This window comes from Flavobacterium glucosi, assembly GCF_048286535.1.
Taxonomy (GTDB): Bacteria; Bacteroidota; Bacteroidia; order Flavobacteriales; family Flavobacteriaceae; genus Flavobacterium.
This window is the reverse complement of sequence record NZ_JBLVPK010000006.1, coordinates 1-115,343: the sequence shown is the minus strand read 5'-3', so window position 1 is coordinate 115,343 and position 115,343 is coordinate 1. Positions and strand designations below refer to the sequence as shown.

101 protein-coding genes (1 of these 101 running past the window's edge) are annotated in these 115,343 nt (G+C 33.8%); 52 read left to right on the top strand and 49 right to left on the bottom strand.

Translation table 11 applies throughout. The annotated features are described in order from the left end of the window. Positions 1 to 423 carry the 5' end (the start) of an L-serine ammonia-lyase gene (locus tag ACNQGD_RS12215; protein ID WP_417999472.1) on the bottom strand. Its footprint begins 1,005 nt before the window's first position, so only the first 423 of its 1,428 coding nucleotides appear in the window; the start codon lies at positions 421 to 423; its stop codon lies beyond the left edge, outside the window. A gap of 238 nt (positions 424 to 661) precedes the next feature. Here ACNQGD_RS12215 and ACNQGD_RS12210 point away from each other — a divergent pair, with 238 nt between their 5' ends. Next, the gene (locus ACNQGD_RS12210) at positions 662 to 3,169 is read left to right on the top strand and encodes a M14 family zinc carboxypeptidase (RefSeq protein ID WP_417999471.1); all 2,508 of its coding nucleotides are present in this window, start codon (positions 662 to 664) and stop codon (positions 3,167 to 3,169) included. A 66-nt stretch (positions 3,170 to 3,235) separates the two neighbouring features. Here the strand turns inward: ACNQGD_RS12210 and ACNQGD_RS12205 are convergent, their stop codons facing one another. From ACNQGD_RS12205 to ACNQGD_RS12160, 10 genes are all read right to left on the bottom strand, one after another. Continuing rightward, a complete protein-coding gene (locus tag ACNQGD_RS12205; protein ID WP_417999470.1) occupies positions 3,236 to 4,102 on the bottom strand; it encodes an IS3 family transposase in 867 nt (288 codons plus the stop codon). Then, on the bottom strand, positions 4,102 to 4,536 hold the full coding sequence (locus ACNQGD_RS12200; protein WP_199734716.1) for a transposase: 435 nt from the start codon (positions 4,534 to 4,536) through the stop codon (positions 4,102 to 4,104). Before ACNQGD_RS12200 ends, ACNQGD_RS12205 begins: the two co-directional genes overlap by 1 nt. 101 nt (positions 4,537 to 4,637) lie before the next feature. After that, the gene (tamL, locus tag ACNQGD_RS12195) at positions 4,638 to 6,932 is read right to left on the bottom strand and encodes a translocation and assembly module lipoprotein TamL (protein ID WP_417999469.1); all 2,295 of its coding nucleotides are present in this window, start codon (positions 6,930 to 6,932) and stop codon (positions 4,638 to 4,640) included. Positions 6,933 to 7,036: 104 nt separating this feature from the next. Then, positions 7,037 to 12,013, bottom strand: a complete 4,977-nt coding sequence (locus tag ACNQGD_RS12190) for a translocation/assembly module TamB domain-containing protein (protein ID WP_417999468.1) — start codon at positions 12,011 to 12,013, stop codon at positions 7,037 to 7,039. Positions 12,014 to 12,179: 166 nt separating this feature from the next. After that, the gene (locus ACNQGD_RS12185) at positions 12,180 to 13,862 is read right to left on the bottom strand and encodes a Na/Pi cotransporter family protein (RefSeq protein ID WP_417999467.1); all 1,683 of its coding nucleotides are present in this window, start codon (positions 13,860 to 13,862) and stop codon (positions 12,180 to 12,182) included. Between the two features lie 170 nt (positions 13,863 to 14,032). Then, positions 14,033 to 14,845: an NIPSNAP family protein gene (locus ACNQGD_RS12180; RefSeq protein WP_417999466.1), complete on the bottom strand. Its 813-nt coding sequence runs from the start codon at positions 14,843 to 14,845 to the stop codon at positions 14,033 to 14,035. Between the two features lie 249 nt (positions 14,846 to 15,094). Then, positions 15,095 to 16,015, bottom strand: a complete 921-nt coding sequence (locus ACNQGD_RS12175; RefSeq protein ID WP_417999465.1) for a helix-turn-helix domain-containing protein — start codon at positions 16,013 to 16,015, stop codon at positions 15,095 to 15,097. A gap of 69 nt (positions 16,016 to 16,084) precedes the next feature. Continuing rightward, a complete protein-coding gene (locus ACNQGD_RS12170) occupies positions 16,085 to 17,095 on the bottom strand; it encodes an aldo/keto reductase (protein WP_417999464.1) in 1,011 nt (336 codons plus the stop codon). Between the two features lie 255 nt (positions 17,096 to 17,350). Then, a complete protein-coding gene (locus ACNQGD_RS12165) occupies positions 17,351 to 18,046 on the bottom strand; it encodes a 2'-5' RNA ligase family protein (RefSeq protein ID WP_417999463.1) in 696 nt (231 codons plus the stop codon). 61 nt (positions 18,047 to 18,107) lie between these two features. Further along, positions 18,108 to 18,545: an acyl-CoA thioesterase gene (locus ACNQGD_RS12160; protein ID WP_417996207.1), complete on the bottom strand. Its 438-nt coding sequence runs from the start codon at positions 18,543 to 18,545 to the stop codon at positions 18,108 to 18,110. 259 nt (positions 18,546 to 18,804) lie between these two features. Here ACNQGD_RS12160 and ACNQGD_RS12155 point away from each other — a divergent pair, with 259 nt between their 5' ends. Then, positions 18,805 to 19,185 (top strand): hypothetical protein, encoded by a 381-nt coding sequence (locus ACNQGD_RS12155; protein WP_417999462.1) that lies wholly within the window; start codon positions 18,805 to 18,807, stop codon positions 19,183 to 19,185. An 84-nt stretch (positions 19,186 to 19,269) separates the two neighbouring features. Here ACNQGD_RS12155 and ACNQGD_RS12150 read toward each other — a convergent pair whose 3' ends face one another. Then, the gene (locus ACNQGD_RS12150) at positions 19,270 to 19,887 is read right to left on the bottom strand and encodes a hypothetical protein (protein WP_417993871.1); all 618 of its coding nucleotides are present in this window, start codon (positions 19,885 to 19,887) and stop codon (positions 19,270 to 19,272) included. A gap of 447 nt (positions 19,888 to 20,334) precedes the next feature. Between ACNQGD_RS12150 and dnaK the strand changes: the two genes are divergently transcribed. Continuing rightward, a complete protein-coding gene (gene dnaK, locus ACNQGD_RS12145; protein ID WP_417993870.1) occupies positions 20,335 to 22,221 on the top strand; it encodes a molecular chaperone DnaK in 1,887 nt (628 codons plus the stop codon). Between the two features lie 97 nt (positions 22,222 to 22,318). Here the strand turns inward: dnaK and ACNQGD_RS12140 are convergent, their stop codons facing one another. Then, positions 22,319 to 23,209: a Brp/Blh family beta-carotene 15,15'-dioxygenase gene (locus ACNQGD_RS12140; RefSeq protein WP_417999461.1), complete on the bottom strand. Its 891-nt coding sequence runs from the start codon at positions 23,207 to 23,209 to the stop codon at positions 22,319 to 22,321. Positions 23,210 to 23,319: 110 nt separating this feature from the next. Here ACNQGD_RS12140 and ACNQGD_RS12135 point away from each other — a divergent pair, with 110 nt between their 5' ends. Further along, positions 23,320 to 24,045, top strand: a complete 726-nt coding sequence (locus ACNQGD_RS12135; RefSeq protein ID WP_417999460.1) for a bacteriorhodopsin-like — start codon at positions 23,320 to 23,322, stop codon at positions 24,043 to 24,045. 225 nt (positions 24,046 to 24,270) lie between these two features. Here the strand turns inward: ACNQGD_RS12135 and ACNQGD_RS12130 are convergent, their stop codons facing one another. After that, complete coding sequence (locus tag ACNQGD_RS12130) at positions 24,271 to 26,844, bottom strand: zinc-dependent metalloprotease (RefSeq protein ID WP_417999459.1); 2,574 nt, start codon at positions 26,842 to 26,844, stop codon at positions 24,271 to 24,273. A gap of 323 nt (positions 26,845 to 27,167) precedes the next feature. Here ACNQGD_RS12130 and corA point away from each other — a divergent pair, with 323 nt between their 5' ends. The 11 genes from corA (at position 27,168) to ACNQGD_RS12075 (ending at position 46,341) form a co-directional block, all read left to right on the top strand. Next, on the top strand, positions 27,168 to 28,238 hold the full coding sequence (gene corA, locus ACNQGD_RS12125) for a magnesium/cobalt transporter CorA (RefSeq protein WP_417993866.1): 1,071 nt from the start codon (positions 27,168 to 27,170) through the stop codon (positions 28,236 to 28,238). A gap of 54 nt (positions 28,239 to 28,292) precedes the next feature. After that, positions 28,293 to 30,386 carry a phosphate acetyltransferase gene (gene pta, locus ACNQGD_RS12120; protein WP_417999458.1) on the top strand — a complete coding sequence of 698 codons (2,094 nt, stop codon included), beginning with the start codon at positions 28,293 to 28,295 and terminating at the stop codon, positions 30,384 to 30,386. Between the two features lie 100 nt (positions 30,387 to 30,486). Next, the gene (locus tag ACNQGD_RS12115; RefSeq protein ID WP_417999457.1) at positions 30,487 to 31,686 is read left to right on the top strand and encodes an acetate/propionate family kinase; all 1,200 of its coding nucleotides are present in this window, start codon (positions 30,487 to 30,489) and stop codon (positions 31,684 to 31,686) included. 99 nt (positions 31,687 to 31,785) lie between these two features. Next, the gene (locus tag ACNQGD_RS12110) at positions 31,786 to 34,536 is read left to right on the top strand and encodes a helix-turn-helix and ligand-binding sensor domain-containing protein (RefSeq protein WP_417999456.1); all 2,751 of its coding nucleotides are present in this window, start codon (positions 31,786 to 31,788) and stop codon (positions 34,534 to 34,536) included. A 244-nt stretch (positions 34,537 to 34,780) separates the two neighbouring features. Further along, complete coding sequence (locus ACNQGD_RS12105) at positions 34,781 to 37,789, top strand: SusC/RagA family TonB-linked outer membrane protein (protein WP_417999455.1); 3,009 nt, start codon at positions 34,781 to 34,783, stop codon at positions 37,787 to 37,789. 4 nt (positions 37,790 to 37,793) lie between these two features. Beyond that, on the top strand, positions 37,794 to 39,254 hold the full coding sequence (locus tag ACNQGD_RS12100) for a RagB/SusD family nutrient uptake outer membrane protein (RefSeq protein ID WP_417999454.1): 1,461 nt from the start codon (positions 37,794 to 37,796) through the stop codon (positions 39,252 to 39,254). 17 nt (positions 39,255 to 39,271) lie between these two features. After that, positions 39,272 to 40,249 (top strand): LamG-like jellyroll fold domain-containing protein, encoded by a 978-nt coding sequence (locus ACNQGD_RS12095; RefSeq protein ID WP_417999453.1) that lies wholly within the window; start codon positions 39,272 to 39,274, stop codon positions 40,247 to 40,249. A 73-nt stretch (positions 40,250 to 40,322) separates the two neighbouring features. After that, positions 40,323 to 41,711: a glucoamylase family protein gene (locus ACNQGD_RS12090; protein ID WP_417999452.1), complete on the top strand. Its 1,389-nt coding sequence runs from the start codon at positions 40,323 to 40,325 to the stop codon at positions 41,709 to 41,711. 6 nt (positions 41,712 to 41,717) lie between these two features. Further along, positions 41,718 to 42,431: a carboxylesterase family protein gene (locus ACNQGD_RS12085; protein WP_417999451.1), complete on the top strand. Its 714-nt coding sequence runs from the start codon at positions 41,718 to 41,720 to the stop codon at positions 42,429 to 42,431. Next, positions 42,421 to 44,721, top strand: coding sequence for a beta-glucosidase BglX (gene bglX, locus ACNQGD_RS12080; protein WP_417999450.1), 2,301 nt, complete (start codon positions 42,421 to 42,423; stop codon positions 44,719 to 44,721). The genes ACNQGD_RS12085 and bglX overlap by 11 nt, the downstream gene beginning before the upstream one ends. Before the next feature lie 237 nt (positions 44,722 to 44,958). Next, on the top strand, positions 44,959 to 46,341 hold the full coding sequence (locus tag ACNQGD_RS12075) for a M28 family peptidase (protein WP_417999449.1): 1,383 nt from the start codon (positions 44,959 to 44,961) through the stop codon (positions 46,339 to 46,341). A gap of 36 nt (positions 46,342 to 46,377) precedes the next feature. On the opposite strand, the gene ACNQGD_RS12070 is transcribed toward ACNQGD_RS12075, so the two are convergent. The 4 genes from ACNQGD_RS12070 to ACNQGD_RS12055 form a co-directional block, all read right to left on the bottom strand. After that, positions 46,378 to 47,469, bottom strand: coding sequence for a PAS domain-containing sensor histidine kinase (locus tag ACNQGD_RS12070; RefSeq protein ID WP_417999448.1), 1,092 nt, complete (start codon positions 47,467 to 47,469; stop codon positions 46,378 to 46,380). Between the two features lie 249 nt (positions 47,470 to 47,718). Then, on the bottom strand, positions 47,719 to 48,564 hold the full coding sequence (locus tag ACNQGD_RS12065) for a hypothetical protein (protein ID WP_417993854.1): 846 nt from the start codon (positions 48,562 to 48,564) through the stop codon (positions 47,719 to 47,721). Positions 48,565 to 48,582: 18 nt separating this feature from the next. Continuing rightward, a complete protein-coding gene (gene kdsA / locus ACNQGD_RS12060) occupies positions 48,583 to 49,401 on the bottom strand; it encodes a 3-deoxy-8-phosphooctulonate synthase (RefSeq protein ID WP_417999447.1) in 819 nt (272 codons plus the stop codon). A gap of 199 nt (positions 49,402 to 49,600) precedes the next feature. Next, positions 49,601 to 50,050, bottom strand: coding sequence for a 2-dehydro-3-deoxyphosphooctonate aldolase (locus ACNQGD_RS12055; RefSeq protein WP_417999446.1), 450 nt, complete (start codon positions 50,048 to 50,050; stop codon positions 49,601 to 49,603). A 193-nt stretch (positions 50,051 to 50,243) separates the two neighbouring features. On the opposite strand from ACNQGD_RS12055, the gene ACNQGD_RS12050 reads away from it, so the two are divergent. Both ACNQGD_RS12050 and ACNQGD_RS12045 read left to right on the top strand, forming a co-directional pair. Then, positions 50,244 to 50,804 (top strand): YeeE/YedE family protein, encoded by a 561-nt coding sequence (locus ACNQGD_RS12050; RefSeq protein ID WP_417996188.1) that lies wholly within the window; start codon positions 50,244 to 50,246, stop codon positions 50,802 to 50,804. A 45-nt stretch (positions 50,805 to 50,849) separates the two neighbouring features. Continuing rightward, positions 50,850 to 51,266: a DUF6691 family protein gene (locus ACNQGD_RS12045; RefSeq protein WP_417996187.1), complete on the top strand. Its 417-nt coding sequence runs from the start codon at positions 50,850 to 50,852 to the stop codon at positions 51,264 to 51,266. Between the two features lie 44 nt (positions 51,267 to 51,310). Here ACNQGD_RS12045 and ACNQGD_RS12040 read toward each other — a convergent pair whose 3' ends face one another. From ACNQGD_RS12040 to prmA, 5 genes are all read right to left on the bottom strand, one after another. Beyond that, positions 51,311 to 51,982, bottom strand: coding sequence for a lysoplasmalogenase (locus tag ACNQGD_RS12040; protein ID WP_417999445.1), 672 nt, complete (start codon positions 51,980 to 51,982; stop codon positions 51,311 to 51,313). 9 nt (positions 51,983 to 51,991) lie between these two features. Further along, on the bottom strand, positions 51,992 to 52,348 hold the full coding sequence (locus ACNQGD_RS12035; protein ID WP_417999444.1) for a hypothetical protein: 357 nt from the start codon (positions 52,346 to 52,348) through the stop codon (positions 51,992 to 51,994). 39 nt (positions 52,349 to 52,387) lie between these two features. Beyond that, entirely contained in the window at positions 52,388 to 53,263 is an 876-nt protein-coding gene (locus ACNQGD_RS12030) for a sterol desaturase family protein (protein ID WP_417999443.1), read from the bottom strand. A gap of 93 nt (positions 53,264 to 53,356) precedes the next feature. Next, positions 53,357 to 53,632 (bottom strand): ATP-dependent Clp protease adaptor ClpS, encoded by a 276-nt coding sequence (locus ACNQGD_RS12025; protein ID WP_417996184.1) that lies wholly within the window; start codon positions 53,630 to 53,632, stop codon positions 53,357 to 53,359. Positions 53,633 to 53,677: 45 nt separating this feature from the next. Then, positions 53,678 to 54,511, bottom strand: coding sequence for a 50S ribosomal protein L11 methyltransferase (gene prmA / locus ACNQGD_RS12020; protein ID WP_417999442.1), 834 nt, complete (start codon positions 54,509 to 54,511; stop codon positions 53,678 to 53,680). Positions 54,512 to 54,605: 94 nt separating this feature from the next. Here prmA and ACNQGD_RS12015 point away from each other — a divergent pair, with 94 nt between their 5' ends. After that, entirely contained in the window at positions 54,606 to 55,829 is a 1,224-nt protein-coding gene (locus tag ACNQGD_RS12015) for a porin (RefSeq protein ID WP_417996182.1), read from the top strand. A 51-nt stretch (positions 55,830 to 55,880) separates the two neighbouring features. Here the strand turns inward: ACNQGD_RS12015 and tpiA are convergent, their stop codons facing one another. The 4 genes from tpiA to ACNQGD_RS11995 form a co-directional block, all read right to left on the bottom strand. Next, positions 55,881 to 56,633: a triose-phosphate isomerase gene (gene tpiA / locus ACNQGD_RS12010; RefSeq protein WP_417996181.1), complete on the bottom strand. Its 753-nt coding sequence runs from the start codon at positions 56,631 to 56,633 to the stop codon at positions 55,881 to 55,883. A 66-nt stretch (positions 56,634 to 56,699) separates the two neighbouring features. Continuing rightward, positions 56,700 to 57,197 carry a TlpA family protein disulfide reductase gene (locus tag ACNQGD_RS12005; protein WP_417999441.1) on the bottom strand — a complete coding sequence of 166 codons (498 nt, stop codon included), beginning with the start codon at positions 57,195 to 57,197 and terminating at the stop codon, positions 56,700 to 56,702. A gap of 229 nt (positions 57,198 to 57,426) precedes the next feature. Next, positions 57,427 to 58,527, bottom strand: coding sequence for a BT_3928 family protein (locus ACNQGD_RS12000; protein WP_417999440.1), 1,101 nt, complete (start codon positions 58,525 to 58,527; stop codon positions 57,427 to 57,429). A 103-nt stretch (positions 58,528 to 58,630) separates the two neighbouring features. Continuing rightward, positions 58,631 to 59,176 carry a DUF1599 domain-containing protein gene (locus ACNQGD_RS11995; RefSeq protein WP_417999439.1) on the bottom strand — a complete coding sequence of 182 codons (546 nt, stop codon included), beginning with the start codon at positions 59,174 to 59,176 and terminating at the stop codon, positions 58,631 to 58,633. Positions 59,177 to 59,264: 88 nt separating this feature from the next. Here ACNQGD_RS11995 and folP point away from each other — a divergent pair, with 88 nt between their 5' ends. The 3 genes from folP (at position 59,265) to ACNQGD_RS11980 (ending at position 60,713) form a co-directional block, all read left to right on the top strand. Next, the gene (gene folP / locus ACNQGD_RS11990) at positions 59,265 to 60,089 is read left to right on the top strand and encodes a dihydropteroate synthase (RefSeq protein WP_417999438.1); all 825 of its coding nucleotides are present in this window, start codon (positions 59,265 to 59,267) and stop codon (positions 60,087 to 60,089) included. A gap of 105 nt (positions 60,090 to 60,194) precedes the next feature. Further along, positions 60,195 to 60,353, top strand: coding sequence for a hypothetical protein (locus ACNQGD_RS11985; protein WP_417996176.1), 159 nt, complete (start codon positions 60,195 to 60,197; stop codon positions 60,351 to 60,353). A 117-nt stretch (positions 60,354 to 60,470) separates the two neighbouring features. Next, positions 60,471 to 60,713: a hypothetical protein gene (locus tag ACNQGD_RS11980; protein WP_417999437.1), complete on the top strand. Its 243-nt coding sequence runs from the start codon at positions 60,471 to 60,473 to the stop codon at positions 60,711 to 60,713. 32 nt (positions 60,714 to 60,745) lie between these two features. Here ACNQGD_RS11980 and rlmH read toward each other — a convergent pair whose 3' ends face one another. The 3 genes from rlmH to ACNQGD_RS11965 all read right to left on the bottom strand — a co-directional run bounded on the left by rlmH (position 60,746) and on the right by ACNQGD_RS11965 (position 62,359). After that, the gene (gene rlmH, locus ACNQGD_RS11975) at positions 60,746 to 61,219 is read right to left on the bottom strand and encodes a 23S rRNA (pseudouridine(1915)-N(3))-methyltransferase RlmH (RefSeq protein WP_114753979.1); all 474 of its coding nucleotides are present in this window, start codon (positions 61,217 to 61,219) and stop codon (positions 60,746 to 60,748) included. A 155-nt stretch (positions 61,220 to 61,374) separates the two neighbouring features. After that, positions 61,375 to 61,845 (bottom strand): SRPBCC family protein, encoded by a 471-nt coding sequence (locus ACNQGD_RS11970; protein WP_417999436.1) that lies wholly within the window; start codon positions 61,843 to 61,845, stop codon positions 61,375 to 61,377. Positions 61,846 to 61,903: 58 nt separating this feature from the next. After that, a complete protein-coding gene (locus ACNQGD_RS11965) occupies positions 61,904 to 62,359 on the bottom strand; it encodes a hypothetical protein (protein ID WP_417999435.1) in 456 nt (151 codons plus the stop codon). 251 nt (positions 62,360 to 62,610) lie between these two features. Here ACNQGD_RS11965 and nadC point away from each other — a divergent pair, with 251 nt between their 5' ends. From nadC to priA, 4 genes are all read left to right on the top strand, one after another. Further along, complete coding sequence (gene nadC, locus ACNQGD_RS11960) at positions 62,611 to 63,468, top strand: carboxylating nicotinate-nucleotide diphosphorylase (protein ID WP_417999434.1); 858 nt, start codon at positions 62,611 to 62,613, stop codon at positions 63,466 to 63,468. Next, the gene (locus ACNQGD_RS11955; protein WP_282716237.1) at positions 63,465 to 64,373 is read left to right on the top strand and encodes a YihY/virulence factor BrkB family protein; all 909 of its coding nucleotides are present in this window, start codon (positions 63,465 to 63,467) and stop codon (positions 64,371 to 64,373) included. Before nadC ends, ACNQGD_RS11955 begins: the two co-directional genes overlap by 4 nt. 154 nt (positions 64,374 to 64,527) lie before the next feature. Then, positions 64,528 to 64,956, top strand: a complete 429-nt coding sequence (locus ACNQGD_RS11950; protein WP_417999433.1) for a DUF2147 domain-containing protein — start codon at positions 64,528 to 64,530, stop codon at positions 64,954 to 64,956. 68 nt (positions 64,957 to 65,024) lie between these two features. Then, entirely contained in the window at positions 65,025 to 67,475 is a 2,451-nt protein-coding gene (gene priA, locus ACNQGD_RS11945) for a replication restart helicase PriA (protein ID WP_417999432.1), read from the top strand. Between the two features lie 11 nt (positions 67,476 to 67,486). Here the strand turns inward: priA and ACNQGD_RS11940 are convergent, their stop codons facing one another. After that, on the bottom strand, positions 67,487 to 68,182 hold the full coding sequence (locus ACNQGD_RS11940) for a LytR/AlgR family response regulator transcription factor (RefSeq protein ID WP_417993836.1): 696 nt from the start codon (positions 68,180 to 68,182) through the stop codon (positions 67,487 to 67,489). Between the two features lie 167 nt (positions 68,183 to 68,349). On the opposite strand from ACNQGD_RS11940, the gene rpsF reads away from it, so the two are divergent. The 7 genes from rpsF (at position 68,350) to ACNQGD_RS11905 (ending at position 76,189) form a co-directional block, all read left to right on the top strand. Then, positions 68,350 to 68,691: a 30S ribosomal protein S6 gene (rpsF, locus tag ACNQGD_RS11935; RefSeq protein ID WP_035671622.1), complete on the top strand. Its 342-nt coding sequence runs from the start codon at positions 68,350 to 68,352 to the stop codon at positions 68,689 to 68,691. A 5-nt stretch (positions 68,692 to 68,696) separates the two neighbouring features. Further along, the gene (gene rpsR, locus ACNQGD_RS11930; RefSeq protein WP_007138295.1) at positions 68,697 to 68,993 is read left to right on the top strand and encodes a 30S ribosomal protein S18; all 297 of its coding nucleotides are present in this window, start codon (positions 68,697 to 68,699) and stop codon (positions 68,991 to 68,993) included. Between the two features lie 65 nt (positions 68,994 to 69,058). Next, a complete protein-coding gene (gene rplI / locus ACNQGD_RS11925) occupies positions 69,059 to 69,499 on the top strand; it encodes a 50S ribosomal protein L9 (protein WP_417999431.1) in 441 nt (146 codons plus the stop codon). Positions 69,500 to 69,597: 98 nt separating this feature from the next. Beyond that, positions 69,598 to 72,762 carry a TonB-dependent receptor gene (locus tag ACNQGD_RS11920; protein WP_417999430.1) on the top strand — a complete coding sequence of 1,055 codons (3,165 nt, stop codon included), beginning with the start codon at positions 69,598 to 69,600 and terminating at the stop codon, positions 72,760 to 72,762. A 145-nt stretch (positions 72,763 to 72,907) separates the two neighbouring features. Beyond that, positions 72,908 to 73,381, top strand: a complete 474-nt coding sequence (locus ACNQGD_RS11915; RefSeq protein WP_417999429.1) for a DUF6495 family protein — start codon at positions 72,908 to 72,910, stop codon at positions 73,379 to 73,381. A 75-nt stretch (positions 73,382 to 73,456) separates the two neighbouring features. After that, a complete protein-coding gene (gene ligA / locus ACNQGD_RS11910) occupies positions 73,457 to 75,460 on the top strand; it encodes an NAD-dependent DNA ligase LigA (protein WP_417999428.1) in 2,004 nt (667 codons plus the stop codon). Positions 75,461 to 75,472: 12 nt separating this feature from the next. Beyond that, the gene (locus ACNQGD_RS11905) at positions 75,473 to 76,189 is read left to right on the top strand and encodes a hypothetical protein (RefSeq protein WP_417999427.1); all 717 of its coding nucleotides are present in this window, start codon (positions 75,473 to 75,475) and stop codon (positions 76,187 to 76,189) included. Here the strand turns inward: ACNQGD_RS11905 and ACNQGD_RS11900 are convergent. Together ACNQGD_RS11900 and ACNQGD_RS11895 are read right to left on the bottom strand one after the other, a co-directional pair. After that, positions 76,179 to 77,090, bottom strand: a complete 912-nt coding sequence (locus ACNQGD_RS11900; RefSeq protein WP_417999426.1) for a bifunctional metallophosphatase/5'-nucleotidase — start codon at positions 77,088 to 77,090, stop codon at positions 76,179 to 76,181. The genes ACNQGD_RS11905 and ACNQGD_RS11900 overlap by 11 nt on opposite strands. 175 nt (positions 77,091 to 77,265) lie before the next feature. Continuing rightward, complete coding sequence (locus tag ACNQGD_RS11895; RefSeq protein ID WP_417996164.1) at positions 77,266 to 78,045, bottom strand: 5'-nucleotidase C-terminal domain-containing protein; 780 nt, start codon at positions 78,043 to 78,045, stop codon at positions 77,266 to 77,268. A gap of 52 nt (positions 78,046 to 78,097) precedes the next feature. Between ACNQGD_RS11895 and ACNQGD_RS11890 the strand changes: the two genes are divergently transcribed. The 13 genes from ACNQGD_RS11890 (at position 78,098) to ACNQGD_RS11830 (ending at position 90,937) form a co-directional block, all read left to right on the top strand. Then, a complete protein-coding gene (locus ACNQGD_RS11890) occupies positions 78,098 to 78,610 on the top strand; it encodes a DUF6913 domain-containing protein (RefSeq protein WP_417993828.1) in 513 nt (170 codons plus the stop codon). Positions 78,611 to 78,617: 7 nt separating this feature from the next. After that, the gene (gene dapA / locus ACNQGD_RS11885; protein ID WP_417993827.1) at positions 78,618 to 79,505 is read left to right on the top strand and encodes a 4-hydroxy-tetrahydrodipicolinate synthase; all 888 of its coding nucleotides are present in this window, start codon (positions 78,618 to 78,620) and stop codon (positions 79,503 to 79,505) included. 128 nt (positions 79,506 to 79,633) lie between these two features. Then, positions 79,634 to 80,428: an outer membrane protein assembly factor BamD gene (locus ACNQGD_RS11880; RefSeq protein WP_417999425.1), complete on the top strand. Its 795-nt coding sequence runs from the start codon at positions 79,634 to 79,636 to the stop codon at positions 80,426 to 80,428. 8 nt (positions 80,429 to 80,436) lie between these two features. After that, on the top strand, positions 80,437 to 80,754 hold the full coding sequence (locus tag ACNQGD_RS11875; protein ID WP_026709525.1) for a DNA-directed RNA polymerase subunit omega: 318 nt from the start codon (positions 80,437 to 80,439) through the stop codon (positions 80,752 to 80,754). Between the two features lie 8 nt (positions 80,755 to 80,762). Then, entirely contained in the window at positions 80,763 to 81,974 is a 1,212-nt protein-coding gene (gene coaBC, locus ACNQGD_RS11870) for a bifunctional phosphopantothenoylcysteine decarboxylase/phosphopantothenate--cysteine ligase CoaBC (protein ID WP_417999424.1), read from the top strand. 79 nt (positions 81,975 to 82,053) lie between these two features. After that, the gene (porD, locus tag ACNQGD_RS11865; protein WP_417999423.1) at positions 82,054 to 82,938 is read left to right on the top strand and encodes a type IX secretion system protein PorD; all 885 of its coding nucleotides are present in this window, start codon (positions 82,054 to 82,056) and stop codon (positions 82,936 to 82,938) included. 54 nt (positions 82,939 to 82,992) lie between these two features. Next, positions 82,993 to 84,645, top strand: a complete 1,653-nt coding sequence (gene recN, locus ACNQGD_RS11860) for a DNA repair protein RecN (protein WP_417999422.1) — start codon at positions 82,993 to 82,995, stop codon at positions 84,643 to 84,645. A gap of 94 nt (positions 84,646 to 84,739) precedes the next feature. Then, positions 84,740 to 85,930: an enoyl-ACP reductase FabV gene (gene fabV / locus ACNQGD_RS11855; RefSeq protein WP_417999421.1), complete on the top strand. Its 1,191-nt coding sequence runs from the start codon at positions 84,740 to 84,742 to the stop codon at positions 85,928 to 85,930. A 113-nt stretch (positions 85,931 to 86,043) separates the two neighbouring features. After that, positions 86,044 to 86,853, top strand: a complete 810-nt coding sequence (locus tag ACNQGD_RS11850) for an enoyl-ACP reductase FabI (protein WP_417996234.1) — start codon at positions 86,044 to 86,046, stop codon at positions 86,851 to 86,853. A gap of 121 nt (positions 86,854 to 86,974) precedes the next feature. Further along, the gene (locus ACNQGD_RS11845; RefSeq protein ID WP_417999420.1) at positions 86,975 to 87,976 is read left to right on the top strand and encodes a glycosyltransferase family 2 protein; all 1,002 of its coding nucleotides are present in this window, start codon (positions 86,975 to 86,977) and stop codon (positions 87,974 to 87,976) included. Position 87,977: 1 nt separating this feature from the next. Continuing rightward, positions 87,978 to 88,562 (top strand): dephospho-CoA kinase, encoded by a 585-nt coding sequence (gene coaE, locus ACNQGD_RS11840; protein ID WP_417999419.1) that lies wholly within the window; start codon positions 87,978 to 87,980, stop codon positions 88,560 to 88,562. Positions 88,563 to 88,633: 71 nt separating this feature from the next. Beyond that, positions 88,634 to 90,217: a sensor histidine kinase gene (locus ACNQGD_RS11835; protein WP_417999418.1), complete on the top strand. Its 1,584-nt coding sequence runs from the start codon at positions 88,634 to 88,636 to the stop codon at positions 90,215 to 90,217. A gap of 3 nt (positions 90,218 to 90,220) precedes the next feature. Continuing rightward, positions 90,221 to 90,937, top strand: a complete 717-nt coding sequence (locus tag ACNQGD_RS11830) for a response regulator transcription factor (RefSeq protein ID WP_091170468.1) — start codon at positions 90,221 to 90,223, stop codon at positions 90,935 to 90,937. A 79-nt stretch (positions 90,938 to 91,016) separates the two neighbouring features. Here the strand turns inward: ACNQGD_RS11830 and ACNQGD_RS11825 are convergent, their stop codons facing one another. The 8 genes from ACNQGD_RS11825 to ACNQGD_RS11790 form a co-directional block, all read right to left on the bottom strand. After that, complete coding sequence (locus ACNQGD_RS11825) at positions 91,017 to 91,757, bottom strand: acyl-[acyl-carrier-protein] thioesterase (RefSeq protein ID WP_417999417.1); 741 nt, start codon at positions 91,755 to 91,757, stop codon at positions 91,017 to 91,019. Positions 91,758 to 91,809: 52 nt separating this feature from the next. Next, positions 91,810 to 92,727, bottom strand: coding sequence for a tRNA (adenosine(37)-N6)-dimethylallyltransferase MiaA (gene miaA, locus ACNQGD_RS11820; protein WP_417999416.1), 918 nt, complete (start codon positions 92,725 to 92,727; stop codon positions 91,810 to 91,812). 161 nt (positions 92,728 to 92,888) lie between these two features. After that, positions 92,889 to 93,719: an ion transporter gene (locus ACNQGD_RS11815; protein ID WP_417999415.1), complete on the bottom strand. Its 831-nt coding sequence runs from the start codon at positions 93,717 to 93,719 to the stop codon at positions 92,889 to 92,891. Between the two features lie 26 nt (positions 93,720 to 93,745). Beyond that, positions 93,746 to 95,107, bottom strand: coding sequence for an exonuclease domain-containing protein (locus tag ACNQGD_RS11810; RefSeq protein ID WP_417996152.1), 1,362 nt, complete (start codon positions 95,105 to 95,107; stop codon positions 93,746 to 93,748). A 70-nt stretch (positions 95,108 to 95,177) separates the two neighbouring features. Next, complete coding sequence (locus ACNQGD_RS11805; protein ID WP_417999414.1) at positions 95,178 to 95,831, bottom strand: YggS family pyridoxal phosphate-dependent enzyme; 654 nt, start codon at positions 95,829 to 95,831, stop codon at positions 95,178 to 95,180. Between the two features lie 34 nt (positions 95,832 to 95,865). Beyond that, positions 95,866 to 97,086, bottom strand: coding sequence for a DUF1015 domain-containing protein (locus tag ACNQGD_RS11800; RefSeq protein WP_417999413.1), 1,221 nt, complete (start codon positions 97,084 to 97,086; stop codon positions 95,866 to 95,868). Between the two features lie 82 nt (positions 97,087 to 97,168). Next, positions 97,169 to 98,056 carry a 3-hydroxyacyl-CoA dehydrogenase family protein gene (locus ACNQGD_RS11795; protein WP_417999412.1) on the bottom strand — a complete coding sequence of 296 codons (888 nt, stop codon included), beginning with the start codon at positions 98,054 to 98,056 and terminating at the stop codon, positions 97,169 to 97,171. Between the two features lie 82 nt (positions 98,057 to 98,138). Then, positions 98,139 to 99,104, bottom strand: coding sequence for a Gfo/Idh/MocA family protein (locus ACNQGD_RS11790; RefSeq protein WP_417999411.1), 966 nt, complete (start codon positions 99,102 to 99,104; stop codon positions 98,139 to 98,141). Positions 99,105 to 99,248: 144 nt separating this feature from the next. Between ACNQGD_RS11790 and ACNQGD_RS11785 the strand changes: the two genes are divergently transcribed. After that, a complete protein-coding gene (locus ACNQGD_RS11785) occupies positions 99,249 to 99,890 on the top strand; it encodes a protein-L-isoaspartate(D-aspartate) O-methyltransferase (protein WP_417996147.1) in 642 nt (213 codons plus the stop codon). Between the two features lie 49 nt (positions 99,891 to 99,939). Here ACNQGD_RS11785 and ACNQGD_RS11780 read toward each other — a convergent pair whose 3' ends face one another. From ACNQGD_RS11780 to ACNQGD_RS11770, 3 genes are all read right to left on the bottom strand, one after another. Further along, entirely contained in the window at positions 99,940 to 100,989 is a 1,050-nt protein-coding gene (locus ACNQGD_RS11780; protein ID WP_417999410.1) for a Fic family protein, read from the bottom strand. A gap of 81 nt (positions 100,990 to 101,070) precedes the next feature. After that, a complete protein-coding gene (smpB, locus tag ACNQGD_RS11775; RefSeq protein WP_417993808.1) occupies positions 101,071 to 101,523 on the bottom strand; it encodes an SsrA-binding protein SmpB in 453 nt (150 codons plus the stop codon). Between the two features lie 38 nt (positions 101,524 to 101,561). Next, positions 101,562 to 102,047, bottom strand: a complete 486-nt coding sequence (locus ACNQGD_RS11770) for a phosphoglycerate mutase family protein (RefSeq protein ID WP_417999409.1) — start codon at positions 102,045 to 102,047, stop codon at positions 101,562 to 101,564. A 48-nt stretch (positions 102,048 to 102,095) separates the two neighbouring features. Between ACNQGD_RS11770 and ACNQGD_RS11765 the strand changes: the two genes are divergently transcribed. Further along, a complete protein-coding gene (locus tag ACNQGD_RS11765; RefSeq protein ID WP_417999408.1) occupies positions 102,096 to 102,326 on the top strand; it encodes a VF530 family protein in 231 nt (76 codons plus the stop codon). A 3-nt stretch (positions 102,327 to 102,329) separates the two neighbouring features. Here ACNQGD_RS11765 and ACNQGD_RS11760 read toward each other — a convergent pair whose 3' ends face one another. The 3 genes from ACNQGD_RS11760 to ACNQGD_RS11750 form a co-directional block, all read right to left on the bottom strand. Continuing rightward, positions 102,330 to 102,881 (bottom strand): DUF3575 domain-containing protein, encoded by a 552-nt coding sequence (locus tag ACNQGD_RS11760; protein ID WP_417993805.1) that lies wholly within the window; start codon positions 102,879 to 102,881, stop codon positions 102,330 to 102,332. A 147-nt stretch (positions 102,882 to 103,028) separates the two neighbouring features. Further along, positions 103,029 to 103,577 (bottom strand): GNAT family N-acetyltransferase, encoded by a 549-nt coding sequence (locus ACNQGD_RS11755; protein ID WP_417999407.1) that lies wholly within the window; start codon positions 103,575 to 103,577, stop codon positions 103,029 to 103,031. 15 nt (positions 103,578 to 103,592) lie between these two features. Beyond that, on the bottom strand, positions 103,593 to 104,444 hold the full coding sequence (locus ACNQGD_RS11750) for an aldose 1-epimerase family protein (RefSeq protein ID WP_417999406.1): 852 nt from the start codon (positions 104,442 to 104,444) through the stop codon (positions 103,593 to 103,595). Between the two features lie 171 nt (positions 104,445 to 104,615). Here ACNQGD_RS11750 and ACNQGD_RS11745 point away from each other — a divergent pair, with 171 nt between their 5' ends. After that, the gene (locus ACNQGD_RS11745; RefSeq protein WP_417999405.1) at positions 104,616 to 106,883 is read left to right on the top strand and encodes a M1 family metallopeptidase; all 2,268 of its coding nucleotides are present in this window, start codon (positions 104,616 to 104,618) and stop codon (positions 106,881 to 106,883) included. Between the two features lie 85 nt (positions 106,884 to 106,968). Here ACNQGD_RS11745 and ACNQGD_RS11740 read toward each other — a convergent pair whose 3' ends face one another. Then, positions 106,969 to 108,009, bottom strand: coding sequence for an agmatine deiminase family protein (locus tag ACNQGD_RS11740; protein WP_417999404.1), 1,041 nt, complete (start codon positions 108,007 to 108,009; stop codon positions 106,969 to 106,971). A 186-nt stretch (positions 108,010 to 108,195) separates the two neighbouring features. On the opposite strand from ACNQGD_RS11740, the gene ACNQGD_RS11735 reads away from it, so the two are divergent. Beyond that, positions 108,196 to 109,722 (top strand): choice-of-anchor I family protein, encoded by a 1,527-nt coding sequence (locus tag ACNQGD_RS11735; protein ID WP_417999403.1) that lies wholly within the window; start codon positions 108,196 to 108,198, stop codon positions 109,720 to 109,722. Between the two features lie 76 nt (positions 109,723 to 109,798). Here the strand turns inward: ACNQGD_RS11735 and ACNQGD_RS11730 are convergent, their stop codons facing one another. Continuing rightward, a complete protein-coding gene (locus ACNQGD_RS11730) occupies positions 109,799 to 110,686 on the bottom strand; it encodes a carbon-nitrogen hydrolase (RefSeq protein ID WP_417999402.1) in 888 nt (295 codons plus the stop codon). A gap of 625 nt (positions 110,687 to 111,311) precedes the next feature. Between ACNQGD_RS11730 and ACNQGD_RS11725 the strand changes: the two genes are divergently transcribed. The 3 genes from ACNQGD_RS11725 to ACNQGD_RS11715 all read left to right on the top strand — a co-directional run. Continuing rightward, on the top strand, positions 111,312 to 112,283 hold the full coding sequence (locus ACNQGD_RS11725; RefSeq protein ID WP_417999401.1) for a T9SS type A sorting domain-containing protein: 972 nt from the start codon (positions 111,312 to 111,314) through the stop codon (positions 112,281 to 112,283). Between the two features lie 32 nt (positions 112,284 to 112,315). Next, positions 112,316 to 113,113, top strand: coding sequence for a hypothetical protein (locus ACNQGD_RS11720; RefSeq protein ID WP_417996136.1), 798 nt, complete (start codon positions 112,316 to 112,318; stop codon positions 113,111 to 113,113). Positions 113,114 to 113,138: 25 nt separating this feature from the next. After that, positions 113,139 to 115,343: beta strand repeat-containing protein (locus ACNQGD_RS11715; protein WP_417999400.1), on the top strand; the 2,205-nt coding region annotated here is incomplete at its 3' end.

Below are 115,343 nucleotides of genomic sequence, written 5' to 3'. Positions count from 1 at the left end.
GTATTCGCTGTCATCCGTCATATAAGCCGTAAAAGTCATTCCATTGGCATGAAAAGGAAGGAAGTTTTTATTGAAAACGATGTCTTGGAGGAAATAAAAAGGAATTGGTTTTTCGTTTCCTAAATTGATTTCGTTTTTGAATTCAATGGATTTAATGATTGCATCAATATTTTCCACAGGAATGTATTCTGGATCTTGCCCGCTTAAACCCAGCATTACTGCTAAATCTGTGGCGTGTCCTTTTCCGGTCAAGGAAAGGGAACCGTATAAATCTATTTTTACCCGGTTTACAGTATGAATTAAATTTTCGGTTCTTAATTCACTAAGAAAGCGTTCGGCAGCTCTCCAAGGTCCAAGTGTGTGCGAACTCGAAGGCCCAACACCAATTTTTAGCATGTCAAAAACGGAGATACATTCTTCCATCTGTAGTGTGAATTTTGTTGTCTACAAATATAATAGAATGTAGCAATGATACTAATCAAAATTAGAATAATATTGTTTATTTAATAATTAATATTGCTGTATTGTTATTATTCTTCAACAAAAAATGAATTAATAAAAACTAGAGGTTTGGTAAAATTAGTATTTCATTAATCCAAAATTTAGCTTGTGGAATCCTTGTTAAATGGCTATTTTTGAAGCATAACTAACCCAAAACAATATGAAAAAGACCGTTTTTTCTTTTTATCTAATGCTAACTTTGGTGCTAAGTGTTCATTCGCAAGTGCAAAGCCCTTCGCAATTTTTACCCAATTATGGAAAACAAATAAGCTATTATCATCAAGCTGAAAATTATTTCAAGCATCTGACGGAAAATTCCACTTTGATCAAACACCAGAAATATGGTGTGACACCGGAACAAAGGGATTTGAATGTGTATTTTATTTCCAGTCCGGAGAATTTAGCTAATCTGGAACAAATTCGTAACAACAATTTAGTGGCCATTGGTTTATCCGAGAATAAATCTCAAATGATTGGTGATAAGTTAATTGTATGGTTGAGTTTTAATGTACACGGAAATGAATTTGCCGGAACCGAAAGTGCAATGACAGTGGCTTACGAATTAGTAAACCCTTCGAATACGGAAGCTAAAAAGTGGTTAGAGAATACCATTGTAATCCTTGATCCATGCATTAATCCGGACGGATATTCCAGATACGGAAATTGGTTAAGAGAAATTTCAGGTAAAAAAACGCATCCAGAATTGTCAGACAGAGAGCACATGGAAGTTTGGCCTGGCGGTAGATACAACCACTATATTTTTGATTTAAACAGAGACTGGGCGTGGCAAACTCAACCCGAGACCCAACAGCGTATTGCATTGTACAACCAATGGATGCCTCAAGTTCATACAGATGTACACGAAATGGGATATAATTCTCCTTATTTCTTTCCACCATCAGCAGAACCGTTGCACGAATACATTGAAAAGTATCAAAAAGACTTTCATTATACTTTAGGTAAAAACATTTCTAAAAAATTCGATGCTCAAAACTGGATGTACAATACTGGGGAACGTTTTGATTTGTTTTATCCAAGTTATGGCGATACTTATCCTACTTATAATGGAGCAGTCGGAATGACATTAGAGCAAGGAGGAATAGGAGCAGGAAGAGAAGTTGTGATGAGTAACGGAATCAATTTGACTATAAAAGACCGATTGACGCATCACGCAACGGCTGTTTTAACGGTGGTGGAATCGGCAGCATCACAAGCGGATGTTTTGTTGAAAGGATTCAGAGGTTTTATGAATAATTCCCGAAAAACGGTTAAGGGAAATTATAAAATGTATGTGATGAAAAACAATCCAAAATTAATTCAAATGGCGGATTTGTTGAAAAAAAATAATGTAGCATTCAGTTATGCCGATGCCAGTCAAAAAGCGTCTGGATTCAATTACAACACCAAGTCAGAGAAAAGTTTTACAATTGAACCGAATGATTTGATTGTAAAAGTAGACCAACAAAAAGCTGTTTTTGCACAGGTACTTTTCGAACCAAACCAAAAACTAAATGATAGTTTATCGTATGACATTACCTCTTGGGCATTGCCTTTGGCGTATGGAGTTGAAGGCTATGCATTGAAAAATAGTTTAGCCATTAAAACCAAAGCGTCAATTGAGGCGAAAGAAAAAACGATTCCTCAAAATGTATATGCGTTTCATATTCCGTGGAATAACAGAATCTCAGCACAAGTTTTGTCTTTGTTGCATCAAAACAATATTATGGTGCGGTCAGCGATGAAAAAAGCCGTTTTTGGTGATACAACTGTTGAGCCGGGAGGTTTGCTGGTTACCAAAACGGATAATCCTAAAGTAATTGACTTTGAAAAAACGATTACCGATCTCGTTAAAATAAAAACAGATTTTAATTATATTTTAACGGGTTTTTCTTCGAATTCTAAAGATGTTGGTGGTGAAAATTTTAATTTATTAAAAGCCCCAAAAATTGTCTTATTGTCAGGCAAGGGAGTTGGTTCTACTGAATTTGGTTCTGTTTGGTACTATCTGGAGGAAACAGTTGGATATCCGGTAAGTGTTGTGGATGCGGATAATTTTAAAAGAATAAAATTATACAATTACAACACATTAATATTGCCTGATGGGTATTACAATTTCTCTGAAGAGCAACAGAAACAAATTGCAGAATGGGTTAAAAATGGGGGAAAAGTGATTGCCATGAATAGTGCCCTTAGCTTATTTGAAGGAAAAGAAGGATATGCTTTGAGTCCTTTTGCTACGGATGAAGATAAACTTAGCTCTGAAAAGGAAGACTCTGAAAATGAATTAAAAGAGCGATTCTTAGATTTCCAAGATACAGAACGCAGGTATATTTCTAAATCGATTCCTGGTGCTATCATTGAGAATCTATTAAACAAAACGCATCCTATGTCTTTTGGTTTAGGAGATAAATATTTCAGCCTAAAAACGGATGACAGACATTATTCATTATTGAAAAAAGCGACAAATGTTGCCTACGTGCCTAAAGATTATAAGAGTTACGGTTTTGTTGGCAATGAAATTAAAAAGAAATTGAATAACACCGTAAGCTTTGCTGTTGACAAGAAAGAAAATGGAGAAGTAATTTACATGGTTGACAATCCATTATTTAGAGGTTTCTGGGAAAACGGAAATCTATTATTCAGCAATGCATTATTCTTGGTGGATTAAATAAGAAATTAACAATATTGTCTTGTCCTGAATAACCGATGCAGATTATTAGATAAAAATATTTAATTAAACACTTGCAAAAACGTTTTTGCAAGTGTTTTTTGTTTTATATGTCCTCATTTTAATTTGACTTTGTATATGCATTTTGTTTGGAGTCAGCATGAAATTAGAATAATGAGGTCTTAATTCATTGTATATACTGATTGATTCTTTTACAATTTGTTTCATGATTTTTAAATCTAGGTTGTATTTATCAATCATGAATTCCTGTTTTAATATTCCATTTATTCTTTCCGCTACTGCATTTTCATATGGGTCAGAGTTTTGTGTCATACTTGGTAGTATTCCGTTTTTATTTAGTGTGTTTTGGTAATCATTCGCACAATATTGTAATCCTCTGTCTGAATGATGAATCAATGGTGTTTCTTTACCCTTTCTTTGTTTTATAGCCATATTGAGAGCCTTAACACTGCTCTCTGTATTCATGTTGTCAGCAACGTAATATCCCATAATTTTCTTAGAATATGCATCTGTAACAATGCTTAAATAACATGGTTTTTCTCGTTTTCCGATGTATGTTATGTCTGATACCCAAACTTGATTAGGCCTATTTATTTCTAAATCAAGAATTAGGTTTTTATGTTTTCTAAATCGATGATGAGAATTAGTGGTTACGTGATAACAACGCTTTGGCTGTATCAATAAATGATTAGCTCTGAGTATATCAAATAATTTATCTCTTCCAATTTTCATTGATTTAAGATCATCCATTAATATGTGATATGATTTCTTACCACCAAGTCTAGGCATTGATTGCCTAACTTGATGAATCATTGAAACTACTTCAATTGCTTTGGCTTGCTTATTTATTTTTCTTTTAATCCTTCGATAATAAACTTGTCTGTCTATCCCGAACAAATTACAGGCGAACATTATTGTTTGTTGTTCTTCTTGTGTAAAATGGTCGATTGTTCGGGTGGAGAGTTTTTTCGTATGTCAATTTTATATTCTTCTTCAGCAATATCAATCATCATATCAAAAATGATTGCTTTTTTATCTGCAACAAAGGCCTGTCGTTCCAAAAAAGACTTCTGTTTCTCTAGAAGTTTTACTTTGGCTTCAAGTTCCATTATCTTTTGTTCTGGCGACTTTGACATAGTAAATGGTGTTTGGTTTTCCCAATCAAAGTTACCGAATTTTCTAAGCCATTTAACAACAGTTGATCTATTTTGAATGCCATAAGTCTTTGTGGATTCTGTAACTGTAAGTTGTCCTCGTTCAATTTCTTGAACAATTTGTAATTTAAAAGACATTGAATAATCTTTTTGAGTCCGCTTCACATAGCGTGTTTCTTCATGTTTTTCCATTAGGATACTTTTTGTGTATCGCTATTTCAGGACGGGACATATCTTTTATATGAAAAGAGCACGAAATCATCGTGCTCTTTTTTTATTCAGACTGTGTAGTTTTAAAAAGGGTAGCCAATAGCCAAGTTGAAAATCAAATTTTCTTTTCGCCAAGCGCCGCTTCCAAAATTGATTTGATCCAAAACCCAACGATTGCCATCGGGCAAATATGGTTTCCGAATAGGGAAGGCGAGGTCTGTTCTCAGAATCAAAAACGAGAAATCGAAACGCAAACCGGCTCCGGCTCCAACGGCTATTTCGTTTAGGAATTTTTTTGAAAATTTAGCTCCCGGTTTATCAGGATTCTCATTCAATAGCCAGATATTCCCGGCATCTAAAAACAAAGCACCTTTCACTAATCCGTAAATTTTAGCTCGGTATTCGGTATTAAATTCCAATTTTAAATCACCGGATTGATCAGGCAAAAAAGTATTGGTGTTGGTTGATGCCCCATCAAAGCTTCCAGGACCTATAGAACGTGCTCTAAAGGCTCGTAAGCTATTGGTTCCACCAATGAAGAACTGTTTGATAAAAGGCATTTCGCGGGAGTTTCCGTAAGCAAATCCAGCACCTGCAATAATTCGGCTGGCTAGTTGAGAATCTGGACCTAATTTATAATAATGTCTAAAATCATTCTCTATTTTGACAAATTGACTAAACGGAACATCAAATAATTTGATGGTATCACCTTTTCGAACATTTGCTCCCGAAACTAATCCTGCCACGTTTCCTGCTAAGTCGATAGTCCCTTTGTAATAAAAGGTATTTTTCTTTCTTTTTTGAAGTGTATTAGTGTAGGTATAGGAATAGGTTGGTCCAAAAATCAATTGCTTTTCAATGACTTTTCCTAAAGATTCATTTTTTAGAATTTGTTCTTGGTACAAAGCAGTAACGTTTTCCGGACTGGCGTATGTAATCTCAGTAATATTCAATAAATGTTCTTTTCGTTCGTTTTCTTTCCATAAATAGCCAAAAGAACCTTTGAAGGTTTGCAGGGAATATAATTTGGTTCTATTTTGAAATTCATATCCCAATGTTGCCTTCGTTTTTGGAACAAAACCACTTGGAGAATTTAGTTTAAAAGGGGCAATCATTCGTGGCCAAACTAAATTAGCCTCAGTTCCAATACGATATACATTAAACCCATTATTTTGTCCGGAAACTTGTACTTCAACACCGCCAAAAGCAGAGATGGTAAGCAATTCAGCCCCTCTAAAAGTATTTCGATTGCTCCAGTTTAAATTGAGTTCCGTTCCGGTATAATTAGCGGAGTTTGTTTTGGCTAATAATTCCAGTCGGATTGATTTCTTGGGTAATGGCGTTAGATAGTAATACGCATCCAGATAATTTCCTGTTGTGTCAGAAACTCTGAATTGATTTTTTACAAATTTGAAAGTTCCCAGATTTACTAATCGATTCAAGGATAAATTATGGTCGGTACGGTTGTATAAATCATTTTTTTTGAAATATAATGCTCTGTCAAAAATGCGGGGTTTAAATAAATTCTCCCGATCTATAATGGTTAAGTCATTGTGTTTTTTGATGGAATCCATATTGTTTTTCACACTGTCAGAACCGATTGAATAGTTTGGATAAACAATAATTTTATTGATTTTGTATGGTGTTTCTGCCAGTTTTGGAGCTTCGTCTTTTACTTTTACAATAAGATCCACCTGGTGGTCTGCAACAGTTGTATCCACTTGTACTTTCAGATAATCAGGATTAAAATAGAAGAATCCTTTTTCTTTTAGTCTGGAATCAATACGAATTCTTTCTTCTTTGATGGCCTCAAGACTGTAACCTTCTTCTTTTTTTAACAAACTTCTTCGTCTGGTATTGCGAACTGCTGTCGAAATTATAGAGGAATCCGTAGGGAATTTCACTTCTCTGATTTTATATTGTTTTCCGGGTTTTACGATATATTCTGCAGTTGCTTTTTTACCATGTCGGGTTGAATCTGCCGTAGTTTTTGTATTGAAATAGCCACTGTTTTCAGTAAAGTTTTGCAAAACACTTTTGTTGTATTCTAAATCTACTTGGTTGTATAACACGGGCGCTTCGCCTACTTTAGTTCTCAACCAGTAGCGCCATCCTTTTTCTTTCTTTGGCGTTCCAGCCAGATTATAGATGTATAATTTAGGTCTTAATCCTAAAATTGTAGAATTTGGTTTTGGTCTAACAACTTCTTTTAATGCCGTTTTTAATGCTTTTTTTTCTTTCTTAGACGTTTCTTTTCCTTCCACTGTTACTTTTGCACCCGTGTACAATAGTTCTCCTTCAGGCAGAAATCTCGTATTGCTGCACGATGAAGCGAACAATGCTAAAAAAAGAAAATATAGTAAATGGCTCTTGTTCATCAAATTTAGTATTTATTAAAAAAAAAATAAACCATTAAGGAATTAAGTTTTATTAAGGAAAATCGACTGGTCTGTTTTCTTAATTTCTTAATGGTGTAAAACTTTTATTTATTTTTTTGCCTTGCTTTTTTTGCTTCGCTTTTGCGAAATAATTCACTGAATTTATTGTAATCCATAGTGATGATAAAAGCAATTCCAGTCTCTACAACTTCCCCTTGAAGTGCCACTTGGTATTTATTTACGCGATACACTCTTATTTTATACCTTCCATCTTTTGAAAGTTGATAATCAATCGATACATCTCCAGCAATATTATTGGCGTTTTGATTCACTTGTTGCGGTCCTTCAATTCCAAAACTGCTTCCTACAGTCACTTTCAATCGGTCGTTCAATAATTTCTTTGAAATTCCTACGCTCAAATCGGTTTTATTTTCTCGTTGACCGGTTGTATAATCATCGGAAGTATTCAAATCGAAATTGAGTTCTACACCTTCAATCAAATCCCCCGCTAAATTATTAAGTTGTTGCGACAAAATTTTACTAGCACTTTCTCTTGCTAGTGACGAAACGCTCGTGCCACCGGTTTCACTAGCAAATGGGTTTTCTCCAATGAATCGATTCAAGAGCAGTAAGGCAAAAACCTGTTTGTTTAATTCATCCGGTTGCTGACGCAGTTGCGTCAATTTAGCCTGTGTAGCATTGATAATTTCTGTAGAAACACTATTGTTTCCATCCGGCAAGATGATGTCAAAAGAAATATTTGGCTTCATCAATTCACCATTCATTTTCAATTCGGTTTCAAAAGGAATTTTTTGTTTGTAGGTGTTTCTCACTTCGGCAGTAACATCTCCTAACTGATCATTGATCAAATCAATTGGAGCAGCTTCAGTTTTGTAAACCGCAGTAATATTGATGTCAGCCGCAGTTGGTTCACCAGTCCAAAGGATATAACTTCCTTTTTTGATGTCGAATTTTCTTTTGATTGCATTAAAATTCATTTCATAACTCCCTTCAGATAATTCATATCTTCCAGTCAAAGTTGTTTTTCCGGATGGATCAATACCGCCGTTTAATTGTGCTTCTCCTTTTAATTTTAGGAAATCCCCGTTTGCCTTGTCAATAACCAACGATAGTTCAGCCTCTTTATCAATTTCAATATTTACCGAAGCGTTGATTCCTTTTATGTCCATTTCACTATCCAGTTCATCCATGACAATGGTCCCTGCTAATGTCGGATTGTCCTGGTCAATGAATTCTACAATTCCTTCTCTGTCGGCAATTGAGGGATCTGATTGTGGTAAAACAATAGTGAATTTAGTGTCTTTGTTAATTTTGATATTCCCTTCAACAACGGGATTGTCTAAATTTCCGGATAGTTTCAAATGATTGTCCAAGTACAATTCGCCGTAATACAAATCATTGTCTTTCGCTTTAGAATTGACGGCTTTGAAATTATCAGCATCGATGGCTAAATCAAAACCAAAATTGCTAAAATTGGCACTATCAATCTTTCCGTTGATGGCTAAATCATTGTTTTTCTCATCTTTTATAATAAAATTGTCAAAAAGAATAGCGTTAGGTGTAAAAACAATTTTATCGTTTAAAGACTTGAATTTTGCATTGAGCTGCTTCACTTTGAAACCAATTTCATTGAACTGTAATTCTCCAATTACGTTGGGCTGGGTTGTATTTCCTGTTATTTTAAAATTTCCGGTCAAGAATCCCGTGCTTTCAGTAATGTTATCCAAAGTAAAACCCTGAATACTTTTTAAATTCAATTTATCAATGTCGAGATTCATGTCAAAACTGCTGTCTTTAGTCTTATAATTCCCTTCTAAATTGACTTTATTTCCCTGACCTGTAATGACAATTACGGCATCATATTGGTTAGCAATCGCATTATTTACTTTGATACTGATGTTTCCGATTGTATCTTTTTTGAAAGTAAAATTTTCAATGTTCAAGTCTGAAGTAAAAAGAGGAGTAGTGCTTATATTTTTGACCAATGCGTTTCCATTGATTTTACCGCTCATTTGCAAATCATCTTTCTCAACAATACTGGTAATGGTTTTTATGTCAAAATCTTTGAAATCAATTGCGATTGGCGCATTTGCTTGCTGCGATTGTGATTGTATTAGGATTTTACTTCCGTCTTTACTCAATTCGAAATTATCGGCATAAATTCCTTTTTTGCCAAAGCGAATTAAATTGTCTTGCGTTATTTTCCAAGATTCATAGTTCAGCAATAAATTATTTGGGTCGAGATTGATGTCGTTATTCCCGTTCGTAGCTTTTAATGTTCCTGCAATTAAGTATCTTTCTTTGTCTTTTGAATCTTTCAATTGCACCGTGTAATCCACTATATTATTTTGCACTTTGCCTGAAATACTGGTGTGTGGCAATTGAATTTGTTTGTTTTGAATGTCATCAACAATAAAGCTGTAAACAAGTGAATTGTCTTTGGTGTCTACTTTAAGAACAGCGTTTGTAATGGTGTTTTCGCCATAAACTAATTTTGGAATTGTACCATTCAAAACAATAGAGTCGTTAACAGAGTTGTATCGTCCTTGTATATTAATGGGTTCCAGACTTTTCAATTCAGGAATCAGTTTTAATAGAATTGGACTGTCTTTTACGCCAATTTTAAAAACAAATTCTTGTTTTTCCATAGCTGTTTTTCTGGAACTTGGTTTACCGTCATAATACTTTGAAATAGAATTTGATAAAGCAGTCGCTATTTTTGACAACTTGTATTTTCCATTGGCGTCCACATCCAAAAACGGAGATTTCAGTACGAATGTGTTTTTCTCTGAGGAGGTTGTTGCCACTGCGCTAATGGAATCAATTACAAATTCTTCTTTTGCATTGACTATGGTAATGTTGTGTGCATATACCGTTCCGTTGAGGTAATCAAGATTTACCGATTGAATATCAGCATCTGCCACACCTCTTATTTTCAATGGACCAGCGTGCAGATTTAGTTTTTCCAAATCAGCAATATCCACATTCAGTTTTAGTTTTCCAGTAGGATATTTATCTTTAAAACTGCCACTGCTCACCATATCAAAAGTTAGATTAGGATCTTTTGCGACAGCAGTTGCATTAAAATTTCCGTTGCGAATACTTCCTTTTATGGCTACATTTTTGTAGGTATATTTATTGTAATATGCTTTTAGAATTGTTCCGTTTAAAGATGTAATTGCTGTTTTTGGATCAAATCCAGTTCCTTTTATATTGGCTTTTAAAGTTACTTTTCCAATGGAGTCGTTTTTGATAAATTTCCCTAAATCAAAATTAATAAGTTCCGTTTGGGCATCGTATTTCTCGTAATTTTTTCTGCTTTGGTCAAATGTAGCTTTGATTTTTGCATTTCCAAAACTACTTGCGATATTCATATTAGTATTGAAATTAGCAATGGTTCCCTTAAAAATTCCTTTGGCGCTGAATTTTGCCGGCAACTGAATCGAATTTGGAATTGTTCCTTTTGGCAAAAAGCCAACAAAATCTTTCGAACCGGATTGTAAGTCTTTAATATTCAAGTCAAAATAGGCTTTGTTTACATCGGGTAAACCTATGATTCTTCCGCTTGCCGCTACTTTTGTACTTCCAATGCCACTGATATCTATGCTTGGGAATTCAATGTTTTTTAATTTCCCTTTTACAGTTCCATTAATAAGCAATATCGCATTTGGATTGCTCATAAACGGATTCGTATTATTCAAAGTTGGAGCAAAAAGCAAAATATCTTTAATCCCCAATTTGCTTTTTTTCAAATTGGCTATAAGGCCCAATTCTCCCGGATTTTTAGCTAAAGATGCAATGGAAGGATAGCCAATTCTAATTTCATCTTTCAGTTCCGTTTGCGGAGTTTTTAAATATAATTTTTTAAGGAAAGCATTTTTTTTACCGTAGAAAAATTCCGCATGGAAGGATTGTATATTTAAACCGCTTTTGTCTTTTATTGATAATGAATTGGCGACTCCGGAAATATTTTCGGGATTGTAATTCAGTTCATCTACTTGTACGTTTAGATTGGTAAGATTCAAATGGTTGTAATCAATTCCTTTTTGAACTGCAGGCACATTATTATTGTCGTAACGGAAATTTACGCGTTTGAATTCCGTTTTCTTTATTTTGACATCCCAATTGTTAGATTCGGTAGTTGTAGCCTCGCTTTTAGGTTTGATTACATCTAATCGATCAAAAGCCAAAGCACCTTCTACGCCCGTTAAATCAAGACTTTCTATAATTGCGAATTGATTGTTAAGGTCAATTCTGTCAATTTTAGCGAGTAGTTTTTTCAAATAAAAGTTGGTGGATAGTTTAGTTTCGTCACTTTCATATTCAAAATCGATTCTTGCCAAATCAATTTCACCCAATTTTAATTTTAAGATGGATTCCGGTTCGTTTTTTATCGCTGCCACTTTGGTCGCATTGGATATTTGAACCAAACCTTGCTTTAATTTAAATTGTAATCCATTGATTTTTGCTTTGGGAATTTCAAAGTTCATTTCGTTCAAATCGAACGTTTTAATTTTCGTTTCAAAATGCTTTAGATTAGCGTAAAGATCATTTTTTGTGACGGCATCAGTATATTTAAACTGGATGCGGTCGAGCTTAATTTCTGCTACAGAAAACTGCATGGGTGGCGAATCACTCTTTTGTTTCTCTGGCGAGGAAAATGCTTTTATGATGTAATCAAAATTAAAAACAGCTTTGGAATCTCTATTTAAATGTGCCGAAATCCCTACTAATTCTAAGGAGTTGATTTCGACTTTATTGTTTATTAATTGAAAAAGGCTGATATCAGCAGCCAGCTTTTCTCCGGCAAAAAGAGTGTCTTTTTTTTGGTCTTCAAAATAAACGCCTTTAAGAATTACTTTTTTGGGAAACTCAATTGCAAGACTATCAACCCTCACTTTGGTTTTTATTTTTCCTTCCAGATAAGTTACCGCTTTTTCTTTAGCATAATTCTGAACGGAGGGGATTTGGATAACCACAAACAGAATTAAGAACAACAGGATTATGAATCCTATTATCCAAAGGAAAATTTTTAAACTTTTCTTTACGTATGTTTTCAAATGAGGAGTATTTTTTGGTTAAAATTAACCAATTTAAATAAGAATTGCAATCTTGAATGCAAATGGAATTAAGCACAAAGATTAAAAATTGAAAACGAAATACATTATAAAATTCAAAAATAATGTTGCAAAATTACTGGATTGTATCACAAGCAATATGCGATTTTTATGTTTTGTAGATGGGAATTTCATTAAAATTTTGAGCTTGTTTTTCATCTAACAAAATGTCTTTTACAGCCATTAACATTGCTTTGTTTGAGGTAAAAAGTTCTCTGTTAAAGTTTATTACGGTTGTAATGTCAATATCTTCAATAGGTTCCAGTTGCGCCTCTATATAAAACGTATTGAGTGCTGAGGTGTAATTTTTTTGAATGGTGTCAAATTGAGTTTTCAGCGCTTCAAAACCCGACTTTATATCTGTGTTCAAAAACGTATTTAATTTCATATAGAGTTTTTGTGTTTCTTTTTTGTGATGCAGGAAAAATTGATATTTAATCTCTTTTGATGAGCTGCTGAGATTCGTAATGTTGCTTCCAATATCTTTTATACTTTTTACCGCATGCATGGAACTTCGCACTGCCGAAATTAATTGGTTTAATTCTGAATTTTCATCACTGTTTAATTTTACTCTTAATTTCAAATAAAAAGCCTGTAACTCGCCTTGCAATTGTTTTAGGAATTCATATTTCTCTTCCGTAGTTTTTGAATCAAAATTTCTTTTGTCATTGATTTCGTTGTAATTAGTTTGTTGGTCAAGTTGATGGGTTTGGATTTTAAATAATTCCAAATTGAAAAGCATCGAGTTATGAATGAAATATCGAGTCTCTCTTCGAAATAAATCCAAAGCTGTTTCTGGTTCTTCGATTGATGCGTGGTTTATAAATGCTGCCGTCGAACCATCGGTATTTTTGAAAAAACGCTCCAAAAAGGAGGTGAATAAATCCAAAACGGGAAGAAATAATACAATCGCCAACAGATTTATTAAACTCGAAAAAGTTACCAATCCAATGAGCGGATCTTTGATTTTTATAATATCGGTTATCAGTAAAAGAATAGGTCTTAGCAATACAAAAGCAATGGCAGTAATGAAAATGTTAAATAATAAATTACCAAGTGCCACTCGTTTTTTGGAAGCATTTCCGCCAATAGCGCTCAACACTATTTTAATAATGGTACCGGTTTCACTGCCCAGTACGATTGCGGCTGCCATGGGAAACCCTATTGCTCCTGCGTTGAGAGCACTCAATGTAAGCGCCATAGTTACGGAACTCGATTGAACAACCAGCGTAATCAAAAAACCAACTATCAAAAAAAATACTAATGGCTTCGAAGCATATTGTGAAAAATTAAAATATTGAACCTGCGTTTCCATTGCCGTTTTCATGTAGGAAAGCCCGATAAACAGTAAACCAAAACCCAAAAGAAAATAGGAAACATATTTTATGGTTTTGCGATTCCCAAGGAGGATTAGGAGAAAACCGCCTAAACAAACTGCCGGATAAGCAATCACTTCTATATTGGTTTTAAAACCAAGAGTTGCCACCAGCCAGCTCGCAAGAGTTGTTCCCAGATTTGCCCCCAGAATGATGGCCATAGCATTTTTCATGGTAAAAACTCCAGCACCCACAAATGCTAAAACCATCAACGAAACCATAGAACTGCTCTGAAGTATACCAGTTACGATTGTTCCGCCTGCAACCGCACCAATGTTGTTTTTTGTAATACGCTGCAGAAATAATTTAAAATTTCTCCCGGAAAGATTTTTTAAGGATTCTTCCACAAGATACATGGCGAAAAGGAACAATCCCACGCCAGCGGAAAGTTTTAATATTGTGTTGAGGGTTTCCATAGTTAAAAATAGAACTAAAGATACTTAAAATTAATGATTTAATCTTTTTTTAATAAGGGATTTGTACTTGTTTTGATTCGGGGAAAAAGTAAAAATTTTAAGGTTTTACATAAAAAAAACTACAACTTTTTAAGGGTTGTAGTTTAGTATTGAAATTATGATTTGTAAAACTAATAATCAGAATAATCTGTTGGGTACAAAAAAGTAATGTCGATATGGGAAATATTATTTTTGTATTTTTCCATAGCTATTAATCCCTTCCATTCCGGCGAATCTACAAAGGTTTTCCAATGTGAATCTCTACTTTCCTGATCTGCAAAAGTAGTCATGTACATCAAGTTTGGCATTTTGGCTCCCGAAATAACTTCGCCATAAAAAACGGGATTAAACGCAAGGCGGTCAAAGAGTTTTATTTCACCACCAGCATTAAACATATCCACTTTGTTTTTATAAATCGCTTCGGTTGCTGATTCGTAGCTTCTCAATTCATACACTCGATTTTCTCTTGGAGTGTTCAAAACGGGAGTTGACAAAATAGGATGATCTGAAAAAGCTTTCAATACAATAGATTCGATACGCAAATATGGCGCTTGTTTATAGGAAGCATTTAAATAATCTGCTCCTGCATTTACATAGGTTTTGTCTTTGGCCAATTTTTCTTCCAATCCCAGAAATTGAGTCATGGATGAAAAGGGAATCACGAGCATCACTTTTTTTATTGTGTCGGTAGCGTTTGGTCTAGGTTTAAACACACCAATATTTTTAATTCCAAGTTTTTTCAAACCCGGAAGAAATGCTTCTTTCAAATACTTTTCAGTGGTTTCAACTTGTTGTTCCGTCTTGAAAATATAGGTTTTAATTTGGTAGAATTGTCTTGATGGCATTGCTGATTTTTCTGTGGTTGTATAATAAGGAGTTGTTTTTTTAAAGCTAGTAATAGTTAGGGTAATAACTACTAGAAAAAGTAATTTGGTTAATTTCATTTTTAGTTTTTTGGATTGAAATTTGTTTTTTTTAGTAAAAATAGCGAATGGGAAAGATGTTTCAGCAGCCAGTTACTTTGGAAATGTTACTTGTGCGTTCATGATAATAGAATGCAAGCCTGTTGCATTGGGTTTTATCCCTTTTAATGGAAATAATTTCATTTTTTTGTTTTCTTAAGGATATAATATTCGATAAATATATCATTACTTCTTACAAATACAATACGCTATCAATACTACATTTCATGTTTAATTGAACGAATTTTTAAATTCTAAAGGCGAAACATTGGTTTTACTTTTAAATAATTTGCTAAAAGACTGTGGGTATTCAAAACCCAATTGGTATGCAATTTCACTAACGGATAAAGAAGTTGTGGTCAAAATTTCTTTGGCTTTTTCAATTAACTTATCGTGAATGTGCTGTTGCGTACTTTGTCCGGTGAGTGATCGAAGCATATCACTCAAATAATTTGGCGAGACATTCAATTGTTCTGAAATGTATAGAACGGTTGGAAGGCCAAATTCCTGAACTTTGTTACCATTAAAATAATCCAAAAGCAATTTTTCTAGATTACTCAACAAATCATTACTGGCATTTTTTCGGGTTATAAACTGTCTGTTATAGAATCGGTTGGAATAATTGAGCAATAACTCAATGTGAGAAAGTATAACATCCTGGCTAAAACCGTCTATTATAGAGCCATATTCGGTATCAATATTTTGCACAATATCCGTAATCATCGCTTCTTCTTGCTCCGAAAGGTGTAACGCTTCATTTACTGCATAGGAGAAAAATCCATAGTCTTTGATGCTTTTTGCCAAGGCATAATTTTGGATAAAATCAGGGTGAATGACTAACCATATTCCCGAAAGCGCTATATCTTCATCGACGACAGTCGAGATTACTTGACCCGGTGAAAAAAAAGTCATTATACCTTCGTCAAAATCATAATAGTTTTGCCCATATTTTAATTTGCCTTTAAAATCCTTTTTGGTACAAACCGAATAAAAATTATAAACGAAACTTTTCATGCTTTCATCAAAATGACATTTTATTTCATTCAGATTAATGACACTAACCAACGGATGTTTTGGTTTAGGTAATTCCAATAGACGATGCAACTCAGATATGGAATTGATGATATACGGAGAAGTGGTGTCTTTTTTCATGGTGCAAATTATAAATTCAGTAGGAAAAGCGAATAGTAAAGATAACTATTCCTACTGAATACTATTGTTTTATTGATCGATAGCTCCCATATTGGCAGCATCATAACGATCGCCTGTGATGGTTCCTAAAGGGATGATGGTTTCTAAACGGTTTAGGTCTTCCATGTTTAATTTAATTTCGGCGGCAGCATTATTTTCTTCGATATATTTCACGCGTTTTGTTCCCGGAATTGGTAAAAGACCTTTTGAAACAATCCAAGCAATGGCTAATTGTGAAGGTGTTATTTCTTTTTCGGTAGCCAATGTCTTTATTTCATTTACCAAAGCAATATTTTTGTAAAATTGTTCGCCTTGAAAACGAGGTAAACTTTTTCTAAAGTCATTCTCAGGAAAATCATCAGGGCTTTTGATGTCTCCAGAAATAAATCCTCGACCTAACGGGGAGTAAGCCACAAACCCGATTCCAAGATCTTGAAGTGTTTTTAAAATCCCCGTTTCTTCTACGCCACGCTCAAATAAAGAATATTCTGTTTGTACCGCAGTCAAAGGATGAATAGTATGGGCTTTTTTTATGGTCTCCGATGAAACTTCCGAAAGTCCGATGTAACCAATTTTTCCTTCTTTTACCAATTCGGCCATTGCCGCAACAGTTTCTTCAATTGGCGTGTTTGGGTCTAAACGATGCAAGTAATACAAGTCAATATAATCAGTTCCCAAGTTTTTAAGCGAACGCTCCACGGCTTTTTTTACATAATCTTTTGTGCCGTTGAATTGCCAAGTCAGTTGTTCCTTGTCATCAATTTCATAGCCAAATTTTGTGGCAATGGTATATTGATTTCTATTTCCTTTAATGGCTTTGGCGACAAGCCTTTCATTTAGTAATGGACCGTATAAATCTGCAGTGTCCAAGAAGTTATACCCTAGTTCCAATGAGCGGTGAATAGTGGCAATAGATTCTTCTTCATCCGCTTTTCCATAAATATCCATTCCTGCAATTTGAGTCATTCCCATACAACCCAATCCTACTTTTGGAACTAAAAGTCCTTGACTTCCCAGTTCGATTTTTTTATTAGTATTCATATTTTTTTATTTAATGGTGGATTTAAATTAATATTGCAAATGTCAGTACGATACTAAATTTAAAAGTAACCCAATCTCTTATAGTTGTATCCAAAATGAGGAAATTGGGTTTATCTATTTAAATTCCTTTTAAAGACTTACAAAATCATCACTTTTTGGGAAAATGCCCAATACTTTTTAGGATTTCGATAGGGTGTAGTGTTCTAAAACCATAATAAGCGCTTTGTTATATATGAAATTAGTGGTAAGATCAGATTAACGGAAAGCTAATCCAGACTGAAATTCGTGTAATTCTCTGACAAATTGTTTGCGTTGGTACCAATCATTATAAACTAAAAGACATTCTTTAACGGTGATTTTTCCAAAATCAAAATCCCGATACTTTTCTAATATTTCAAGCAGCTTTTCTTTATTCTTGATTTCTTTTCGAAACCTAGCAACGGTCGTATGAGCTGTTTGAATAAAATAACGTTCATCAATGCTTTGTTCCAGTCCAGAATTTATAAAATTAGTTCTCAGGTTGTTTCTTAAATCATTCAAGGAATTTGTATTCGTGAACCCCTGTACCATTATAGCAGAAGGAGAGGCAGTTATACCTTGAAAATTAATTGTTATATCTTGTACATCAACAAGGCTTTTTTCGATGATTTTTACATAATCAAGAATCGAAATTGTAGTTAAATCAAAACCATCATAACAGGAAATAATAGAGAGCACGGTAATATGAACATCTGAATTTGGGTAATAATATTGCTCAGAATCTATTGCTTGGAGTTCTTCTAAAAAACCTTGAATCTTATTTTTGATATGAATATCCGGCCGAATTAAGAGGGTAATACCAAATCGATTGTCTGTAGCTGAATCAATTTGGGTATCAATTTGATAAGTGTCAGCAGTAATTTTTGCTACAGATTCTTTATAGAGTGTAGTATAATGCTTGTTTAAATCCATCCGTATTAATTACGATTTATTACTTTGCGATTTATTACTTTGCGATTCGGGGTTTCATTTTTTAAAGATTTACAAAGTCATCACTTTTAGGAAAAATACTCAGGGCTTCAATGGCAATTTCAGGAGTTGGAGAAGCTAATTTACGAAGTTTGGTATCCATCCAAGCGCCATCAACTGTTATGGTCGCACAAAGTTTGTTGTCTTCATTTAAAAACTCATGCACAATAGACCAACGGGAAGCATCAGCATTTACTTTTGAGGTTTTAGTATGCATGAAAATTTTGTCAGAAAGTTTTATTTCTTTTCTAAAAACACATTCTTCCCTAAATAGAATTGGTCCAAAACTTTGTGCTTGCATGACTCTCATTGTTAAACCTAAGCTTTCTAGAATTTCAATACGATGTTGTGCGCCAAAGTCATAATAAGCACTGTGTCGTAAATGAAAATTAGGGTCAAGATCAGACCAACGGAAGGATAATTCTTTGATAAATGAAGTCATTGTTGTTTTGTTTTTAAAATTAGTTTTAAAATACTTTCAAAATTATATTTTAATGAAAGAAGTAGGTTTTAGAAAATCGAAAATACAAATAAAAACGGAATGTAATAATGGAATTCGGTGCTTTTTAAGGCTTTTTTATGATAAACTAGCAAAAGTAAATGGAGTGTTTGTTAATTATTTTGTTCCAAAAAAGATTGTGGCGTGTCTTTTGCATTAAAAAAAAGATTGTCCAATTCCGGATAATACAAAATAACCATGTATGAAAAAAATGATTGTACTCTTGTTGCTTACCAGTGTTATGTATGCTCAAGAACAAGTGTTTAATGTGCAGCGGTATTGCATAGATGAGCAGCCTTTTAAACAAGGCGAATGTAATATTACAGGAAATGAATATTCGTTTGTGTTCTTAGATACTCAAAAGCAGGAGGTGGTTTTCTTTCTTACGGCTACAAAAATGAAATATAAAATTGTAGACTCCGGTATTTTTTCTCGGGATAAAAAATTCACCTTTTATACTTTAGAAAATGAGAAAGGTCAAGTAGAAATGAGGATAAACCAGCAACATACCAGAATTGAATTCCTCTATCCGAACAATCACATTTATTTGACGGTAGGAATGTCTACTAAAGAAGTGAATTAAAAAGTGAATTTTAATTGAATTGGATTCGCTTTTTCTACTTTATTTGATTAAAAATTTATTGTCTGGTTTTATGGTAGTTTGGATTTATGTTGCTAAATCGTTTTTAGTTATTTCTAAAGATTGATCGAATTGCTTTTCTTGAATCATAAATTCAATTAATTCTTTTGTTTGGAGATCGAGTTTTTGGGTAGAATCCTGAATATAATTTAAAAGTTCTTCCATTTCATCTCTTGAATCTATGGGAAGTTTTAGTAAAGTGTAGGTAAGTCCTAAAATTTGAGAAACGGAATGCCTAATTTTATGATTTATTTTAAATAGCATTCCAGTAATTGATGTATTGTGTTCTATTATTAGTTTTTCAGTTTTATTGCGCTGAGTTTTATGTTCAATTAAGATAAAGGTTACTATCCATAGTGCAAACACAGATATTATTCGATCGCTATAAATACTAATATGGGTGTTTTGATTTTGAAAATAAAAAAATTTGAATAAAATAAGAGTCGTTGAAATGAATGAAAAAAAATAGAGAGTTGATTTTTTCTGGTCTATAATCATTGTCATAGGAATTAGATACAAAACACCTATTGCTGTTCCCAAAGGAGTGTAAAAATCTAAAATAGAAAGAATTACAATTGTTAAACTGGCAAGAGTTTTAAAGTTTAGTTTGTTTTTTGTTATCAGTTTTGTTTTAGATATATTCATTGTTTTAACTTTTTAAATTGAAAAGAAGGTTACGTTATATAAATAAATTGATTGCAAAACAGATATCATTGTGCGAATGTAGTCTAATATTTATTGCGAAATTATTTAACTAAATAGGATTGTTAAAGAAAAATAGTCTGAGCCAATTATTTTTGTGTTGTGTAAAGGTATTCTTAGCTAGTCTGGAACTTATTTTCAGACTCTCAAAATAAATTAAAAACTTAGGAAATGACTCCAGTAATGAATTCAAAATAAACCCTTGGTTGGTTTACAATTTAAACAGGATTAAGAATGACAAACCTACTGAAATGTCATCTTGTCAGATTTTTTCACGCCAATTTTAACATAAACTGACAATTTAATAGTTGGTTTTGTATTGGCACAAAGATTGACTTATCGACTTCGAGTCATTAAAACAAGTATACAATAAAATTAAATATATTAAAAATGGGTAAAATAATCGGAATTGATTTAGGTACGACCAACTCTTGTGTTTCTGTAATGGAAGGTAATGAAGCAGTTGTTATTCCTAATGCAGAAGGAAAAAGAACAACACCATCTATCATCGCTTTTGTTGAAGGTGGAGAGATTAAAGTAGGAGATCCTGCTAAAAGACAAGCGGTAACTAATCCAACTAAGACTATTGCTTCTATCAAACGTTTTATGGGTCACTCTTTTTCAGAGGTTTCTGCTGAAGCAAAAAGAGTTTCTTATTCAGTAGTAAAAGGGGACAACAATACGCCACGTGTGGATATTGATGGTCGTTTATACACTGCTCAAGAATTGTCAGCGATGACACTTCAAAAAATGAAAAAAACAGCTGAAGACTATTTAGGTCAAACTGTTACTGAAGCAGTTATTACTGTTCCAGCTTACTTTAATGATGCACAACGTCAAGCTACAAAAGAAGCGGGTGAAATTGCAGGTCTTAAAGTAATGCGTATTATCAACGAACCAACTGCAGCTGCACTTGCTTACGGTTTAGATAAAAAAGGGAAAGATCAAAAAATTGCTGTTTACGATTTAGGTGGAGGTACATTTGATATTTCGGTTCTGGAATTAGGAGACGGAGTTTTCGAAGTATTGTCTACAAACGGAGATACTCACTTAGGTGGAGATGATTTTGACCACGAAATTATTGATTGGTTAGCTGACGAATTTAAAGCTGAAGAAGGTATTGACTTACGTCTTGATCCAATGTCATTGCAACGTTTGAAAGAAGCTGCTGAGAAAGCAAAAATTGAATTGTCTTCTTCTGCTGAAACTGAAATCAACTTGCCATACGTTACGGCTACGGCTTCAGGACCAAAACACTTAGTTAAAAAATTAACTAGAGCTCAATTTGAAAAATTAACGGATTCTTTAGTAAAACGTTCTATGGCACCAGTTGCTAAAGCGTTGAAAGATGCAGGTTTATCTGTTTCTGATATTGACGAAGTTATCTTGGTTGGAGGTTCTACTCGTATGCCAAGAATTGCTGAAGAGGTTGAAAAATTCTTTGGTAAAAAAGCGTCTAAAGGAGTTAACCCTGATGAGGTTGTTGCAATTGGAGCAGCTATTCAAGGTGGAGTTCTTTCTGGAGATGTAAAAGATGTATTGTTACTTGACGTTACACCTTTATCTTTAGGTATCGAAACTATGGGTGGTGTTTTGACTAAATTAATTGAGTCTAATACAACTATTCCAACTAAAAAATCTCAAGTTTTCTCTACAGCTGCAGATTCTCAACCAACAGTTGAAATTCACGTTTTACAAGGAGACAGAGCTATGGCAGTTGATAACAAAACTATAGGTCGTTTCCATTTAGATGGTATACCACCAGCTCCAAGAGGGGTTCCACAAATTGAAGTAACTTTTGATATTGATGCTAATGGTATCATCAAAGTTTCGGCAACTGACAAAGGAACTGGAAAATCTCACGATATTCGTATCGAAGCTTCTTCTGGATTGACTTCTGAAGAAATCGAAAGAATGAAAAAAGATGCAGAAGCTAATGCTGATTCTGACAAACTTTTAAGAGAAAGAGCAGAGAAATTGAACGAAGCTGACGGAATGATCTTCCAAACTGAAACTCAATTGAAAGAATTAGGTTCTAAATTATCTGATGAAAACAAAGTTGCTGTAGAATATGCATTAACTGAATTGAGAATGGCACACCAATCTCAAGACATTCCTGCAATTCAAACCGCTCTTGACAACATCAACGCTGCTTGGAAAAAAGCAACTGAAGCGATGTATGCTCAAGGAGAACAAGGTCAAGGTGAAGCACAACCTCAAGGGGATGCTGCTCAAGGAGACAATGTTGAAGACGTTGAATTCGAAGAAGTAAAATAATAATTTCCCGTAAAGATGCACTGTGGTGCATCTTTATTGTTGATTTAGAAAACCGTTCGCCTTTGGTGAACGGTTTTTTTATGCACAATTATTTATATTATTCTCTTTTTCTATGAAACATTCTTGTAATAACTAAGGCGTGCGGAAATGTTATGGCAGACAAAAAAGAAAAAAATAAAGTATTAAATAGTTTTTCTTCTTTAAATGTAAAATACAGAAGTGCCATTCCTACTATTGAAACCAGCCAATAAATCCCTGCTGCACTACAATAGGCAATAAAATTGCTTAAAGAATAATAGCCATTTAAAAATTTTATTTGGTCAATTATAGAAGGAATACTGTGCCATAAAACAAAATAAATGGCGAATCCCCAGATCAGACTCGAGGACTTAAAAACAATCATAAATAGTACTAAATAGAAGAATTCCAGGCGTATTTTTTTTCTTATTTTTTTTGATTTCCAATACAAATAAGTACTTAGAGCTATAAAAACAGCACCTGAAATCTGTAAGGATAACCAAATGTATGGAATAGGAATACTGATTTTTGAAATGTTTAATATAATGTTTTGCACTTCCTTAGAGTGAAAAGTAAACAGCAACACTAAAATAAAGAATCCATAGGAAAATTGGAATAGCAATAAAATCCACTTAGGAAAGGTATGCTGTAAATTTTGCCATTGCTGTTCTCCAAAATGATACCCACTCACAATTATGAATGCTAGGAGTGCAACAAAAGGAATGGTGTAGAATAAAAGTATTCCTATTAAAACGATTAACAGATAATATCCCAATATTTTGAGCGATGTATTTGATTGTTTTCCAGTATTTATATTTTTGATTAGGAGTACATCATTTGCTCCATGCAAAATTCCAAAAGTAAATATTAAGAGGAAACCAGAAATTATCTGAAGCTGAGTCGAAAAGTAGGAATCCATCCATAATCCGAAAAAGCTTACTACGATAGCTATATTACTATAATTTTTCATAAAATTTAATTATAGTTTAAAGATAATCAAAAAATAATAAACAAAGATTTCTTTTTATTGTTCATCTTTTATTACATTTGATTGAACAAAACCATTTAAATCATTTATTTATGACAAACTTTATGTTTATTTCAGGATTAATGGGAAAATTATCCCCAACCGATTATGTAGGATTTACTTTTTTTGTAGGTTGTATGGCTATGATGGCCGCTTCAGCATTTTTCTTTTTGTCTTTGAGCCAGTTTGATAGAAAATGGCGTACTTCAGTATTGGTTTCTGGATTAATTACTTTTATTGCTGCTGTGCATTATTTTTATATGAGAGATTACTGGGCTTCATTTGGAGAATCCCCCACATTCTTTCGTTATGTTGACTGGGTACTAACAGTGCCGTTAATGTGTTTAGAATTTTACCTGATACTAAAGGTAGCGGGTGCAAAACAGTCTTTATTATGGAAGATGATCCTTTTTTCCATAATAATGTTAGTAACAGGGTACTTTGGAGAGGTTGTATTTACAGATAGTGCCGCTCTTTGGGGATTCATTTCCGGTCTGGCTTATTTTGCTATTGTTTATGAAATTTGGTTAGGAGAAGCTTCAAAATTAGCCGCTGCAGCAGGAGGAGAAATTCAAAAAGCACATAAAATTTTGTGTTGGTTTGTACTTGTTGGATGGTCAATTTATCCATTAGGGTACATGATGGGAACAACAGGATGGTACAACGGACTGATTCCATCTGGTAATATTGATGTAGTTTACAACATTGCTGACGCTATCAATAAAATTGGATTTGGATTGGTTATTTACAGTTTAGCAGTTAAATCTCAGAAAGATTAATTCTTTATTTATATTTAATTTTAAAACTGGACTAGTGATAGTTCGGTTTTTTTATGACAAGATATTATATGAAAAACCCGACCTGTTTTAAAAACGGATCGGGTTTTTGTATTATTATTATTACACTGTAGAGAAGCACGACAATGTATCCCTACGGTGTAATATCATCTAACACAGCATAAAAAAAGGGAAAATGTTGTTGAACATTTCCCCTTTTTTAATTCATTATTTAGGATCTAAAGCTTGTCCTATTCTAGAAATTAAATCTTGTAAGTGATACTTACTCATTCGATCAGTCATTCTTGATGAGGCTAATTTCATCTCATTTTTCAAACTATTCAATTGACCTCTTGAAATAGAAGGTAAATCAGTTTGAGCAAGATTTACCTTTCTTGTCGTGAAACCGTAAGTAACACCTACAGGAACCGATCTAACCATGGCTGTGCCTGGTTTAAGTAATTCGATCATTTTATCAACATACAATTTTTGAATGTTTCTACGATACACATCAATAGAACTGCTTCCTTTCAATTCAGAAAAGATTCCATTTTTTAAGTCATTTACTAATTCATCCGCGGAATAGTTGTTTTTACTCATAGAAGAAGTTTCTATAAGGCGCACAATTCTATCTCCAGCCAATAAACTTGATAAAGTAGCATCTTGCATTCCTTTGATTGCTTCAACACCGTTTTCTGGGTTTATTTTCGAAAGGATATTTTGATCCAATAGCCATTTTGGCGTGATGAACAATTGAGTGTTCAAGAATAATACAGCATCTTTTTGGATAGCTCTTGGAACTACTTCAAATTGATTCCCTGTCATGTCATACGTTTTTGGAGAATCATATATTCCACCAACATTTTTAGTAACATGGCCCATGTATCTTCTGAATTGTCCTGTAAGTGCGCCGTAAAGTTCATCCAGTTCAGCATAGCTTTCTCCGTTTTCTTTAGTCCACTCTAATAAATTAGGTAAAATTATTTTCAAGTTTTTGATTCCGTACTCAGAAGCTCTCATCGCATTATCTCCAATATCCTCCGTTTGGTATCTTGGGTCATACGGACTGGTTTCTGACCCAAACCATAAACGGTTATTTTTGTATGCTTCTTTGGTCATTTCATTCAACTTCGCTTTTTCTTCAGTTTCAGTTTTAGCTTCGTCAAAATAAGAATACCCCCATTTAATGGCCCATTTGTCATAATCTCCAATTCTAGGAAATAAGGCTGTAACACCATCTTCTGGTTGTGCCACATAATTAAAACGGGCGTAATCCATGATAGAAGAAGTATGTCCGTTTTTATCTTGGTACGCTTTATCTCTTAGTTTTTCAACCGGAGTGGCAGAACTTGCTCCCATATTATGACGCAATCCTAAAGTATGTCCCACTTCATGAGACGAAACGAAACGGATTAATTCTCCCATTAATTTATCATCAAACTTTTTTGTTCTTGCTGCAGGATCTACAGCCGCAGTTTGAATCAAATACCAGTTTCTTAAAAGGCTCATGATATTATGGTACCAACCAATGTGGCTTTCCAAAATTTCACCACTTCTAGGATCATGTACATTTGGTCCGTATGCATTTTGAATTTCAGCAGCAAAATAGCGTAATACAGAAAAACGGGCATCTTCCAAACTCATTGTTGGATCGTTTTCTGGCCAATATTCTCCACGAATAGCATTTTTCCATCCTGCATTTTCGAAGGCAATTTGCCAGTCATCGATACCTTGTTTGATGAATTTTTTCCATTTTTCAGGAGTCGCCGGGTCGATGTAATATACAATTGGTTTTTTAGGCTCAATTAATTCGCCTTTTTTTTGTTTTTGAGCATCTTCTTCCGATTTTGGCTCTAAACGCCATCTCACGGCAAATACTTTGGTATCTGATTTTTGAGATTCTTCTTCAAAAACATCGTACTGGTTTGCAAAATACCCCACACGTGCATCAAATTCTCTTTTGCGCATTGGTGTTTTTGGCAACAAAATCATAGAGGTATTCATCTCTACCGTTATTACTCCGGCATCTAAACCAGAAGGTAAATTAACTCCTATTTGTGGTGTTGGAGTTGTTGAAATACGAGGCGGTGTAGTCGTAAATGTTTTTACACTTCTAATCTCAGTATTTATAGGGTAACTGCTTATTTTTGAGATGAATGATTTGTCTTTCTGAAACGTTTGTATGTTTAACAATTGTTTCTTAATGGGATCTAATGAAAAAGTTTGAATATCACCATCGAAAGTACTCGTTAAGTCGATCACATATCCAGCATTATTTTTCCCGGTTGAATCTTTTTTGAATGCCAAGATATCATAGTTTCCAATAATTGGATCTGAAGTTGAATTCTTAACAGCCTGAGCCATTGGTTTATCACCGTCAGGAGACATGATAACATAGGTAACTGATCTAAGAAGAATGTTGTTGCTCAGCCCTTTTTCCCAACGAACGACTTGTCTGTTGATTTCTTCTCCACCAAAAATTCCTCCTCCAGCAGGAGTTTTAGAATATCTGGTGATTGTCATTATTTCACTTCCTAAAAGGGAATCTGGAATTTCAAAAAGATATTTGTCATTAATTTTATGAATGTCAATTAATCCTTTTTGTGTTACTGCCGTTGAGTCAATAACTTTTTTATACGGTTTTGGTTCTTTTTTACCGTCTTTAGAATCAGGTGCTTTAGCTTCTACTTTAGCAGTTGCATTTTTTTCTGCTCTTTTCTTTTTTTTGCTTTGTGCAAATGTGCCTTGTGCAAAACAAAATAACAGACAGGTAATAATTAGGGTTAGTTTTTTTTTTACCATTTAGATAATGTATTAATAAAGTTTATAATTGGATATGGTTTATAAGACGCATTTTATTATGTTTTGTTACGACTTAAGCCCAAATTTATTGATATATTTTTTATAAAAGGACCATTTTGAAGTGTAATTTTAAATAATTAACAATAATTAAAATCGTTGCTTACTTGCTTTTTCTATGTTGGAATATGATTTTAGTCATGAAAGGAATTATTATTTAGGCTTATCTTTGTTTTTTTTAACACTAAATTAAAACCGTTTTTTTTAGAAACGTCTAAAGTGTCAAAAATAATTTTTGGTAATATTACTACATAAATACTGTTGGGATGAGAAAAATTAAGTACAAGAGAGGAAAGAAAACACAACCTTATAATTTAGAATATACAGGTATTCATAAAAGTAAGGAATCAGAGCTGCAGTTGTTTGTTTATGATGATTTGGATCTTACCGAATATGAAGATTTTAAGGTTTCGGATTTGGATAAATATATTGAAGAACAAAAAACAAATTGGATTAATATTCACGGTTTAAATAATGTGGAGTGGCTAAAATCGATTGGGGATTATTTTAAAATCGATAACTTTATGTTGGCGGATATTTTAAATACCACTCGAAGAACAAAACTGGAAGAGTCTCATGATTTTCTATTTTTTAACATAAAATCACTTTTACCCGCAGGACATTCAGATAATATAAGTGTCGAACAAATTAGTTTTTTGTTAAAAGATGGGGTTCTAATTTCTTTTCAGGAAAAGCGAAGTGACTTTTTCACCCACATCCGAGAACGCATTCGAACGCATTCTGGAATTGTAAGAACTAAGAAAGCGGATTATCTGTTGTACATTCTTCTGGATGCCATCATGGAAAATTTCTACATCACTTTAGAAAATGAGGAAGACAAAGTAGAGGAGCTGATCAATCTTACCAAGGAAAGTGTGGATCCCATAATTTTAGAAAAAATAGAGAAACATAGGGATAATTTAAATTTTCTGAAACGTTCCATCATTCCGCTTCGGGATTCGTTGTATGATATAAAAAGCATAAAAGACGATACCATATTTAATGCGATGGAAGCTGATAGTTTCAGCTTTTTTGCCCGATTACATCAAAAGAGTTTAGAACTTTTAGAACAAATCGAATCCGATATGGGATCTTTAGAAAGTGCGTCTAATTTCTTCTTCTCGGCTCAGACGCATAAGATGAATGAGATTATGAAAACCCTGACCATTGTATCTGCGATATTTATTCCGCTTACTTTTATAGTTGGGGTTTACGGAATGAATTTTGAGTATATGCCGGAACTCAGGCGTCATTATGGCTATCATACTGTAATTGGGGCTATGTTTTTAATAGTAATTGGAATGATTGTTTATTTTAAAAAACGCCGTTGGTTTTAGAAATTAATAAAGAATGCATCCAATTAATTTGGAATTAAATCTAAAAATAAAAAAATGAACAAGGCCATATACATTGCAACAAGCGAACAAAATAGTGGGAAGTCGATTATTACATTGGGATTGATGAGTATGCTTATGGGTAAGATGGCCAAAGTAGGTTATTTCAGACCCATTGTGGAAGATTTTGAAGAAGGAGGATTTGACAATCACATTGAAACCGTAATTGGACATTTTGGAATGGATATTGAATTTGAAGATGCGTATGCCATAACAAAAAGTAAATTAATCAAAAAGAAGAACAAAGGAAAAATAGGAGAGGTTCTCGATTTGATTATTGAAAAATACAAGAAATTAGAAGAACGATTCGATTTTGTTTTGGTTGAAGGAACTAGTTTTACAGGCGAAGGAACTGTAATCGAATTGGACATGAATGTACTGATTGCTAAAAATCTGGGAATCCCAACAATTATCGTGGGTTCCGGAGTGGGAAAAACATTAGAGGAATTAATTGATAGTCTTTATTTGGCATACGATTCATTCAAGGTTAAAGATGTCGAGGTTTTGGCTGTAATCGCCAATAAAGTGCAACCGGAGAATATTGAATTGGTAACTGACGGTCTAAAGAAAAGTTTACCCAAAAGTATATTGGTGAACTCCATTCCTTTGATTCATAAATTAAATAATCCAACCGTACAGGAAATTGTAAATGAGTTGGATGCTAAAGTTTTATTTGGCTCGGCACACTTGAACAATCAAACTGGGAATTTTAGTGTAGGCGCCATGCAATTGTGCAATTATTTGCTGCATTTGAAAGAGAATAGTCTGGTGATTACCCCTGGAGACCGAGCCGATATTATTCTTGGAGCTTTGCAGGCTAATGAATCCGTAAATTATCCAACCATTTCGGGAATTGTTTTGACAGGGAATATCTTGCCAGAAATTAGTATTTTGAAATTGATAGAAGGACTTTCTACCATTGTTCCAATTATTGCTGTGGAAGAAGGAACGTATTATATTACCAATAAAATAGGTTCCATTAAATCCAAAATTTACGCAAATAATAAGCAGAAGATTGAAATTTCTATCACTACTTTCGAAAAATATGTCGACTTAGACAACTTGGCTGAAAAGCTAATCACTTTTGAAGCGGAGGGAATGACGCCAAAAATGTTTCAATATAATTTAGTAAAAAGAGCGAGACAACACCGGAAACACATTGTTTTACCGGAAGGTAATGATGAAAGAATCATTATTGCAGCCTCGCAATTATTGACGATGGATGTGGTTGATATTTCGATTATTGGCAACAAAAAACAAATTGAAAGTAAAGTGGCAGAGTTGGGACTTCCGTTTGATTTTTCTAAAGTACAAATCATAAATCCGATAGAATCGGAACATTATGATGATTATGTAAATACGTATTATGAATTGCGAAAAGCAAAAAATGTAACCATAGGAATGGCTAAGGATTTAATGGAAGATGTTTCTTATTTTGGAACGATGATGGTGTATAAAGGGCATGCTGACGGAATGGTTTCCGGAGCGGCACATACCACGCAACATACTATTTTGCCAGCTTTACAATTCATTAAAACGAAACCCAATTCCTCCGTGGTTTCCTCTATATTTTTTATGTGTCTTGAAGATCGTGTTTCGGTTTTTGGAGATTGCGCGATTAATCCAAATCCTACTGCAGAACAATTGGCAGAAATTGCCATTTCCTCTGCCGATTCCAGTTTGGCTTTTGGTATTGAACCAAAAATCGCCATGCTTTCGTATTCATCTGGTTCATCCGGAAAAGGAGATGAAGTCGATAAAGTAAGAGCTGCAACTGAAATAGTGAGAAAAAAACGTCCCGATTTGAAAATTGAAGGGCCTATTCAATATGATGCTGCCGTTGATATGGCTGTTGGAAAAAGTAAAATGCCAAATTCAGAAGTAGCAGGGCAAGCCAGTGTTTTAATCTTCCCAGATTTGAATACAGGAAATAACACTTATAAAGCGGTTCAAAGAGAAACCGGCGCATTAGCAATTGGCCCCATGTTACAGGGTTTGAACAAACCCGTAAATGATTTAAGCCGCGGTTGTACAGTAGATGATATTATAAACACAGTCGTGATTACGGCGATTCAAGCACAAGGATTGTAAATCAATTATGAATTGTAAATTATTAATTATGAGTTTTGCTTTTTTGAGCCTTTAGCAAAAAAAACTTAGCAACTTAGTACCCTAGCAACTTAAAAAAAAAATGAAAATAGTAATTATAAACTCAGGAAGTTCGTCTATAAAATACCAATTGATCAACATGCCGGCAAATGAAGTTATTTGTTCGGGGATGATTGACAGAATAGGACTGGAAACTTCGAATTTAACGTATGTAACGAATGCGATTAAATTAGAAGAGACGTTGCCTATTGCGAACCATAAAATTGGTTTAGAAAAAATTGCCAAGTTGCTAATGGATGAAAAAACAGGGGTGATTAAAAGTACGGATGAAATAGAAGCCGTAGGGCATCGTGTGGTGCATGGCGGAAGCGCTTTTTCGAATACCGTAATTATTACCAGTGAAGTAAAAGACAAAATCAGAAAGCTTTTTGATTTGGCACCTTTGCACAATCCTGCAAATTTAGAAGGAATAAATGTTGCGTCAGCAATTTTTAATTTAGCACAACAAGTGGCCGTTTTTGACACGGCATTCCACCAAACGATTCCTGTTGTGGCGCACAAATATGCGTTGCCAAATTATCTTTTGACGGAGAATAAAATACGCGTATACGGTTTTCACGGAACAAGTCATAAATATGTTTCGGAAAATGCGATTCATTATTTGAAACAAAATTCGGAGAATAAAGGGTCTAAAATTATCACGATACATTTAGGAAACGGTTGCAGTATGACCGCAATAAAAGACGGAAAAAGTATCGATCATACGTTGGGTTTTGGTCCAATGAACGGATTGATTATGGGAACCCGAAGCGGCGATGTGGATCAATCCGTGATTTTTTATTTGGTAAATACCTTGGGTTATTCGCTTGAAGCCGTCACCGATATGTTGCAAAAACAAAGCGGAATGCTTGGGCTTACCGGTTACAGTGATTTAAGGGATATTGAAGCCAATGCGGAGAACGGAAATACGGATTGTCAATTGGCATTAGCGATGAATGCATACCGAATAAAGAAATATATTGGATCGTATGCGGCTGTCTTAAATGGATTGGATGCCATTATTTTTACGGCTGGAATTGGAGAAAATTCTTCTTACATTCGAAAATTAGTATGTACCGATATGGATTATTTCGGAATAGTATTGGATGCATCCAAAAATGAAATTCGTTCGAAAGAAATTCGAGAAATTAACACGCTAGATTCTAAGACTAAAATATTGGTTATTCCTACCAATGAAGAAATCGAAATTGCCAATCAGGTATTTGAATTACTGACGCATTAAGAAAATAACCAACTCAAATAAAAGCTTCTGCATTCAGAGGCTTTTTTTATGCCTTTTATATGATAAATCTAATTATATTTGGATATAAAACACCACATTTTGAAAGTAAGAATTACAATAATAACTCTTTTATATTTTATTTCATCCCAAATTTTTGCTCAGGAGTTGCTTCCTTTTGTAGAGAATTACAGCAAATCAAATTATCAAGGAGATAATCAGATTTGGAGTGTGGCACAAGGAAATGACAACGCCATGTATTTTGCCAATAATTATTATTTATTGCGTTATAATGATGTAAAATGGGAGAAATACAGTTTGCCTAACAAAACGATTATTCGCTCCGTAATGGTTGACGGGGATCGCATTTACACGGGTTCTTATAAAGAATTCGGGTATTGGTTCCGAGAAAAAGGAAAGATGCATTATGTTTCTATTTCGGACTCGAATAAAACCAAAGTTTTTGATGACAATGATAATGAAGAGATTTGGAAGATATTTAAATTTAATGATAAAATCTACTTCCAGTCTTTTAATGGACTTTTCATGTATGATGGAAAAGTAATTAAGGAAAATAAGTTTGATTTTCTAGTTTCTTATTGCTTCCCGGTTGGTAATGATTTGTTAGTGGCTTCAGTAGAAAAAGGAATTTATAAAATGAAGAATTCCAAGTTTGAAAAGATTCAAGGTTGGTCCGCTTTAGAGAACAACGTTATTCATGCTATTGAAAAACACCAAAATAAAATATATTTTTTTACTAAAAAAAATGGGGTTTATGTAGACGATAATGGTATTTTGAGTCCTTGGAAAAATCCTTTAAATGCTATTTTGAAAACGGCTAATATCAATGCAGCTGTGTTTCTTAAAAACAATAAATTAGTTATTGGAACCGCGAGTAAAGGGGTTTATTTGTTTGATTTAAAAACAAATTCTTACAAAAATATAAACCGAAATAATGTCTTGATGAACAACTCGATTTTGAGCATCGGCTTGGACAAAGAGAATGATTTATGGCTTGGCTTGGATAATGGAATTGCTCATATTGAGGTCAATTCACCAATCTCAATTTTTTATGATAATTCAGGTGTTTTAGGTTCGGTGTATTCGGTTGCAAGTACTCCAAAAGGCTATTTGATGGCTTCCAATCATGGTGTTTTTAAATTTGAAGACAAGGAACTCTCTTTGATTCCTAATACGCGGGGGCAGGCTTGGAATATCAGTACAATAAACAATAAATTTCTGATAGGACACAATGAAGGTACTTTTGTTTATGAGAACGGAATAGTATCTAAATTGAGTGTGGTTAATGGTGGTTGGAATTTAGTTAAAAGTGGCATCAACAATTCCTATTTGCAAGCTACTTACAGCGGTGTGATTATTTACAATGACAAGAATGATTTAAGTCAGAAAAAAGTTATAAAAGGATTCTTGAAACCCATAAAATATGTTGCGCAAAACAGGAAAAATGAAATATGGGCTGCGGATAATAATAGAGGCTTGTACCGAATTTTGTATAATGATGCCTACGAAACAACTGACATCAAAAATGTTACTCAACACAGTAAAATAAGTAATGATTTTGGCGTGAAAATATTTGAGTTCAGAAATGAAATACTTTTTCTAATAAATAAGTTGTGGTATACTTATAATTCAATCACCAATCAATTAGAACAAAATGAATTGTTTAATACTAATTTCAAAAATGTATCAAATATTGTTTCTATTGATGAAAATCACTTTTTGATACTGCAAGAAGGACTATTGTATCAGATTTATGCCCATGACAATAAATTTAGCCGCACTATTATTCAAGAGAAATATTACAGAGGAAAAATCATTAATGACAATATAAAAGTTTTCAAAAACAAAGATAATTATCTATTAAATTTAGATGATGGTTTTATTTCGGTACAATTAAATTATGCGAATAAGAAAGCCTCAAATATAACTGTTGAAGCTTTTATTAATGATGGTTTGGTTGAAAACAAATCAAATATTCCGTATAATTCAGAGCTTCGCATACATGTAATATCGGGTGTTTTTGGAGCAACAAGACCTAATTTATTTTATAAAATCAATGGAACCAAAGAATTTATTCCTGTGAATGAAGGTATGATTGTTTTGAATAATTTGAATAGTGGTTCCCATGAGATTACTGTTTATCTTCATGATGGATTGGATTATGATAAAATTTCCAACTTCCAATTTGTTGTCGCTAAACCCTGGTATTTTTCTTTTTGGATGATTTTACTGTACCTAGTTGTGATTGGAGGTATTTTGTATCTATATTACAAATGGAATAAAATGCGATACATACAAAAACTCGAATTACGTGACGAAGAGCTAAAACATCAGAAGAAAATTTTGGAGATAGAATTAAAGGCCGAAAACGAATTGTATATTCAAGAATATGAAAAACATATTTTAGAACTAGAATTGCAATCGAAGTCATCTGAAGTTGCCGGTAAGTCACTTTCTATAGCAAAACAAGGTGAGATGATTGAAAACATTCAAAGTATTCTGGATTCTGATATGGATTTTAATAAACTGAAAAGTGAAATTAAAAAAGCCATAAAAATCAATGCGGTTAACAAACACGAATGGGAAACGTTTGAAACAAATTTGAATCAAATCCACAATGGATTTATAATTAACCTTTCCAAAAAATATCCAAATCTGACTTCAAAGGATATTAAGCTTTGTATTTACTTAAAGATGAATCTTTCGTCCAAAGAAATTGCCCCTATGATGAATATTTCTTTCAGAGGCGTAGAACTCCATCGTTATCGTTTAAGAAAGAAATTAAATCTTGTTCAGGACGAAAACCTTTCTAAATTTTTATTAACGGTATAAATAAGCTTTATTTTTTATAGATACTCTATTATTTCATTGTATTCATTACAGATTTACAACACATCATTACTACATCATATGGATGTGGTGCGGGATCGTATAACCGTTCTTATCAGTAGTTATATATAGATTTATGATCATCTTTTACTGTTTTGATGTATTCGTGTAGCATTGCTGTTTTGGCAACTATAACGTTGTAATTATCTACTTTAGCTTCATTAACATTTTAACAATTTAACACTATATGAGAAATTTTATTTTGGGCTTTTTAGCACTCATTCTACTTCCAGCTTATATGTCTGGTCAAGTAATTAAAGGGAAGGTATCAGATAAAAACGGCATCGGAGTTCCGGGTGCTATTATTGTTGCTGTTGATTCAAAAACGAATGCTACCAGTGACTTTGATGGAAATTTTGAAATTAGGGCTGCAGAAGGTGAAATTTTACAAATTTCGATGTTAGGTTTTCAATCTAATTCTATAGCAGCTACTTCAAGCCTGATGCGTATTGTTCTCCAGGAAGACCAAGACATGCAATTAGATGAAGTCGTTGTAATTGGGTATGGAACTCGTAAAATAATTGATAATACGTCTTCGATTACTTCGTTAAAAGCAGAAGAGATTTCTAAAACTAAAGTCTTGAATGCTTCACAAGCCATACAAGGAAAAGCCGCGGGAGTTCAAGTCATTTCGTCAGATGTACCGGGTAGTTCCCCTACTGTTGTTATTAGGGGTTTAGGTACGGCAATTGGAGGACGAACACCTTTATTTGTGGTTGATGGGATGCCTACGGATAACATTAACAACATTAATACTAATGATATTACTTCTTATGAGATTTTGAAAGATGCTTCTTCTCTTGCTATTTATGGTACCAGAGCGGCTAATGGAGTTATCATCATTACCACTAAAAAAGGAAAAGGCGATAAAGTTTCGGTAGAATTTGAAACTTTTGCGGGTTTTAGACAGCCTTTGAAAAAAGTAAAAATGGCAGGAAGTAACAAGTTTTCGCATTATTCGAATGCTGCTCTGCAATCCACTACTTTTTCACAAGATCAACCCGTAAATACAGATTGGTTTGATGCTATTACCAGAACAGGATCATATACTCAAAATAACGTTTCGGTTTCCGGATCAACAGAAAAGATTAAATTCTTTTTCAGTGTTGGTAACTACGAAGAAAAAGGAATTCTTAACGGATTAGATTACGGTCGTACCACTTTTAGGAATAACAATGAGTATAAGATTTCTGATAAACTAACTTTAAATCAAAACTTTAGTTTTGGGTCGACTAATTCATCACCAAAACCTTTGGGCGCTTTTACCACAGCTTATAAACAATCGCCAATAGTTCCTGTCTTTTTTCCTGATGGTCAATATGGGGTTCCTCTTGTAGGAGCGAATGGTTTTGCAGGTACATCCGGTAATTTATTTAACAATGTGGGTAATCCGATAGCGCAATTAGACTTTTTTGATGAAGAGCAAAGGAGTTTAACTTTGCAAGGGGGTTTGAAATTAGATTATGAAATTTTAGAGTCTTTGAAGTTTACTTCCCAATTTAATGGGGAATATTATTCTTGGAAAAACTATAATTTTTCTGATTCACAAGGAATCTGGATGGCGCGCAACCCAAATACAAGTCCGGCAGATTATGAAACAGCTAATGAAGGAGTTCCTTTGAATTTATTGACCAAAGGCAGATCCCAATATTTCAATTGGAACTTAACGAATTACTTCACTTATAATAAAGTTTTTGGGGAGATTCATGATGTTGAACTTACCGGTGGAATTGAAACTTCCATTAGAGGGTCTAGAGAAACCTTGACTGTTACCAGAAAAAATGTAAACGCAGATGCTAATTATTGGGCTTTAAACGGTGTTGATTACTCCGGTAATATCATGAATTATAGTGATGTAGTTTCTAATGAAACTAAGTTGGCTTCCTATTTTGGTCGTTTTCAATATAAATTAATGGATCGCTACTTATTTACAGGAACACTTAGACGAGATGGTTCTTCTAATTTTGGGAAAGACTACCGTTGGGGAACATTTCCTGCATTTGGTTTGGGTTGGATTATCTCCAAAGAAGGTTTTATGGCGGATGTTAAAGGAGTTGATTTATTGAAATTAAGAGGAGGTTGGGGTAAACTGGGGAACCAAAACGTACCGCTTAACAATCAAGCCTATGCTTCAGGATTGAGTTATTATTTAGGAGGTTCTATTTTGAATGAAGGAACGACTATTAATTCTCAGATTGATCCCAGTTTATCTTGGGAAATTACCGAAGAAACCTCTGCAGGTGTCGATTTTGAATTCTTAAATAGTAGACTTAAAGGTTCATTTGACGTATATGACAAAACAACAACAAATGTTATTTTGAATACAAAACCCTATCTAACTTCTGGAATAAGTAATTCCTCTCCGGCACATGTGGGTGAAGTATCAAACAAAGGATATGAAATTGCATTGCGTTGGGATGATCAATTAACAGATAATTTAAGTTATTGGGTTGGAGGTAACTTTTCAAATAACCAAAATAAACTTTCAGGTCTAAAAGATGCAACTTTGGCACCACTTATTGGTGGAGGTTTAGGAAACGGACAGGATACTAAAATATTAGATAATACCTCTGTTGGTCAGCCGTTAGGTAGTTTCTTTATCTATGAATATGCCGGTTTTGATCCTGCAAATGGAGCCATGTTGTACTACAATGCAGCAGGTGAAAAAGTAGCACAAGGTGTTTTGGCCAATGCCGATAAAAAATATGTAGGTTCTATTTTGCCTACTTCCACGTATGGGGTTACATTAGGAGTGAATTATAAAAACTTTGATTTCTCAGTTGACGGATACGGAACTGCAGGAGCTAAAGTGTACAATGGTAAAAAAGCACAACGTTTTGGAAATGAAAACATTGAAGAGTCTTTGGCCACTGATTTTTGGACCATAAACAATACAACTGCTTCAAATCCAGCACCTTTTAATCAAGTTCCTGTCGCTTCAACTTATTATTTAGAATCAGGTGACTTCTTTAGAATCAACAATATTACTTTAGGGTATAAAATTCCTTTAAAAGAAGGATTTATAAATTCTTGCAGAATATATGTCAATGCGATCAATCCATTAATCACACAGAAATTCTCTGGTTTTTCTCCGGAATTAAATGGGAATGGCGACCCTTATGGAACGCAAGGAATCGAGTTAGATGCTTATCCTACCTTGAGGTCATTTGTAATTGGTGCTAATTTAAATTTTTAAGAGTATGAAAAAAATATATATCTCCGTTTTTGTTCTATCCGCGTTCTTTTTTTCAGGATGTTCAAATGAGTATTTAGAGGTAGATCAAACCGAATCTATTTCTACCAATGATCTCGCATTATTCAACAATGATGCCGGTGCAGCGACCTTTGTTACTGCAATTTATAATAAGTTTTTAGATTGGAATATGTCTTCCTTTTCTTGGAATGGTGTCTCTAGTATTGCCTCTGATGATGCTGACAAAGGATCTTCCGCTGGAGATTCGGGTTCTGACAAAGATTTAATGGATGCCTTGACCTATAATCCATCAAGTCCTTCCACTAGCGAAATTTTTATAGCTAATTACGAAGGAATCAATAGATGCAACCAGGCATTAAATATCATTCCGCAATTAGATCAGGCTAATCCTGCTTTGCGGACTAGGCTAATTGGTGAGGCGAAGTTTTTACGTGCTTTCATGTATTTTACTTTAGTTAAAACCTACGGTGGCGTTCCCATTGTTGATCGTTTGCCAAATCCTTCTTCAGAAGAAGATAGAATTATGCAATTAACACGTAAATCAAGCGCAGAAGTATATGCGCTTATCGAAAGTGATTTGAATGCTGCTATTGCAGCATTGCCTAATAAAGCAGCTTATACCGCTTCCGAAAAAGGACGAGTTTCGCAAGGAGCTGCTTATGCCTTATTAGCAAAAGTGAATTTATACCAAAAAAACTGGCAGAAAGTGATAGATAATTGCAATTTAGTTACGGGGTATTCTCTCGTTTCTGATTATGCTTCTATGTTTAGACTGGCAGGAGAAAATGACGCTGAATCTATTTTTGAAATTCAAGGTGTGGGTTCTGTTCCTGCTCAAGGAATTAAACAATATTCTCAAACTCAAGGCGCTCGTGGTTCTGGAGGATGGGGCTGGGGTTTCAATACACCTTCTCAAAGTTTATTAGATGCTTATGAAGCCAATGATGTTAGAAAAAATGCAACAATTATGTTTAGAGGAGCAACTTTATACGATGGCCGAGTGGTACCTGCAGATGCAGATAATCCAAGATACAATTACAAAGCCTATTCTTCTGCTTTTTCTGGTCAGGATAATTCAGATACGAATATCAAGTATTTGCGTTATGCCGAAGTAATCCTAATGAAAGCAGAAGCATTGAACGAATTAAACCAAACTCCCGAAGCAATTACTTTGTTAAACCAAATTAGAAGAAGAGCTGGATTAGCCAATACAACATTTACTTCGCAAGCGGATATAAAAATTGCAATTTGGAAAGAAAGAAGAGTCGAAATGGCTTTTGAACACGACAGATTCTTTGATTTAGTTCGAACAGGATCGGCACGAGCGGTAGCTGCTTTTGCTATTCATGGCAAAACATTTGTAGCGGGAAAACATGAAGTGTTTCCATTACCACAACTATTTATTAGAGAAGCTGCTGGATTGTCAGCTCAAAATCCTGGTTATTAATTCTTAAAACAGTAAAAATGAAAAAAAATAAATATATTTTCTTGTTTGCTTCTGTTCTGACTTCACAATTTTTTGTGAGCTGTAACGAGGATAGTATCGATACCGTAAACAGCCCAATCCCTTATGAAGCAATTGGAGGTTTTGAAAGTTCAGATGCTATAGCAGCGGGTAATTTGGTCACTAAATTGAGTTTTGAAAACAATCTTACGGACAGTAAAAACAATCTTACGGGATCTATGGGTACCAATGTAGGATATGCAACCGGAATCAAAGGAAATGCCTATTCTGGATCAAGTTCTCAAGAGCGATATGCTGTCGCAAATGCTACACAGGCAATTACCTCTTTAAATAATTTTACAGTCTCTTTTTGGATGAATACAGCAAATACTGTTGATCCAGCGACTCCAGGAGTGGGTAAAGGTGCTCAAGGTATTTTTTCAATAGTAAGACCGTTAGAGTTTTGGGGAGGATTAAATTTATATTTAGAAAACCCGGACAATAATTATCCAAATAGATTGCGATTAAAATTAGGTATAGAAAATGGAAGAGCTGGTGTAGCATGGAAAGGACAAGGTGCAATTATGAATTTAGATAATAGTTTGAACCAATGGATTCATGTTGTATTTACTTATAATGCAGCGACCAGTATTGTATCTGCTTATGTAAATGGAGCATTATGTGCAAATTTAGGTGGTTTTCCTTATGCTCCGGCTAATGGGACTGTTGGTGTTGCCCCTTTATTTGCGGATAATCCAGGTGATATAAACAATATTAACAATGCTCCAAAATATGGCAATTTTCAAATGACGGGTACAAATGGTAAAGTTGTTATAGGAACACATCAATTTGAAACCACCCCGTCTTTAAACAATGGTTCTCAAGAAGGCTGGGCAACTAGTTTTGCAGGACTATTAGATGAGTTTAGAATTTATAACGTAGCTCTTTCTATAAACGAAATATCGGCACTTAATAAATTAGAAAAAGACAACAGATAAAAGATTGTAACCCCCTAAATTTCTAAAACTAGGGGTTTATTTTAAAATTATTAATCCTATTATTTTTATTAAAATGAAGATTTCCCTGAGTATCCTATTTTGTATTAGTTTTTTTATTTCCTGCTCTTCCTCAACTCCGGAGAGTACAGGAGGCACTGGTACTCCGTTGCCAACAACTCCTGTAACTCCAACAGTTCCTTTAACGGATATTGAGGCTATGGATCAGGTTCAAAAAGATGCCATCAAGTATTTTTGGGAGTATGCGGAACCCAATTCTAAACTGGCCAGAGAACGCTATTATACCAATGATCCTGGTTTTGAAGCTAATATTGTCACTACGGGAGGTTCCGGTTTTGGATTGATGTCAATAATTGTAGGTGTTGAACGCGGTTTTGTAAATCGATCAGAAGCGGTTTCACGACTTACAACTGCCATGAATTTTCTCGAAAAAGCCGAACGTTTTCACGGCGCTTGGCCCCATTGGATGGATGGTTCAACCGGAAAAGTAATCCCCTTTGGAACAAAAGACAATGGAGGTGATTTAGTTGAAACTGCTTTCCTTTGCCAAGGATTATTGAGCGTTAGAGAATATTTTAAAAATGGTTCTGACTCAGAAAAAGCATTAGCCCTAAAAGCGGATGCGCTCTGGAAAGGAGTAGAATGGGATTGGTATACCAAAGGAGAAAACGCCCTTTACTGGCATTGGTCACCTACTTATGGTTGGGACATGAACTTCAAGTTAGAAGGCTATAATGAATGTTTGATTACGTATGTTTTGGGAGCTGCTTCGCCTACACATCCTATTGGTGCTGCGGCCTATCATCAGGCTTGGGCTAGAAATGGTGCCATTAAAAATGGAGGCTCACAATACGGAATTCCAGTGGTGTTAAATTACAATGGAGCTTCAGGAAATGTAGGGCCTTTGTTCTGGGCGCAATATTCCTATTTAGGTTTAGATCCTACCACTTTGAAAGATCAATATGCTGATTATTGGACATTGACCCAAAATCATTCTAAAATCATCAATCAATATTGCATTGCTAATCCAAAACAATGGAAAGGATATTCGGATAAATGTTGGGGTTTAACGGCGAGTTATTCCCGTAACAGCGATGGTTCTACGGGATATTCAGCACACCAACCCAACAATGATTTAGGGGTAATTACGCCTACGGCAGCACTTTCTTCTTTTCCTTTTACACCCGTAGAATCCATGAAGTTTCTTCATTATTTATACGATGAAAAAAGAGCAGATTATGTTGGAATAGCGGGACCTTATGATGCTTTTTCACCGCATTATAATTGGGTAACGCCACGATATTTAGCCATTGATCAAGGTACAATTGCTCCCATGATTGAAAATCACCGTACCGGTTTATTATGGAAATTATTCATGAATGCGCCGGAAATAAAACCGGGTTTAGCAAAATTGGGTTTTAATTCTACAAAATATAATTTGTAAGGTGTGATGAAGTATTTAATTATTGTAGCCGCCTTTTTAGTATCCTGGAATTCCTTTTCTCAAACTGAGATTGTCGGGAAAATCAAAACTGAAATCGTACAAAAACGGGAATTAGCATACGCCTTACACATTCCAAAAAATACTAAAGAAAAAAAGCCACTGATTGTTTTTCTGCACGGTTCTGGTGAAAAAGGAACCGATATCGAAAAAGTAAAAGCGCATGGACCATTCAAGTATTTGAAAAGTAACGAACTCGATGCGTATGTTTTGGCACCTCAATGTCCGGAAAACGAATATTGGAACGAAGAAGTAGTGTACCGTTTGATTTTAAAAATCCAGAAAGAGAACAATATTGACTACAACCGAATTTATCTCACCGGATTAAGTATGGGAGCTTGGGGCGCTTGGAATCTAGCTTTTGCACACCCTGAAACTTTTGCGGCTTTAGTGCCTATTGCAGGATATGTGGATAGAATTCCAATGATCGAAAATTGTAAAATTAAAGCTATTCCTATTCGGATTTTTCACGGATTATTAGATGATGTTGTCAATGTGGATTATTCTATTACGATGTATAAAAAATTAAAAACCTGCAACACCAATGTGGAACTGACCATTTTTGATGATGCAAACCACGACAGTTGGTCGCGTGTATATGACAACCAAAAAATTTATGATTGGATGTTCCAACAAACAAAAAACAAACAAAATGAAAATTAAACTTATTATACTCCTTATTGGCTTTTCTCTCTTTGGCTACAGCCAAAAAAAGACAGGTAAAAAGAACGTTAAAATTAAACCGAAAACAGAATTCGTAGCAGAGTTACTTTCGAAAATGACTTTGGAAGAAAAAATTGGGCAATTAAATTTGCCTACTTCGGGAGATATAACTACTGGAGCTGCTAACAGTTCTAATGTGGCGAAGAATATCGAAGAAGGTAAAGTGGGCGGTTTATTCAACATCAAATCAGTTCAAAAAATATATGAAGTTCAAAAGATCGCTGTCGAAAAAAGCCGATTAAAAATTCCGTTACTTTTTGGAATGGACGTAATTCATGGCTATGAAACGACCTTTCCGATTCCTTTGGGAATGTCTGCTACTTGGGACATGAAATTGATAGAAAGAAGCGCCCAAATTGCCGCTCAGGAAGCCAGTGCCGATGGAATTAACTGGACTTTTTCACCTATGGTTGATATTTCTCGTGATCCACGTTGGGGAAGAGTTTCTGAAGGTTCGGGTGAAGATCCGTTTTTGGGAAGCCAAATTGCAAAAGCAATGGTCAATGGCTATCAACAAAATGATTTGTCAAGGAATAATACCATTTTGGCCTGTGTCAAACATTTTGCTTTGTACGGTGCGCCCGAAGCAGGACGCGATTACAATACGGTTGATATGAGTCGAATCAGAATGTATAATGATTATTTTCCGCCTTACAAAGCCGCTGTTGATGCGGGAGTAGGTTCTGTTATGGCTTCTTTCAATGAAGTAGAAGGAATTCCTGCAACCGGAAATAAATGGTTAATGACCGATGTTTTGCGCAAGCAATGGGGTTTTGACGGATTTGTGGTAACTGATTTCACAGGAATTCCTGAAATGATAGCACATGGTATGGGGGATTTGCAAACCGTATCTGCTTTGGCATTAAATGCCGGAATTGAAATGGATATGGTGGGCGAGGGATTCTTGACGACTTTGAAGAAATCAGTACACGAAAAGAAAGTGAGTATCGAACAAATTGATAATGCGGTTCGTCTTATTTTGAATGCCAAATATGATCTAGGATTGTTTCACGATCCGTATCGCTATACGGATGCTAAAAGAGCTAAAACAGAAATTTTTACCGCAAGCAACAGAGCCGAAGCCAGAAAAATAGCTTCTCAATCCCTAGTTTTATTAAAGAATCAAAATCAGTTGCTTCCTTTGAAAAAGTCAGGAACGATTGCTTTAATCGGACCTTTGGCTGATGCCAAAGAAAATATGGCAGGAACTTGGAGTGTAGCAACAAATCAGGATAAATCTATTTCGCTTTTGGCAGGAATAAAAGAAGTAGCGGGCAAAGGGACAAAGGTGCTTTACGCCAAAGGAAGCAATCTGGATTATGATGCGACTTTTGAAGAAAAAGCAACTATGTTCGGAAAAACACTGCACCGTGATAGCAGAACTACCGAAGAATTATTGGCAGAAGCCTTGAAAATAGCCAATCAATCGGATGTAATTGTTGCGGCTTTAGGAGAATCAGCAGAAATGTCTGGGGAAAGCAGCAGTAGAACGAACTTAGAAATTCCACAAGCACAAAAAGACTTGTTGCAAGCCTTATTAAAAACAGGGAAACCTGTTGTGTTGGTTTTATTCACAGGTCGTCCTTTGGTATTAGTTCAGGAAAACGGAACGGTTCCCGCAATATTGAATACTTGGTTTGCAGGAAGTGAAGCAGGAAGCGCAATTGCTGATGTTTTGTTTGGCGATGAAAATCCTTCTGGAAAATTGACGGCGACATTCCCAAGAAGTGTAGGGCAGGTGCCTATTTATTACAATCAAAAAAATACCGGAAGACCGTTAGGCAATAAAGAAGGGAAGTTCGAGAAATTCAGATCGAATTATATTGACGAAAGAAATGAGCCTTTATATCCTTTTGGTTTTGGTTTGAGTTATACCACTTTTAACTATTCAAATTTGAAAATTTCATCCGATAAAATGAATTTCAACGAAAAAGTAACGGTAAGCGTTGATGTAACAAATACTGGGAATTATGATGGAAAAGAAGTAGTACAATTGTACATAAGAGATTTAGTGGGTACGGTTACAAGACCTGTCAAAGAGTTGAAGGGATTCCAAAAAATAGCCCTTAAAAAAGGAGAAAAACAAACAGTAACTTTCGAAATTTCTGTTGAAGAACTAAAATTCTATAATTCTGATTTACAATTTATTGCTGAACCGGGTGCTTTTCAAGCTTTTGTGGGTACGGATTCCAGCATTGATAATAAAGTTGATTTTGTATTGATTAAGTAAATGTTTGGTTTGTTTATTTATGATCAGCCCTTCGGTATTTATACCGAAGGGTTTTTTTTAAAAAAAAATGTACTTAAAAAAAACGTCACGAAGATTAATGGCTTTATTTGTTTTTTATAAATCCAGAAAAAATAATTTATTAGTTTTTTTTAAATCTGCTATCAAATATTCATTAAGAATTACGAAATTGCCGTTCTTATTGAAACCGAAAAATTCAAACCATCACCGTATTAAATTATGAAAAAATCAATTTTATGTGTTGCACTATTCCTTAACGGAATTCTTCTTTTTGCTCAAACTAAAGAAGAACAAACGGTGAAGGAAATTTATAAATCATCCTTGACCAATGCCAAATGTTATCCTTGGCTGGACCATTTATCTAATAAAATTGGCTCTCGATTATCGGGCTCAACCGGAGCAGAAAAAGCAGTTTTGTATACTAAAGCGCAATTGGAAACCCTAGGATTAGACAAAGTGTACCTTCAGGAAGTGATGGTGCCAAAATGGGTTCGGGGCGAAAAAGAAGTCGGGTATTTACAAATTGGAAATCAAAAAATTTCTTTCCCAATATGCGCACTGGGCGGCTCAGTTGCCACTCCAAAAAAAGGATTACAAGCCACTATAATTGAAGTGAAAAGTATAGAAGAATTAGTTGAATTAGGGGAAGCAAAAGTAAAAGGAAAAATCATTTTCTTTAACAGAGCTATGAATCCTGAATTCATAGAAACTTTCAAAGCGTATGGCAGTTGTGTCGACCAAAGATCCTCAGGTGCAAAAGAAGCCGGGAAGCTGGGCGCATTAGCGGTAATTGTCAGATCGATGAATTTGCGATTGGATGATTTGCCACATACCGGTGCCACTAATTATGGAGAAATTTCAAAAGAACAACGAATTCCGGCTGCTGCGATTAGTACAAATGGTGCAGAACTTTTAAGCAAAAGTCTGAAAGATAAACCCAATGCACAATTCTATTTAAAACAATCCTGCCAAACATTTGATGATGTTTTGTCTTATAATGTTGTTGGAGAAATAACGGGATCTGAACATCCTGAGAGAATAATGATCGTTGGAGGACATCTTGATTCCTGGGATTTAGGGGACGGATCTCATGACGATGGCGCTGGTTGTGTGCAAAGTATGGAAGTATTGAATATCTTTAAAAATATAGGGTATAAACCTAAAAATACGCTTCGTGTGGTATTGTTCATGAACGAAGAAAATGGTGTTCGCGGCGGAAAAGAATATCAAGATCAATCCAATAAAAATAATGAAAACCATATTTTTGCTTTGGAAAGTGATTCAGGAGGTTTTTCACCAAGAGGTTTTTCAATTGATGCCGATGAAGCAAATTTTAATAAAATCAGTAGTTGGGCAACTTTATTCGAACCTTATTTAGTTCATAAATTTGTAAAAGGACATTCTGGTGTTGACATTGGTCCATTGAAATCAAATCATATCGTAAAAGTTGGATTACAACCAGATTCACAACGCTATTTTGATTACCATCATGCTGCAAATGACACTTTTGATGCGATCAATAAAAGAGAATTAGAGTTAGGAGCCGCAACTATGGCTTCATTACTGTATTTGATAGATCAGAATGGGATTGTAAAACAATAGCATCTTAATTTATGAAGGTACTGCATTCTTTTTTTTTCAATATTTGAAGGAAATAATGAATGTAGCACCTTCATTTATTTTACTCTCTACTGCAATTTTTCCACCTAAACTAGTGATGTGATTGTAGACCAAATACAGTCCTATACCGTTACTGTCAATATTACTATGGAATTTTTCGTACAAACCAAAAATCTTGTCTTTTACTTTATCCATATCAAAACCAAGTCCATTATCAGAAAAAATTAATTGGTTCACGTCATTAACTTTTTTAGATTGAATAGTAATTACTGGCGCATGATGCGGTTTTGCATATTTAATCGAATTGGTAACTAAATTCAGAAAAATACTTTTGATATAGGCCTTGTTAAAAGAAACATTCTCAAAAGCTGAAAAGTCAACATTAATAATTGCTTTTGAATCGCGTACTAAGGAATTTATGGATGCAAGAACTTCTGAAAGTGATTCATTTAAATTTATTTCTTCGATTTGAGTATTTATATTTTCATTTTCAACTAATTCATCAATCGAATCGTTTAAAGTTTGTTTTAAATTTTCACTGGTTAATTTAAGAATTTGAATCAATTCCAAGGTTTCCGGATCATTGATTTTAGATACATCGATAAGACTAAAAACCGAAAGCATATTATTAATAGGTGACTTTAAATCATGGGATGTTTTGTGTGATAAAACGGTAAGTTCCTTATTGATTTGCGTGAGGTTTGCAAGAAGTAAATTGCGCTCTTCTTCGACTTTCTTTTTGTGAGTAATGTTCTTGGCAATGGCATATACTAATTTTTCGGACTCGATAGGCATGGATGTCCAAGACAACCAAACAATGGCTCCACTTTTAGTTAAATACCGATTTTCAAAATTTAAAAGAGGCTTATTTTTATATACTTGTTCTCTAGTTTCGATTGTAATTTTAAGGTCTGGTGCGTAAACAAAACTACTTATGGGTCTGGCATATAATTCCTCTTCGGAAAAGCCTAATAATTTTGAAACAGCGGGATTGATTCTCTTAAAATAGCCATCAAATCCTGCAATACAAATAAAATCAGCGGAGATATTAAAAAAATTATCAAAGTGATAAATCCCTTCTGAGTCAGGATTACTTTTTTTTAGAGTCATTGATTTTAAAAGTTACTTATTTTTCGGATTTTGGGTAAATACAAATTTTATGAATTCTTTATTTTTGTTCTTTGGGAAAAAACTCAATATCCAAATTTAGTTAATAAATATTTATAATAAAAGCGATGCCAGGAACAAATTTATGATTAAAATTCAGGTATCTAATTCATTAAAACAAAAACAAAGATTAAACAAAACAAGGCTGTCATTTTACAGACAGCCTTGTTTTGTTTATAGTTTACGCAGTGTTTATATTTTGAATATTCCTCCCACAGCAATGATTCTCTGAAAAAAGAAAAAATCTTGTGAAGCACTATCTTCGGTACTTTGTGTTGTTCTAATATCTTGCATGTTAATATATCCGCCCTTAAGTTCTCCTTGAATATAAAAGTGCTTGAAAAAAGTTATGTTCAAACCTGCTTTTAAAGAAGTTCCATACCCTGAAACATGAAAATCGTCATGACGTTCTTTTCCTAATAAGGTTGTATTCGTTTTTGGATACAAAAGACCAAAACCAACTCCTTCAGTTAAATTAACTTGAATTTTGTCCGTGTTCCCAATTTTAAAAACAGAAGAAATATCATCATGTCTCGAAAATTCAGTGTTGACATAATTTAAACCATCTGTGTGTTCATACATTAGAAACTCTTCAGTCAAAAGCACCTGATTGTTTGGTAATAACTCATTGTATGATCCAGGATTAGGATAAAAGCCATCGATATTTACGGCTTTATCTTGAGTCATCACATATTTCATGTGATCCATACCTATTGCAACACTATAATGATCATTGATAAAATATCCCAATCTAAAATTAGTCTGAGGAATGGTCATTTTTGTTGGATTGATATAGTCAACATGCCAACCTTTTGGCTTGTCTTGCGCTTGGACATTTTCCAGAGTAAAATTATAATCTTTACCTCGAAAGGTTATGTCTGATTTGGAGTAACTGTCTCTATTTCCTCCCCACGAAATAAAAAATTTCCCTTTGTTATGAGTTGTATATTTAGTTTGAATTTCTGTAGTTTCCTGTGCAATTGTGTTATTGGTAAATAAAATAGTTAGGAACGCGGAATATAATATAAAATGTTTCAATGAATTTGAGGCCTAAATTTAAAATGTATGTATTGTTTTTCTAATGGCAACTAACTTTGTCATTAAGGATTCAAAGTAATCTAAATGCAACATATTTGCGCCATCGCTTTTTGCATTTGCAGGATCAAAATGAGTTTCTATAAAAATTCCATCTACGCCTACAGCAATACCAGCTTTGGCAATAGTTTCAATCATATCGGGTCTTCCGCCAGTTACACCAGCCGTTTGGTTGGGTTGTTGCAATGAGTGTGTAACATCAAGGACAGTAGTAGCGTATTGTTGCATTGTAGGAATTCCTCTAAAATCAACAATCATGTCTTGGTAGCCAAACATCGTTCCTCTATCCGTAACCATCACGTTTTCATTGTGACAATCCAATACTTTTTGAACTGCATGTTTCATGCTTTCGGGACTCATGAATTGTCCTTTTTTTAAGTTGACCACTTTTCCGGTATTGGCAGCAGCCATAACTAAATCAGTTTGACGCACTAAAAAAGCTGGGATTTGCAGCACATCAACATATTGAGCCGCCATATCCGCATCTTCATTTGTATGAATATCAGTAACAGTAGGAACGTGAAAAGTCTCTGAAACTTTTCTAAGGATTTTTAGTGCTTTTTCATCACCAATTCCTGAAAAACTGTCAATTCTAGAACGATTAGCTTTTTTGAAAGAACCCTTAAAAACGAAAGGAATTTGTAAATTATCAGTAATACCAACTAGTTTTTCGGCAATTCGCATTGCCATTTCTTCACCTTCAATGGCACAAGGACCAGCTAGAAGAAAGAAATTACCACTGTCAGTATATTTGATTTGTGGAATATGTTGTAGGTTCATAATATGATTTTTTAAAGGTGCAAAGGTAGTTATGATTTGCGATTTCCAATTTACGTTTCTCAATTAATTTCGGGCATTAACCTTTTTTTAGGAGCTATTTCCTGCTGTCCGTTGCAATCTCCCTGAAAAACGGGAGGATTTCCACTACCATCAGGGCTAGGGAATTGGTTTACAAGGATATTTTAGGATTCGAAAGCTGTTATTTTTTTAATGAAAGTCCCACAGGAACCATCAATATTCCTTTTTCATAGATGTTTAAGTACAGTAAAACCGGTTTTTTCCGGCCTTCCCATTTTAATTCATAAACATCCAAAAACCCGGCACCTAATTCGCTTCTTTTTGTTGGAAATGGGCAGCAACTTTCTAGTTTGGTAAACGTGATTTTTTCTCCATTGGGTCCCGCTAAAGTATTCAAAAATCGGCCTTGATTGATCGTTTCATTTTTGATATTGTTAAAGAAAATATTAATTGGATAATCTTTATCATAGCCATATTTTTTGTCTTTACTGTATTCAGTAATCACAAAAGTATTGTCTTGAGAAAGGCTAAGGTTTGGTGCATTATCATCTGTGTTTTTCAAAGTAGATTGCGTGCTGGAGCAAGAGGCCATACTAATTAGTAAAGCAATAAGAAGGATTGATTTTTTCATGTTTAAAATAAATTTAGCAGGTAAAATTTAAATAGCAATTACAATACCATGTAATTGAAATAATACAAATATAAACAGAACTTCATACCTTATTGCGAGTTCCTATCATAAATATAGAGCCTCATCTTATCGAATGTAACATTTCTCACATAGATCAAGCTAAATGCTTCTTATCTTTGTACAAAAAAACAATATGGATATTATTTTTCAAACATGGTCTTGGTATATTTCTGGGTTTTTGATTGGTATGATTATGCTTTCGTTACTTTATTTTGGAAAGTCTTTCGGAATGTCTTCTAATTTGCGTTCCCTTTGTTCGATGGCAGGTTTAGGAAAACGGGTAGCCTTTTTTGATTTTGATTGGAAAGCACAGCGCTGGAATTTAGTAGTCGTTCTTGGCGCTATGTTAGGGGGTTTCGTTGCTGTTCATTTTATGGGTGATGCTTCAAATGTGGCTATTAATCCTAAAACAATTGCGCAATTAGCACAACTTGGTATCGAAGCTCCAAACGGAAAATTAGTGCCTGATGCTCTTTTTGGAATATCCATTTTAGAATCTCCCAAAAGTATTTTTATACTGCTTATTGGTGGTGTTTTGATAGGTTTTGGTTCTCGTTATGCTGGCGGTTGCACTTCGGGGCATGCTATTTCAGGTTTGAGTAATTTACAAATTCCTTCTTTGAAAGCGGTTATTGGATTTTTTATCGGTGGATTGATAATGGCGCATTTTTTATTGCCATTAATTTTAAAATAAGAATTGTAAGGCAATCAGAATGAAATTAATATTAAAATAAAAAGCATGAAAAATATAGTAAAGTATCTATTAGTTGGATTTGTTTTCGGAATTGTACTGACTAAATCGGAAGCAGTTTCTTGGTATCGCATTTATGAAATGTTCCAATTTCAGTCGTTTCACATGTACGGAATTATTGCTGTGGCTATTTTGACAGGAATTATTGGAATTCAAATCATTAAACGAAACAATATAAAAGACATCAAAGGAGAATCAATTGAAATTCCAGATAAAGAAAAAGGATCTGCTCGCTACTGGATTGGCGGATTGTTTTTTGGATTGGGTTGGGCTTTGGTAGGTTCTTGCCCGGGTCCCATATTTATATTGCTTGGAGCCGGTTTTTGGACCGTTCTGATAGTGTTTTTTGGAGCTCTTTTGGGAACTTATTTATATGGATTATTAAAAAATAAATTACCTCATTAATCGAAATGCATTTGAAATCAAAGTAGCATTCTCTTATGAAAATGCTACTTTTTTTTGTTTAATTTTAAAATCCCCGTAACAATCAAGTATTGTGCGGTTAGGTAAGTTGCCATAATCAGGAATGAACTGTATTGCAACGGAGCATAAAATTTATCAAATGCCAAAATACTATCTGAGGCAACAAAAATAACAGCACCACTTAAAATATAGCTATTAGCAGGTTTTTGCCAGTTTAAAAAACCTTTCAATGCAAATAATAACATAATTGAAATTGTTAGGGCATAAATAAAAACAGGGATTTTTAAATCACCCAAACTTGGTAACAAAATTAGCATCATTACAATTAAATAAAAGGCAATTGCGGTAACTCCAACCCAGAAAATGATTTTACTTTTCTTTAAATAAATCTTTAATTGTTTGCTGAATAGTATGATATAGGAAATGTGAGAAAGAAGAAAAGCAATCAATCCTGCTATAAAATAGAATTCTGCTTTGTCAGTAAACATCAAAATAATATCGCCTATCCATGATAAAGTCAAAGCCGTTAAAAGAATTTTTTTGGTAATAAACCTTTCGTGAAAATAAACGGCGAAAATTAGAAATAGCAATAAATAGGGTTTCAAAAACCAAACTGTATTTTCATTCCCTAAAAGTAGAAATGAAAGATAAAAAAGACTAAACCCAATAAAACTCTTTAATATTATATCGCTTTTCATACGTTGTTTTTAAGATTGAGCTACAATCATTGTTTCTTTTTCAAAATTACTGCTAACAAAATAAATGGTTACTGTCAGTGACAAAATAAGATAACTTACCATGATGTAACTCGCAAAAGGAACTAGCTGATTCATGCAAAACCAATCGCTAAAACATAAAATTAGTCCAATTCCGAATACAAAACGCATGCTTTCCCAGAATACAGCAATTTTACGGGTATCCATTAATTCCATGTAACTGTAGACAGTCAGGAAAATGAATGCACCATAAATAAATACATTTGGCAAGCCTATCAAAGCAATCGAATTATATAGGTAACTAATGAGTAATAAGGTAATAACAGCTTGATAAAGGGACCAGTACATCAATTTTTTAGAATATTGAACGCCATATTTTTCAAAATCCTAAACATTGGTAATTTTGACAACGGGATATCTTTCTTCAAAATTTTCTGGACGCCAGCCCGTTGGTTTGAACCAAATTGTGAATTTGTTTTTCCAGTTTTCGGTGCGCCAAGCATCTGTAAATAGGAACCATAAATGTTGGAAATTAATGCGTATTGGATTCCAGGTTCTCGCTGGTCGTGTGATTCCAAAAACGGGTGGTACAGTTTCTAATTCTGTTTGAAAAGTACCAAACAATTTATCCCAAATGATGAATATTTGCGAATGGTTTTTATCCATGTATTTAGGATTGATAGCATGATGCACTCTATGATGTGATGGTGAAACGAGTATATTCTCCAGAAAGCCAATTTTCTTAATATGCTTGGTATGATACCAGAATTGGAGGAATAAATGAATCGGCAAGGTTATCGCAATCACTTTGGAGGGAACTCCTAAAAGAGCTGCCGGAATCAATAAAAAGGTAAATAGATTGACAAAACTGGATATCGGTTGGCGTAGAGCGCAAGCCAAATTGAATTCCTTACTGCTGTGATGAATGGCATGTTTATTCCATAAAAAATTAATTTGATGAGACATACGATGACTCCAATAGCCATAAAAATCAATATATATAACTCCAATAAAATAAGTTAGAAAGTTTGCTTGAAGATCAAATACAGCTATTTTAGAAACAATCCAGTCGTAAGAGACCAATGTTATACTGAGTCCTAAAACATATTTCAAGGAGTTGACCATTCCAGAACTTACGCTCGAAACAGCATTCATGTTAGGTGCTGTATCTTCCCCTTTGTAATGCCCGTATATTTTTTCGATAACAATTAATATCAAAAAAAGGGGCATTACAAAAACTAAAATTTTACCATATTCTTCCATAAGAACACTTTTTTTTATTCAAATATAGAATAAAAGAGAATGTTTTTGAATTATTCATAGTAATTTATTTTTAAAAGGGAAGTTTAACTATTCTTAAATTATCTCCGCATTTAATCCTGCTTCTAATAATTGGGTACATTGTGGTTTTAATTTTTCGTAAGGACCCGTTTTTACGGTACACTTCCCATTATAATGTACAATTAATGAACATTGTTCTGCTTGTTCCGGAGTGTGATTACACACGCGAATCAAAGTGTCAATGACATGATCAAAAGTATTTACATCATCGTTGTAAACCACGATTTCATTGTCTAAACGTATAGCTTCCTTAACACTAACTCTTTCTCTTACTTTTTCTTTAGTACTCATTTTGTAGGTTTTTGTACTTTCGTAATTAATAAAAAAATAGTACCACTAATTTACATATTTTAAAGACACCCAATTGTTTCTTTCAAATTTTTTAACATAAGTTAATCCTTTTTCAGTACAAGAAGCATCTATAAATGGGATATCTTCCTGATAGAAACCGCTTAAAAGTAGCGTTCCATTAGAATTTAAACTGTTTACATAACTTTGCATATCGTTTAACAAAATATTCCTGTTGATATTAGCAATAATCAAATCGTATTTTTTGCCTTCCAATAATGCAGCGTCACCTTCATAAACTGTTATGTGTTTACAATTATTGCGTTGTGCATTTTCTATAGAATTCAAATAACACCAGTTGTCAATATCAATTGCATCAGTTGGTTGCGCACCTTTCATCTCGGCAAGTATTGCTAAAATGGCAGTTCCGCATCCCATATCCAGCGTTTTCATTCCGGCAACATTTATTTCTAATAAATGCTGAATCATCATGTGAGTGGTCTCATGGTGACCAGTTCCAAAACTCATTTTGGGCTCGATTACAATATCAAATTCGGCATCCGTTTTTGGGTGAAAAGGCGCACGTACATGACAATTCCCATCGACATCTATTGCTTCAAAATTCTTTTCCCATTCCTCATTCCAGTTGACTTGTTCGATTTCTTCAAATGTATAATCAATCGTAAATTCTTCCGATTGCAAAATATGAATATCATCAAGAATCATTTCATCCCACAAATCTTTTTGAACAAAAGCTGAAATACCGGTTTCAGTTTCCGTAAAACTCTCAAATGCTTTTTCACCTAATTCTGCAATTAATATTTCAGACCCCAATTCTTTTGGTTCAATATTAAAATGATATCCTATATAAATGTTTGACATGCTTCTTTTTTTTGCAAAGGTAGCAATAGCTATTTAAACAGCATTTGTAAATCAAATTTTATTTTACATTTGCACTACAATCAAACCACTAAACATGAAAAAAATCATCTTATTTTTTGTTTTTATCTTTAATATTTCAAGTAACGCTCAAGTTACCATAAAACAAAACAAACAGGATAATGACTTGAAATTATCGGCGCTTCCTTATTATAGTTTTGGTAAAGGCATTGGAATTACTTCACCTGATAGTTTATATCAGTTAAACATTCGTTTTCGAATTCAAAACCGAGTGACTTATTTTGAAAATGAAGATGAAAAAGGCGTTTATGATGGACAAATCCGAAGATTGCGTTTGCGATTTGATGGATATGTGGGAAGCCCAAAATTTTTATACGCAGTTCAATTGTCATTTGCTCCGGGCGATTTAGGTGAAATTAGAGAAGGAGAAAATATTAATATTATTCGTGATGCGGTCGTTTTTTATAGACCTAATAAAAATTGGAATATCAGTTTTGGACAAACTAAATTGCCAGGAAATCGTCAGCGTGTGAATTCATCCGGAGGATTACAGTTAACGGATCGATCGATTAACAATGCCAGATTTACAATCGATAGGGATTTTGGTTTTCAAATTCACAATATGAATGAGTATAAAGATAAATTTTCGTATAATTTAAAAACGGCTATATCCACTGGAGAAGGCAGGAATATAACAGGAAATGCAGATGCAGGAGTTGCTGTAACGGGCAAGGTGGAGTTGTTGCCGTTTGGAGCGTTTTCTAGAGATGGGACCTATTTTGAAGGTGATATTGTAAGAGAACAAAAGCTGAAATTGATGCTTTCCGGAGCTTTTCAGCAAAACAATCATGCCAAAAGAACCCAAGGACAATTAGGAAATGATTTGTTTGAAGAGCGTACTATGAAATCAGTGATGCTGGATGTGATGTTAAAATACAATGGATGGGCGGCGATGTCAAGTTATATGTCAAGAACCACTTCTAGAAATGCCGTTACAGTAAATCCAGACGATATTTCACAATCTAATTTTGCCTATGTAGGGAACGGATTTGATTATCAGTTGAGTTATAATTTTCCTTCAAACTATGAAATTATCGGTCGGTATTCTACTCAAAAAGTAGGAGAGGATATTAGGACTTTAGCTCCAAATTCTAAACAATACACCGTTGGTCTGACCAAATATATTTGGGAACATACTTTTAAATTGCAAAGCGAATTGACTTTTGACACTTTAAATTATTTTAATGGCAGTACTAAGAATAATTGGTATCTGAGGTTTCAAGTAGAAATAGGAATTTAAAAAAAGCGGTGATATGAATCACCGCTTTCTTTATATATCTAAAAATGAAATTTATATAGCATTTACAATTGCTACAAAATCATCTGCTTTTAGAGCAGCACCACCAATAAGACCGCCGTCTACATCTGGTTTTGAGAATATTTCTTTTGCATTTTCAGGTTTTACGCTTCCGCCATAAAGGATGGATACGTTTTCAGCAATTTCACTTCCAAAAGCTTTGCGAACGGTTTCTCTGATGAATTCATGCATTTCTTGCGCTTGTTCCGGAGAAGCTGTTTCTCCAGTTCCTATTGCCCAAACTGGCTCATAGGCCAAAACAATACTATCCCAGTCTTTTGATTCTATATGAAATAAACCATCTCGCAATTGGTTTTCTACCACATTAAAATGATTTTTTGATTGGCGGTCTTTTAATTCTTCCCCAAAGCAAAAAATAACCATCATATCGTGCTCTAAAGCTGTATTTACTTTATTAGCAATCAAAGCATCCGTTTCATGAAAAATAGCTCTGCGCTCTGAGTGTCCCAGAATTACAATGTCTACACCAACACTTTTTAACATATCAGCTGAAATTTCGCCCGTAAAAGCGCCACTTTCAGCTTGATGTACGTTTTGTGCGGCAACGTCTATATTAGTAAACTCTAAATGGTCGACAGCTGAAGCCAAGTTTACAAATGTGGGAGCTACAATTACCTGTGCTTTTGTATCAGTTGCTATTTTTGCTATTAATTCATTCAATAAATCTTCAGTTTGCTCTGCATTTTTATGCATTTTCCAGTTTCCGGCAACAATCTTCTTTCTCATTTTAGTCGTAATTATGTTTAGTTTTTGGTAGTGTTTTTCAATATTGCAATTGAATAGTACAATGTATTATTTTAAATTTTTAAGCGTTTCATTGATTTTATCAAAATCAGTTTCTATGGCACGGTACAAAGCAATTTTTCCGTTCTTGTCTACAATGATGTATCTTGGAATCCAATCCACGTCAACAGCTTTTGCAAATACGCCTTTCATTTGGTCATTTGCCATGAAATGATCCCCTTTTAATTGGTGTTTTTCGATTCCGGCTTTCCATTTATCGGCAGTTTTATCCATCGAAATAAATAGGTAAGCAACATCAGGATTATTAGCTTGTAATTCTTTTAGTTTTGGCATTGCTTTTACACAATCCCCACACCAGGAAGCCCAAACTTCAATTACCAGGGTTTTTCCTTTGTGTTTTTGTAAAATATCCTTAAAAGCTACTTGACTTCCATCAGTAGCTAAAAGAGTTTCAGCTAAAGCTTCTTTGGAGAATTTAGTTTTTTGCACATCTGATGTACAAGAGAGTGTTGCAAACGCAATTAGTAATGCTATTATTCTTTTCATTATAGTATTGTTTTTACACAAAGTTAAACAAACAATTTGAATGCGTTATGCGGATTAAGAAATTTTGAAAGCATTATTCGAAAATGACTAAGCAATATCGTTATAGTTTAAAAATAATGGAATGATTTTGATTCACCGATTTATGTAGAAAGTATTTATCATTCTTTTTAAGTATAAAGTCGTAAAGTTTCCTGTTTCGGACTTTACGACTTTAAGTTTTATAGTTTATTTAGAATTTTAAATCTGCAATATCATTGTGATGAACCTTTTGTTTTATCATTCCTTTTTCTAATATTACAATACTTGGATTGGCTCTTTCAATCGTTTTTACAGTTATAGCATCACAAAAATAGAAGTCAAATGTCAATCCGAATTGTTTTTTTGCAGCAGCAATTTCTTCTGGTAAAGAAGCCGTCATACCAACTACTTTATATCCTTTTGCTTTAGCATCCTGATTCAGTTTTTCTAATTTTGCCATTCCACTGTGATCTGCATTGACTAAATCATAAGCTGTAATCAACATCAATTTTGGTTCTTCTAAAAACTCGTCTTTGTAATCTGAACCGTCTTTTTCCATTGTAAAATCATGAATAGGAGCAACGTAACCTTCGGTAATGACTTTGTCTTTTCGATCTACAAATACGGCGCCTTCAGGAATCGACATCAAATCTTTTTCGGTAAACTCTTTATCGACACCACCAACTTTGTAAATAAAGACCATTTCTACCACTGATTTTTCTGCTCCATCAGGGATTCGCATTCCTTTTTGAATATTATTACCTACTTTATAAGGTCTGAAATCGATTATTGGCAAATGGTTTAAAACCCAAACTCCCATCAGCGAGGATAAAACGATACTGGCGTAAATGAATATGTTTTGTACGTTATTGCTAAACAACGGTTTTACCAATTTTTGATTAAAAAATAATATCAGAATAAAGAAAAGTAAAACAATATCCTTAGTAAACGATTGCCAAGGCGTTAGTTTTAAAGCATCTCCAAAACAACCACAATCTTTTACCACATTAAAATAAGCAGAATAGAAAGTCAGGAAAGTAAACAATACAATCAGGATTAATAAACTCCAAATAGTGAATTTGGTTTTGTAACCAATGAGCAACATAATACCCAGGACTACTTCCAGAATGACTAAAAATAAAGCGATTCCTAATGCAAAAGGAACAAAAAACGGCATGTTGAAAACAGGCTCACTGAAATATTCAGCGAGTTTGTAGGAAAACCCAATTGGGTCATTCAGCTTGATTAATCCAGAGATAATAAATAGGATTCCAACGAAAATTCTAGAAAATTGAGTAATGATATTTTTCATGTGAAGATAATATTTGTTTTTTAATGGAATAGGGTATCGCCATTCTTGATTCCAGTTTATAATTTTGGAATCCTGGCGATTTCATTTTTGCTATTGCTTTTTATTATTTATTTCCAAAACCCATTAGAATCAAGGCGAAAATCGAATAATTTATCATGTCTTGATAATTGGCGTCGATTCCTTCAGAAACTAATGTTTTTCCTTTATTGTCTTCAATTTGTTTGACACGAAGTAGTTTTTGTAAAATCAAATCGGTCAGTGAACTTATGCGCATTTCACGCCAAGCCTCCCCATAATCATGATTTTTGTCTTCCATTAAATCTTTGGTCAATTTAATTTTAGCATCGTATAATTCAGTTGCTTTTTCAACACTTAAATCAGGTTGATCCACAACGCCTAATTCCAATTGAATCAGCGCCATGATAGAATAATTGATAATTCCGATGAATTCGCCCGTTTCATCTTCATCAATTTTGCGGACTTCGTTTTCTTGTAAGCTTCTAATTCTTTGGGCTTTAATGTAGATTTGATCCGTTAGCGAAGGCAATCTTAAAATTCGCCAAGCACAGCCATAATCTTTCATTTTATTGATAAACAGTGCTCGACAAGTCGCAATCACCGCATCATATTCCTTTGAAGTATTCTTCATTATTGGTGTATATTTGTATTCAAATTTTTTCAAAAATAAGATAATTTTTTTGAATGTAGAATTTTGAAGTCTTTAAAACTATAAACGAATGACTATTAACTGCAAAGGAATACTTGTTGACTTATCAACTCCCAAAGTAATGGGGATTTTGAATGTGACACCCAACTCTTTTTTTGATGGTGGAAAGTATAAAAATGAAACCGAAATACTTTCGCAAGTCGAAAAAATGCTACTTGAAGGAGCCAATTTTATAGATATTGGCGCTTATTCCAGCAAACCTAATGCAGTATTTGTCTCGGAACAAGAAGAAATTTCAAGAATTGTCCCTGTAGTAGATTTGATTCTAAAACATTTTCCGGAGACAATCATCTCGATTGACACCTTTAGAAGTGAAGTGGCAAAAGCTTCAATAGAAAGCGGTGCAGCCATGATCAACGATATTGCAGCAGGAAATCTGGACGAAAAAATGCTGGAGATAATTGCAAAATACAATGTTCCTTATATTATGATGCACATGCGAGGAAATCCTCAAACGATGCAAACACTAACAGATTACGATGATATTGTAAAAGAAATGTTGTTTTATTTTTCGGAAAAAGTTGCCAAGGCTAGAAGTTTTGGAATCAATGATTTGATTATCGATCCGGGATTTGGCTTTGCCAAAACAATAGCTCAAAATTATGAAGTTTTTCAGAAAATGGAATTATTTAATATATTGGAACTGCCACTTCTTGTTGGGATTTCCAGAAAATCAATGATTTATAAAACGCTGAATACGACTATAGAAAATGCGTTAAACGGAACGACGGTTTTGAATACTTTGGCATTGACCAAAGGAGCAAAAATTCTTCGTGTTCACGATGTAAAAGCAGCTGTTGAATGTGTTGCATTATTCAATAAAATTGACTTATAAAGATAAAATATTTTACGCTGACTGTCCTTTTTGCTCTATTTTCTTGTGGAAACAAAGAAGCTGTTTTATTGCCAAAAGCCAATACAACAATTATCAAAAATATGGATGATCTTTCTCCAATTTATATTTTGTTTTAGAACAAAAGGGAAAGATACGCTCGCTGAAGCAAACAGGAAAAATAGTGTTATTTCTACCAATTGGATTCTAAATGTAGACAAACGCTTGCCGTTAGGAATCGTTATTCCGGAAATCATGAAGCTGTAGCAAAAATAGTACAAGGAAAAAGCAGACAAGAATGAAAAGGCACAGAATTATTATTCTTACGGCTATACGATTGGTAAAAATCTCGCCTTTATTCCTTTTGCCAATGTGTATTACAAATTGGAAAAACCAATTGGAAGCGTCATATTTTTCAATGAGAATAATGAGATTATAATTGAAAATCAAGTTTTCAAAAAGGAAAAGCTTCAAGATTTAATTAATAATGTTTTACTCAAAGAAGTTGCAATTACTTTTTTATTTAGGTTTGATAAAGATTTAAGCTTTGGAAGTTACATACAAAATAAAATTTTTATTGAAAGTTTAAAAGTAGAAATGAAAAGTACTCAAGAATTTATTTATTAAACTTCAAGCAAAGAAAACTTTAAACAGAATAATTATTGGTGATGATACGGTTCGTTTCTTAAAATTGTAAAGCCACGATACAATTGCTCGATAAAAAACAAACGCACCATTTGATGCGAAAAAGTCATTAAAGACAGCGATATTTTTCCTTGCGCTTTGGCATAAACGGTATCCGAAAATCCATAAGGACCACCAATTACGAAAACCAAAGTCTTCACTCCGGAGTTCATTTTTTTTTGTAATTCCTCTGAAAAGCCTACGCTGGAAAAGTTTTTTCCGTTTTCGTCCAATAAAATAAGTTGGTCTGTCGGTGTAATTTTCGCTAAAATTAATTCGCCTTCCTTCTCTTTTTGTTGACTTTCAGATAAGTTTTTTACGTTCTTGATATCAGGAATAATATCTAAATCGAACTTGATATAAAAAGACAATCGTTTGGTGTAATCGTCTATTAAAGATTGTAAGGCTTTGTTATCGGTTTTACCGATAGCAATCAATTTGATGTTCATTTTTGTTTCATTTCAGAGGCGCAAAGATAGAAAATTGACATTGTATTTGATTTAAGAAAAAGCCATTTAAAATTATTTTCAGAATCTTTGATGGATTTTTTTTCTTTAACTTATAGGAAATTAGCAGCAGTAATAGTTTTTTATACTAAATTAATTTACTCATTAAGCTCTTTTGGAAATCTGTCAAGAACTAAATTTAACTGAATATTGTGTTCCAAGTAGGCTTTTAAACCCACTAAAACTAATGCAAATCCTTCTGTTGAATCCCGTATTTGGGAGATAATTTTTTCTGTATCACCTTGAAATCCGGTATTAACGATGCTCACAAAAGTTCCAACTTCTCCTAAATTTTTAAATGTCCATTCCACCGTTGAAATTTCATCGTGGTTTCCCCATTCAATCACGATTTTTTTATTCAGTTCTACGGTTTTAGCGCTAACCATAATAGATTGGTTGTACATTTCCCAGGTCCATTCCGTTTCTTTTCCTTCTTCAATTTTTCCGGAGCTTTTAGTGAACCAAAATTTAGTTGTGATTTCTGGATTTATAAATGCCTGAAAAACAATTTCAATGGGTTTTCTAATCAGCATTTCAGCTTTTGCATAGTATTTGGTTTCCATAGCCATAATCTTAATTTTCAAACGGATTTTTACCTTTTATGAATGGCTAGTTACATAGTTCATATTATGATTTAGGCAATGGCGCACCCACAGCGATATCACAGCGGTGATTGGTTTGACCGTGTGGCGGATTCATTCCTTCGGGAGTTGGTGTCGTAGCAACTGTGGATGCCGGAACGGGTTGATTTTGTTGCTGAACTGCTGGATTGTTTGCAGTTGCGGCTGGCGGAGAATTCAATGGAGCGCCTACAGAAATATCACAACGGTGTGATGGCTGACCGTGCGCAGGATTCATTCCAGCTGCTACAGGACCGGAAGTTGCCGCTGCATTACTTGGATTTATAGCGTTTGTAGTTTGTTGCACCTGAGTTGCCGTCGAAGCTTCACTCTTCATTTGTTTACCAACTTCAGTAAAAGGAACTACATTTGTTGGAGTTGCGTTATTTTGTGGTTCAACTTCTTTTTTGCAAGAAGTCAATAGTATCGAGGATACAAAAAGAAGGCTTAAAAAAGATTTCATAATCAGCTTTTTAGTTACTAATTCAAATATAAGATTTTAAATAATACACAACAGTATAAAACAATTGATTTTATTGGATGAAAATATCAGATTAGGTGTTAAATTAATAGGACCAATATTCCTATCTTAATTAAAATGTAATACTCTGTTAAAACACGTTGATTTATCTCTTTTTTTCAAAGAACCAAGCGTACATGTTTTCAAATCCACAAAATAAATCTTACTTTAGCATTCCATAAATTTCCTATAAAATGATTAGCGACATACAGTTTAAAAACGAGTTAGACATACTGATACAAAATGCCATTCGGGAAGATGTTGGCCCTGGCGATTACAGTTCTTTGGCCTGTATTCCAGCTTCAGCAAACGGAAAAGCGAAGTTGCTTGTAAAAGAAGACGGAATTATTGCGGGTGTGGCTTTTGCCAAAATGATTTTTGAGTATGTAGATCCTAATTTGCAATTAGAAACGTTTATCGAGGATGGAACTCCGGTAAAAAAAGGAGCGGTTGTTTTTCATGTGTCGGGGAGTTCACAGTCTATTTTGAAGTCGGAGCGTGTAGTATTGAATTCAATGCAAAGAATGTCTGCTATTGCTACTAAAACCAAAGAATATGTTCGTTTATTAGAAGGAACTAATACTAAAATTCTTGATACGCGTAAAACGACACCAGGATTCCGAGCTTGTGAGAAATGGGCAGTAAAAATTGGCGGAGGCGAAAACCATCGTTTTGCTTTGTATGACATGATAATGCTGAAGGACAATCACAATGATTTCGCGGGCGGAATTACTTTGGCTATAGCCAAAACCAAAGCTTTCTTAAAGGAAAATAATTTGGATTTAAAAATCATTGTTGAAGCTAGAAACTTGGATGAAATCAAAGAGATACTGGAAAGTGAAGGCGTTTTTAGAATTTTAATAGATAATTTTAATTATGACGATACTAGAAAAGCGATAGCTTTGATAGGGGATAAATGTCAAACAGAATCTTCGGGAAATATCAACGAAAATACCATTCGTCATTATGCAGAATGTGGTGTAGATTATATTTCATCAGGAGCCTTGACGCATTCTATTTATAACATGGATTTGAGCTTAAAAGCGATATGAGTAAAGAAATAGAAGTAAAATTACAAAGAATTCCAATAGTACGGAATCTGGTTAATGTGCTAAAAAAAATCAAACTTCCTTGGTTGCAAGGATTGTCGTTATATGATTTATTGGAATTGTACGGGTTAGGAATTGTCGAAAGCGCTTTGACCTATCATGCCAGTGCGATTGCCTTTAGTTTCTTCATGGCTTTATTCCCTTTTGCGCTGTTCATCTTAAACCTTATTCCATACATTCCTATTGAAGGTTTTCAGGATGATTTTTTATTGTTTGTAAAGGAAGGAGTGCCACCCAATACGTATGATGCTATTTATAAAATCATCAATGATATTCTTAATAACAGCCATTCAGGATTAGTGTCTTATGGGTTTTTATTGTCAATTTTGTTGATGGCAAACGGGTTGAATGGAATCCTTGGAGGATTTGAATCTTCTCGACATGTTCTTATAAAAAGAGGATTTATCAGGCAATACATAGTTGCTTTGGGAATGTCTTTATTGTTATCTTTTTTATTGATCGTGACTGTAGCAACAATAGTAGTTTTTGAAGTTTTTATTCAAAAAACAATACTGAGTGATCAAATTGCGTTAATTGTTTTAGGAAGATATGCATTTGTGATTTTAATGATTTTAGGCATAACGTCTATACTTTTTAAGTTTGGCACAAAACACGACAAAAACAGAGCATTTATATCAATAGGTTCCGTATTTACGACCATATTGATTCTTTTGGATTCGTACGTATTTGGGATATGGGTGATAAAATTTTCTAAATACAATGAATTATATGGGTCGATAGGAACATTATTGATTTTGATGTTTTACATTTGGATTAATTGTATGATATTGCTGTTGGGTTTCGAATTGAATGCCACAGTAAATAAATTAAAAGCGAAAAAAATATAAATTATTAACACCAATATAGTTTCAAAATTTTTAGCTATTTCCTGTTATTGGTTATAAGTTAGTAGGCGAGGAACAAAGCAATCTTGCGTTTCAATTGCTTCGTTCCTAGGGACAATATAATTTATATGGCAATCAGGGCAAAAAAAGAACAACAATGAAAAAAAGCATAACCGTACTCACATTATTTATTTCAATAGTTTTCTATAGTCAAAATCATACCGTTATCGGGAAATGGAGGACTATTGATGATCAGTCCGGCAAAGCCAAAGCGATTGTAGAAATCTATGAGCGTTCTGGAAAAATTTATGGAAAAATTATCGATATATTTGATGCTGAAAAGAAAAAAAACTTATGTGTACATTGTCCCGGCGACGAAAAAAACAAACCGGTTTTGGGTCTTGTTGTTATTAAAGGCTTAACAAAAAATGGTAATGAATATAATTCAGGAAAAATTCTTGACCCAACATCAGGAAAATTATATAAATGCTTTTTGACTCTCGAGGGAAATGATAAATTAAAAGTGCGCGGATATATTGGTGTACCGTTATTTGGAAGAACCCAAACTTGGATTCGAGTAAAATAATTATAAATTGTGAGTTATGAGTTCAAAGAAAAGAATCAGCATAACTCAAAACTCATACTAAATTAAAAATGCATTTCGTCGAAGTAATTTTACCCCTTTCTCTAGCCAAAACTTTTACCTATAGCATCTCTGAAGCAGAGTACCATTACCTGAAAATTGGAATGCGTCTGGCGGTTCCTTTTGGTAAAAGTAAAATGTATACGGCAATAGTTATTGAAATTCATCAAAACAAACCCACTTTATACGAAGCTAAGGAGATTCATCAAATTCTAGATGAAAAGCCCATTGTAACTGAAATCCAAATTGCACACTGGCAATGGATTGCTTCTTATTATATGTGTGCCATTGGTGATGTGTACCGTGGTGCCATGCCAAGTGCTCTTTTGCTGGAAAGCGAAACTGTAATTTCTCAAAAAACGGATGTAGTTGTAGATACAAGACTGCTTTCGGATGATGAATTTTTAGTTTACGAAGCCTTGCAACAGCAAAGTTCTTTGAAAGTACAAGATATAATGGCTATTTTAAACAAAAAGAATATTTTCCCCGTTATTCAAAAATTGATAGATAAAAACATATTAGTACTTCAGGAAGAAATACAGGAAACCTACAAGCCTAAGTTAGTGCGTTATGTTCGTTTGCATCCTAAATATGAATCAAACGAAGGGTTGAGTGAATTACTAGAAACATTAAAAAGCGCTAACAAGCAAAAAGAAATTGTCTTGAATTATTTTCAATTGAGTGCTACAGAGAAGAAGCCCATTACTGTAAAAAAACTTGTTGAGGTGGCTAATTCTTCTTCGGCAATTGTTAAAGTATTAATAGAAAAAGAAATATTCGAAGATTATTTTCTTCAGGAAGACCGCGTAAAGTTCTCAGGAAAAATCCGTGCCGATCAATTGCAGTTGAGTTTAGCCCAACAAAAAGCTTTTGAGGAAATCAAAGAGAGTTTTACTCAAAAAGACGTGTGTTTGTTGCATGGTGTCACTTCGAGCGGAAAAACAGAAATCTATATCAAACTCATTGAAGAATATCTGGAAACTGGAAAACAAATCTTGTACTTATTGCCAGAAATAGCTTTGACGACTCAATTAGTTGGTAGGCTGCGAACATATTTTGGCAATAAAGTAGCTGTTTTTCATTCGAAATATAATAATAACGAACGCATCGAAGTTTGGAATCAAGTTTTGGTGAATTCAGAAAAGGCGCAAGTGGTAATAGGAGCGAGATCATCTTTATTTTTACCATTTTATAATCTGGGATTCATAATTGTAGATGAAGAACATGAACAGACATTTAAGCAAGTAGATCCAGCACCGCGTTATCATGCTCGAGATGCGGCTATAGTTTTGGCTCATTCGCATAAAGCAAAAGTACTTTTGGGTTCGGCTACGCCAAGTATTGAAACGTATTTCAATGCCAAATCAGATAAATTTGGGCTGGTCGAAATTTCGGAACGATTTGGAAATGTCATGATGCCGAATATTGAATTGGTGGATTTAAAAGTCAAATACTTTCGAAAAAAAATGACCGGACATTTTAGTGATGTTTTGATTGCCGAAATTAATCTCGCTTTGTCACTGGGAGAACAAGTTATTTTATTTCAAAACAGACGCGGATATTCTCCCATAATAGAATGCATCACTTGCGGTCACGTACCACAATGTCAGCAGTGTGATGTAAGCTTAACTTATCATAAACATAAAAACCAGTTACGCTGTCATTATTGTGGATATACAACTGCGAAACCTACACATTGTCATTCTTGTTCGAGTGTTGATTTGACTACTAAAGGCTTTGGAACCGAACAAATAGAACAAGAATTAGTGTCTATTTTTCCAAATTCTAAAATTGGAAGAATGGATCAGGATACTACCAGAGGAAAATTTGGATTCGAAAAAATCATCGATAGTTTTAAGAATAGAGAAATGGATATTTTAGTTGGAACCCAAATGCTGGCCAAGGGATTGGATTTTGATAACGTGAGTTTAGTGGGAATCATGAATGCGGACAATATGTTGTATCATCCTGATTTTAGGGCTTTCGAAAGAAGTTTCCAAATGATGACACAAGTTGCAGGAAGAGCAGGACGTTCTGAAAAACAAGGAAAAGTAGTTATTCAGACCTATAATCCCAATCATAATACAATACAGCAAGTTACTAATAATGATTATTTGGGCATGTACAAAGAACAGCTGTATGACCGTCAAATCTATAAATACCCGCCATATTTCAGGATTATAAAACTTACTTTGAAACAGCGTGATTTTGATAAATTAAAAGAAGGTTCAATGTGGTTGTATCAAGTAATAAGCCAGAACCTGAATATGCCGGTGCTGGGACCTGAAGAGCCTGCTATCAGTAGAATTAGGAATGAATACATTCGTACAATTGTAATAAAAATCCCTCAGAATACATCAATTGTAAATACAAAAAAAACTATCCAGAAAATGTTGAATAGTTTTGAAGCTGTAGCTCAATACAGAGCTATAAAAGTTACGGCGAACGTCGATTTTTACTAAAATTCAGTTGCCTATGAAAAAGCAAGTGCTTTGACTAAATCTTCTTTTTTGTGTCGGCTTAAAGGAATTTTTGTAACCCCAATTTCAGCAAACTTACTGTTGAAACGTTCTACTTTATCAATGTTAATAATGTAGGATTTGTGCACACGTACAAATTTTTCTTTCGATAAGTCATTTTCAAAAGATTTCATGGTCGAAAGTACCAGATTGCTGTCCTCTTCAGTAACGACTCTAACATAATCACCAAAAGCTTCAATCCATTTTATTTTAGAAGTGAAAATTTTCAATTTTTTCAAATTACTTTTAATGAAAATATGTTCTCCTTCTTCTTCTTTGTTTTCTTTTTTAAGTAGATGTAAATCAATAGCTCTTTTCACCGAAGCGTTGAATCTGTCGATTGCAATTGGTTTTTGAAGGTAGTCCGTAGCATCATAATCAAACGCTTTCATAGCATACTCAGCTTTTGAGGTTACGAAAATAATTTGAGGTTTTACTTTTAAACCATCCAAAAAATCAAAGCCACTAATCACGGGCATTTCGATATCCAAAAAGATAAGATCCACATTGTGTATGGACATACAACTTCTAGCTTCGATTGCATTAGAAAAATCACCGATTAAATGTAAATTTTGATGATTATTAACTAACTTTGCGATAATCATTCTTTGAATAGAACTATCATCTACTACAACACAGTTTAGTTTCATAATTTTAATTTTTTTAGATTTGGCATAGTAAATATATTATTTTTTTTATTAAAAAAAAACTAATTGACCCGATTTTTTTGTCATACGTCGAATAAAATAAAATAAGACTTGTTTAATCATATTAATTGATTACTTTTGCACCCAAAATAACAAATAAATATATATTTATGAATCATTATGAAACTGTTTTCATTTTAAATCCCGTTTTATCTGAAGTTCAGGTAAAGGAAACAGTAAGCAAATTTGAAGATTTTCTTACTAGTAGAGGAGCAGAAATGGTGTCGAAAGAAGACTGGGGCCTTAAAAAAATGGCTTACGAAATTCAAAACAAAAAAAGTGGTTTTTACCATTTATTCGAATTCAAAGTAGCTGGAGAAGTTCTTATTGCTTTTGAAACTGAATTTAGACGTGACGAAAGAGTAATGCGTTTCTTGACTGTAAGTCTTGATAAACACGCTATTTCTTGGGCTGAAAGAAGAAGAACTAAATTAAAATCTACAAAAGCGTAATTATTATGGCAACATTACAACAATCGGCTTCAGGAAAAAAAGACGGAGATATCAGATATCTTACGCCTTTGAACATAGAAACAAACAAAACTAAAAAGTATTGTCGTTTCAAAAAATCAGGTATCAAATATATTGACTATAAAGATGCTGATTTCTTATTGAAATTCGTTAATGAGCAAGGGAAAATTCTTCCTCGTCGTTTAACAGGAACTTCATTGAAATACCAAAGAAAAGTGTCAGTAGCTGTGAAAAGAGCGCGTCACTTGGCATTAATGCCATATGTGGCTGATTTACTAAAATAATAAATTAACTCAGTTGTTGGTTTTCTGAAACATGAAACCTAACTTCTATAACAAAGGACAACAACATGGAACTTATATTAAGACAAGACGTTCAAAATTTAGGCTTTAAAGATGATATTGTATCGGTTAAAAATGGTTACGGTCGTAACTTTTTGATCCCACAAGGTCATGCACATTTAGCTACTTCTTCTGCAAAGAAAGTGTTAGCTGAAAACCTAAAACAAAGAGCACACAAAGAAGCTAAAGTTGTAGCAGATGCAAAAGCATTAGCTGAAGCTTTAAAAGCTATCGAAATTAAAATCTTTGCAAAAGCAGGTGGTGAGAAATTATTTGGTTCAATCACGAATATTGATATCGCTGAAGCTTTAGCTAAAGGTGGACAACAAATTGATAGAAAATTCATCACAAGCGGAATTGTTAAACGTACTGGTAAATATACTGCTAGTGTTCGTTTGCATAGAGATGTTATCGTTGAATTAGATTATGAAATTGTTTCTGAAAAATAATATTTTGTTAATATTTTGTTAATAAAATATAAAAATCACTCTTCGGAGTGATTTTTTTTTGCTTAATTTTGACCCACAAATAACCCATATTCACACAAATGAAAAAAATCATTACATTATTACTAATCTTTAGTAGTTTTTACTCAGTCATTGGGCAAACGACTACGTCTAGTATTAAAGGAATTGTAAAAAGTTCTAATAATGAGACGCTTCCAGGAGCTACTGTACAGGCAATTCACACTCCAACTGGTTCTAAGTATTCGGCATTATCCAATGCTGACGGAAGGTTCAGTATGTTAAATATGAGAATTGGTGGTCCTTACAAAATTGTTGTAACTTTTGTAGGCTATCAAAGTGAAGCATTCAATGATGTTTACCTAGATTTAGGTAAAGTATTCAGTTTAGATGTTCTTTTAAAAGATGAAAGCCAGAAATTAGAAGAAGTAAAAGTTACTGGTGCTAAAAATAAAGTTTTTTCCAGCGGACGAACTGGTGCTGAAACTACGATTGGTCGAAGAGAATTATCAGCTTTGCCATCTATTTCAAGATCAGCTGATGATTTTACCCGTTTAGAACCAACTGCAAGTGGAGGTTCTTTTGGAGGAAGAAATGATCAATACAACAGTTACTCACTTAATGGAGCGGTTTTCAACAATCCCTTCGGATTGGATGCTGCAACTCCGGGTGGACAAACTGGCTCTCAGCCTATTTCACTAGATGCAATCGAGCAAATTCAAGTAGCCACTGCTCCTTATGATGTAACTTTGTCAGGTTTTACAGGGGCTTCTGTAAATGCAGTAACTAAGTCAGGGTCAAACGAATTCCATGGAACTGCTTATAGTTTTTATAGAAATCAGGATATGACTGGTAATAAAATTAAAGGAGAAAAAATATTTGTACCCTCATTAGAGCAAAAACAAACCGGTTTTAGTCTTGGTGGTCCAATTGTTAAAAACAAATTGTTTTTCTTTACCAATTTTGAAATTGATAAAAGAAGCGATTCAGGATCAAATTTTGTTGCTAATGATGGAAATGGAACAACTGGAGTGAATGAATCCAGAGTACTAGCAACTGATTTAATGCATGTTTCTACTGAGTTAGGTAAGCTAGGGTATAATACTGGAGCTTATCAAGGATTTACACACAATTCTAATTCAAGTAAAGGAATTGTAAAGTTGGATTGGAATATTAATGACAATCATAAACTAGCTGTTATTTATAATTTTTTAGATGCTTCGAAAGATAAGCCTGCACATCCTACCGCTATTATTCGTAGAGGAATTGATGCAAATACGTTACAATTTGAAAATTCAGGGTACCAAATTAACAACCAAATTAGCTCTTTTTTAGTAGAATTAAATTCTAAATTTAGTGAGACGGTTTCTAATAAATTACAAGCTGGTTATACTCATTTTAATGATTTTAGAAATCCTTTTTCTGCTCCTGCGCCTGTAATTACAATTACTAAAGATGGTTCTCCTTACATTATTGCGGGTCATGAGCCTTTCTCTATCAATAATAAATTAGATCAAAAAGTAATTCAAATTACTGATAATTTGAATATTGTCAGAGGAAACCATACCTATACACTAGGTTTCTCATTCGAAAAGTTCATTTTCAAAAATTCATTTAACCTAAAAGGATATGGTTTTGATGTTTTTGGAAGTACAAATATGGCTGGTTTTGATGCGAATATTGCAAATGGGTATTACAGCACTGCAATAAAAAACGCACAAACAACTTTCGATACAAAAAATGCATTGAAAGATGGTGTTGATGGGGGTTGGAATTTAGCCGAAACGACAGTAGGACAATTAGCTTTTTACGTTCAGGATGAATGGAATATCAGTGATAATTTTAAATTAATTTATGGATTAAGAGCTGATAAACCGTTGTATTTCAATACATCTGAATTGGCTCAAAAATTTATTGACACAGATAACTCAGAAGGATATTTGCCAAATATTGATTATTATAATCCAGCTGATGGTAGTGTAAAGAATTTTGATTCAACTAAATTACCCAATAATAATTTACTTTGGTCGCCAAGAGTTGGTTTCAATTGGGATATTAATGGAGATAAAAAACAACAGTTACGTGGAGGTACTGGAATTTTCACCGGTAAGCTTCCTTTTGTATGGATTGGAAATCAAGTAGGCGGTATAGATCCATTTTTCTATCAAGTAGTAGACGAAGATTTTAAATTTCCACAGGTTTGGAGAACGAGTTTAGGATTTGATCATAAATTCGAAAATGATTATATTGTAACGATAGACATGTCTTATAATAAAGATTTAAATGGGGTTCATATACAAAATTGGGGGTTAAAAAGACCAACAAGTCAATTGACAGGAGCTGATAATAGAGCAATATACGGTAATGCGGATTATGGTACTTGGACAGATTATGGTTTTCCAGCGCGAACTAATGGATATGTATTGACTAATACCAATAAAGGAAGTGCATTCAACTCTTCTATTAAAGTACAAAAGACTTTTGATAATGGATTGTTTGCAAGTTTAGCCTACAACTATTTGAAGTCACAGGATGTTAATTCTATTGAAGCAGAAATTACGGGTGATGCTTTTGCTTTTAATCCGGCTTTAGGGAACGTGAATGATGCCGTTTTATCTGATTCCAAGTATGGCGATACGCACCGTTTTATAGGGGTAGCTTCAAAAAAATGGAAGTATGGTACTAAAGACAAATGGGCTACTACTGTATCAACTTTCTTTGAATACGCTCAAGGAGGCCGTTTTAATTATACGTATGGTGGAGATATTAACAATGATGGGGCAAGTGGAAATGATTTAATTTATATACCAACTTCAGCCGAAATTAGTACTATGATATTTACAGGTGGAGTTAGTCAAGGTGCAGCATTTGATGCCTTTATCAAGCAAGACAACTATTTGAGTGATAGAAGAGGTCAGTACGCAGCACGTTATGGTGCGCTATCTCCATGGAGAGGAAAATGGGATTTTAAAATAATGCAAGATTATAATTTTAAAATTTCTTCAGCTTCTAATAAAACGAATACAATCCAATTCAGTATTGATGTGTTGAACTTAGGTAATTTGATTAATTCGGATTGGGGATTGGTTCAAGTACCAACAAGTGTACAGCCAATTGGAGTATCTGTTGATCAAACTACAAAAATACCAACCTATACTTTTAACGGTACTCAAACCAAAACCTTCAACTATGATGCAAGTTTGTTATCAAGATGGCAGGCGCAGTTTGGAATTAGATATATTTTCTAAAAACAGCTAAAAATATATTAAATTTGCCCTCTCGTTTGAGAGGGCTTTTTTTTTTAATCTGAACTTGTTTTAGATTCTTTAATTTAAATATAATGTAAAGCGCATCTTAAAATAAATATAAGATGCCGAAATAAATTCAGCATACATGAAATACTCAAGATTAACAAAAGAACAATTTGAGGAATTAAATTCCGAATTCAGTACTTTTTTAGCTACTCAAGCGATTGATAAAGCCGAGTGGGATAAAATAAAAGCTTCAACACCAGAAGTTGCAGAACAGGAATTAGACGTTTTTTCTGATTTAATTTGGGAAGGTGTTCTTTCGAAAGCAACGTATTTAGAACATTTTTCTAAAAATCATATTTTCCTTTTTCATTGTTTTGATACCCATGTTCAATCGATTGTTTTGAAATCATTAGTTCTTGAAGTTGATTTTTTGACCAAAGAGGGATTGCAATGGCTTAGCGATAACATGTTTACGGATAATATTGAAATGAAAGTTGGAAAAAAAGAATTTACAGAGGAGCGTAATACTTCTATTTTTGAATTAATACAGCAAGGTTCGTTTTTGAGCGATGGTCTTTTATACCAGCAAATAAATACAATTATTGAGTCATAATTGCATTGTTATTTATTTTTAATTGGCTATTTTAGTATACTTTTTTAAAACTAAAATAGCCAATTTTTATTTTCTATGGATATTCAAAATACGATTCAAAAATTAAGGGAAGAATTAAATCTACACAACCATAATTATTATGTGTTAGATGAAGCTACAATTTCCGACTTTGAATTTGATTTAAAATTAAAACAACTTCAGGATTTAGAAAATAAATACTCGGAGTACTTTGACGAAAATTCGCCATCCCAACGAGTAGGCGGTACAATTACCAAAAACTTCCAAACCGTTCCGCATGAACACCGCATGTATTCTCTTGATAATTCCTATTCTAAGGAAGAATTAATGGATTGGGAAAAGCGTGTTCAAAAAGTTTTAGGAGACGTTCCATTAGAATATACTTGCGAACTAAAATATGACGGTGCATCAATCAGCATAACCTATGAAAACGGAAAGTTAAAACGGGCAGTAACGCGTGGAGATGGTTTTCAAGGAGACGATGTGACTAATAATATCAAAACTATAAAATCCATTCCGTTAAAATTAAAAGGGAATTTCCCTGATAAATTTGATGTGCGTGGTGAGATTATTTTGCCTTTTGCCGGTTTCGAAAAAATGAATCAGGAATTAATCGAAATTGGAGAGTTACCATATTCAAATCCTAGAAATACGGCTTCAGGAAGTTTGAAATTACAGGATAGTGCTGAAGTTGCAAAAAGACCTTTGGATTGCCTGTTGTATTTTTTGATTGGAAACAATCTTCCTTTCAAATCGCAATTCGAAGGATTGGAAACGGCTAGAAATTGGGGTTTCAAAGTGCCCAAAGAAGCAAAATCCGCCAGTAATTTAACTGAGGTTTTCGAGTTTATAGATTATTGGGACACTCATAGGCATAGCCTTCCGTATGAAACGGATGGTGTTGTGGTAAAAGTAAATTCTTTTCACTATCAGGATGAATTGGGTTTTACTGCAAAATCGCCTCGTTGGGCAATTGCTTATAAATTCAAATCAGAACAAGTTTTTACACGATTAAATTCAATTTCGTATCAAGTTGGACGAACGGGTTCTATAACTCCCGTAGCTAATCTTGAACCCGTGCAATTGGCAGGAACTGTTGTAAAACGTGCTTCGTTGCATAATGCGGATCAAATGGAGAAATTGGATATTCGTGTTGGAGATACTGTTTTTGTAGAAAAAGGAGGAGAAATCATCCCTAAGATTATTGCGGTTGATTTTAATAAGCGCCCAGAAAAATCAGAACCTACAAAATACATCACACATTGTCCGGAATGCAATACAGAATTGGTTAGATCCGAAGGCGAAGCCAATCATTATTGTCCGAATTTTTATGGTTGTCCACCACAGATTATAGGAAGGATTCAGCATTATATTTCTCGAAAAGCAATGGATATTGAAGGTTTAGGAGGAGAAACAGTGGCGCTGCTTTTCAATAATGGATTGGTACACAATTATGCCGATTTATATGAATTGACGGTTGAACAAATTCTTCCTTTGGAACGAATGGCTCAAAAATCTGCTGAAAATTTAGTAAAAGGGGTAGAAAACTCTAAAAATATTCCGTTTGAACGCGTTTTGTTTGCTCTTGGAATCCGATTCGTTGGTGAAACGGTAGCTAAGAAATTAGCGAAACATTATAAAAATATTGATGCATTGCGTCAGGCTACTTTGATGGATTTAGTTTTAGTGGACGAAATTGGAGAACGAATTGCACAGAGCGTGATTGACTTTTTCGAAAATCAAGAAAATAGAATTATCATTGAAAGATTAAAAAAACATGGTGTACAATTTGAAATTGTTGAAAAAATAAATCCAAACGCCACGGATAAACTTTCTGGAAAGACTTTTGTAGTTTCAGGTGTTTTTGAGAAGTTTTCCAGAGACGATTTGAAAAAGGCAATCGAAGATAACGGAGGAAAAGTGGGAAATTCTATTTCAGCAAAGACAGATTATGTTGTTGCAGGAGATAATATGGGACCCGCTAAGCTGGATAAAGCAACAAAGCTAAAGATACCAGTAATCACCGAGGATGATTTTATGAATCTAATTAATGTCAATTAAAAAGAGATTTTGATGCTAACTAAAAAAAAATTTTTTTTACTTGAAAAGGGAATCAGTCTGTTATTGTTTTCTTTTGTCATCCTGGAAGTTATTGCCGAGTTATTTTCCTTTAAAGTAATTCTGTTTGCTTTCAAGCCATTTGTAACAGTTTTGATAATGTATCTTTATTGGATTACTTCCAAAGAAAGAAGTTTACTGTTTTTTATAACGATGTTCTTCATATTAGTGACCAGTTTTTTTATTTTATCAGATTCGAAAACGGCTCTAATGATTGGATTAATTACTTTTCTGGTGCATCGATTGGTACTCATTTTTTTTATAATAAAATTGAGTAAGCTTAAGGATTTTGTGCCAATATTAATTGGATTTATACCTTTCATTTTTATTTTCTCATACATGCTGACTCTTTCAGATGAAATGACAGCAATTAGTTACTATTCTCTTGTTGTTCAAAATGTTTTAGTAGCTGTCCTTGGAGCGATAGTATTGTCAGACTATTTTATGAACCAAAATGAATATACACCGTGGTTGTGGATATTCGGGTTGTTATCAGTGGCACTCTATTTTGCAGTTTTTGTTGAGAAATGCTTTTTGTCTAATCTGCCACCAACATATTTTAGGCCACTGGCAATGATTTTGTACGTTACAAGTTATTATTCCTTTTATAGATTTGTAATTGATATAGAAATAATAAATGCCAAAAAAGAATCGATCATCGTTATACAATAATCGATTTTCCTTCAAATGCTTTAGCTTTATCGTTATCCAGATAAAAATCAATTCTACCTAGATTTATACCGTAACAACCCACTTGATTTACGAGAACCTCTTTACCGGCAAGGTTTTTTACAACAGTAGGTTTCTCTAGAAAAGTGTGTGTATGTCCACCAATGATTAAGTCAATGTCTTGTGTTAGTTCCGCTAATTTCAAATCGCATATTTTAGTAGGTTCATCTTTGTATTTGTAACCCAAATGCGACAAACAAATCACTAAATCACATTTTTGTTCGTTCTTTAAAATCCGAACCATATCTTGAGCCGTTTCAACTGGATTGTTGTAAACGGTTTCTTTGTACATTCCTTTATCAACTAATCCCGCTAGCTCTATTCCAAGTCCAAAAACCCCTACTTTAATGCCATTCTTGTTGAATGTTTTATACGGTTTTACAAAACCATCCATAACGGTGTTTTTAAAATCGTAGTTGGCTGATATAAACTCAAATTTAGCATGCGGCATTTGAGCATGCAAGCCTTCAACACCGTTATCAAAATCATGATTTCCTATTGTGGAAGCATCATATTGCATCATGCTCATCAATTTAAATTCCAGTTCACCGCCGTAATAGTTAAAATAAGGCGTTCCTTGAAAAATATCGCCAGCATCCAGCAATAATACATTTGGATTTTCTTTTCGAATCGTTTCAATCAAAGCGGCTCTTCTCGCCACACCACCCATGTTTGCATTTCTGGGATGATCCGCAGGAAAAGGATCTATGTAACTGTGTACATCATTTGTATGTAAAATAGTAAGGTGTCTTTTTTGTGAAGATTCAAAGCTGCTTAATGATAAACCTAAACTTAGTAAAGCTGAACTCGCAGCTGTTTTTTCTATAAATTCTCTTCTTTTCATTTTTATTTATTTTAATCCCATTGTCATTGCCAGGAACGAAGCAATCAGGAGCTATTTCCCGCTTTTCGTTGCAATATTTTTTATCGTGAAAAACGATAAAAAATGATTTTCACTTCAATCGGGGCTAGGGCTTTGTATTTTATAAAACTATTTTGTTATCTAAATTCAGAATTACTTATTCAACCGTAATTCTAACATCATTTATCACGGGAATTGTATCTACTGCTTTGAAATAATCAATAAGAATATTTCGTAGTTTATACTCTAAATCAAATTTCTGAACCCCTTTTTTAAAGAAATTCATATTGTCTCCACCATTAGACAAATAATCATTGGTTCCAACATAATAAATAGTCTCTTTTTGAACAGGTTTCCCTTGTACTAATATGTTTTTTGGAAGATTGTTTTTGTCAATGGTAAAGGTTATTCCAGCCAGTGGATGTGGTTTTTTTTCGGCGATAAAATAATCGACCATTTCAAGAATTTGTTCTCCTTTTAAAGCAATCACAACCAAACTATTTTCAAAAGGCATGATTTCAAAAGCGGTTCTTGCTGTTACATTTCCTTTTGGAAGTATTGAACGAATTCCTCCGCTATTGAGCAAACATATATCTATGTTCTTTTTTTCTCGGGCTTGAAATACAGTATTTCCTCTCATTAAAGTAACATCAGCCATCAAATTACCAATGGTGGTTTGCCATTTACCGGTGCTTTTGTCTAATGTTTCCGGACAATACGTTAGAATACTGTCTAAATCTTTATTGATGTGTTCTCTGTAAGGTTTGATAAAATTTTCAATTTGAGGGACTTGAATTTCCTTTTCGGTGATTGGAATTCGTTTGCCTTCTATCTTAGTAACGTAATAATTTTGTTTGCTGCAGGAAACAACAAACAAAAATGTTAAGAATATAACAAAAAGTTTAGAAACATCGTTATACTTTTTTAGATTTACCATTTTAAATGCGACTTAATTAATTAATTTTGTAATCAAGTAAAAGTAATATGTTTTGAATTATATAAAAGATTTTTTTGTAAAAAAAACTTTAAAAAAAAGCTTTCAAAATTTAAAAAATATTGAGTCAGTCAATGTTGTAAAAACAATTGGTTTACTTGTTGATGCCACACGTTTTGCCGAAACGGAGTTATTGATTACAGCGTTAATAACAAACGGAATCGCACCAGAAAATATAGCAACAATTGTTCAAAGAGATAAATTTAAGAAAACAGCAGAGAAAACATTTCCTGTATTCAATTCAGGACATTTAAAATGGAATGGAGAAATTTCTTCTCCAGAAGTAAATGATTTTATCAATGAAAAATTTGATTTGTTAATCAGCTATTACGACATAGAAAAAGCAATTTTATTAAAAATCACTCATAATTCTAAAGCGCAATTTAAAGTTGGGTTTTCATCAATAGACAAAAGATTAAATCATTTTATAATTAAAACAGATGTCGATAATTATACGCTTTTTGTAAGTGAGCTATTCAAATATTTAAAATTATTAAACAAAATATAAATCTAATATGCAATCATTAATAGGTACTGGTGTTGCTCTTGTAACCCCTTTTAAAGAAGATTTTTCAATTGACACCGAAGCATTAAAAAGAATTGTGAATTTTTCAATTGACGGAGGAATTGAATATCTTGTAGTTTTGGGTACAACTGCAGAAAATGCAACATTGTCTCCAGATGAAAAAGAATTAGTTATTAGTACCGTAATCGAAGCTAATAATGGTGCTTTGCCACTAGTACTTGGAGTAGGAGGAAACAATACTTTAAAAGTAGTAGAAGAATTGAGAACAAGAGATTTGTCTGCATTTGCAGCAATATTATCGGTTTCGCCCTATTATAATAAACCGACACAAGAAGGTATTTACCAACATTTTAAAGCTGTCGCCGAAGCATCACCAATTCCAGTAATTGTATACAATGTTCCGGGAAGGACAGCAAGTAATATGTTGCCTTCAACGGTTATGCGTTTGGCTAATGATTTTGAAAACATCGTAGCCATTAAAGAAGCTGCCGGAGATATTGTTCAAGCGATGCAATTGCTAAAAAACAAGCCAAAAGATTTTTTGGTGATTTCAGGGGATGATATGATCGCTTTACCAATGGTTTTGGCAGGTGGATCAGGCGTTATATCTGTAATTGGGCAAGGTTTTCCTAAAGAATTTTCTGAAATGATTCGATTGGGATTGAATCGAAAAGTGGATGAAGCATTCAAATCACACTACCTTTTAGCAGATTGTATTGATATGATTTTTGAGCAAGGAAATCCAGCAGGAATCAAACAAGTGTTTCTATCACTGGGAATTTCAGAAAACACAGTCCGTTTACCACTGGTAAAAGTAGATGATTCGCTAGCAGGAAGAATTGATCAATTTGTCAAAAAAGTCACTAAACAAGGATAAAAAAAGAGTCTTTTTATAAACAAAAAATATATTTTGAAGTCGCTAAATTAATAACTAAATTTGCCACCGAAACTTCGGTATGATTTTATGGGTTGTTTCAGCCAATAAATCATAAAAAAAGTAAAAAAATGAAAAAAATAATATCTCTATTGCTTCTTATTGCTTTATTCAGTTCTTGTAATGAATACCAAAAAGCTTTAAAAACCGAAGATGTCGCTGTTAAATTTGAAATGGCAACTAAATTATACGACGCAGGGAAATATTCTAAAGCGATTCGTATTTTTGAACAAATTGCTCCAGCGTACAGAGGGAAACCTCAAGCTGAAAAATTGTTTTATATGTTTGCTCAATCCTATTACAAAACCAAACAATTTTATTTGGCAGGATATCAATTTGAGAGTTTTGTTTCAGGATATCCAAAAAGTGAAAAACTGGAAGAAGCAGCTTATTTGGGAGCAAAAAGTTACTCGATGTTATCACCTGCTTACAGTTTAGACCAAACGGATACTACTAAAGCATTAGATAAATTGCAATCATTTATTGATAATAATCCCAATTCGGAGTACTTAGCAGAAGCGAATGCAGCTGTAAAAGTATTGAGCGAGAAAATAGAGAAAAAGGTTTTTGAGAATGCTAAAGGATACAATACGATTTCTGATTATAAATCAGCGATTGTTGCTTTAGATAATTTTGTAGCAGATTATCCGGGAACTCCATTCAAAGAAGATGCCTTATATTACAAGTTAGATTCAGCCTATCAATTGGCCATTAATAGTATTTCGTCAAAAATGGAAGATAGATTAAATGTGGCAAAAGTGGCACAATTAAACTTGATTAAATTTAAAGCGGATACAAAATACAAGCAAGAAGCAAACGAAATGTTAGCTCGAATAGATAAAGATTTACAAAAATTTACTAAATAAATAAAGTCATGGATTTAAAAAAGACGAATGCTCCAGTAAATACAATAACATACAACAAAACTGTTATTGAAGAACCTACTGGTAATGTGTATGAAGCGATAACCATTATGGCTAAAAGAGCAAATCAAATCAATTCTGAAATCAAAAAAGAATTGACTGAGAAATTAGAAGAATTTGCTACATATAATGACAGTCTTGAAGAAGTTTTTGAAAACAAAGAGCAAATTGAGGTTTCAAAATTTTATGAAAAACTACCTAAGCCACACGCTTTAGCAGTTCAAGAATGGTTAGATGGTAAAATTTACCACAGAGATTCAAATAAATAATAGGTACTATGTCAGTTTTAAGCGGTAAGAGAATTCTACTTGGAGTTTCTGGTGGAATTGCAGCCTATAAAACAGCCACATTAGTACGACTTTTCATAAAAGCAGGTGCACATGTCCAAGTGATAATGACACCTGCTTCTAAGGATTTTGTAACGCCTCTTACATTATCTACGTTGTCCAAAAATCCGGTACATTCCAGTTTTTATAATCAAGACGACGCGAATGAAAAATGGAACAATCATGTCGAATTAGCACTTTGGGCTGATTTGATGATAATTGCTCCTGCAACAGCAAATACATTGTCGAAAATGACAAATGGTACGTGCGATAATCTTTTGATTGCGGCCTATTTATCAGCAAAATGTCCGGTGTATTTTGCTCCTGCAATGGATTTAGACATGTACAAACATCCCTCCACCATTGCTAATTTTTCTTCTCTGACTCAGTTTGGCAATGTCATAATTCCTGCCGAAAGTGGTGAATTAGCCAGTGGATTATCTGGTGAAGGAAGAATGGCGGAGCCTGAAAATATTATCGCTTTTCTGGAATCAGATTTAAACAGCAAATTACCTCTTAAAGGGAAAAAAATATTAATTACTGCCGGTCCCACATACGAAGCAATAGATCCCGTGCGTTTTATAGGGAATCATTCTTCAGGAAAAATGGGTTTTGATATAGCGATTAGTGCTGCAAATCTGGGTGCTTCGGTGATTTTGGTTTCGGGACCTACAAATTGTAAAGTTTCAAATCCATTGATTAATGTAATTCATGTAGTATCTGCAGAAGAAATGTACGTGGCTTGCCATCAGTTTTATGCCGATGTGGATGTTGTGATTGCTGCTGCAGCTGTAGCGGATTACAAACCCAAAAATGTTGCACAACAAAAAATAAAAAAAGCTGCTGATAATTTTACAATAGAACTCGAGAAAACGAAAGATATATTAGCTTCTTTGGGGAAACAAAAGAAAAATCAGTTTCTGATAGGTTTTGCTTTGGAAACAGAAAATGAAATTGAAAATGCGACCTTGAAAATTCAGAAAAAAAACTTAGATTTGATTGTTTTAAATTCGCTTCAAGATCAGGGTGCTGGTTTTGGTAAAGCAACGAATAAAGTTACCTTTATTGATAAATATTTCAATATTGAGCCAATGGAATTGAAATCGAAAGAAGCGGTTGCTGATGATATTCTAAACAAGGTGAAAGTACATTTTATGAAATGAGCTTGATGGATTTGTAATACAAACGCAATATTGGTGTTTGAATTACAGTTAACTGTTAAGAAATAATACAAATCTACAGATGAATAAAACAATTATTTTTTTGCTGCTTTTTACTTTTGGGCTTACGCAGGCGCAACAATTAAACTGTACAGTAACGGTTGATTCCCAAAAATTGAGTGTTACAAATCAGCAAGTTTTTAAAACCTTGCAAACTTCCATAAGTGAGTTTATAAATAAAACGGATTGGACGGGACAAACGGTTAAGCAAAACGAAAAAATTAATTGCTCGATGTACATTACTGTTTCTTCGAATAACTCAGATCAATTTACTGCAACTATTCAAGTACAATCTTCAAGGCCTATTTTTAATTCTTCTTATTCCTCTCCAGTATTAAATTATAACGATAAAGACTTTAATTTTAGATATATAGAGTTTGAAAATCTAATTTTTAGTCCAACCACATTCGATTCTAATCTAGTTTCTGTTTTGTCTTTTTACAGTTATATGATTTTAGGAATGGATGCAGATACTTTTGTTTCCGAATCTGGAAATTCGTATTTCGAAACGGCTCAAAACATCTCAAATGTAGCACAACAAGGTGGTTCTAAAGGTTGGAGTCAATCTGATGGAAACCAAAATCGCTACTTTTTAATAAACGATATTTTATCTCCGGCATTCAAACAAGTACGTCAAACTATGCTCGATTATCATGTAGGGTTAGACCTGATGAGTCAGGATTTAAAAGCGTCTAAAGAAAAGATAAAAGGATCACTGATTGATTTGGCTAAACTAAATGCTTCCAGACCGAACGCATTTTTAACGCGTGTCTTTTTTGATGCTAAATCAGATGAAATCGTTTCTGTTTTTTCTGGTGGACCCAGCATTACAATCTCAGATTTAGTAGATAATCTGAATAAAATTTCTCCTTTGAATTCAAGTAAATGGATGCTGATAAAATACTAATTGATTTTCAATTTTTACTTTAATCCAGCTTCACATCACAAAATAATATAGTAAATGATAACGTCACTTTCGATAAAAAACTATGCCTTAATAGAAAAATTGTCAATCGATTTTTCAAAAGGTTTCTCAACAATCACAGGAGAAACGGGTGCAGGAAAATCAATAATTTTAGGAGCATTAGGACTGGTTTTAGGAAAAAGAGCCGATTTAACTTCTTTAAAAAATGCTGCAGAAAAGTGTATCATTGAAGCTCATTTTGAAATTTCTAAGTATAATTTACTTCCTTTTTTTGAGGCAAATGATTTAGATTATGAAAATGATACCATTATTAGGCGGGAAATACTTCCATCGGGAAAATCAAGAGCTTTTATAAATGACAGTCCTGTAAATCTTCAGGAATTGCAGGAATTGAGCTTGTTCTTGATAGATATTCATTCGCAACAGCAAACCCAAGAACTTTCGGATGAAAATGTGCAGTTCGAAATTATTGATGCCATTGCCAATAATAAAGAAACAATTCTGGAGTATCAGTCGCTTTTAAAAAGTTATAAATCGGATAAATCCAAATTAAATTCGCTGTTGAAAAGACAAAGCGAATCTAAGAAAGAGCAAGAATACAATACGTTTTTATTAGATGAATTAGTCACAGCACAATTGAAATCTGGAGAACAAGAATCTCTTGAGGCTGATTTTGAAAAATTGAACAATGTTGAGATTATAAAAGAATCTATCGATAGGTCTTTGGCTATAGCCAATGAAGAACAAATTGGTGTTATGTATAATTTGAATGAAATCAAGGTTTCATTACAAAAAATCGCCTCTTTTTCGACTGAATATCAATTTATATTAGATAGAATTACAAGCGTAACGATTGAGTTTGATGATATTTCGGATGAAATGAATCGCTGTTCCGAAAAACTGATTAATGATCCGGAACAATTGGATTTAATCAGTCAAAAGCTTCAGGTAATTTTTAATTTGCAAAAGAAACATCAGGTTTTATCTGTGGATGAATTACTTGAAATTCAAGTTAATCTTGAAAATTCAGTTTTAGCATTAGGCAATATGGAAGAAGAAATTGCGGCACTGACAATTTCTATCGAACAAAAAACTATTGTATTAGATGCTTTTTCAACTACAATTCATACGAATAGACTGGAATCGATTCCAGTTTTATCTCAAAAGTTGATTGCTATTTTAGAAACTTTGGGAATGCCAAATGTTCGCTTCAATATTGATGTTACTATTACTGAAACCTATTTTCAAAACGGAAAAGATGAGCTTCAGTTTTTGTTTTCTGCCAATAAGGGAACTGATTTTGGGTTGTTGAAAAAAGTGGCTTCCGGCGGAGAAATGTCCAGAATTATGCTTGCTGTTAAAGCGATTTTAGCACAATATTCAAAATTACCAACCTTAATTTTTGATGAAATTGATACAGGTGTTTCCGGAGAAATCGCAATCAGAATGGGGGAAATCATGAAGGAAATGAGCCAAGAAATGCAAATTTTTGCTATTACCCATTTACCTCAAATCGCAGCAAAAGGGAATGCACATTTCAAAGTATTTAAATCGACGGTTGGTGACGATACTCAATCTGAATTAAAGTTATTAAATAGAGATGAAAGAGTTGTTGAAATTGCTCAAATGTTATCTGGAATAGTTGTTTCTGATTCGGCCTTAAATCATGCTAAAGCCTTGCTGAACTAATTTTTTACTTTATATTTGTTTCCTTTAAAACAAGATTTTTGCAGCAGCAATAAAACGATTACACGAATAAATAAAAAAACGAATAACCAAGAATATGATCATAGAACCAAGAATGAGAGGATTTATTTGTACGACATCTCACCCAATAGGATGCGAACAAAATGTTAAGAATCAAATAGAATACATTAAATCAAAAGGACCTATAAACGGGGCTAAAAAAGTATTAGTAATTGGAGCTTCAACCGGATTTGGTTTGGCTTCTAGAATTACAAGTGGTTTTGGTTCTAATGCAGGAACTATTGGCGTATTTTTTGAAAAACCTCCAACAGAAGGTAAAACCGCTTCACCAGGTTGGTATAATTCTGCAGCTTTTGAAACTGAAGCGCATAAAGCAGGTTTATATGCAAAAAGTATCAATGGTGATGCGTTTTCAAATGAAGTAAAACAGCAAACATTAGATCTTATAAAAGCTGATTTAGGTCAAGTGGACTTGGTAATCTACAGTTTGGCTTCTCCTGTTCGCATGCATCCCGTTACCGGAGTTTTGCATCGCTCTGTATTGAAACCTATTGGAAGTACTTTTACCAATAAAACGGTTGATTTTCATTCTGGTAAAGTTTCAGAAATTTCAATTGAGCCATGTAGTGGTGATGATATTGAAAATACGATTGCCGTAATGGGCGGCGAAGATTGGGCGATGTGGATTGATGCTTTAAAAACTCAAAATCTATTGGCTCCAGGCGCTACAACTGTTGCTTATTCTTATATTGGACCATCATTAACTGAGGCAGTTTATCGAAAAGGAACGATAGGTCGTGCCAAAGATCATCTTGAAGCGACAGCATTTGCTATCACTGATAGTTTAGTTGCTATTGATGGTAAAGCATTTGTTTCGGTAAATAAAGCATTGGTTACACAAGCAAGTTCGGCTATTCCAGTTATTCCGTTGTATATTTCTTTATTGTATAAGATAATGAAAGAAGAAGGAATTCATGAAGGTTGTATCGAACAAATTCAACGTTTGTACCAAGAAAGATTATACACTGGAAATGAAGTTCCAGTTGATGAGAAAGGAAGAATTCGTATTGACGATTTAGAAATGCGTCCTGATGTTCAGGAAAAAGTGGCTAAATTGTGGATTGAAGCTGTAACTGAAAATTTATCTGAAATAGGAGATTTAGAAGGTTACAGAAAAGATTTTCACAATCTATTTGGCTTTAGCGTATCAGGAGTAGACTACAAAGCAGATGCTAACGAAATGGTAAATGTTTCAAGTATTGCATAAACCTATTATTAAATTAAATATTTAGTTTCTGTAATGCATCTTAATTTCACAATGATTTTATTCATTTCGAAATTAAGGTGCATTATTTTTTAAAGAACAGACTTAAATTAATTATTATGTATAACTTATTAAAAGGAAAAAGAGGAATCATTTTTGGGGCTTTAGATGAAAATTCAATTGCCTGGAAAACAGCAGAAAGAGTGTTTGAAGAAGGAGGAACTTTTGTGCTTACCAATGCTCCGGCTTCGATACGAATGGGAACGATTGATGAACTGGCGCAAAAAACAAATTCTCAAATTATTCCTGCTGATGCTACATCGGTGGCTGATTTAGAGCATTTAGTTGATCAAGCTATGGAAATTCTGGGTGGTAAAATAGATTTCGTTTTGCACTCTATCGGAATGTCAGTAAACGTTCGAAAAGGCAATCATTACACCAATCAGAATTACGATTATACGGAGAAAGGTTGGAACGTATCGGCAGTTTCTTTTCATAAAGTGATGCAGGTTTTATATAAAAAAGATGCCATGAACGAGTGGGGAAGCATTGTTGCATTGTCTTATATGGCTGCTCAACGCGTGTTTCCGGATTATAACGACATGGCAGATAACAAAGCATTTTTAGAATCTATTGCCCGCAGTTTTGGTTATTTCTTTGGTAGAGATAAAAAAGTGAGAGTCAACACTATTTCTCAGTCTCCAACACCTACAACAGCTGGTCAAGGCGTAAAAGGATTTGGTGGATTTATAAATTTTGCCGAGAAAATGTCCCCTTTGGGAAATGCATCTGCATTAGATTGTGCTAATTATACCTTAACACTCTTTTCTGATTTGACCAGAAAAGTGACGTTACAAAACTTGTTGCATGATGGTGGTTTTTCAAACATGGGAGTAAGTCAGGAAGTGATGGAAATGTTTGAATAAAAAGGGGTAAATTATTTATGAAACCATCGGTTAATAGTTGATGGTTTTTTTATGGAGAAAGATTACATTTGTTAAAATTTTTTGAGTCTAAAAACATCGTTAATACCACATTCTTAAATTTATGTTATTTTCCCTAATTATACCAGTTTACAATCGTCCGGATGAAGTTGATGAACTTTTGGAGAGTTTGTCTAATACCACCTATAACGAAATTTTTGAAATTGTTATTATTGAAGATGGTTCTTCTATTGTTTGTAAAGATGTCGCTCAAAAATATGGGGATAGATTGGATATTTCCTATTACTACAAGGAAAATTCAGGGCCGGGAGATTCCAGAAATTATGGAATGAAAAAAGCCAGAGGGGATTATTTTATCATTTTTGATTCAGATTGTATTATTCCAAAAGAGTATTTATCAGAGGTTGATCAAGCTCTGAAACAAAATTATGTGGATTGTTTTGGAGGACCAGATAAAGCTTTAGACAGTTTTTCAGATATACAAAAAGCAATAAATTTTGCCATGACTTCGTTTTTGACAACTGGCGGAATTAGAGGTGGTTCAGAAAAAATAGATAAGTTTCAGCCCAGAAGTTTTAACATGGGATTATCTCGTAAAGCTTTTGAAGCATCAAAAGGTTTTGGAAATATACATCCCGGTGAAGATCCGGATTTGTCGATTCGTTTGTGGAATCTAGGTTTTGAAACCAAACTTTTTCCCAATGCTTTTGTATATCACAAGAGAAGAATTGATTGGGATAAATTTTCCGTTCAAGTAAATAAATTTGGTAAGGCACGACCAATTCTGAATAGTTGGTATCCAAAATACAACAAACTTACTTTTTTCTTTCCTTCGGTATTCATAATTGGAATTTTTATTTCCTTTTTATTAATGTTGTTTTTTAATTTTGATTTACTGCTTCAATTATATTTTGTTTACTTTTTGGTACTGTTTTTGGTGTCTTCGTATCAAAATAAGAGCTTAAAAATCGGATTTTTATCATTGATAGCTGTTTGGAAACAATTTTACGGTTACGGAACGGGTTTTATAAAATCTTTTTATAAAATTATCATTTTGAAGCAAAAACCTCAAGAAGCTTTTCCTGAATTATTTTTCAAGGTTTAATATGACAAAAATAATTGGTTTAACCGGCGGTATCGGAAGTGGGAAAACCACCATTGCAAATTATTTTAAATCATTTGGTATTCCAGTGTACATTGCTGATGACGAAGCCAGAAAAATCACGCAATCCTCCGAAATTATTAGCGCTATCAAAGCTGTATTTGGCGATACAGTTTTTGAAAAGGAGAATTTAAACAGAGAAGAATTAGCCAGAATCGTTTTCAACAGCCCTGAAAAATTAGAAAAACTTAACAATATAGTTCATCCTGCTGTAAAAAAGCATTTTGAGCAATGGATTTTGCAACATAAAAATGTCCCTTATGTCATTTATGAAGCTGCTATTCTATTTGAAAGTGGCAGTTATAAAAATTGTGATTTTATCATAACAGTCACATCTCCAGTAGATTTAAGAATTCAGAGAGTTATGGAGCGTGATAAAACGACACGAGAACTTGTTTTAAAAAGAATTAATGCACAATGGACTGATGAACAACGCATCTCAAAGAGCGATTTCGTTATAGAAAATACTGCTATAGAAACTACAAAATTTGAAGTGGTTAAAATTCTTAAAATTTTAAAGATTAGATAAAATGTCCTATAGGTGTTAATGTTTGGTTAATCTATTATTTAATATATTGTTAAAATACTAAATTTGTTTCGATGAATAAATTATTTTTCAGATTACTTGTTTTGTTAATGAGCTTATCTCTAATTGGGATTATTCTTGTTCAGGTCTATTGGTTTAATACCTCATTTAAAAATAATGACGAGCAATTTAAATTTCATGTAAACCAAGTTATTGGGAATGTGGCTGAAATGATTCAAAAGCAAGAAGCATATAATTTTTATGATAAAATAAATCATTACAAAGACAGTACAGGAAAAGTTCCAAAGAAAGATGACATACTTGAGTTTTATTATGTTCAAAAAAATCCAAGAACAAATAAAACAATTATATATTCAAACAGTATAATTTCTGAAGATTATAATATTTCACCAACGTTCTTTGATAAAAAATTTGATAGTGAGAAATTTAAGAGCTTTAACTCTAAACGCGTTACAGAAGTTTACAACAATAATTCTATTGATAAATCGGGTGTTACACAAAGTTTAATACCTGATATAAAAATTGAAAAAACGGGTAATTTAGATGTTTTAGACAATGCTTCATTTGAAATATTCTACAAAGATTTTGCCTCTGTTTTACCTGTTCAGGAAAGAGTATCAAAAGAAACTTTGAATAAACTTATCAAAAAAGAATTAGAGGAATCGGGTGTAAAAACTAAATTTGAGTTTAGTGTTTACAGTAGTAATTTAGCTACTAAAGTAAAATCGAATGGTTTTAAATACGATAAAGAAGCAACCTATTCAACTCCAATATTTTCAGATAATGAAGGAAACAGCAAATATCAATTGCTGGTTACATTTCCTCACAAAAAGAAATTTTTACTGTCAGAACTCGTTAGTATAACAATTCTTTCTATTGTTTTTACACTGATTATTTTAATCGCATATACAAGTGCATTGAATCAATTAATTCGTCAACGTCAAATTTCTGAAATCAAAAACGATTTCATTAATAATATGACACATGAATTTAAAACTCCAATTGCCACTATAAATCTGGCTTTAGATGCCATTAGAAATCCAAAAATAATAGATGATAAAGAGAAGGTTTTGCGATACCTTCAAATGATTAAGGATGAGAATAAACGCATGCATGCACAAGTAGAAAATGTGTTGCGAATCTCTAAATTAGAAAAGAAAGAATTAGATATTGCTAAGGAATCAAATAACATTCATGAGATTATTGAAGATGCAATAGATCATGTGAATTTGATTTTAGAAGATAGGCAAGGAACAATTACGTGCTATTTTAAAGCCATTAGAACCACTGTTTTAATCAATGATGTTCATTTTACCAATGTCATTGTTAACATTTTAGAAAATGCGATAAAATATTCGCCCAATGTGCCTGAAATTGAAATTTTTACTGAAAACATCAAAGACATGGTCATTATCAAAATAAAAGATAGTGGATTAGGAATGAGTAAAATAGCTCAGAAAAGAATTTTCGAAAAATTCTATAGAGAGCATACCGGAGACATTCATAATGTTAAAGGACACGGTTTAGGATTAGCTTACGTAAAGAGAATTGTTGAAGACCATAACGGTCAAGTATATGTAGAAAGTGAAAAGGGAAAAGGGAGTACCTTCATAATAAAATTACCATTAATAAATTAGAATATGGAAAATGTAAATAAGAAAATACTTTTAGTTGAAGATGACCTTAATTTTGGAGCAGTTTTAAAAGATTATTTAATGCTAAATGATTTTGATGTCACCTTAGCCAAAAATGGAATGGAAGGATTCGAAAAATTCAAAAAGGATACTTACGATTTATGTATTCTGGATGTAATGATGCCTTACAAAGACGGTTATACTTTGGCAAAGGAAATTAGAGAAAAAAATAATGAAGTGCCAATTATATTCTTAACAGCAAAATCTATGAAAGAAGATGTTTTGAAAGGGTATAAAGCTGGTGCCGATGATTACTTAAATAAACCTTTTGATTCGGAAGTATTGTTGATGAAAATCAAAGCGATAATTCAAAGAAAATCATCAGATACTAAAGCGGAACAAGTACAATTTGAATTTAATATTGGTAAATTTCATTTGAACTCAAAACTTCGTTTTTTAACATTTAATAATGAAGAGCCGATAAAATTATCTCCAAAAGAGAATGAATTATTGAAAATGTTAATTCTTCATGAAAATGATTTAATGCCAAGAGAATTAGCCTTGACAAAAATTTGGAGAGATGATAACTATTTTACTTCAAGAAGTATGGATGTGTACATCGCTAAGTTGAGAAAGTATTTGAAACTTGATGAAGATGTGGAAATTTTAAACATCCACGGAGAAGGATTCAGATTAGTGGTTAAGAATAAAGTAGCAGAATAAAAGAAAGCCTTAAGGAATAAACTGCTCCCAAAAAGTTAGACACTATTTGGGGGCATTTTTTATGGATTGAAGAGATATTTTATTTCCAGTTCAATTGTAAAGCAAAACTCGTCTTATCTTCTTTTGTAATACTAAAAACAGTCTCTCTCTCAGAAATACATTCATGAATAATCACTTTGTCTTTTAGTGATAATTCCTTTAAAAAATTCATTTCAAAACTTTTAATTTTTCGATTCAGAATTAATTTTTCGTCAACTAAATCCAAGCACCATTCCAGATATTTGACATTATTAACATGATTTACAATGTCTAAATCAGATAAAAAGACGTTTTTTTCGAAAACTATTTCCTTTTCATTATTAAAGTTTATTTTAGAAAAACCATCAATAGTAGCTCTTTTTTCTGGATATAATTCAAAGTGTTCAAAAGGCAAAGCCAATCCTTCCGGCCGACGTTTTTTAGTATTAAATACAGCCCAGAAAGTCTCAGAACCTACAATTTTTTCTCCATTTAAATGCATTTCCAAGGCCCGAACGGAACGGGAGTTCTCTAAGGAATTGATCCATGTTTTTACGGTTACAATATCTCCCCATTTTGGTAAATTAGAGATTTCAACACGCATTCTGCTCAAAACCCATGCTTGGTCAAATTCCTGCATATCAGTAAAACTAATGCCTCCAATTTCTGAATGTGCAGCAGCGGTTAACTGCAATATATTACACAAATCAGTGTATTTTAAAAATCCATTTGGCGCGCATTGTGTAAAATTGATTTCCCAATCTTTGCTTAAAACTGAAGTGAAATTTGGAGAGACAGGCATATTGAAAATTATAAATTATGAATTTGTAATCTTGGATATAAGATTTAGTGTTTTATTTTTTTGAATTAATGTAATCCACAATAGTTTCGTACGGAGTTTCAAAATCAAACCATTTGGTGTTTTCATTTCTTTTGAACCAAGTCAATTGCCGTTTTGAAAATCGTCGCGTATTTTTCTTTATTTCTTCGATGGCAAATTCCAATGAAATTTCTCTATCACAATAGCTGAATAACTCTCTATAACCCACGGTTTGAAGTGCATTCAATTCTTTGTTAGAGAATAGCATTTTTGCTTCAGCCAGAAGTCCTTCATTCATCATAATGTCAACGCGTTGATTGATTCGGCTGTAAAGGATTTTTCTATTTGCTTCCAAACCTATTAAAATAGGAATGAAGTTTCGGTTATTTTTTTTCTGATTTAAAAAAGAAGAATACGGTTTCCCCGAACCCAAGCACACTTCCACGAAACGCATCATTCGTTGTGGGTTTTGTAACGTTTGAGGATTCTCAGCAGTCAAAATTTTATAATATTCTGGATCTAATACTTCGAGTTTTTGTTGCAAATATCCAATTCCCAGTTTTTCATATTTCGTATTTATTTCAGTACGAACTGAGGCATCAATTTCAGGAAATTCATCAAAACCTTTTAGAATGGCATCAACGTATAATCCGGAACCGCCAACAAGAATTGCGTAATCATTGATCAAAAATAATTCGTCCAGTTTAGCAATAGCTTCTTTCTCGAAATCACCAACGGTATAATTCTCGAAGATGGATTTGTTTTGGATAAAATGATGGGTAGCAGCCTCTAATTCGGCTTTGTTTGGTACAGCGGTTCCTATAGTCATTTCCTTGAAAAACTGACGGCTGTCACAGGAAATAATATCACATTTAAAATAATTTGCTAATACTATACTCAAGGAAGTTTTTCCTATAGCCGTGGGTCCGATAATGGTGATTAAGTATTTCATGTTTTTTAGCCCAGATGGTAACGGAAATCCCGGAGTTATGAAAGTTAGTTTTTCTTGGTATAAAAGAGCGACCAAAGGAAGCTCCTTTTATGCCTTAGAAAAACAACTGTAATAACGAGGAGTTGCAGTGTACAGCTGGAATTAGCTTCAAATTATTAGTATTATAAATCTGCACCACAATGGTAGCAATATTTTGCGTTAAATTCATGTCCTTCGGTTCCACAAACGGAGCACGGATTGATTCTTTCTATCCTTGGTTTTTTACGGTTGCTGGTTGCGAATTCAGCAGAAACGATACCTGTAGGAACGGCAATGATACCGTAACCCATTATCATTACGACCGAAGCAATTGCTTGTCCCAATGGTGTTATGGGTGAAATATCTCCATATCCCACGGTTGTGAGTGTTACAATTGTCCAGTAAATACTGATGGGAATACTCGTAAAACCGCCTTCTTCTCCTTCGACTACGTACATCACCGAGCCAATTATTACACTGCTGATTAACATGAAGTAGATGAAAACAAGTATTTTACCTCTGCTGGCAATTAGGGCTTCTTTTAGATGAGTGGATTGGCTGGAGAATTTTGGATGTTTTAAAATCTTAAATAATCGCAACAATCGTAAAGCTCTGACAACGGTTAAAACGCTGGTTCCAACAATAAATAAGGAGAAATACATGGGTAATGTTGCTATCAAATCAATTATTCCATAAAAACTAAAGATGTATTTAAATGGTTTTTTGATAGAAATAATTCTAAGAAGGTATTCTAAGGTGAAGAAAATGGTTATAATCCATTCTAATACTATGAGTTCATAATGGTATTTTGTATCAAAACCTTTGACCGTTTCAAGCATAACTATAATGACACTCAAAAGAATAACGCCTAAAAGAATAAGGTCAAATAATCTTCCAGAAGCGGTATTCGTACCGTAGATTACGATATTTGTTTTTTGTCTAAAAGCGTTGAATAATGACTTTGTTCGCTGCATATTTATTTAGTTATTAATATATGCGTTTAGAATTTTAAGGTCTTTACCGTTTTATTCTTTCTGATGTGGCCTTGGATTATATTTTTAGTATCGCGGTTATTTTGCATTGGAATGATAATATTTCTCAATATTTCTATATTGTTGATTTGATAGTTTAAATCATAAAAAGCATAGCCTTTATAAATTCCGTTTTCTATTAAAACTGCTGATCGTTCGCTGATCGTTCTTCCTTTATCGATCAGTATCATATTTTGATTTTCGAAACTGTTTTTATCTATAAATCCTTGAACTCTTGCATTATATTCTTCTGCGGAAATCTCACCAATACAAGCCCCGTCACATTCTTTTATGCTGTATTGAAAGCAGTTTGTTTTAGAAACATATAAACCGGTAAGTTTTTGGCACAAATTATAATGAGAAGTTATTCTGAACAACGCATTTTTACCTTCTTGCAAAGAAGTAAAGGAGGTGATTTCTTTTTTTCTACCATCTGCTTTTTGAAGGTTTAGGTTGAGATATCCATTTTTATCTTTTTCAGCGTATAAAGCCAATTGGAAGATACTTTTTCGTTGCGCTCTGTTGTGGATGGGTTTGTTGATTTTTATTTCTTCACTTTCTTTCAATAAAGCAATCAATTCACTTCCGGTTTCATCATACGTTACGGTAAAAACTTCGGCTTGAATTTTCTTGCATTTAGTAGAAGTTCCCGTAAAATGTTGATTGATGCGCTTTTTTATGTTTAGGCTTTTGCCAATATAAATCAGATTTCCTTTTTCATTGTGAATGTAATAGATACCGGTTTTTGCAGGTAGTCCAGCCACAATATCCAGTAATTTTGGTGCAATACCTTTTTCGATTTCCAGCTTAATAAAATCTTTTACAATTTCTTTCTCTAAATCTTTTTCTAAAAGAATTTTGAATAATTTGACTGTCGCCAAAGCATCTCCACTGGCTCTGTGACGGTCTGCCATTGGGATTCCAAGCGCACGGACCAATTTCCCTAAACTATGGGAAGGTTGCTCAGGCAATAGTTTTTTTGATAATTCAACCGTACAAAGCGTTCGGGCCTCAAAATCATATCCCAATCGTCTGAATTCAGTTCGTAGTATTCTGTAATCAAAAGAGGCATTATGAGCTACAATAATACAGTCATTTGTCATTTCAATGATGCGTTTTGCAACTTCAAAAAACTTGGGAGCTGATTGCAGCATGGCGTTATTAATACCAGTTAACTTTACTACGAAAGGCTGAATTGGAATTTCAGGATTTACCAAACTGATGAATTGATCCACCACTTCATGACCGTCAAATTTATAGATGGCGATTTCAGTGATTCCTTCTTCGTTGAATTGTCCTCCAGTGGTTTCTATGTCGAGTATTGCGTACAAATTTCAGTATTCAGTGTTCAGTTTTTAGTAATCAGTTTTTTGATAGAAGTTTTCAAATTTTAAATAAAAATCAATTTCTTCCTCCAAAGATACTACTTCCAATCCTAACCATGTTGCTTCCGCATTCAATTGCAAGTTGATAATCGCCGGACATTCCCATAGAGAGAATGGTAAATTGTGAATTGTGAATTGTGAATTGATCAAAAATCGATTTTAAATGGGTAAATTCTTTCTTGATTTGATCTTTATTATTTGTAAAAGTAGCCATTCCCATTAATCCAACGATTCTAATATTTTTCAGTTCCTTAAATTCGTTTGATGATAGGAGTGAAGCAAGTTCTTGCTCGTCAAGACCAAATTTAGTTTCTTCTTCAGCAATATGCATTTGTAATAAACAATCAATAATTCTGTTGTGTTTTAGTGCTTGTTTGTTGATTTCCTGTAGTAGTTTTAAACTATCCACGCCATGAATTAAGCTCACAAATTGTGCCATAAATTTGACTTTATTCGTCTGAACGTGACCTATCATGTGCCATTGAATGTCTTTGGGCATTTGTTCCCATTTCTCGGCCATTTCCTGGATTTTGTTTTCTCCAAAAATGCGTTGACCAGCTTCATATCCTTCCATTAAATCCGAGATAGGTTTGGTTTTTGAAACTGCAACTAGGGTTACATGTTCCGGTAATGTAGTTTTTATATGGAGTAAGTTATTTGCAATTTCCATTTTAATGTTTTGATTTTTAAAACGTTATTAAAATCTAAAGTTCATAAACGACTAATCCGCTTCTAAACTTGGGTTCGATGTACGTACTTTTTGGAGGCATTATTAAATTGGCGTCAGCCAAAGCTTTTATTTCTCCAATATTTGAGGGGAATAATATAAAACCGATTTCAAATTCTCCTTGGTCAATTTTATTTTTTACTTCCAATACTGATTGTTTTCCTGAAAGGTATTCTATTCGTTCGTCATTGCGTAAATCCTCAATGGCTAGAATAGGCAATAACACTTTTTTGTATAAAATTTGTGTGTCTAGACTATCCAAAGCTGTTTTGAAAACTTCATTTTCTTTCCGTAAAATTAAGCTATAAAAGGTATTGTCCAGATACATTCCGAATTGATGCTTTTTCAAAGGCTGAAAAGGTTGCTGAAATTTGTTTTCAAGAATAAAATCTTTTTCTAATTCTATTATGAAATCTTCTTTTGAGAAACCGTTTAAATCTTTTACTAAACGATTGAATTCATATATTTTGACATTATTTTCGGAAATTAAATAGCTCAGGATGTGATTTTTTGTAGTGTTTTCTGGATCATCATTTTCCTCCGATAATAATTTCAGTGCTTCGGTGCGATGATGACCATCAGCGATATAAAGATTATTGGTCTTTTCAAATATGTTTTGCAGCCAATTGATTTCTAGTGCATCTTCAATTTTCCACAAATAATGAATTTCTTTTTTTGTAGTTGAAAATTCAAAATCGGCTAGTTTTTGGGTACAATTAAAAATCCAGTTTTCGATTGTTTTATTATCCGGATAGGTCATTAAAACCGGTTCCGTATTAAACTCTGAATATTTCATGTATTCTTTGAGTAATCGGACTCTGAAAGCAATAATATCTTCATGTTTTTTGATGATATCATTACAATAATCTGCTACACTTGTCCCCGCAATAATCCCTGTGAATGAATGTGTTTTGGTAACAATCTTATGAATATAAATAGCAGGTTTTTTATCTTTTACTAAAATGATTTCATTTTTGAAATCCTGGTATTTTTGATGTACTTGTCGGTATCTTTTTTCAAAAGAAACGCTTTCCTGATTGGTATAAGCGGGTTTTAGAATATGCAAAAAAGACAATGGATTGAAGTCCAATTGCGCCGCCAATTCAGCATTTACATATTCTTCATAAGAACGACAAGTGACAAGACAAACCTTATCACGAGTAGGACGAACTGCTTTGAAAGGAATTATTTTGGCCATAATTATGTTAAAAGTCAAAAGTCAAAAGTCGAATGTCTAAAGAAGCGGACTTTAAGACTTTTGACTTTTAAACTTTAGGACATTAAATAAATTGTTTAGAAATTTTCTCTGCTTTTTTGCTTTCAGAATAATCGTAGAAACCTTCACCGGATTTCACACCCATTTTTCCAGCACGTACCATATTTATCAGTAATGGACAAGGCGCATATTTTGGGTTTTTGAAACCGTCGTACATTACATTTAAAATAGCTAAACATACGTCAAGACCAATGAAATCAGCTAATTGTAACGGTCCCATCGGGTGACCCATTCCAAGTTTCATAACAGTGTCAATTTCATAAACGCCGGCCACTTTATTGTATAATGTTTCGATAGCTTCGTTGATCATTGGCATCAAAATTCTATTGGCAACAAAACCAGGATAATCGTTTACTTCAACAGGCATTTTTCCTAATTTCTCGGAAAGATTCATGATTATTTTAGTCACTTCATCAGAAGTATTGTAACCACGAATAATTTCCACCAATTTCATAATGGGCACCGGATTCATAAAGTGCATTCCAATAACACGTTCAGGCTGCGCGACAACTGCTCCAATTTGAGTAATTGAAATCGAAGAAGTATTGGTTGCCAAAATAGTATTATGAGAACAAGCTTCGTTCAATTGCTTGAAAATATTCAATTTTAATTCAACATTTTCCGTAGCTGCTTCAATCACTAAATCTACGCCTACAACACCATCTTTGATGTCTGTGTATGTGATAATATTGGTAATCGTTTTGGCTTTATCTTCTTGGGTAATGCTTCCTTTTGCAATCATTCGGTCTAAATTGGAAGCGATAGTTGCCATTCCTTTATCCAAAGATTTCTCAGAAACATCGATTAATTTTACAGTAAAACCACTTTGTGCAAAGGTATGGGCGATTCCATTCCCCATTGTTCCTGCTCCGATTACGGCTATTGTTTTCATATTTTTTAGTTTAAAGTTTAAAAGTTTAAAGTTTAAAGTTCTCTTGAGCAACTTTAAACCTTAAACTTTAAACAAATTTTATTTATTTCTTAAAACAATCAATAATTTGATACGCGACTCTTAACGCTTCAGTTGCTTGTTCCAATGTTACAACAGGTTCTGTATCATTAATTATAGCATCTGCAAATGATTCCAGTTCGTCAAGAATTGCGTTGTTTTGTTCTACATCTGGATTGGAGAAATAGATTTGTTTTTTTACACCTTCGGCATTTTGTAAAATCATATCAAAATCGCCGGGAACTTCAGGGGCATCTTTCATTTTTACCACTTCACATTTTTTTTCTAAGAAATCTACTGAGATGTAAGCGTCTTTTTGGAAAAAACGAGATTTACGCATGTTTTTCATAGAAATTCGGCTCGCCGTTAAATTGGCAACACAACCGTTTTCGAATTCTATTCTTGCATTGGCAATATCCGGTGTATCACTGATAACCGAAACGCCACTGGCATTTATATTTTTCACTTTTGATTTTACAACGCTCAAAATAGCATCAATATCGTGAATCATCAAATCTAAAACCACAGGAACATCGGTTCCACGAGGATTAAATTCAGCAAGACGATGGGTTTCTATAAACATAGGGTTTTCAATCATGTTTTTGGTAGCGATAAACGCTGGATTGAAACGTTCTACATGTCCAACTTGACCTTTGACTTTATATTCTTTTGCTAAAGCGATAATTTCTTCGGCTTCTTCTACCGTATTTGAAATAGGTTTTTCAATAAAAACATGCTTGCCAGACTTTATAGCTACTTTGGCACACTTGTAATGAGAAAGCGTTGGGGTAACAATATCAATAACATCTACTGCATGAATAAGAGTGGCAATTGTGCTAAAATGTTTATAGCCAAATTCTTTAGAAACCTTCTCGGCATTCTCTTGATTTGGGTCATAAAAACCGACTAATTCATATTTATTAGATTGTTGTAATAAACGCAAATGTATTTTTCCTAGATGACCAGCACCTAATACTCCAATTTTCAGCATAACGATGTAATTTTTACAAAAATAGCAATAAAATGATTAAACTATTATTGATGTGAGACAATTCTTCAGTTAATTTAATATTTAAAATCCAACATTTGAATTTAGAAATTGTTTTCTATTTTTACCAAAATAAAATAGTAAACTTTGAAAGACACTGCCAAGCATCAAGGACTTCGGAATCAATTAGTAAGCGTTTTAGAGCAAAAAGGGATTACTGATAAAAGTGTTTTGGAGGCGATAAAAAAGATTCCAAGACATTTATTTTTGAATTCCAGTTTTGAAGATTTTGCGTATCAAGATAAAGCATTTCCTATTGGAGCTGGTCAAACCATATCACAGCCGTATACTGTAGCTTTTCAATCTCAATTATTAGAAGTAAAAAAAGAACATAAAATTTTAGAAATTGGTACAGGTTCTGGATATCAAACTGCTGTTTTATGTCTGTTAGGAGCCAAAGTATTTAGTGTTGAACGGCAAAAAGAATTGTTTAAGCAGACTTCTATTTTATTTCCAAAATTAAATATTCGTCCCAAACATCTTTCTTTTGGGGATGGTTATAAAGGATTACCAGCTTATGCACCTTTTGATAGTATTATTGTTACTGCTGGTGCTCCGTTTATTCCGCAACCTTTGATGGCACAGCTAAAAATAGGAGGAAGACTGGTTATTCCGTTAGGAGAAGAGGTGCAAATTATGACTTTGCTAATCAGAAAAAATGAAACACAATTCGAAAAACACGAGTTTGGTGAATTTCGATTCGTTCCTTTATTAGAAGATAAAAATTAAAATCCCATCTCCAACCCTTCCCACAGGTAAGGGAGCTGAAGATAGACTCTTATTGACCAATAATATTTAAATAGCGTTCTAAGCTTTCTTTTTCCATTTGAGCAATGAACAATAAAAAATCTTCTTTATTGTTTTTAGTTTGAGCTGTTTCCAATGCTTGGTAATATTGCATTCGGCTGTCATAATCTCCTTTTATATTGGCAATAATATAGCCATGCTGTAATAAAACTAAGTTCATAACCAAACGCGAAGTTCTGCCATTTCCATCAATAAACGGATGAATAGTGACTAAACGCTCGTGCATTTCGGCAGCCAAAACTATCGGATGAAGTATTGATTTATTGCTTTCATACCAAATAAAAAAATCTTCCATTTCTTTGGCAACCAGAAACGATTGGGGCGGCAGATGGCTGCTTCCTTGAATCATCGCCTGCACTTTTCTGTAACGACCTGCATCTTCCGGATGAATTCCTCTCAAAATAAGATTATGAATGGATAATATTTCACGTTCATTTATGGAACTATTTCTTTGCATTAAATCTTTGATATAGGCGATCGCTTCTTGATGATTAATCACTTCAAGATGTTCCCGCATACTTTTTCCTGATATCGTTAAACCTTCATTGATAACCAAATCAGTTTCACGTAACGTCATCGTGTTTCCTTCAATACGATTACTTTCAAAAGTATATTCTAGGTCTAAAGCTTGTGCAATACGATAGCTGTCAAATTGACGAAACCCATCTAGTTTTATCTTCAGAGTATCTATTTCATCTAAAATTTTCTGGAGTGTTGTAGATATTTTTTTCTTGGAAGGTTTGCTTTGAGATCTAATTTCTTCTTCCGCAACCATCAATGCTTTTAATGCAAATTCGTCATGGCCAATTTCATAAAGAATTTTTTCTTTAAGCCAAATGACCATTATTGTTTCTAAATCAATCTCCAACAATGATGCTAGTTTTATAACTTGTTCTCTGGTAGGTTTTCTGGTCCCGCTTTCAAATTTACTGATTAAGGCTTGGTCAATTCCTAAAAGTTGCGCCACTTCTCTAGTTTTGAGTCCTTTTTGTTCTCTTGCATTTTTGAGTAGTGTTTTCATTTTTAAAAATGTTTTTAATTGTCTTGACAAATTTAGTCATTTTTTAAAGCTAAAAATAATTTATATCCATTTTCTTTTAATTTAAAATGCTTTTTTGATTCTGTCGAGATCGCGTTTGGTATCTTGTTCTTTAAGAGATTCCCGCTTATCATAGGTTTTCTTTCCTTTGCAAAGACCTATTTGTAGTTTAGCCATTCCTTTTTCATTGGTAAACAATTTCAAGGGAACTATGGTTAATCCTTTTGCCTGAACACTTTTTAGTAAACCTTTTAGCTCTCTTTTATTTAAAAGCAATTTGCGTTCGCTTCTTGCTTTGTGGTTAAATTGATTTCCAAAAGTATATTCCTCAATGTAAGTATTTATCGCAAAAAGTTCATTATTGCTAAATTCACAAAAACTTTCTGTAATATTTGCTTTTCCTAATCGGATAGATTTGATTTCGGTACCAGCTAAAACAATTCCAGCAGTGAAAGTCTCGATTATTTCATAGTCAAATCGAGCTCTTTTGTTTAATATGTTTATTGTTTTTAGCATAATGCAAATGTAACAAAAATTAAAGGTTTAGCAATAACTTATGGCAATTTCAGAAGTTGGTATGTGATTGAGTCGCCTTTTATAGTTACAATATAAAGATTCCCAAAAGTAGTATCTTCAATATCTGCATATATTTTTTTATTAATAATTTGATTTACAAAATTAGGTATGGTATTACTGTGACCTACAATCAAGACTTTTTTACCAAGTGTTTCTTTTTTGAAAGATTCAATAGCTATAGTTTTAGGATTGTATAATTTAATTTGAATCTTCTTGGCTGTAGCAGCAGGAATTGCTGTTTGTGTTGTTCTTTTATAATCGGTGGAATATATTTCATCAAAACCAACTTCTGAGAATATTTTATTCCAAAGATTAGCTCTTTGAATACCAATTTCTGATAAATCAGGATTTTGAGAATTATCTACTTTTTCAGCGTGACGTATAAAGTAATATGTGCTTGTGCTTTGTTGTCCAAAACTAATTTGTAAAACAAACAAAGCGATTATGAATAGATACTTTTTCATTTGAATAAATTTTAAAATTAGTATTTACGATTTTAATATATTTGCAAAATGGAAAACTCAAAATCGAAAGACCCGCTTCATGGTATTACGCTTCAAAAAATCGTAGAACAATTAGTTGATTATTATGGGTTCGATACTCTAGGAGAATTAGTGAAAATTAAATCTTTTACAGATAATCCAAGTATAAAATCCAGTTTGACTTTTTTGAGAAAAACGGATTGGGCAAGAAAGGAAGTAGAAGATTTGTATGTAAAATCAGTAGCTAAATTCCCTAAATAGATTTTAGTTTAGCTTATAGGAAACCATTACGCCGCCTCTATAAGGAAACCACTCGCCACTTTTATTATAATTTTTAGCTCCCTCATAACGTTCACCTGTACTTACCAAATAGCCTTTGTAAAAACCTTGATGCCAACCGCCACCGAGGAAACAATCCAACATGAATTTGTCATTGATTTTTACTTGATATCCAATAGTTGAACCTATAAAATATCCAAAACCTTTTTCATACTTATCAGTGTTGATATAATTCCATTTTTGAAAATTAAAAAGACTCGCTCCAATATGTGCGCCAGCATAAAAACCATTGTATTTCTCTTTAAAATGATATCTGTATTCTGGTGTGAAAGTAGAAAATTCTCTAGGTTTACCATTTACTGATTGCCAAAAAGAAGCTAAAATATCAAATTGTAAAGTTGATTTTTCTCCAATACTGGTTTCAATCCCAACATTTGGAACGGTCAATAAAGTAGTAAAAGCATTTGCTTTTATATAAGTTTGACTTTGTGATAAAAAGGAAAAGAACAGAAAAAAGGCGATAAGTAATTTTTTCATATAGGGTAAATTCTACTTTTTTTGGTCAAAAAGTGACTAAAAATAGGTGCGAATATAGCCATTAATGTTTGATTGCTTTTTATATTTAAAGTTAATATTGTCAGTTTAAACGTATTTTAACATTGTAAGAGAAGACGTCATTAAAGACTATTTATTTAAAATAGAATAAATTACGGAATCCAAAAATCGGCCTTCAAAAAATTCATTTTCTTTTAAATGTGCTTCTTTAACAAAACCATTTTTTTCTAAAACTTTTGCAGACCCATGATTTTCAGGATCTATAATTGCTTCAATTGAATGCAATTTCATTATTTTAAATCCATAAGTGACGACTTCTTTCAAGGCTTCAGAAACAATTCCTTTTCCATGAAATTCAGGCACCAACATATACCCAATCTCAGCGCGATAATGTTCTGGTTTTATTCTGTAATGACCAATTATACCAATTAATTTTGGATTGTCTTTCAACGTAATCGCCCAATTGATTCCTTCGTTAGATTCAATTTTAGTATCAATCATAACAATGTGTTCCAAGGCATCTTCATCTGTTTTTAGTAAAGGTCTTGGAATATATTTCATTGTTTCAGGGTTTGATCGCAATGCGAAAATCTCTTTTAGATCATTGCTATCCACTCTTCTTAAAAGCAAGCGTTCGGTTTCTAAATTTGCAAATGGACTAAAATTTATAGTTAACATACTTTGTTTTTTTAATTAAAGGATTTCGATACTGAATTTTGAATTAAAAATTTCATTTGGTTTTAAAATTTGAATACCTTCTTTCTCCATTAGATTTCCGAAATTCTCATTGGTATCCGAATAGCCAAACCAAGGTTCGATACAGAGGAAGTGTGCATTCATTTTGGTCCAAATTCCTAAATTAGGAAAATCTTCAAAATGTACTCTTAGAATTGGATTTTCATTTTCTAAAATGGTCAAGGAATTAGATTGTAATGCTTTGAAAATTAAAGCATCATTTTCGAATAATTGATAAGTTAGCGGAATCTGTTTATTATGAACTTCTAATTTCTTCTTATTATTTGAAATTAAATCATTCTCCAAAAGATAATATTCCAGCGGTTCTTCTTTTTCGAAAGCAATAGCATAATTTTCGAATTGATTTGGTAAAGCAAAAGCAGGATGTGCTCCAATGGAAAAAGGTATTGCAGTTTTTCCATTGTTAATTACTTTATATGCAATCGATAAATTATTTCCATCAAGTGTGTAAATCAGTTGTAATTCAAATTCAAAAGGATACACTTTTAAAGTTTCTTCAGAAGATTGTATAGAGAATGTAGCGCTATTTTCTGTTGCATCGAATAATTTAAATGCCATGTCTCTGGCAAAACCGTGTCGTGACAAATGATATTCAATTCCATTATGTTGAAAAGAATTATTTTTTAAAGTCCCAACAATTGGAAACAAAATAGGAGAGTGCTTGCCCCAAAATTCTGGATTTCCCTCCCAAATAAATTCTTTATTCAGATTCGTTTTTAAGGAAATTAATTCAGCACCAAAATGTTTAATTTCAGCAGTTAGAAAGGAGTTTTTTATTGTAGTTGTCAAAATTGTCTTTCGTTAGTTTAAAAATTGGTTTTGTAGGGTAAATATATTTTATATTTTTTAATTCTAATTAAGTTTAAGCCTGATTTTATTCATTTAAAAGGGAAACATTTTTTCTAAATAGTTTAAAATCCTCTTTTTTTTCATTAATTTGTGATATAAACAATTAAGAAAATGAAAAACATTCGCTTCGGAGTCATGCTACATTTGGCTTTATTATTGGGAGTTACGTCTATTTGGGCGCAGCAAACCCCAACAAATGCATCCAGTAACCCAGTTTCAAAGTACGATTACCATGATGCTTTTGCCCCATTTTTTTATTCAAAGAATGGAACAAGTACACGTTCAGCAAGTGGTCAACCTGGAGCTGAATATTGGCAAAACAGTGCTGATTATAAATTAACGGCAAAACTGGATGAAAAAAGCAACGAAATTTCTGGAACAGGAATTATCACATATACAAACAACAGCCCCGATAAATTGGCTTTTGTTTGGATGAACTTAGACCAAAATTTATTCAAAGCAGATTCTCGTGGAAATGCAGTTGTGCCTTTGAAAGGAAGCCGAAATGGGGCTCAAGGCCAAATTTTTGATGGCGGACATAAAATAAAATCGGTGAAAGTAATTACTACTGTAAAAGGTGTTGCTACTGAAAAAGAAGCAAAATACGTAATTAGCGATACCAGAATGCAAGTTTTTCTTCCGCAAGGATTAAATGCTAAAGGCGGTTCTGTTAAAATTAAAATTGACTTTTCTTTTATAGCACCTTTTGAAGGTTCTGACAGAATGGGAGTTTTAGAAACTAAAAACGGGAAAATTTTCACCATAGCACAGTGGTATCCGCGTATGTGTGTGTATGATGATGTACGAGGCTGGAATACGAATCCGTATTTAGGAGCGTCGGAATTTTACTTGGAATACGGTGATTTTGATGTGAGTATTACTGCACCATCCAATCATATTGTGGTTGCTTCCGGTGAATTACTAAATTCTACAGCGGTGTATTCTGCAGAAGAACAAAAACGTTTGGCACAAGCAAAACAAAGTGATAAAACAGTTTTTATTCGTACTGCTGCCGAAGTTGAAAACACATCAAAAACAGTTGCTGCAACTACTAAAACTTGGAATTATAAAATCAAAAATGCCCGTGATTTTTCTTGGTCTTCTTCAGCGGCATTTATTTTAGACGCAGCAAAAATTAATTTGCCAAGCGGAAAGAAATCTTTGGCAATTTCAGTTTATCCTGTAGAAAGTGCTGGAGACGCAGCTTGGGGACGTTCGACAGAATATACAAAAGCTTCCATTGAAAATTATTCTAAACGATGGTTAGAATATCCGTATCCAGCGGCTACAAATGTTGCAGGAAACGAAGGCGGAATGGAATATCCAGGAATTGTTTTTTGTAGTTGGGAGTCAAAAGGGGAAGATTTATGGGGCGTTACAGATCATGAATTTGGACACATTTGGTTTCCTATGATTGTTGGTTCAAATGAAAGAATGTTTGCTTGGATGGATGAAGGTTTTAACACATTTATCAATTCATTGAGTTCAGTAGATTTTAATAATGGCGAGTACAAAGATAAGCCAGTAGATATGCATCAAAGAGCTGAAGTGTATACTAGTCCAAATCTGGAAACCATAATGAGTTCTCCGGATAACATGAAAGAAACTAATATTGGTCTTTTGGCGTATTCAAAACCATGTTCTGGATTAGTGATTTTGCGGGAACAAGTTCTTGGACCGGAGCGTTTTGATTTAGCTTTGAAAACGTATGTAGAGCGTTGGGCCTACAAACATCCACAACCGGACGATTTCTTTAGAACAATTGAAAATGTTGCTGGAGAAGATTTAAGTTGGTTTTGGAGAGGTTGGTTTCAATACAATTGGCGTTTAGACCAAGGGATTAATTCGATAAAATACGTGAAAAACGATCCTAAACAAGGTGTCGTAATTTCGATTGAAAATTTCGAAAAAATGGCAATGCCGGTAAGTCTAGAAGTAAGAACGAAAAGCGGGCAACTAACTCGTGTCAAATTACCGGTCGAAGTTTGGCAAAAAAACAAAGCGTGGTCTTTCAAACACAATTCGACTGAAGAAATTGAAAGTATCACGCTGGATCCAGACCATGTTTTACCAGACAGTAATACAGCAAATAACACTTGGACAGCTAGTACAGGTTTGATTGAAAAAGATGTTATTCTGGATGGCTATTTAGGAACTTACTCTACTAAAATGGCGCCCTTGAAAATTACTTTTTCAGAGAAAAATGGTGCGTTAAATGTTTTGATAACTAATTATCCTAGTTTTACAGTGGAACCAATTGGGAAAAACAGTTTTGAATCAAAGCAAGCAGGACTTAAATTTGATTTTAATGACAGCTTAAACGGATTTGATATGACAGTTCCCGAAGGACAAAAAATACCGTTTACGAGAGATAAATAGTATTTAAACATAAAATAAAAATAAAAAGACTTGTAGCAATTAAAGCTACAAGTCTTTTTTATTTCACTCTGTTTATTTTCTAAATCTATTCCGGAATTTGCTGGCTTAGGCAATGTAATGTTCCAAAACCCCAAATAAAATCAGTAGCGCTAATTCCGATGATTTCTCTGTCCGGAAAACATTCTGCAAGGATGTTCAACGCTTTTCTATCATTACTGTCGTTAAAAGTAGGAACCAAAACACAATTGTTTAAAATCAAGAAATTGGCATAACTTGCTGGTAATCGCAAGCCGTCAAATTCCAAACGTTTTGGCATTGGTAAAACTACAATTACTGGAGATTTACCATTTTCCAGTTTGGCATTTTGCAAGCGTTTTAAATTGTCTTGCAATGGTTTGTAGTTATTATCTTTTGGATCGGTTTCCACAATGGTCACAATCGTATCTTCATTTATAAATCGGCATAAATCATCAATATGTCCGTGCGTATCGTCACCTTCAATTCCGTCACCAAGCCAAATCACATTGGTAATTCCAAGGTATTCCTTGAAAACCGCTTCGTAATCTGCTTTGGTGAAATTTGGATTCCGAACCTGAATATTAGGATGCATCAAACATTCTTCCGAAGTCAGTAAAGTACCGCGTCCATTAGTATCAATCGCACCACCTTCTACAATTACCGGTTTTCCTTTGTACATGACTTGAGTCACAGGAATATTTAGAAATTCGCCCACTTTCGTAGGAACAAATTTATCTAATTGAATGTTTTTATATTTTGCCCAACCATTAAAATTAAAGTTTAACGCTTCTCTTTCGGTTCCGTTTTTAACGATAATCGGACCCGAATCACGCATCCAACTTCTATTGGTTTTATGAATGATGTAGGAGATATTTGTAAGCACAACATGAGCTGTTTCCAGCATAGTATTGACTTTTTCTTTTTGGTTATCATCGGCAACAACTAAAAAGACTGGCTCGAAAGTAGCCACTTTTTTAATGAATTCCACAAAAGCCCATTGAACGGCTTCGTATTTTCCCGGCCAGTCTTTTCCATTATGAGGAAAACACAGTAAAATTCCTTGTTGCTTTTCCCATTCGGCAGGAAATCTTCTATTATTTGTAGTCATACAGCGTTTCTAATTTTAAAGACTGCAAATATAAACATTCAGTAGGATTTTAAAATAGTAAGCAACCATTCATTTTCTGGCATTTCATGAATTTATAAGAATAGTTTTGGTAATGATTATATAATATTGAGTTAATTCTTGTTGAGTCACAGCTGGTTATTTTTGAAAAAAAATAAAAATATAGTTATGAAAAAATATAGTATTACACTATTAGCCGCAATTATGATATTGTCAAGTTGCGAAAATGACTCTAATAAGGAGGAATTTCCTGATTTGGTTGTAAATGAAAATGCAGCAACTTTCAAAGAAATTGGTTCGATAACTATTGGTGGCGCCGGAGCTGCTGAAATAAGTGCGTATGATGAAGTTTCTAAAAAATTATTTACCGTAAACAACAGTAATACGAATAGGATTGATGTAGTTGATTTATCTAATCCTTCCAGTCCAGTTTTCCTAACAAGTATCGATTTAACGCCATTTAATGGATCTTCAAATAGTGTTGCAACGTATAATGGGAAACTAGCAGTGGCATTAGAAGCGAAACCCAATAAACAAGATGCAGGAAAAGTGGTCGTTTTTGATACGGCTAATTACAGTGTGATCAAAGAAATTACGGTTGGTACTTTGCCGGACATGATTACATTTTCTCCTGACGGGAATTATATCATGACTGCTAATGAAGGAGAACCAAATGACACCTATTCTATAGATCCAGACGGTTCTGTTTCTATTATTGCGGTCAATACTAATTATGCGGTAACGACTTTGAATTTCGGAAGTTTTAGCAATCAATTGAGTACACTGAAAATAAAAGGATTCAGAATTGCAAGTCCAACCAATAATTTTGCCTCGGATATTGAACCAGAATACATCACTATTTCTGCTGATTCTAAAACGGCTTGGGTTACATTACAGGAAAATAACGGAGTGGCTAAAATTGATTTGGTAACTAAAACGATTACAAATATTTTCCCATTAGGGTACAAAGACTACAATCTTGCCGAAAATGCAATTGATATCAGCGATAAAGATGGTGGTGTTTTTATGAATGTATGGAAATTGAAAGGAATGTTTCAACCGGATGCGATCAGTAATTTTGAAATCAATAAAATCCCTTATTTCGTTACTGCAAATGAAGGAGATGCCAGAGAATATGCTGCTTTTACAGATGTAAAAAGAATCAGCAGTTCTTCGGTTGTTCTGGATCTAATTGTATTTCCTAATGCAGCTGCTTTAAAAGCAGAGACAAGTATGGGAAGATTAAATATCAATACTAAAATGGGTGATACAGACGGTGATGGTGATTTTGACGAATTAGTTTCTTTTGGAGCCCGTTCTTTCTCCATTTGGAATGGAAATACAGGCCAAATGGTATTCGACAGTAAAAATGAATTAGATAAAAAAGCGCAAGAATTTGGTGTGTATGATGATACTAGAAGTGATGATAAGTCAGTAGAACCAGAATCAGTTGTGGTTACCAAAATGGGTGATAAAACGATTCTTTTTGTTGGCTTGGAAAGAGTGGATGCCGTTATGGTGTATGATGTTTCGAATCCAGCTGCTCCAAAATTTTTACAGACTTTTAAAACAGGTGATGCGCCTGAAGGATTGCTTTTTATTCCAGCTTCAAAAAGTCCTACTAAAAGAAGTTTAGTGGTGGTGAGTAGTGAAGGGGATGGAACCGTTAAAATATTCCAGCCTGATTTGAATTAAGAGTTTTTTTTTAAAATATAAATCCCTGCTAAGAATTATTTCTAAGCAGGGATTTTTGTATTATCAAAAGATGAATTTAGTCAATCGCTCTTTTAGTAATATCACCAAAAGCGTCTATTCTTCTGTCTCTAAAAAATGGCCAGTTCTGACGCACATTTTCCTGTAAGTCCAAGTCTACTTCGGCAATCAATATTTCTTCTTTATCGTGTGAGGCTTGCGCCAAAATTTCGCCTTGTGGTCCCGCAATAAACGAAGATCCCCAAAACTGAATTCCTGCAGTATCAGGTAAATATTGTTCTAGTCCGATTCTGTTTGCTGCCGCTACATATACACCATTTGCAACTGCATGACCTTTCATTACACTCATCCAGGCGCCATGTTGGTTTACACCATATTCCTCTTTTTCTGCTGGATGCCAACCAATTGCTGTTGGGTAAAACAACACTTCGGCACCTTGCAGCGCCGTTAAACGGGCCGCTTCCGGATACCATTGATCCCAACAAATTAAAGTTCCAATTTTTCCTTTTTTAGTTGGAATTGTTTTAAAGCCCAAATCACCAGGGGTGAAATAGAATTTTTCATAAAAATGTGGATCATCTGGTATGTGCATTTTACGATACAATCCTGCTTCTGAGCCATCTGTGTCAATGATGTATGCGCTATTGTGGTAAATTCCTGCCATTCTTTTTTCGAAGAACGGAACAATAATTACCACGCCTAATTCTTTTGCCAAGGCGCTAAAAGCAATAAACGAAGTACTGTACAGTGGTTCTGCTAAAGCAAAATTATCTACATCTTCGCTTTGACAAAAATAATGACTGCTGTATAATTCCGGCAACAAAATTACTTCCCCACCACGGTTGGCGGCATCACGAACCCAACTGATACATTTTTGTAAGTTGTTATGGGCAATATCATTAAGATTCAGTTGAATGACTGCTATTTTGTATTTTCTGTTCGACATGACTAAAATTTTATACTGCAAAAATAGTGAATTTTATAAAGAGTAGAAAATGGGTGTCCAGTGTTTTTAGATTTTAAATAGTTTAGGGCTCCATTGTTTTGCATTTTTAAAAACTATATGAAAGTTGGAAGACTTCGGAGAATTGATTGTGAATAATTTTTGCGCTAATTTTCTTGTCAGTTCTGTTTTTATCTGTGTGCTTTAGGTTAATTTTGAAAGAATAGTTGTGCTAAAAATAATAATTTAGCTTTTTAACCGATATAAAAGCTGTTCGTCGAGTTTCTTTTTTACTCATAGTTTAATGGACTACTTTTGCACCCTCTAATAAAAAATTGAAGTTGTTTTTTGAAAAAATATGTTTTTTCAATTAATTGCAAAAAATTTAAAACATAGCGAATGATTAAAAAAATACTCTTTTGAGGTTTAAATACATATTGTAGATAACTGAATTAACCGAAGGTTATCTTTTTAACAATAATTTTTACGATAAGATTTATAATGTTGGATTAGGTTCATTTCTTTACCTATTTTTTGTTTAAATTTTTATAAAATGTAAAAATTAAGAATACATTGATTGCAACGTATTCTAAGAGTCCTATTCTTGGAACAATATTACACCTTTTAAATGATACTACAACAAAAAGTAAGATTATTTTGTAAATATATACTATTTGCAAGCATCTTTTTCAAATTAAATACACTGCAGGCACAAGTTGATATTGAAAGTGATTTATATATTGGTGATGACAGCATGTTTTATTTGGAATCCGACAATTTTAATTTTGGTTTCGGTTCAACAACAACCAGTAGAACCAAATTAGATCATGGAGTTTTGACTTTTTCTAATGGAGCAAAATGGAGTGGCGCCAACGACGCGCATTTTGTAGACGGATATGCACAAACTGAAAGTAGCACCGCTTTCATCTTACCTATTGGACAATCTGGGGTTTATGCCCCAATTCAAGTAATTCCTTCCACTTCAGATGGCGTTGCTGCGGCCTATTTTAGATCAGCGCCAAAGGTTATGGGCAGTGTTTTAGAAGAATCTATTTCATCAATATCTTCGCTTGAATATTGGGACATAACGAGTTCGGGAGTAAATGCTGGCATTTCGCTTACATGGAGATCTTCAAGTGATATTTCAGATTTGACATCATCTTCATTAGCTAATTTAACGATAGTGGGCTGGAACGGGTCAGCCTGGGTTACAATACCTTCTATGGTAGATGAATATTCTATATTAGGGGAGATAAGTAGTTTGGTCTCTGGTTCAATTAGTTCGAATACAGCAGTAGATTTATCGGCCTATTCGGCTTTTTCATTTGGAACTGTAAACAAACCATCGATAGTTCCTAAATTTAACAAAGTAGAATTGACGGCTTACGCAAATAAAAACAGGTTATTTATTGAAGCTTCCTTACCGATAACGGCTTTAATTATTTATGATCTTATGGGCAAAAAAATATTCTCAGAACATCTAAATGGTGATTTTAAATATAATCAACCTTTTAATTATGCGGATGGGATATACATAACAAAAATTGAATTAGATAATGGCACTTCACTTTTTACAAAGAAAATAATCAATAAAAATTAAATTTTGATTTATAACAAATCGCTTTTAAATAAATGAAATTATATAATTATTTGGTGTTATTACTTATGCTGCAATCTTATTTTGTGGTCGGTCAAACGGGAATTGGTACCAAAAAACCGGATGAATCATCGATTTTAGATATCGATTCCAAAACAAAGGGATTATTGATACCCAGATTGAGTTCCAAAGAGCGAGATTTAATAAAAAATCCGGCCAATGCCTTGATCCTATACAATACCACATTGCAGGCCATTGAGATCAATATTGGAACTAAACAGACTCCCAATTGGGTTTTAGCAGGAAGTAGTGCTTCAGGTAAACCATCAGTAAACACTTTGACTTCAGGAGCTATTCTTGTGGGAAATGTTCTTGATATACCTACTGCGGTTCACTTCTGGAATGAGGCTTCCATTAGTCACAGTGGAGAGATTATAATAGACAATACAGCCGTTATTTCTAAAAAACTGACTGGATATAAAAGCGGCGCAGGAAAAATAACTCCTACGGATAATATTGTTCAAGCCATTCAAAAATTAGAAGGCAATCAATATATGAATGCAGTGATCGCTGTATCGAATGATTACACGCTGCTCATCACCGATTATACCATTTTATGTGATACTGAAGCAGGATCCTTTACCATCAATTTACCTGTAGTTAGCAGCTGTCCGGGAAAAGTATATGTTATCAACAAAACAGATGAAACTTCAAATGAATTAATAATAAACCCCCCAATACAATTATCTAAAAAAAGTACTGTTTCCCAACTGAATTACCCTAAGATTTTCAAAATACAATCTGACGGTAAGGTTTGGTATGTAATCGACTAACCTATTTAAAATTAAAAAAAGCACTATGAATTACAAAACTATTTCAAGAATTATTATCATTCTTATACTGTTTGGACTAGCCACCACAGAGGCTTCAGCGCAAGTTGTGCAAAAAATCGGGTCTAATTCATTTACAATTAATCCAAAGGCAGTTTTAGAACTGGAAAGTACCACAAAAGGTTTTTTACCTCCTCGAATGACTACTGCTCAACAGAATGCTATGGGAATCACTATCCCCGAAGGTTTAGTAATTTTTATAACAGATGGTTCTCTCGCTGGTTTGCAAATTTGGAAAGGAAATAAGTGGATAACTTTAGCTGATGCGGCAGCTTTGGAAGCTGAAGTTTTGAGAGCAACAGGTGTAGAAAATACAAATATCGCTGCGATTGCCTTGAATACTGCTAAAATTGGAATCACAACACAACAAGCTGCAGACATCACGGCCAACAATGCCAAAACTGGAATTACTGCTGGTCAGGCAAGTGAAATTACGGCAAATACGTTGAAAGTTGGAATCACTACTGAACAAGCAGCAGCAATTACAGCGAACACAGCTAAAGTTGGAATTACGACACAACAAGCTTCAGATATCACGGCCAACAATGCCAAAACTGGAATTACTGCCGGTCAGGCCAGTGAAATCGCTGCCAATACGTTGAAAGTTGGAATCACTACTGAACAAGCAACAGCAATTACAGCGAACACGGCTAAAGTTGGAATTACGACACAACAAGCTTCAGACATTACGGCCAACAATGCCAAAACTGGAATTACTGCTGGTCAGGCCAGTGAAATTGCTGCCAATACGTTGAAAGTTGGAATCACTACTGAACAAGCAACAGCAATTACAGCGAACACGGCTAAAGTTGGAATCACGATACAACAAGCTGCAGACATTACGGCCAACAATGCCAAAACTGGAATTACTGCTGGTCAGGCCAGTGAAATTGCTGCCAATACGTTGAAAGTTGGAATCACGACACAACAAGCTTCAGACATTACGGCCAACAATGCCAAAACTGGAATTACTGCTGTTCAGGCCAGTGAAATTGCTGCCAATACGTTGAAAGTTGGAATCACTACTGAACAAGCAACAGCAATTACAGCGAACACGGCCAAAGTAGGAATCACGACACAACAAGCTTCAGATATTACGGCCAACAATGCCAAAACTGGAATTACTGCTGGTCAGGCCAGTGAAATTGCTGCCAATACGTTGAAAGTTGGAATCACTACTGAACAAGCAACAGCAATTACAGCTAACACGGCTAAAGTAGGAATCACGACACAACAAGTTTCAGATATCACGGCCAACAATGCCAAAACTGGAATTACTGCCGGTCAGGCCAATGAAATTGCTGCCAATACGTTGAAAGTTGGAATCACTACTGAACAAGCAACGGCAATTACAGCAAACACGGCTAAAGTTGGAATCACGACACAACAAGCTTTAGACATCACGACCAACAATGCCAAAACTGGAATTACTGCTGGTCAGGCCAGTGAAATTGCTGCCAATACGTTGAAAGTTGGAATCACTACTGAACAAGCAACAGCAATTACAGCTAACACGGCTAAAGTAGGAATCACGACACAACAAGCTTCAGACATTACGGCCAACAATGCCAAAACTGGAATTACTGCTGTTCAGGCCAGTGAAATTGCTGCCAATACGTTGAAAGTTGGAATCACTACTGAACAAGCAACAGCAATTACAGCGAACACGGCCAAAGTAGGAATCACGACACAACAAGCTTCAGATATTACGGCCAACAATGCCAAAACTGGAATTACTGCTGGTCAGGCCAGTGAAATTGCTGCCAATACGTTGAAAGTTGGAATCACTACTGAACAAGCAACAGCAATTACAGCGAACACGGCCAAAGTAGGAATCACGACACAACAAGCTTCAGACATTACGGCCAACAATGCCAAAACTGGAATTACTGCTGGTCAGGCCAGTGAAATTGCTGCCAATACGTTGAAAGTTGGAATCACTACTGAACAAGCAACAGCAATTACAGCTAACACGGCTAAAGTAGGAATCACGACACAACAAGCTTCAGACATTACGGCCAACAATGCCAAAACTGGAATTACTGCTGGTCAGGCTAGTGAAATTGCTGCCAATACGTTGAAAGTTGGAATCACTACTGAACAAGCAACAGCAATTACAGCGAACACGGCCAAAGTAGGAATCACGACACAACAAGCTTCAGACATTACGGCC

What these genes read in the sequence shown, in the direction of transcription:
- ACNQGD_RS12210 (WP_417999471.1), top strand. Translation starts at nt 662, where the DNA reads ATGAAAAAGACCGTTTTTTCTTTTTATCTAATGCTAACTTTGGTGCTA.
- ACNQGD_RS12205 (WP_417999470.1), bottom strand. Translation starts at nt 4,102, where the DNA reads ATGTTCGCCTGTAATTTGTTCGGGATAGACAGACAAGTTTATTATCGA.
- ACNQGD_RS12200 (WP_199734716.1), bottom strand. Translation starts at nt 4,536, where the DNA reads ATGGAAAAACATGAAGAAACACGCTATGTGAAGCGGACTCAAAAAGAT.
- tamL (WP_417999469.1), bottom strand. Translation starts at nt 6,932, where the DNA reads ATGAACAAGAGCCATTTACTATATTTTCTTTTTTTAGCATTGTTCGCT.
- ACNQGD_RS12185 (WP_417999467.1), bottom strand. Translation starts at nt 13,862, where the DNA reads ATGGAAACCCTCAACACAATATTAAAACTTTCCGCTGGCGTGGGATTG.
- ACNQGD_RS12180 (WP_417999466.1), bottom strand. Translation starts at nt 14,845, where the DNA reads ATGAAATTAACCAAATTACTTTTTCTAGTAGTTATTACCCTAACTATT.
- ACNQGD_RS12175 (WP_417999465.1), bottom strand. Translation starts at nt 16,015, where the DNA reads ATGAAAAAAGACACCACTTCTCCGTATATCATCAATTCCATATCTGAG.
- ACNQGD_RS12170 (WP_417999464.1), bottom strand. Translation starts at nt 17,095, where the DNA reads ATGAATACTAATAAAAAAATCGAACTGGGAAGTCAAGGACTTTTAGTT.
- ACNQGD_RS12165 (WP_417999463.1), bottom strand. Translation starts at nt 18,046, where the DNA reads ATGGATTTAAACAAGCATTATACTACACTCTATAAAGAATCTGTAGCA.
- ACNQGD_RS12160 (WP_417996207.1), bottom strand. Translation starts at nt 18,545, where the DNA reads ATGACTTCATTTATCAAAGAATTATCCTTCCGTTGGTCTGATCTTGAC.
- ACNQGD_RS12155 (WP_417999462.1), top strand. Translation starts at nt 18,805, where the DNA reads ATGAAAAAAATGATTGTACTCTTGTTGCTTACCAGTGTTATGTATGCT.
- ACNQGD_RS12150 (WP_417993871.1), bottom strand. Translation starts at nt 19,887, where the DNA reads ATGAATATATCTAAAACAAAACTGATAACAAAAAACAAACTAAACTTT.
- dnaK (WP_417993870.1), top strand. Translation starts at nt 20,335, where the DNA reads ATGGGTAAAATAATCGGAATTGATTTAGGTACGACCAACTCTTGTGTT.
- ACNQGD_RS12140 (WP_417999461.1), bottom strand. Translation starts at nt 23,209, where the DNA reads ATGAAAAATTATAGTAATATAGCTATCGTAGTAAGCTTTTTCGGATTA.
- ACNQGD_RS12135 (WP_417999460.1), top strand. Translation starts at nt 23,320, where the DNA reads ATGACAAACTTTATGTTTATTTCAGGATTAATGGGAAAATTATCCCCA.
- ACNQGD_RS12130 (WP_417999459.1), bottom strand. Translation starts at nt 26,844, where the DNA reads ATGGTAAAAAAAAAACTAACCCTAATTATTACCTGTCTGTTATTTTGT.
- corA (WP_417993866.1), top strand. Translation starts at nt 27,168, where the DNA reads ATGAGAAAAATTAAGTACAAGAGAGGAAAGAAAACACAACCTTATAAT.
- pta (WP_417999458.1), top strand. Translation starts at nt 28,293, where the DNA reads ATGAACAAGGCCATATACATTGCAACAAGCGAACAAAATAGTGGGAAG.
- ACNQGD_RS12115 (WP_417999457.1), top strand. Translation starts at nt 30,487, where the DNA reads ATGAAAATAGTAATTATAAACTCAGGAAGTTCGTCTATAAAATACCAA.
- ACNQGD_RS12105 (WP_417999455.1), top strand. Translation starts at nt 34,781, where the DNA reads ATGAGAAATTTTATTTTGGGCTTTTTAGCACTCATTCTACTTCCAGCT.
- ACNQGD_RS12100 (WP_417999454.1), top strand. Translation starts at nt 37,794, where the DNA reads ATGAAAAAAATATATATCTCCGTTTTTGTTCTATCCGCGTTCTTTTTT.
- ACNQGD_RS12095 (WP_417999453.1), top strand. Translation starts at nt 39,272, where the DNA reads ATGAAAAAAAATAAATATATTTTCTTGTTTGCTTCTGTTCTGACTTCA.
- ACNQGD_RS12090 (WP_417999452.1), top strand. Translation starts at nt 40,323, where the DNA reads ATGAAGATTTCCCTGAGTATCCTATTTTGTATTAGTTTTTTTATTTCC.
- ACNQGD_RS12085 (WP_417999451.1), top strand. Translation starts at nt 41,718, where the DNA reads ATGAAGTATTTAATTATTGTAGCCGCCTTTTTAGTATCCTGGAATTCC.
- bglX (WP_417999450.1), top strand. Translation starts at nt 42,421, where the DNA reads ATGAAAATTAAACTTATTATACTCCTTATTGGCTTTTCTCTCTTTGGC.
- ACNQGD_RS12075 (WP_417999449.1), top strand. Translation starts at nt 44,959, where the DNA reads ATGAAAAAATCAATTTTATGTGTTGCACTATTCCTTAACGGAATTCTT.
- ACNQGD_RS12070 (WP_417999448.1), bottom strand. Translation starts at nt 47,469, where the DNA reads ATGACTCTAAAAAAAAGTAATCCTGACTCAGAAGGGATTTATCACTTT.
- kdsA (WP_417999447.1), bottom strand. Translation starts at nt 49,401, where the DNA reads ATGAACCTACAACATATTCCACAAATCAAATATACTGACAGTGGTAAT.
- ACNQGD_RS12055 (WP_417999446.1), bottom strand. Translation starts at nt 50,050, where the DNA reads ATGAAAAAATCAATCCTTCTTATTGCTTTACTAATTAGTATGGCCTCT.
- ACNQGD_RS12050 (WP_417996188.1), top strand. Translation starts at nt 50,244, where the DNA reads ATGGATATTATTTTTCAAACATGGTCTTGGTATATTTCTGGGTTTTTG.
- ACNQGD_RS12045 (WP_417996187.1), top strand. Translation starts at nt 50,850, where the DNA reads ATGAAAAATATAGTAAAGTATCTATTAGTTGGATTTGTTTTCGGAATT.
- ACNQGD_RS12040 (WP_417999445.1), bottom strand. Translation starts at nt 51,982, where the DNA reads ATGAAAAGCGATATAATATTAAAGAGTTTTATTGGGTTTAGTCTTTTT.
- ACNQGD_RS12035 (WP_417999444.1), bottom strand. Translation starts at nt 52,348, where the DNA reads ATGTACTGGTCCCTTTATCAAGCTGTTATTACCTTATTACTCATTAGT.
- ACNQGD_RS12030 (WP_417999443.1), bottom strand. Translation starts at nt 53,263, where the DNA reads ATGGAAGAATATGGTAAAATTTTAGTTTTTGTAATGCCCCTTTTTTTG.
- ACNQGD_RS12025 (WP_417996184.1), bottom strand. Translation starts at nt 53,632, where the DNA reads ATGAGTACTAAAGAAAAAGTAAGAGAAAGAGTTAGTGTTAAGGAAGCT.
- prmA (WP_417999442.1), bottom strand. Translation starts at nt 54,511, where the DNA reads ATGTCAAACATTTATATAGGATATCATTTTAATATTGAACCAAAAGAA.
- ACNQGD_RS12015 (WP_417996182.1), top strand. Translation starts at nt 54,606, where the DNA reads ATGAAAAAAATCATCTTATTTTTTGTTTTTATCTTTAATATTTCAAGT.
- tpiA (WP_417996181.1), bottom strand. Translation starts at nt 56,633, where the DNA reads ATGAGAAAGAAGATTGTTGCCGGAAACTGGAAAATGCATAAAAATGCA.
- ACNQGD_RS12005 (WP_417999441.1), bottom strand. Translation starts at nt 57,197, where the DNA reads ATGAAAAGAATAATAGCATTACTAATTGCGTTTGCAACACTCTCTTGT.
- ACNQGD_RS12000 (WP_417999440.1), bottom strand. Translation starts at nt 58,527, where the DNA reads ATGAAAAATATCATTACTCAATTTTCTAGAATTTTCGTTGGAATCCTA.
- ACNQGD_RS11995 (WP_417999439.1), bottom strand. Translation starts at nt 59,176, where the DNA reads ATGAAGAATACTTCAAAGGAATATGATGCGGTGATTGCGACTTGTCGA.
- folP (WP_417999438.1), top strand. Translation starts at nt 59,265, where the DNA reads ATGACTATTAACTGCAAAGGAATACTTGTTGACTTATCAACTCCCAAA.
- ACNQGD_RS11985 (WP_417996176.1), top strand. Translation starts at nt 60,195, where the DNA reads ATGATCTTTCTCCAATTTATATTTTGTTTTAGAACAAAAGGGAAAGAT.
- rlmH (WP_114753979.1), bottom strand. Translation starts at nt 61,219, where the DNA reads ATGAACATCAAATTGATTGCTATCGGTAAAACCGATAACAAAGCCTTA.
- ACNQGD_RS11970 (WP_417999436.1), bottom strand. Translation starts at nt 61,845, where the DNA reads ATGGCTATGGAAACCAAATACTATGCAAAAGCTGAAATGCTGATTAGA.
- ACNQGD_RS11965 (WP_417999435.1), bottom strand. Translation starts at nt 62,359, where the DNA reads ATGAAATCTTTTTTAAGCCTTCTTTTTGTATCCTCGATACTATTGACT.
- nadC (WP_417999434.1), top strand. Translation starts at nt 62,611, where the DNA reads ATGATTAGCGACATACAGTTTAAAAACGAGTTAGACATACTGATACAA.
- ACNQGD_RS11955 (WP_282716237.1), top strand. Translation starts at nt 63,465, where the DNA reads ATGAGTAAAGAAATAGAAGTAAAATTACAAAGAATTCCAATAGTACGG.
- ACNQGD_RS11950 (WP_417999433.1), top strand. Translation starts at nt 64,528, where the DNA reads ATGAAAAAAAGCATAACCGTACTCACATTATTTATTTCAATAGTTTTC.
- priA (WP_417999432.1), top strand. Translation starts at nt 65,025, where the DNA reads ATGCATTTCGTCGAAGTAATTTTACCCCTTTCTCTAGCCAAAACTTTT.
- ACNQGD_RS11940 (WP_417993836.1), bottom strand. Translation starts at nt 68,182, where the DNA reads ATGAAACTAAACTGTGTTGTAGTAGATGATAGTTCTATTCAAAGAATG.
- rpsF (WP_035671622.1), top strand. Translation starts at nt 68,350, where the DNA reads ATGAATCATTATGAAACTGTTTTCATTTTAAATCCCGTTTTATCTGAA.
- rpsR (WP_007138295.1), top strand. Translation starts at nt 68,697, where the DNA reads ATGGCAACATTACAACAATCGGCTTCAGGAAAAAAAGACGGAGATATC.
- rplI (WP_417999431.1), top strand. Translation starts at nt 69,059, where the DNA reads ATGGAACTTATATTAAGACAAGACGTTCAAAATTTAGGCTTTAAAGAT.
- ACNQGD_RS11920 (WP_417999430.1), top strand. Translation starts at nt 69,598, where the DNA reads ATGAAAAAAATCATTACATTATTACTAATCTTTAGTAGTTTTTACTCA.
- ACNQGD_RS11915 (WP_417999429.1), top strand. Translation starts at nt 72,908, where the DNA reads ATGAAATACTCAAGATTAACAAAAGAACAATTTGAGGAATTAAATTCC.
- ligA (WP_417999428.1), top strand. Translation starts at nt 73,457, where the DNA reads ATGGATATTCAAAATACGATTCAAAAATTAAGGGAAGAATTAAATCTA.
- ACNQGD_RS11905 (WP_417999427.1), top strand. Translation starts at nt 75,473, where the DNA reads ATGCTAACTAAAAAAAAATTTTTTTTACTTGAAAAGGGAATCAGTCTG.
- ACNQGD_RS11900 (WP_417999426.1), bottom strand. Translation starts at nt 77,090, where the DNA reads ATGAAAAGAAGAGAATTTATAGAAAAAACAGCTGCGAGTTCAGCTTTA.
- ACNQGD_RS11895 (WP_417996164.1), bottom strand. Translation starts at nt 78,045, where the DNA reads ATGGTAAATCTAAAAAAGTATAACGATGTTTCTAAACTTTTTGTTATA.
- dapA (WP_417993827.1), top strand. Translation starts at nt 78,618, where the DNA reads ATGCAATCATTAATAGGTACTGGTGTTGCTCTTGTAACCCCTTTTAAA.
- ACNQGD_RS11880 (WP_417999425.1), top strand. Translation starts at nt 79,634, where the DNA reads ATGAAAAAAATAATATCTCTATTGCTTCTTATTGCTTTATTCAGTTCT.
- ACNQGD_RS11875 (WP_026709525.1), top strand. Translation starts at nt 80,437, where the DNA reads ATGGATTTAAAAAAGACGAATGCTCCAGTAAATACAATAACATACAAC.
- coaBC (WP_417999424.1), top strand. Translation starts at nt 80,763, where the DNA reads ATGTCAGTTTTAAGCGGTAAGAGAATTCTACTTGGAGTTTCTGGTGGA.
- porD (WP_417999423.1), top strand. Translation starts at nt 82,054, where the DNA reads ATGAATAAAACAATTATTTTTTTGCTGCTTTTTACTTTTGGGCTTACG.
- recN (WP_417999422.1), top strand. Translation starts at nt 82,993, where the DNA reads ATGATAACGTCACTTTCGATAAAAAACTATGCCTTAATAGAAAAATTG.
- fabV (WP_417999421.1), top strand. Translation starts at nt 84,740, where the DNA reads ATGATCATAGAACCAAGAATGAGAGGATTTATTTGTACGACATCTCAC.
- ACNQGD_RS11845 (WP_417999420.1), top strand. Translation starts at nt 86,975, where the DNA reads ATGTTATTTTCCCTAATTATACCAGTTTACAATCGTCCGGATGAAGTT.
- coaE (WP_417999419.1), top strand. Translation starts at nt 87,978, where the DNA reads ATGACAAAAATAATTGGTTTAACCGGCGGTATCGGAAGTGGGAAAACC.
- ACNQGD_RS11835 (WP_417999418.1), top strand. Translation starts at nt 88,634, where the DNA reads ATGAATAAATTATTTTTCAGATTACTTGTTTTGTTAATGAGCTTATCT.
- ACNQGD_RS11830 (WP_091170468.1), top strand. Translation starts at nt 90,221, where the DNA reads ATGGAAAATGTAAATAAGAAAATACTTTTAGTTGAAGATGACCTTAAT.
- ACNQGD_RS11825 (WP_417999417.1), bottom strand. Translation starts at nt 91,757, where the DNA reads ATGCCTGTCTCTCCAAATTTCACTTCAGTTTTAAGCAAAGATTGGGAA.
- miaA (WP_417999416.1), bottom strand. Translation starts at nt 92,727, where the DNA reads ATGAAATACTTAATCACCATTATCGGACCCACGGCTATAGGAAAAACT.
- ACNQGD_RS11815 (WP_417999415.1), bottom strand. Translation starts at nt 93,719, where the DNA reads ATGCAGCGAACAAAGTCATTATTCAACGCTTTTAGACAAAAAACAAAT.
- ACNQGD_RS11805 (WP_417999414.1), bottom strand. Translation starts at nt 95,831, where the DNA reads ATGGAAATTGCAAATAACTTACTCCATATAAAAACTACATTACCGGAA.
- ACNQGD_RS11800 (WP_417999413.1), bottom strand. Translation starts at nt 97,086, where the DNA reads ATGGCCAAAATAATTCCTTTCAAAGCAGTTCGTCCTACTCGTGATAAG.
- ACNQGD_RS11795 (WP_417999412.1), bottom strand. Translation starts at nt 98,056, where the DNA reads ATGAAAACAATAGCCGTAATCGGAGCAGGAACAATGGGGAATGGAATC.
- ACNQGD_RS11790 (WP_417999411.1), bottom strand. Translation starts at nt 99,104, where the DNA reads ATGCTGAAAATTGGAGTATTAGGTGCTGGTCATCTAGGAAAAATACAT.
- ACNQGD_RS11780 (WP_417999410.1), bottom strand. Translation starts at nt 100,989, where the DNA reads ATGAAAACACTACTCAAAAATGCAAGAGAACAAAAAGGACTCAAAACT.
- smpB (WP_417993808.1), bottom strand. Translation starts at nt 101,523, where the DNA reads ATGCTAAAAACAATAAACATATTAAACAAAAGAGCTCGATTTGACTAT.
- ACNQGD_RS11770 (WP_417999409.1), bottom strand. Translation starts at nt 102,047, where the DNA reads ATGAAAAAGTATCTATTCATAATCGCTTTGTTTGTTTTACAAATTAGT.
- ACNQGD_RS11765 (WP_417999408.1), top strand. Translation starts at nt 102,096, where the DNA reads ATGGAAAACTCAAAATCGAAAGACCCGCTTCATGGTATTACGCTTCAA.
- ACNQGD_RS11760 (WP_417993805.1), bottom strand. Translation starts at nt 102,881, where the DNA reads ATGAAAAAATTACTTATCGCCTTTTTTCTGTTCTTTTCCTTTTTATCA.
- ACNQGD_RS11755 (WP_417999407.1), bottom strand. Translation starts at nt 103,577, where the DNA reads ATGTTAACTATAAATTTTAGTCCATTTGCAAATTTAGAAACCGAACGC.
- ACNQGD_RS11745 (WP_417999405.1), top strand. Translation starts at nt 104,616, where the DNA reads ATGAAAAACATTCGCTTCGGAGTCATGCTACATTTGGCTTTATTATTG.
- ACNQGD_RS11740 (WP_417999404.1), bottom strand. Translation starts at nt 108,009, where the DNA reads ATGACTACAAATAATAGAAGATTTCCTGCCGAATGGGAAAAGCAACAA.
- ACNQGD_RS11735 (WP_417999403.1), top strand. Translation starts at nt 108,196, where the DNA reads ATGAAAAAATATAGTATTACACTATTAGCCGCAATTATGATATTGTCA.
- ACNQGD_RS11730 (WP_417999402.1), bottom strand. Translation starts at nt 110,686, where the DNA reads ATGTCGAACAGAAAATACAAAATAGCAGTCATTCAACTGAATCTTAAT.
- ACNQGD_RS11725 (WP_417999401.1), top strand. Translation starts at nt 111,312, where the DNA reads ATGATACTACAACAAAAAGTAAGATTATTTTGTAAATATATACTATTT.
- ACNQGD_RS11720 (WP_417996136.1), top strand. Translation starts at nt 112,316, where the DNA reads ATGAAATTATATAATTATTTGGTGTTATTACTTATGCTGCAATCTTAT.